At 71.7% G+C, this 112,398-nt stretch carries 105 protein-coding genes and 1 pseudogene (1 of these 106 only partly in view); 50 read left to right on the forward strand and 56 right to left on the reverse strand.

The genetic code is table 11. The features are described from left to right. Positions 1-134 precede the first annotated feature (134 nt). Both AB0B66_RS12360 and AB0B66_RS12365 read right to left on the reverse strand, forming a co-directional pair. Entirely contained in the window at positions 135-479 is a 345-nt protein-coding gene (locus AB0B66_RS12360; protein WP_360528225.1) for a cellulose binding domain-containing protein, read from the reverse strand. Between the two features lie 15 nt (positions 480-494). Next, positions 495-1,814 (reverse strand): annotated as a pseudogene (locus AB0B66_RS12365) (fibronectin type III domain-containing protein); the annotation flags it as partial. Between the two features lie 226 nt (positions 1,815-2,040). Between AB0B66_RS12365 and AB0B66_RS12370 the strand changes: the two are divergent. The 3 genes from AB0B66_RS12370 (at position 2,041) to AB0B66_RS12380 (ending at position 6,210) form a co-directional block, all read left to right on the forward strand. Further along, positions 2,041-3,654: a RecQ family ATP-dependent DNA helicase gene (locus AB0B66_RS12370; RefSeq protein WP_360527246.1), complete on the forward strand. Its 1,614-nt coding sequence runs from the start codon at positions 2,041-2,043 to the stop codon at positions 3,652-3,654. 96 nt (positions 3,655-3,750) lie between these two features. After that, on the forward strand, positions 3,751-4,416 hold the full coding sequence (locus AB0B66_RS12375) for a hypothetical protein (RefSeq protein WP_360527249.1): 666 nt from the start codon (positions 3,751-3,753) through the stop codon (positions 4,414-4,416). A gap of 144 nt (positions 4,417-4,560) precedes the next feature. Beyond that, the gene (locus AB0B66_RS12380) at positions 4,561-6,210 is read left to right on the forward strand and encodes an RICIN domain-containing protein (RefSeq protein ID WP_360527252.1); all 1,650 of its coding nucleotides are present in this window, start codon (positions 4,561-4,563) and stop codon (positions 6,208-6,210) included. 133 nt (positions 6,211-6,343) lie between these two features. On the opposite strand, the gene AB0B66_RS12385 is transcribed toward AB0B66_RS12380, so the two are convergent. The 3 genes from AB0B66_RS12385 to AB0B66_RS12395 form a co-directional block, all read right to left on the reverse strand. Next, positions 6,344-7,210: a hypothetical protein gene (locus AB0B66_RS12385; RefSeq protein ID WP_360527255.1), complete on the reverse strand. Its 867-nt coding sequence runs from the start codon at positions 7,208-7,210 to the stop codon at positions 6,344-6,346. 268 nt (positions 7,211-7,478) lie between these two features. Further along, positions 7,479-8,270 carry an META domain-containing protein gene (locus AB0B66_RS12390; RefSeq protein WP_360527257.1) on the reverse strand — a complete coding sequence of 264 codons (792 nt, stop codon included), beginning with the start codon at positions 8,268-8,270 and terminating at the stop codon, positions 7,479-7,481. A 167-nt stretch (positions 8,271-8,437) separates the two neighbouring features. Continuing rightward, positions 8,438-10,297, reverse strand: coding sequence for a Calx-beta domain-containing protein (locus tag AB0B66_RS12395; RefSeq protein ID WP_360527260.1), 1,860 nt, complete (start codon positions 10,295-10,297; stop codon positions 8,438-8,440). A gap of 328 nt (positions 10,298-10,625) precedes the next feature. Between AB0B66_RS12395 and AB0B66_RS12400 the strand changes: the two genes are divergently transcribed. Continuing rightward, positions 10,626-11,333 (forward strand): carbon-nitrogen hydrolase family protein, encoded by a 708-nt coding sequence (locus AB0B66_RS12400; protein WP_360527263.1) that lies wholly within the window; start codon positions 10,626-10,628, stop codon positions 11,331-11,333. Between the two features lie 7 nt (positions 11,334-11,340). Here the strand turns inward: AB0B66_RS12400 and AB0B66_RS12405 are convergent, their stop codons facing one another. Next, a complete protein-coding gene (locus AB0B66_RS12405) occupies positions 11,341-11,991 on the reverse strand; it encodes a response regulator transcription factor (protein ID WP_360527266.1) in 651 nt (216 codons plus the stop codon). Continuing rightward, on the reverse strand, positions 11,979-13,190 hold the full coding sequence (locus AB0B66_RS12410; protein WP_360527269.1) for a histidine kinase: 1,212 nt from the start codon (positions 13,188-13,190) through the stop codon (positions 11,979-11,981). The genes AB0B66_RS12405 and AB0B66_RS12410 overlap by 13 nt, the downstream gene beginning before the upstream one ends. A 109-nt stretch (positions 13,191-13,299) precedes the next feature. Here AB0B66_RS12410 and AB0B66_RS12415 point away from each other — a divergent pair, with 109 nt between their 5' ends. The 3 genes from AB0B66_RS12415 to AB0B66_RS12425 all read left to right on the forward strand — a co-directional run bounded on the left by AB0B66_RS12415 (position 13,300) and on the right by AB0B66_RS12425 (position 17,833). Beyond that, on the forward strand, positions 13,300-14,037 hold the full coding sequence (locus tag AB0B66_RS12415) for an ABC transporter ATP-binding protein (RefSeq protein WP_360527272.1): 738 nt from the start codon (positions 13,300-13,302) through the stop codon (positions 14,035-14,037). Next, positions 14,034-16,529 carry an ABC transporter permease gene (locus AB0B66_RS12420; RefSeq protein WP_360527275.1) on the forward strand — a complete coding sequence of 832 codons (2,496 nt, stop codon included), beginning with the start codon at positions 14,034-14,036 and terminating at the stop codon, positions 16,527-16,529. Before AB0B66_RS12415 ends, AB0B66_RS12420 begins: the two co-directional genes overlap by 4 nt. Before the next feature lie 95 nt (positions 16,530-16,624). Beyond that, the gene (locus AB0B66_RS12425) at positions 16,625-17,833 is read left to right on the forward strand and encodes a PP2C family protein-serine/threonine phosphatase (RefSeq protein ID WP_360527278.1); all 1,209 of its coding nucleotides are present in this window, start codon (positions 16,625-16,627) and stop codon (positions 17,831-17,833) included. Between the two features lie 6 nt (positions 17,834-17,839). Here the strand turns inward: AB0B66_RS12425 and AB0B66_RS12430 are convergent, their stop codons facing one another. From AB0B66_RS12430 to AB0B66_RS12460, 7 genes are all read right to left on the reverse strand, one after another. After that, positions 17,840-18,445 carry a hypothetical protein gene (locus tag AB0B66_RS12430; RefSeq protein WP_360527281.1) on the reverse strand — a complete coding sequence of 202 codons (606 nt, stop codon included), beginning with the start codon at positions 18,443-18,445 and terminating at the stop codon, positions 17,840-17,842. Between the two features lie 105 nt (positions 18,446-18,550). Beyond that, positions 18,551-19,147: a DUF305 domain-containing protein gene (locus AB0B66_RS12435; protein WP_360527284.1), complete on the reverse strand. Its 597-nt coding sequence runs from the start codon at positions 19,145-19,147 to the stop codon at positions 18,551-18,553. Between the two features lie 96 nt (positions 19,148-19,243). Beyond that, positions 19,244-19,978: a lytic polysaccharide monooxygenase gene (locus AB0B66_RS12440; RefSeq protein WP_360527287.1), complete on the reverse strand. Its 735-nt coding sequence runs from the start codon at positions 19,976-19,978 to the stop codon at positions 19,244-19,246. A 204-nt stretch (positions 19,979-20,182) separates the two neighbouring features. Next, positions 20,183-23,695, reverse strand: coding sequence for an ABC transporter ATP-binding protein (locus tag AB0B66_RS12445; protein WP_360527290.1), 3,513 nt, complete (start codon positions 23,693-23,695; stop codon positions 20,183-20,185). 106 nt (positions 23,696-23,801) lie between these two features. Continuing rightward, positions 23,802-25,037: an exonuclease domain-containing protein gene (locus AB0B66_RS12450; protein WP_360527293.1), complete on the reverse strand. Its 1,236-nt coding sequence runs from the start codon at positions 25,035-25,037 to the stop codon at positions 23,802-23,804. Between the two features lie 194 nt (positions 25,038-25,231). After that, positions 25,232-25,726, reverse strand: a complete 495-nt coding sequence (locus AB0B66_RS12455; RefSeq protein ID WP_360527296.1) for a hypothetical protein — start codon at positions 25,724-25,726, stop codon at positions 25,232-25,234. A gap of 82 nt (positions 25,727-25,808) precedes the next feature. Beyond that, complete coding sequence (locus AB0B66_RS12460; RefSeq protein WP_360527299.1) at positions 25,809-26,438, reverse strand: HEAT repeat domain-containing protein; 630 nt, start codon at positions 26,436-26,438, stop codon at positions 25,809-25,811. A gap of 248 nt (positions 26,439-26,686) precedes the next feature. On the opposite strand from AB0B66_RS12460, the gene AB0B66_RS12465 reads away from it, so the two are divergent. Beyond that, positions 26,687-28,231: a choice-of-anchor P family protein gene (locus AB0B66_RS12465; protein ID WP_360527302.1), complete on the forward strand. Its 1,545-nt coding sequence runs from the start codon at positions 26,687-26,689 to the stop codon at positions 28,229-28,231. Between the two features lie 104 nt (positions 28,232-28,335). Here AB0B66_RS12465 and AB0B66_RS12470 read toward each other — a convergent pair whose 3' ends face one another. The 3 genes from AB0B66_RS12470 to AB0B66_RS12480 are packed head-to-tail and all read right to left on the reverse strand — an operon-like array spanning position 28,336 to position 31,450. Beyond that, entirely contained in the window at positions 28,336-29,163 is an 828-nt protein-coding gene (locus AB0B66_RS12470) for a carbohydrate ABC transporter permease (protein WP_360527305.1), read from the reverse strand. Further along, positions 29,160-30,128, reverse strand: a complete 969-nt coding sequence (locus tag AB0B66_RS12475; RefSeq protein WP_360527308.1) for a sugar ABC transporter permease — start codon at positions 30,126-30,128, stop codon at positions 29,160-29,162. Before AB0B66_RS12475 ends, AB0B66_RS12470 begins: the two co-directional genes overlap by 4 nt. After that, on the reverse strand, positions 30,128-31,450 hold the full coding sequence (locus AB0B66_RS12480; RefSeq protein WP_360527311.1) for an ABC transporter substrate-binding protein: 1,323 nt from the start codon (positions 31,448-31,450) through the stop codon (positions 30,128-30,130). Before AB0B66_RS12480 ends, AB0B66_RS12475 begins: the two co-directional genes overlap by 1 nt. 301 nt (positions 31,451-31,751) lie before the next feature. Here AB0B66_RS12480 and AB0B66_RS12485 point away from each other — a divergent pair, with 301 nt between their 5' ends. Continuing rightward, positions 31,752-33,212, forward strand: a complete 1,461-nt coding sequence (locus AB0B66_RS12485) for a cellulase family glycosylhydrolase (protein ID WP_360527314.1) — start codon at positions 31,752-31,754, stop codon at positions 33,210-33,212. A 194-nt stretch (positions 33,213-33,406) separates the two neighbouring features. After that, positions 33,407-34,027 carry a methyltransferase domain-containing protein gene (locus tag AB0B66_RS12490; RefSeq protein WP_360528228.1) on the forward strand — a complete coding sequence of 207 codons (621 nt, stop codon included), beginning with the start codon at positions 33,407-33,409 and terminating at the stop codon, positions 34,025-34,027. A gap of 55 nt (positions 34,028-34,082) precedes the next feature. On the opposite strand, the gene AB0B66_RS12495 is transcribed toward AB0B66_RS12490, so the two are convergent. Both AB0B66_RS12495 and AB0B66_RS12500 read right to left on the reverse strand, forming a co-directional pair. Continuing rightward, complete coding sequence (locus AB0B66_RS12495) at positions 34,083-35,024, reverse strand: hypothetical protein (protein WP_360527317.1); 942 nt, start codon at positions 35,022-35,024, stop codon at positions 34,083-34,085. Between the two features lie 154 nt (positions 35,025-35,178). Further along, a complete protein-coding gene (locus tag AB0B66_RS12500) occupies positions 35,179-37,377 on the reverse strand; it encodes an MMPL family transporter (RefSeq protein ID WP_360528231.1) in 2,199 nt (732 codons plus the stop codon). Between the two features lie 280 nt (positions 37,378-37,657). On the opposite strand from AB0B66_RS12500, the gene AB0B66_RS12505 reads away from it, so the two are divergent. The 5 genes from AB0B66_RS12505 to AB0B66_RS12525 all read left to right on the forward strand — a co-directional run bounded on the left by AB0B66_RS12505 (position 37,658) and on the right by AB0B66_RS12525 (position 41,039). Beyond that, positions 37,658-38,239, forward strand: coding sequence for a TetR family transcriptional regulator (locus AB0B66_RS12505; protein WP_360527320.1), 582 nt, complete (start codon positions 37,658-37,660; stop codon positions 38,237-38,239). 171 nt (positions 38,240-38,410) lie between these two features. Further along, positions 38,411-38,710: a muconolactone Delta-isomerase family protein gene (locus tag AB0B66_RS12510; protein WP_360527323.1), complete on the forward strand. Its 300-nt coding sequence runs from the start codon at positions 38,411-38,413 to the stop codon at positions 38,708-38,710. 164 nt (positions 38,711-38,874) lie between these two features. After that, positions 38,875-39,582 (forward strand): SDR family oxidoreductase, encoded by a 708-nt coding sequence (locus AB0B66_RS12515; protein WP_360527326.1) that lies wholly within the window; start codon positions 38,875-38,877, stop codon positions 39,580-39,582. Positions 39,583-39,615: 33 nt separating this feature from the next. Then, positions 39,616-40,647 carry a nitronate monooxygenase gene (locus tag AB0B66_RS12520; protein WP_360527329.1) on the forward strand — a complete coding sequence of 344 codons (1,032 nt, stop codon included), beginning with the start codon at positions 39,616-39,618 and terminating at the stop codon, positions 40,645-40,647. A 29-nt stretch (positions 40,648-40,676) separates the two neighbouring features. Beyond that, complete coding sequence (locus AB0B66_RS12525) at positions 40,677-41,039, forward strand: hypothetical protein (protein ID WP_360527332.1); 363 nt, start codon at positions 40,677-40,679, stop codon at positions 41,037-41,039. 7 nt (positions 41,040-41,046) lie between these two features. Here the strand turns inward: AB0B66_RS12525 and AB0B66_RS12530 are convergent, their stop codons facing one another. The 4 genes from AB0B66_RS12530 to AB0B66_RS12545 form a co-directional block, all read right to left on the reverse strand. Then, the gene (locus AB0B66_RS12530) at positions 41,047-42,294 is read right to left on the reverse strand and encodes an EAL domain-containing protein (protein ID WP_360527335.1); all 1,248 of its coding nucleotides are present in this window, start codon (positions 42,292-42,294) and stop codon (positions 41,047-41,049) included. Between the two features lie 181 nt (positions 42,295-42,475). Further along, positions 42,476-43,510, reverse strand: a complete 1,035-nt coding sequence (locus AB0B66_RS12535) for an alcohol dehydrogenase catalytic domain-containing protein (protein WP_360527338.1) — start codon at positions 43,508-43,510, stop codon at positions 42,476-42,478. A 167-nt stretch (positions 43,511-43,677) separates the two neighbouring features. Then, entirely contained in the window at positions 43,678-44,496 is an 819-nt protein-coding gene (locus AB0B66_RS12540) for a Bax inhibitor-1/YccA family protein (RefSeq protein ID WP_360527341.1), read from the reverse strand. Between the two features lie 96 nt (positions 44,497-44,592). Beyond that, a complete protein-coding gene (locus tag AB0B66_RS12545) occupies positions 44,593-45,726 on the reverse strand; it encodes a sporulation protein (RefSeq protein ID WP_360527344.1) in 1,134 nt (377 codons plus the stop codon). Positions 45,727-46,006: 280 nt separating this feature from the next. On the opposite strand from AB0B66_RS12545, the gene AB0B66_RS12550 reads away from it, so the two are divergent. The 6 genes from AB0B66_RS12550 to AB0B66_RS12575 all read left to right on the forward strand — a co-directional run bounded on the left by AB0B66_RS12550 (position 46,007) and on the right by AB0B66_RS12575 (position 50,699). After that, on the forward strand, positions 46,007-46,402 hold the full coding sequence (locus AB0B66_RS12550; protein WP_360527347.1) for a MerR family transcriptional regulator: 396 nt from the start codon (positions 46,007-46,009) through the stop codon (positions 46,400-46,402). A 73-nt stretch (positions 46,403-46,475) separates the two neighbouring features. Further along, positions 46,476-47,450, forward strand: a complete 975-nt coding sequence (locus AB0B66_RS12555) for a hypothetical protein (protein ID WP_360527350.1) — start codon at positions 46,476-46,478, stop codon at positions 47,448-47,450. Positions 47,451-47,526: 76 nt separating this feature from the next. Further along, a complete protein-coding gene (locus AB0B66_RS12560; RefSeq protein ID WP_360527353.1) occupies positions 47,527-48,210 on the forward strand; it encodes a DUF6789 family protein in 684 nt (227 codons plus the stop codon). After that, positions 48,155-49,378: a hypothetical protein gene (locus AB0B66_RS12565; RefSeq protein ID WP_360527356.1), complete on the forward strand. Its 1,224-nt coding sequence runs from the start codon at positions 48,155-48,157 to the stop codon at positions 49,376-49,378. The genes AB0B66_RS12560 and AB0B66_RS12565 overlap by 56 nt, the downstream gene beginning before the upstream one ends. Further along, positions 49,375-50,385: a pre-toxin TG domain-containing protein gene (locus tag AB0B66_RS12570; RefSeq protein WP_360527359.1), complete on the forward strand. Its 1,011-nt coding sequence runs from the start codon at positions 49,375-49,377 to the stop codon at positions 50,383-50,385. The genes AB0B66_RS12565 and AB0B66_RS12570 overlap by 4 nt, the downstream gene beginning before the upstream one ends. Next, positions 50,385-50,699: a hypothetical protein gene (locus AB0B66_RS12575; protein ID WP_360527362.1), complete on the forward strand. Its 315-nt coding sequence runs from the start codon at positions 50,385-50,387 to the stop codon at positions 50,697-50,699. The genes AB0B66_RS12570 and AB0B66_RS12575 overlap by 1 nt, the downstream gene beginning before the upstream one ends. Positions 50,700-50,716: 17 nt before the next feature. Here the strand turns inward: AB0B66_RS12575 and AB0B66_RS12580 are convergent, their stop codons facing one another. Next, positions 50,717-51,409 carry a class I SAM-dependent methyltransferase gene (locus tag AB0B66_RS12580; RefSeq protein ID WP_360527365.1) on the reverse strand — a complete coding sequence of 231 codons (693 nt, stop codon included), beginning with the start codon at positions 51,407-51,409 and terminating at the stop codon, positions 50,717-50,719. 118 nt (positions 51,410-51,527) lie between these two features. On the opposite strand from AB0B66_RS12580, the gene AB0B66_RS12585 reads away from it, so the two are divergent. Together AB0B66_RS12585 and AB0B66_RS12590 are read left to right on the forward strand one after the other, a co-directional pair. Next, positions 51,528-52,127 carry an XRE family transcriptional regulator gene (locus tag AB0B66_RS12585; protein WP_360527368.1) on the forward strand — a complete coding sequence of 200 codons (600 nt, stop codon included), beginning with the start codon at positions 51,528-51,530 and terminating at the stop codon, positions 52,125-52,127. A 148-nt stretch (positions 52,128-52,275) separates the two neighbouring features. Beyond that, positions 52,276-52,743, forward strand: coding sequence for an Rrf2 family transcriptional regulator (locus AB0B66_RS12590; protein ID WP_360527371.1), 468 nt, complete (start codon positions 52,276-52,278; stop codon positions 52,741-52,743). Between the two features lie 89 nt (positions 52,744-52,832). Here the strand turns inward: AB0B66_RS12590 and AB0B66_RS12595 are convergent, their stop codons facing one another. Genes AB0B66_RS12595 through AB0B66_RS12610 form a run of 4 tightly spaced genes read right to left on the reverse strand, consistent with a single transcriptional unit; the run spans position 52,833 to position 56,491 of the window. Further along, positions 52,833-53,804: a sulfate ABC transporter ATP-binding protein gene (locus tag AB0B66_RS12595; RefSeq protein WP_360527374.1), complete on the reverse strand. Its 972-nt coding sequence runs from the start codon at positions 53,802-53,804 to the stop codon at positions 52,833-52,835. Beyond that, a complete protein-coding gene (locus AB0B66_RS12600; protein ID WP_360527377.1) occupies positions 53,801-54,628 on the reverse strand; it encodes a sulfate ABC transporter permease subunit in 828 nt (275 codons plus the stop codon). Before AB0B66_RS12600 ends, AB0B66_RS12595 begins: the two co-directional genes overlap by 4 nt. Continuing rightward, a complete protein-coding gene (gene cysT, locus AB0B66_RS12605) occupies positions 54,621-55,469 on the reverse strand; it encodes a sulfate ABC transporter permease subunit CysT (protein WP_360527380.1) in 849 nt (282 codons plus the stop codon). Before cysT ends, AB0B66_RS12600 begins: the two co-directional genes overlap by 8 nt. Beyond that, positions 55,466-56,491 carry a sulfate ABC transporter substrate-binding protein gene (locus AB0B66_RS12610; protein ID WP_360527383.1) on the reverse strand — a complete coding sequence of 342 codons (1,026 nt, stop codon included), beginning with the start codon at positions 56,489-56,491 and terminating at the stop codon, positions 55,466-55,468. Before AB0B66_RS12610 ends, cysT begins: the two co-directional genes overlap by 4 nt. Positions 56,492-56,995: 504 nt before the next feature. On the opposite strand from AB0B66_RS12610, the gene AB0B66_RS12615 reads away from it, so the two are divergent. Further along, positions 56,996-57,823 (forward strand): alpha/beta hydrolase, encoded by an 828-nt coding sequence (locus AB0B66_RS12615; protein WP_360527386.1) that lies wholly within the window; start codon positions 56,996-56,998, stop codon positions 57,821-57,823. Between the two features lie 29 nt (positions 57,824-57,852). After that, complete coding sequence (locus AB0B66_RS12620; RefSeq protein WP_360527389.1) at positions 57,853-58,152, forward strand: antibiotic biosynthesis monooxygenase; 300 nt, start codon at positions 57,853-57,855, stop codon at positions 58,150-58,152. 54 nt (positions 58,153-58,206) lie between these two features. On the opposite strand, the gene AB0B66_RS12625 is transcribed toward AB0B66_RS12620, so the two are convergent. Further along, positions 58,207-59,055, reverse strand: a complete 849-nt coding sequence (locus AB0B66_RS12625; protein WP_360527392.1) for an oxygenase MpaB family protein — start codon at positions 59,053-59,055, stop codon at positions 58,207-58,209. A gap of 375 nt (positions 59,056-59,430) precedes the next feature. Between AB0B66_RS12625 and rho the strand changes: the two genes are divergently transcribed. Then, a complete protein-coding gene (rho, locus tag AB0B66_RS12630; RefSeq protein WP_360527395.1) occupies positions 59,431-60,744 on the forward strand; it encodes a transcription termination factor Rho in 1,314 nt (437 codons plus the stop codon). Positions 60,745-61,039: 295 nt separating this feature from the next. After that, positions 61,040-61,288 (forward strand): hypothetical protein, encoded by a 249-nt coding sequence (locus AB0B66_RS12635; protein WP_360527398.1) that lies wholly within the window; start codon positions 61,040-61,042, stop codon positions 61,286-61,288. A gap of 42 nt (positions 61,289-61,330) precedes the next feature. On the opposite strand, the gene AB0B66_RS12640 is transcribed toward AB0B66_RS12635, so the two are convergent. From AB0B66_RS12640 to AB0B66_RS12650, 3 genes are all read right to left on the reverse strand, one after another. After that, entirely contained in the window at positions 61,331-62,797 is a 1,467-nt protein-coding gene (locus AB0B66_RS12640; RefSeq protein WP_360527401.1) for a family 43 glycosylhydrolase, read from the reverse strand. 13 nt (positions 62,798-62,810) lie between these two features. Further along, the gene (locus AB0B66_RS12645; RefSeq protein ID WP_360527404.1) at positions 62,811-64,289 is read right to left on the reverse strand and encodes a family 43 glycosylhydrolase; all 1,479 of its coding nucleotides are present in this window, start codon (positions 64,287-64,289) and stop codon (positions 62,811-62,813) included. A 62-nt stretch (positions 64,290-64,351) separates the two neighbouring features. Beyond that, positions 64,352-65,749, reverse strand: coding sequence for a glycoside hydrolase family 43 protein (locus tag AB0B66_RS12650; RefSeq protein WP_360527407.1), 1,398 nt, complete (start codon positions 65,747-65,749; stop codon positions 64,352-64,354). A 535-nt stretch (positions 65,750-66,284) separates the two neighbouring features. Between AB0B66_RS12650 and AB0B66_RS12655 the strand changes: the two genes are divergently transcribed. The 5 genes from AB0B66_RS12655 (at position 66,285) to AB0B66_RS12675 (ending at position 70,508) form a co-directional block, all read left to right on the forward strand. Further along, entirely contained in the window at positions 66,285-67,028 is a 744-nt protein-coding gene (locus tag AB0B66_RS12655; RefSeq protein ID WP_360527410.1) for a hypothetical protein, read from the forward strand. Between the two features lie 153 nt (positions 67,029-67,181). Then, positions 67,182-67,955 carry a hypothetical protein gene (locus AB0B66_RS12660; RefSeq protein WP_360527413.1) on the forward strand — a complete coding sequence of 258 codons (774 nt, stop codon included), beginning with the start codon at positions 67,182-67,184 and terminating at the stop codon, positions 67,953-67,955. Between the two features lie 440 nt (positions 67,956-68,395). Next, complete coding sequence (locus AB0B66_RS12665; protein WP_360527416.1) at positions 68,396-69,019, forward strand: sigma-70 family RNA polymerase sigma factor; 624 nt, start codon at positions 68,396-68,398, stop codon at positions 69,017-69,019. After that, positions 69,016-69,780, forward strand: a complete 765-nt coding sequence (locus tag AB0B66_RS12670; RefSeq protein ID WP_360527419.1) for a hypothetical protein — start codon at positions 69,016-69,018, stop codon at positions 69,778-69,780. The genes AB0B66_RS12665 and AB0B66_RS12670 overlap by 4 nt, the downstream gene beginning before the upstream one ends. Before the next feature lie 119 nt (positions 69,781-69,899). Next, positions 69,900-70,508, forward strand: a complete 609-nt coding sequence (locus tag AB0B66_RS12675) for a hypothetical protein (RefSeq protein WP_360527422.1) — start codon at positions 69,900-69,902, stop codon at positions 70,506-70,508. 47 nt (positions 70,509-70,555) lie between these two features. Here AB0B66_RS12675 and AB0B66_RS12680 read toward each other — a convergent pair whose 3' ends face one another. The 3 genes from AB0B66_RS12680 to AB0B66_RS12690 form a co-directional block, all read right to left on the reverse strand. Next, on the reverse strand, positions 70,556-71,323 hold the full coding sequence (locus tag AB0B66_RS12680) for a metallophosphoesterase family protein (protein WP_360527425.1): 768 nt from the start codon (positions 71,321-71,323) through the stop codon (positions 70,556-70,558). A gap of 112 nt (positions 71,324-71,435) precedes the next feature. Then, entirely contained in the window at positions 71,436-73,451 is a 2,016-nt protein-coding gene (locus AB0B66_RS12685) for an FAD-dependent oxidoreductase (protein WP_360527428.1), read from the reverse strand. 235 nt (positions 73,452-73,686) lie between these two features. Beyond that, on the reverse strand, positions 73,687-74,427 hold the full coding sequence (locus AB0B66_RS12690) for an SAM-dependent methyltransferase (protein WP_360527431.1): 741 nt from the start codon (positions 74,425-74,427) through the stop codon (positions 73,687-73,689). 209 nt (positions 74,428-74,636) lie between these two features. On the opposite strand from AB0B66_RS12690, the gene AB0B66_RS12695 reads away from it, so the two are divergent. After that, the gene (locus tag AB0B66_RS12695) at positions 74,637-75,434 is read left to right on the forward strand and encodes a methyltransferase domain-containing protein (protein ID WP_360527434.1); all 798 of its coding nucleotides are present in this window, start codon (positions 74,637-74,639) and stop codon (positions 75,432-75,434) included. On the opposite strand, the gene AB0B66_RS12700 is transcribed toward AB0B66_RS12695, so the two are convergent. Further along, entirely contained in the window at positions 75,421-76,539 is a 1,119-nt protein-coding gene (locus AB0B66_RS12700; RefSeq protein WP_360527437.1) for a substrate-binding domain-containing protein, read from the reverse strand. The genes AB0B66_RS12695 and AB0B66_RS12700 overlap by 14 nt on opposite strands. A 97-nt stretch (positions 76,540-76,636) precedes the next feature. Between AB0B66_RS12700 and AB0B66_RS12705 the strand changes: the two genes are divergently transcribed. Then, the gene (locus AB0B66_RS12705) at positions 76,637-77,086 is read left to right on the forward strand and encodes a MarR family transcriptional regulator (RefSeq protein WP_360527440.1); all 450 of its coding nucleotides are present in this window, start codon (positions 76,637-76,639) and stop codon (positions 77,084-77,086) included. Between the two features lie 527 nt (positions 77,087-77,613). Here AB0B66_RS12705 and AB0B66_RS12710 read toward each other — a convergent pair. After that, positions 77,614-79,224: an ADP-ribosyltransferase domain-containing protein gene (locus tag AB0B66_RS12710; protein ID WP_360527443.1), complete on the reverse strand. Its 1,611-nt coding sequence runs from the start codon at positions 79,222-79,224 to the stop codon at positions 77,614-77,616. 225 nt (positions 79,225-79,449) lie between these two features. Between AB0B66_RS12710 and AB0B66_RS12715 the strand changes: the two genes are divergently transcribed. After that, complete coding sequence (locus tag AB0B66_RS12715) at positions 79,450-80,124, forward strand: macro domain-containing protein (protein ID WP_360527446.1); 675 nt, start codon at positions 79,450-79,452, stop codon at positions 80,122-80,124. 10 nt (positions 80,125-80,134) lie between these two features. Here AB0B66_RS12715 and AB0B66_RS12720 read toward each other — a convergent pair whose 3' ends face one another. Further along, positions 80,135-81,397, reverse strand: coding sequence for a D-alanyl-D-alanine carboxypeptidase (locus AB0B66_RS12720; protein ID WP_360527449.1), 1,263 nt, complete (start codon positions 81,395-81,397; stop codon positions 80,135-80,137). Between the two features lie 204 nt (positions 81,398-81,601). Here AB0B66_RS12720 and AB0B66_RS12725 point away from each other — a divergent pair, with 204 nt between their 5' ends. Together AB0B66_RS12725 and AB0B66_RS12730 are read left to right on the forward strand one after the other, a co-directional pair. Next, on the forward strand, positions 81,602-83,017 hold the full coding sequence (locus tag AB0B66_RS12725; protein WP_360527452.1) for a hypothetical protein: 1,416 nt from the start codon (positions 81,602-81,604) through the stop codon (positions 83,015-83,017). A gap of 46 nt (positions 83,018-83,063) precedes the next feature. After that, positions 83,064-83,606 (forward strand): hypothetical protein, encoded by a 543-nt coding sequence (locus AB0B66_RS12730; protein WP_360527455.1) that lies wholly within the window; start codon positions 83,064-83,066, stop codon positions 83,604-83,606. On the opposite strand, the gene AB0B66_RS12735 is transcribed toward AB0B66_RS12730, so the two are convergent. From AB0B66_RS12735 to urtA, 12 genes are all read right to left on the reverse strand, one after another. Beyond that, positions 83,582-84,718: a hypothetical protein gene (locus AB0B66_RS12735; protein WP_360527458.1), complete on the reverse strand. Its 1,137-nt coding sequence runs from the start codon at positions 84,716-84,718 to the stop codon at positions 83,582-83,584. The two genes, AB0B66_RS12730 and AB0B66_RS12735, sit on opposite strands and share 25 nt — an antisense overlap. A gap of 68 nt (positions 84,719-84,786) precedes the next feature. Further along, positions 84,787-85,503 (reverse strand): urease accessory protein UreD, encoded by a 717-nt coding sequence (locus tag AB0B66_RS12740; RefSeq protein ID WP_360527461.1) that lies wholly within the window; start codon positions 85,501-85,503, stop codon positions 84,787-84,789. Beyond that, positions 85,503-86,240: an urease accessory protein UreG gene (gene ureG / locus AB0B66_RS12745; protein WP_360527463.1), complete on the reverse strand. Its 738-nt coding sequence runs from the start codon at positions 86,238-86,240 to the stop codon at positions 85,503-85,505. The genes AB0B66_RS12740 and ureG overlap by 1 nt, the downstream gene beginning before the upstream one ends. Further along, positions 86,230-86,937 (reverse strand): urease accessory UreF family protein, encoded by a 708-nt coding sequence (locus tag AB0B66_RS12750; RefSeq protein ID WP_360527466.1) that lies wholly within the window; start codon positions 86,935-86,937, stop codon positions 86,230-86,232. Before AB0B66_RS12750 ends, ureG begins: the two co-directional genes overlap by 11 nt. Then, positions 86,937-88,643: an urease subunit alpha gene (locus AB0B66_RS12755; RefSeq protein ID WP_360527469.1), complete on the reverse strand. Its 1,707-nt coding sequence runs from the start codon at positions 88,641-88,643 to the stop codon at positions 86,937-86,939. Before AB0B66_RS12755 ends, AB0B66_RS12750 begins: the two co-directional genes overlap by 1 nt. A gap of 160 nt (positions 88,644-88,803) precedes the next feature. Then, the gene (locus AB0B66_RS12760) at positions 88,804-89,109 is read right to left on the reverse strand and encodes an urease subunit beta (protein WP_360527472.1); all 306 of its coding nucleotides are present in this window, start codon (positions 89,107-89,109) and stop codon (positions 88,804-88,806) included. Next, positions 89,106-89,408, reverse strand: a complete 303-nt coding sequence (locus AB0B66_RS12765; protein WP_155375192.1) for an urease subunit gamma — start codon at positions 89,406-89,408, stop codon at positions 89,106-89,108. The genes AB0B66_RS12760 and AB0B66_RS12765 overlap by 4 nt, the downstream gene beginning before the upstream one ends. An 11-nt stretch (positions 89,409-89,419) precedes the next feature. Beyond that, on the reverse strand, positions 89,420-90,115 hold the full coding sequence (urtE, locus tag AB0B66_RS12770; RefSeq protein ID WP_360527475.1) for an urea ABC transporter ATP-binding subunit UrtE: 696 nt from the start codon (positions 90,113-90,115) through the stop codon (positions 89,420-89,422). Further along, on the reverse strand, positions 90,112-90,882 hold the full coding sequence (urtD, locus tag AB0B66_RS12775) for an urea ABC transporter ATP-binding protein UrtD (protein WP_360527478.1): 771 nt from the start codon (positions 90,880-90,882) through the stop codon (positions 90,112-90,114). The genes urtE and urtD overlap by 4 nt, the downstream gene beginning before the upstream one ends. Before the next feature lie 31 nt (positions 90,883-90,913). Then, positions 90,914-92,014: an urea ABC transporter permease subunit UrtC gene (urtC, locus tag AB0B66_RS12780; RefSeq protein WP_360527481.1), complete on the reverse strand. Its 1,101-nt coding sequence runs from the start codon at positions 92,012-92,014 to the stop codon at positions 90,914-90,916. Between the two features lie 67 nt (positions 92,015-92,081). Continuing rightward, the gene (gene urtB / locus AB0B66_RS12785; protein ID WP_360527484.1) at positions 92,082-92,969 is read right to left on the reverse strand and encodes an urea ABC transporter permease subunit UrtB; all 888 of its coding nucleotides are present in this window, start codon (positions 92,967-92,969) and stop codon (positions 92,082-92,084) included. 123 nt (positions 92,970-93,092) lie between these two features. Continuing rightward, the gene (gene urtA / locus AB0B66_RS12790; protein WP_360527487.1) at positions 93,093-94,337 is read right to left on the reverse strand and encodes an urea ABC transporter substrate-binding protein; all 1,245 of its coding nucleotides are present in this window, start codon (positions 94,335-94,337) and stop codon (positions 93,093-93,095) included. Between the two features lie 485 nt (positions 94,338-94,822). On the opposite strand from urtA, the gene AB0B66_RS12795 reads away from it, so the two are divergent. From AB0B66_RS12795 to AB0B66_RS12830, 8 genes are all read left to right on the forward strand, one after another. Continuing rightward, on the forward strand, positions 94,823-95,155 hold the full coding sequence (locus AB0B66_RS12795; RefSeq protein ID WP_360527490.1) for a helix-turn-helix transcriptional regulator: 333 nt from the start codon (positions 94,823-94,825) through the stop codon (positions 95,153-95,155). Next, positions 95,152-95,985, forward strand: coding sequence for a hypothetical protein (locus AB0B66_RS12800; RefSeq protein WP_360527493.1), 834 nt, complete (start codon positions 95,152-95,154; stop codon positions 95,983-95,985). The genes AB0B66_RS12795 and AB0B66_RS12800 overlap by 4 nt, the downstream gene beginning before the upstream one ends. A gap of 157 nt (positions 95,986-96,142) precedes the next feature. Beyond that, positions 96,143-97,429, forward strand: a complete 1,287-nt coding sequence (locus AB0B66_RS12805) for a sensor histidine kinase (protein ID WP_360528234.1) — start codon at positions 96,143-96,145, stop codon at positions 97,427-97,429. After that, entirely contained in the window at positions 97,426-98,106 is a 681-nt protein-coding gene (locus tag AB0B66_RS12810) for a response regulator transcription factor (RefSeq protein ID WP_360527496.1), read from the forward strand. Before AB0B66_RS12805 ends, AB0B66_RS12810 begins: the two co-directional genes overlap by 4 nt. An 81-nt stretch (positions 98,107-98,187) precedes the next feature. After that, positions 98,188-99,081, forward strand: coding sequence for an ATP-binding cassette domain-containing protein (locus AB0B66_RS12815; RefSeq protein ID WP_360527499.1), 894 nt, complete (start codon positions 98,188-98,190; stop codon positions 99,079-99,081). Continuing rightward, positions 99,078-100,169, forward strand: coding sequence for an ABC transporter permease (locus tag AB0B66_RS12820; RefSeq protein ID WP_360527502.1), 1,092 nt, complete (start codon positions 99,078-99,080; stop codon positions 100,167-100,169). Before AB0B66_RS12815 ends, AB0B66_RS12820 begins: the two co-directional genes overlap by 4 nt. Before the next feature lie 220 nt (positions 100,170-100,389). Next, on the forward strand, positions 100,390-100,647 hold the full coding sequence (locus tag AB0B66_RS12825; RefSeq protein WP_360527505.1) for a hypothetical protein: 258 nt from the start codon (positions 100,390-100,392) through the stop codon (positions 100,645-100,647). Positions 100,648-100,671: 24 nt separating this feature from the next. After that, a complete protein-coding gene (locus AB0B66_RS12830) occupies positions 100,672-101,391 on the forward strand; it encodes a hypothetical protein (RefSeq protein ID WP_360527508.1) in 720 nt (239 codons plus the stop codon). Between the two features lie 13 nt (positions 101,392-101,404). Here the strand turns inward: AB0B66_RS12830 and AB0B66_RS12835 are convergent, their stop codons facing one another. Next, the gene (locus tag AB0B66_RS12835; protein WP_360527511.1) at positions 101,405-102,391 is read right to left on the reverse strand and encodes a hypothetical protein; all 987 of its coding nucleotides are present in this window, start codon (positions 102,389-102,391) and stop codon (positions 101,405-101,407) included. A gap of 162 nt (positions 102,392-102,553) precedes the next feature. Between AB0B66_RS12835 and AB0B66_RS12840 the strand changes: the two genes are divergently transcribed. Then, complete coding sequence (locus tag AB0B66_RS12840; protein WP_360527514.1) at positions 102,554-103,126, forward strand: hypothetical protein; 573 nt, start codon at positions 102,554-102,556, stop codon at positions 103,124-103,126. Between the two features lie 24 nt (positions 103,127-103,150). Here AB0B66_RS12840 and AB0B66_RS12845 read toward each other — a convergent pair whose 3' ends face one another. Then, a complete protein-coding gene (locus AB0B66_RS12845) occupies positions 103,151-104,410 on the reverse strand; it encodes a CehA/McbA family metallohydrolase (protein WP_360527517.1) in 1,260 nt (419 codons plus the stop codon). Between the two features lie 183 nt (positions 104,411-104,593). Here AB0B66_RS12845 and AB0B66_RS12850 point away from each other — a divergent pair, with 183 nt between their 5' ends. The 3 genes from AB0B66_RS12850 to AB0B66_RS12860 all read left to right on the forward strand — a co-directional run bounded on the left by AB0B66_RS12850 (position 104,594) and on the right by AB0B66_RS12860 (position 109,532). Next, the gene (locus tag AB0B66_RS12850; protein ID WP_360527520.1) at positions 104,594-105,208 is read left to right on the forward strand and encodes a hypothetical protein; all 615 of its coding nucleotides are present in this window, start codon (positions 104,594-104,596) and stop codon (positions 105,206-105,208) included. A gap of 218 nt (positions 105,209-105,426) precedes the next feature. After that, positions 105,427-108,303 carry an AbfB domain-containing protein gene (locus AB0B66_RS12855; RefSeq protein WP_360527523.1) on the forward strand — a complete coding sequence of 959 codons (2,877 nt, stop codon included), beginning with the start codon at positions 105,427-105,429 and terminating at the stop codon, positions 108,301-108,303. 191 nt (positions 108,304-108,494) lie between these two features. Then, a complete protein-coding gene (locus AB0B66_RS12860) occupies positions 108,495-109,532 on the forward strand; it encodes a beta-ketoacyl-ACP synthase III (RefSeq protein ID WP_360527526.1) in 1,038 nt (345 codons plus the stop codon). A gap of 12 nt (positions 109,533-109,544) precedes the next feature. On the opposite strand, the gene AB0B66_RS12865 is transcribed toward AB0B66_RS12860, so the two are convergent. The 4 genes from AB0B66_RS12865 to AB0B66_RS12880 form a co-directional block, all read right to left on the reverse strand. After that, positions 109,545-110,747 (reverse strand): cytochrome P450, encoded by a 1,203-nt coding sequence (locus AB0B66_RS12865; RefSeq protein ID WP_360527529.1) that lies wholly within the window; start codon positions 110,745-110,747, stop codon positions 109,545-109,547. Positions 110,748-110,802: 55 nt separating this feature from the next. After that, a complete protein-coding gene (locus tag AB0B66_RS12870; protein WP_360527532.1) occupies positions 110,803-111,024 on the reverse strand; it encodes a hypothetical protein in 222 nt (73 codons plus the stop codon). A gap of 228 nt (positions 111,025-111,252) precedes the next feature. Then, positions 111,253-111,570, reverse strand: coding sequence for a hypothetical protein (locus tag AB0B66_RS12875; RefSeq protein ID WP_360528237.1), 318 nt, complete (start codon positions 111,568-111,570; stop codon positions 111,253-111,255). 2 nt (positions 111,571-111,572) lie between these two features. Then, positions 111,573-112,229, reverse strand: a complete 657-nt coding sequence (locus tag AB0B66_RS12880; protein ID WP_360528240.1) for a DJ-1/PfpI family protein — start codon at positions 112,227-112,229, stop codon at positions 111,573-111,575. 167 nt (positions 112,230-112,396) lie between these two features. Here AB0B66_RS12880 and AB0B66_RS12885 point away from each other — a divergent pair, with 167 nt between their 5' ends. Then, on the forward strand, positions 112,397-112,398 hold a 2-nt sliver of the coding sequence (locus tag AB0B66_RS12885; protein ID WP_360527535.1) for a helix-turn-helix domain-containing protein. 952 nt of this gene lie beyond the right edge of the window; a 2-nt sliver of its 954-nt coding sequence is all that appears in the window; its start codon straddles the right edge of the window (only 2 of its three bases are visible, at positions 112,397-112,398); its stop codon lies off the right edge, out of view.

Below are 112,398 nucleotides of genomic sequence, written 5' to 3' on the forward strand. Positions count from 1 at the left end.
GGGGCCCCCGGGGCCCCACCCAATACTTTTCTCGGCCCCCCAAAACCCCGCCCTAGGGGCCCCGGGGGCGCCGCGGGCGGGTGGGTGGGCCGCGGGGGGGGGGTGGGGGGGCCCCGCCGCACGTCGGCAGGGTGTTACGAGGCGGTGCAGGAGAACGTGGTCGGCAGGGCGGTGTTGCCGTTGGGACGGCTCGCCTGGAAGCCCCACGAGGCGGTCTGCCCCGGCGCGAGCGCGCCGTTCCAGTTCTGGTTGGTCTGGGTCACGTTCTGGCCGCTGACCACGGCCGCCTGCGGCCAGGAGCCGGTGTGCGCGTGGCCGGACGGCAGCGTCGCGGTGGACGACCACCCGTTGATCGAGGCCGACCCGGTGTTGGTGACCGTCACCTGCATGACGTAGCCGTTGTTCCACTGGCTCTGCACCGACGCGGTGGTGGTGCAGCCGGACCCGCCGCCGCCACCGGTGGTGGTGACGTTGACGATGCCGGAGTAGCCGGAGGTGCCCGCCGAGTTCGAGGCCCGAACGCGGTACCGGTACGTGGTGTTCGCGGCGAGCCCGGAGTCGGTGAACGACGTCGAGCTGGTCGTGCCGATCTGGCTGAAGCTGGTGCTGCTCGCGCCGGTGGCCCGCTCGATCAGGTAGCTGCTGACCGTGCCGGAGGACGCCGACCAGCTCAGGGACGCGCCGCTGGAGGTGACGTTCGACGCGGTCGGGGTGCCCGGCGTGCCCGGGACCTGCGTGCCGCCGCCGGTGGTGGTGACGTTGACGATGCCGGAGTAGCCGGAGGTGCCCGCCGAGTTCGACGCCCGAACGCGGTACCGGTAGGTGGTGTTGGCGGCCAGGCCCGAATCCGTGAACGACGGGGAGGACGACGTGCCGACCTGGCTGAAGCTGGTGCTGCTCGCGCCGGTCGCGCGCTCGATCAGGTAGCTGTTCACCGTGCCCGACGAGGCCGACCAGCTCAGGGACGCGCTGCTGGAGCCCACGTTCGACGCGGTCGGAGTGCCTGGCGTGCCGGGCGGCTGGGTGCCGCCGCCGGTGGTGACGCCCGCCGAGAACGAGTTCACGGTCAGGCCGACGCCGCCGATCCACGGCTCGAATCCGGCCTGGACGCTGGTCAGGTACCAGTTGCTGTTGCCGTACTGCGAGCCGCGGGTGAACGTGTCGCGGACGAAGTCCATCACGTCGAAGCTCAGCGAGTTGATGATCGACCCGGTGAACAGGTACGACACGACGTTGTTGGCGCCGTTGCTGCCGGTCCAGACGGCCCAGCTGCGCCCGGCGATGCTCGCGGTGCCGGTCTGGGAACCGATGGGCTGGATGCTGCCCTGCCGGTTGAACCAGATCATGATCTCGGTGTCCTGGACGCCGGAGACGTTGGTGTCGGCGTTGAGCCAGATGTCGTACGAGGCGTTGTAGGTGCCGCTGCCGGGGTACGAGTAGCTGATGCTGCTGTTGGCGGTGCCGATGGTGCTGAGCTGCTTGGGCAGCGGGGAGCTGGGGCTGCAGTTGGAGTAGTGGCAGCCCAGGAAGATGGACGGGTAGGACACCGGCGCACCCGAGGTGCTGCCGACGCCGTCCTGCTGGGTGATGCTGAACCCGTTGCTGGTGGTGTTGATGCACTGGGTGGCGCTGGTGCCCCACCGGTTGTTCTGGATCACGTAGCTGCCGGCGACCACGGTGCCGTACTGCTCGCAGATGGTGGCGGCCTGGGCGGGCTGCGCCGCGAGAAGGCTCACGGCGGTGGCGGCGACGGTCAGCGCGATGGCCGAGGCGATCGTCGTCAGGCGATGCTTTCTGCTCGTCGTGGCGTGCATGTCACTCCTTGGGCAGGGGAGGAGAGATCGGGATGTGCCAGGACTGGGAGCGCTTCCACCGGACACCATAGGCCATCGTCGAACTGCCTGTAAACAAAACCATTGACGGTAATCAGTTTCATGGAAGTTACACGCGCGCCAAGGTTTCGTTACCTTTCGGACCGCTGCGGTTCGCCCGTGCACCGGATGGGAGGATGCGGGTTCGAGTCTGGGGAGGGGTACGACGGTGGGAGATCTGCAGCGGCTGCGCGAGGTCGCGGCACAGGTGTACGGCTGGACGGCGCTGCGCCCGGCGCAGGAGGAGGCGATGGCCCACGTGACCGCGGGCCGCGACACGATCGTGGTGTCGCCGACCGGCTCCGGCAAGTCCGCCATCTACCAGGTCCCGGCGCTGGTCGTCGGCGGCCCGACGATCGTGGTGTCGCCGCTCATCGCGCTGCAGCGCGACCAGGTCAAGAACCTCGTCGACCGGGGCGCGCCGGACGCGCACGTGGTCAACTCCGCGCGCAGCGCCCGCGACAACGCGGCCGCGTTCGACGCGATCCAGGCCGGTGACGCCGAGTTCCTGTTCCTCGCGCCCGAGCAGCTGGCCAAGGACGAGGTCGTGCAGCAGCTGCTGGAGGCCAAGCCGTCGCTGTTCGTGGTGGACGAGGCGCACTGCGTCTCCTCCTGGGGCCACGACTTCCGGCCCGACTACCTGCGCCTCGGCGAGGTCATCGAGCGGCTGGGCCACCCGACCGTGCTGGCGCTGACCGCCACCGCCTCGCCGCCGGTGCGCGCCGACATCGTCGAGCGGCTGCGCATGCGCGACGCGGTGCAGCTGGTCAAGGGCTTCGACCGGCCCAACATTCGGCTGGAGGTGTCCCGCGAGATCACCGAGCGGGAGAAGCGCCGCGAGATCATCGAACGCATCATCGCGCTGGACCCGCCGGGCCTGCTCTACGTGCAGACCCGCGGCGAGACCGAGGAGTACGCGGCCGCGCTGCGCGAGGCGGGCGAGGAGGCGTACGCGTACCACGCGGGTCTCAGCTCTTCCGAACGCTCGGCGGTGCACGACGCGTTCCTCGCCTCCGACCGGGTCGTGGTCGTCGCGACGTCGGCGTTCGGGATGGGCATCGACAAGCCGAACGTGCGCTTCGTGGTGCACGCCGCACCGGCCGAGTCGCTGGACTCCTACTACCAGCAGATCGGCCGGGCCGGCCGCGACGCCGGCCCGGCGACCGCGGTGCTCTACTTCCGGCCTGAGGACCTGCGCCTGCCGCGCTTCTTCTCCTCCGGCACCGTCGACGAGGAGCTGCTCACCCGGGTCGGCGCGGGCGTGCTCGCCGCCGACGGCCCGGTGCGCATCGACGACCTGGTGGAGGAGCTGGACGTCACCCGCGCCCGGGTCACCCGCTCGATCAACCTGCTGCAGGAGGCCGGAGCGGTGCTCACCACCGGCGCGGGCGTGCGGTGGACCGGCGGCGAGCTGGCCGACGCGGTCACGGCGGCCGCGGTCGAGGCGGCGCAGATGCGCACCATCGAGCTGACCCGGGTCGAGATGATGCGGGGGTACGCCGAGACCGACGACTGCCGCCGCCAGTTCCTGCTCGGCTACTTCGGCGAGGACCTGGTCGACACGTGCCACAACTGCGACACGTGCGCGGCGGGCACCGCCGACGCGCAGTCCGACGTGGACACCGGGTTCCCGGTGCAGTCGCGGGTGACCCACGAGCAGTGGGGACCGGGCGTGGTCATGCGCGAGGAGAACGACCGGATCACGGTGCTGTTCGACGAGGTCGGCTACCGTACCCTGTCGCTGAAGGCAGTCCGCGCCCGCAACCTGCTCACCCCGGCCTGACCCGGCTGCCCGCCGGGGCCTCGCCCGCGAGCGCCCCGGCGGAACCCCACGGTGAGGCATCGACCGATGTCGCATGGCTCGGTTAGGGTGGCCGCGATGCTGTTCGACGGAGTCATCGCCTCGGCCCTGACCATCGGCTACGCCGTGGTGCTCGGGCAGGCGCTGCGCATGACGGTGCAGTATCAGATCTGGCTGCACCGGTGGCGTCAGCCGGAGCGGCGCACCGTCCGCGTCTCCGGGAACGGCGAATGGCTGGTGCCGCCAGCCCACGGCCGGGCCTGGCTCGGCGTGGCGCTCGTCGTGGGCGGCTGCGCGATGTACCTGTGCCTGCCGGGTGAGCCCGACCTCGCGGCCGACGTGTTCGCCAAGGTCATGGTGCTGCTCGGGATCGCCGCGAGCCTGCTGCTCATCGACGACGGCTGGCGCATGCCGCGTAACGAACTGCGGCAGATCCGGCAGGTGCGGGGTTTGGTCCGCTTCACCCGCAAGCTGCTCGAACAGCACAGCATCCGGGAACGGCTCAGCTACCCGGACAAGGGCGAGCCGCCCGGCGCGCGCGAGGAGCTGGACCGGCTGCTGGCGCTGCTCGACGCCGAGCCGTGGGAGCGGTCGGCGGCGCCGCGGTCCTGGCGGGTCGTCACGCTGCTGCTGCCCACCGTCGAGCAGTCGGGCGAGTCCACGATCCGGTTGATGCGCTACCGCTACGGCATCCGCTCCGCCGAGCAGGGCGCGCACATCTGGGACGAGCCGAGCCACGGCTGAGAACCGGGCCGGCGACGGCGCGCGAACGCTGTGCACATCGGACCGTGCGAGCTTCGAAACATTTACGAAAACCAGAGACCTCCGCTCGGGGACGGGTTTAGCGTCGGGCACCCGCACGGCTCCACCGACCATATCGGAGTAGTGATGACCCGTTCCCTCGCTGGGCGTGGGCGGTTGACGGCTGCCCTCGCCGTCACGGCCGCCGCCGTCGCCATGCTGGTCGCGCCCCCGGCGCACGCCGCCGTCAGCGGCCGCAACCTGCCCGCCGACGGCAAGGTCCGGCTGTTCATGGGCCAGGACTCCACCACGCTGGCCGACTACAAGCGCGACGTGCTCGACCCGACGCCGTCCGCGCCCCGGCCCGGCGGCGTCACCCTGTACACGAACCTGGTCCTCGGCGGCACGCCCGGCCCGCTGGGCGGCTTCTACGGCCCGGTCGACTACGGCTCGGGCGTGTACGACTTCCCGGCCACGCTCAGCCAGTACCCCGGTGCGTCCCTCGCCGTGGGCCTGTACCTGTCGGACGCCACCTCCGGCTGCGGCAACCAGCCGCTGCGCGCCATCATGGGCCGCAACGACGCCGACGTCACCGCCGGCAACCCCAACCTGATCACGTCGTACCGGGCCAAGGTCGACGAGATGGTGAACTGGCTCAAGAACACCGGCCGGGAGGTGTTCCTGCGCATCGGCTACGAGTACGACGGCCCGTGGAACTGCTACAACGCCGACTTCTACAAGGAGGCGTTCCGCTACATCAAGGGCCGCATCGACGCGCTCGGCGCGAGCAAGGTCGCCACGGTGTGGCAGTCGGCCGCGTGGCCGCTCGACGAGCACCCGATCAACCCCGAGTACAACTACATCGTCACCGCGGCCAACCACTTCGACGTGTGGTATCCGGGTGACGCGTACGTGGACTGGGTCGGGCTGTCGGCGTTCTACGGTGCGACGTACAACCAGGTGCAGTGGGCCTGCAAGACGCCCGCGACCTCGCCGCGCGCGCTGCAGGACCGGATCCTGAACTTCGCCCGCGGGCACAGCAAGCCGGTCATGATCGCCGAGGCGTCGCCGCAGGGCTTCACCACCGGCGCGAAGACCCGCAGCTGCATCTTCAACAAGAGCCCGCAGGCCACCACCGCCGACGCCATCTGGAACACCTGGTACGCCGACTTCTTCGGCTACATCGCGGCGAACACCGACGTGATCCGGGCCGTGGCGTACATCAACACCAACTGGGACGCCCAGCCCAACTGGCAGTGCAACGGCGCTCCGGCGGGCCAGCCGGGCTGCGCCAACGGCTACTGGGGCGACTCGCGCATCCAGGCCGACGCGACGATCCGCAGCCGCTTCCTGGCCGAACTCGGCAACTCCCGCTGGGTCAACGGGTCCGGCAGCACCAACCCGGAGCGCACGATCCGGGGCGTCGGCTCCAACCGCTGCCTGGACGTGTCCGGTGGGCGTACCGCCGACGGCACGAAGATCCAGCTGTGGGACTGCCTGAACAACCCGGCGCAGAAGTGGCGGGTCGAGTCCAACGGCTCGCTGGTCAACCCGAACTCCGGCAAGTGCCTCGACGTGGCCGGCGGCGCGACCGCCAACGGCACCATCGTGCGGCTGTGGACCTGCCTGGGCAACGGCGCGCAGCGCTGGACGGTCAACGCCAACGGCACCATCGTCAACCCGCAGTCGGGCAAGTGCCTCGACGCCGACGGCTGGGGCACCGCCAACGGCACCCAGATGATCATCTGGACCTGTGGCAGCCCGGTGCAGTCCAACCAGAACTGGGTCGTGTCCTGACAGACCACCGGTGACACCGGCACCCGGTGCCGGTGGCCGTCGGACGCCCGGCCGCGGTGGAACCGCACCACCGCGACCGGGCGTCATCGGCGCGGCCGGCGGGTCTCGGGGCAGGGGCCCGCCGGCCGCGGGCTCAGCTCGCGCAGATCGCGAACGCCCGCACCTTCCAGTTGCCGCTGAAGCCGTTGTCGTCCTCGGTCGCGCTCGCCGTCACCGAGGTGCTCGACACGGCGTGCGCGGCGGTCAGCCGCACCTGGCCCTCGCCGCCCAGGATCTCCGCGCCGACCCCGTGCACCTTGCGTCCCGCGGAGCAGGTGACCGTCACCGACTGCGTGCTGCTGGAGCTGTACGCGCTGTCGTCGAGCAGCCGCTCGTAGCCCGCCGGCTGGTCCGCGCAGATCGCCCGCGCCTGCACCTGCCAGTCGCCGGCGAAGCCGGTGCCGTCCTCCGCGCCGGTCACCGTGACGCTGCCGGTGTCGATCCGCAGGTCCTCCAGGATCAGCTCGCTGACCGACGCGCCGCTGACCGCGCCGCCCACGCCGAGGGCGACCTTGCCGAGCGGGCAGCTGACCAGGTGCGACTTGCTGGACGGCGACGACCAGGCGGAGCTGCCCGCGATCACCTGGTAGCCGGCCGGAGCGGGGGCGCACAGTACGGTGGTGGACAGCGACCAGCGCAGCCCGGTGCCGCTCTCGTCCTCGCGCCCGGTCACCGACCAGGTGGTGTTCTCGGACACGGGCAGCATGAAGTCCATGCCGATGTGGCCGGTCGCGCCGGACACCGCACCGCCGCCGCCGAGCGCGACGGTGCCCGCGGGGCAGGTCTTGTTCTGCGTCTTGGCGAGGCTGTCGCTCGGTCCGGTGGCGGTCTGGCGGGTCAGCCCCGAAACCGCCGCTGCCGGTGCCGCCAGTGCGAGCTGGCTCACCGCGAGGGCGCTCAGCGCCAGACCTGCGGCCAGCGCCGCGCGGGTCAGCCGGTGGTGGGTCGCTCGTGCCTGCATCGAAGTCTCCTGTATCGGTTGGGAGACCCCAACGTATGAACGCGAGCAGGATTCGTTTGTGGACTTCTCCACACAGCGCCGGTGGTGATGATTACAGCGACGGCTTTCTGACCTGCGCAAAGTCGGTGATCCGACGGATCGGCGGCGGTGGTGCGGCGCTTGCGAGCCACTCGCGGCCGGAGGTGAGGACCCCAGCCCCGGCCGCGGGTTCATCGCGTTGTGGCGGTGCCGTGATCTGCCGGCCACGGGCGGATCACGCCGCCGGGTGTCACTTCTGCGCGGCGCGCAGCTGCAGTCCGTGGCCGCCGGGGCCGGTGAGGGTCAGCCGGTCCGCGGTGACCTCCCAGGCCACGTCGCCCTTGAGCGTCTCCAGCACGGCCCGTTCGAGCCGGTTGACCTCGTCGGCGCAGGCCATCCTTGTGGTGAAGAGGTCACCGAAGGCGATGGTCTTCTCGGCGAGCACGGCGGGGCCGCCGAGGGTGTTGCAGCCGGTGTTGCCCTGCACCTTGCCGTCGGCGAATTCGAGCCAGGCGGTCGCGCCGACGGGCACCGAGCTGGCGCTCTGCCCGTCGAGCAGGGTGTCGACCTGCCAGCGCACGCCGGTCAGCGGCCGGTCCGGCTCGGCGGACTCCTGGTCCAGCAGGGTGACCTCCATGGTGTCGGTGCGCAGGGTCAGCTTGTCGCCGGCCAGCTCCCAGCGCGGCCCGGCCTGGAGGAAGCCGGAGACCAGCTCGTCCTGCTCGTGCAGTTTCGGGTCGCAGCCCATGTCGGTCATGCTCACGTCGCCGGTCATCCGCAGGCGGCCGCCGGACAGGTCGGCGTCACCGCCCATGCCGTTGCAGCCCGCGGTGGCCCCGACATGGCCCTTGTCGTCCAGCGTGAGCCGGATGCGGGTGCCCTTGAACAGCTCGTAGGGTTTGCCGTCCTTGACGACGGCGGTGGACAGGAAGGTCCGCCCGGCCAGGACGGCGCCGTCGTCGGGCGGGCCGTCCGCGCCCGCGTCGAGGGGCTGCGCGCACGCGGCGAGCAGCAGAACAGTCAGCAGCGGCACTACGCGCACGGTTTTCACGTTACCTTCGACCGCCGGGCGGCCCGTGCGGTTCCGTACGGCGGCCAGGACGCCCGGACCGCCGCAACGGCCGAACGTCCTGGCAGCTCACCGGTGGTGCAGAGTTAGGAAGGGCACCTTGCACTACCTACAGCGATAACAAGGTGCCCTTCCTTCTCTTAGGCGCGGCAGGGGGTGCCGGTGGGGTGGGTGGGGGTGCCGGTGATGCCGGCCTTGGCCTCGCCGATGACGAGGTCGGTGAGGAGGGTGTCGAGGACGAGGGCCTGCTGGGTGACGCCGGTGGCCGTGGTGGTGGTGCTGTTGAGCTTCAGGCTGCCGACTACCAGTGGGATGGTGAGCGGGCCGCTGCCGACCGTCACCGTCGCGCCGTTGACCTTCAGGTTGGTGATGGTGGATGAGCCGGTGAACTGCGGGACGAGGCCACCGGGGCCGGTCGCGCAGGTGGCCGAGGCGGTCGCGTTGATGTAGCCGACCTCGATGGTGACCAGGCCCGCGACGGTGATCTTCGTGGAGCCGGCGGCCGAGGTGGACACGGCCTTGTCTCCGGCGGCGGGTGCGGTGCCCTGGTTGTTCGGGGTCAGGTCGGTGTTCGCGGACAGGCCGGTGGTCTTGACGGTGACCAGGCCGGCGTTGAAGGTGTTGTCGGGGCCGGCCGCGGTGGCGTCCACGCACGGCGAGTTGGCCGGGTTGGCCTGGGCGGCGAGCTGGCCGGCCAGGTTCAGGGCGGTGGCGGAGCAGGTGAAGACGCCGTCGCGGTCGTTGTCCACGATGGTCGCCTCACCGGACGGGTCGGTCAGGCCCGCGCCGCTGGGTGAGCTGAGGCCGAGCTTGAAGGTCTCGTTCAGCTCGTCGACGGCGTCGTCGGCGATCGGCACGGTGACCGTCTTGAGGGTCTCGTTCGGGGAGAAGTTGAGCACGCCGCTCTTGGCGGTGAAGTCGGCCGCACCGGCGCTGCCGGCCGTGGTCGCGTAGCTGACGCTCACCGGGAACGGGGCGGGCACGGACAGGGTGACGGTGAAGTCGACCGTGCCCGCGCCCTCGTTGACCTGCACGTCGTACACGCTCAGGCCCGGCACGTGCACGGTCAGGGTCTGCACGTAGCCGCGGCTGGTCCCGTCGATGAGGAAGTCGACCTCGCAGTGGTACGTGCCCGGGGCCGCGCCGCCGTCAACCTCGACGGTCTCGCTGAACGCCGCGTCGTCGCCGCTGGTCACCGTGCGCGAGGCGGGGGACAGCGCCAGCGACAGCGCGCCGTCGCAGTCCACGCTGTGGGTCACCGTCACCTCGATGGCCTGGATGCCCGCCAGGATCGCGTCGGCGACCTGGTTGGGCGGCACGTTGTCCAGGAACACGCCGCCGGTGGCGTCCGTGACGGCCTGGATCTGGCCGTTCTGGTTCAGGCCGCCCGCGCCGACGTTGACCGCGACCACGCGTACGTCGGCGGCTTGGAGCGCGGAGATGACCTGGGCGCGAGTGTGGCCCAGGCTCGGCTCGTGCGACGGCGCGTCGCCGAAGATGACGACGATGCGGGTGCCGTCGGGGCGGAACGTGACCGCGCCAGTGGCGAGTTCGTACAGGGCGTTGAGGCCGTCCTCGGGCAGGTCCCCGCCGCCGCCGATGCTCCACGCGTTGATGCCCGCCTGGGCCAGGGCCTGGTCGGCGGTGAGCCCCTGGTTCACGGCGAACGGCGGGGTGTCGTCGACGTCCTTGTAGTTGGCGGCGGCGAACTGTGCGCCGGGCTGCGCGCCGCTGACCGCGGCGAGGATGTCGGCGGCATTGGTCTTCACGTTGTTGATGGCGCTGAACATGCTGCCGGTGGTGTCGGCGAGGAACACGATGTCGGGCTTCGGCGGCACCGTGGGGGTGTGCACCACCTTGCTGATCGTGGCGGTGCCGCCGGGCGGCAGGGTGCGGGTGACGGCGGACGGCTCGACGCCGGGTTCGGCGGCGTGCGCCGGCGGCGTCGGCTGGGAGAGCAGACCCCACGCCGCCAGGGCGGCCACCGCCAGGGCGTTCACGCCCCACCGGTGGGTAGCCTTCCGCCTGTGCAGGTGCAACATCTGGCACATCCTTTCGGGCAGCCTGCCGCCTCCGGCGGTTGCCGGAGCGGGCGGCTGCTGGGTGTGCCTAGAGTCAAAGCGATGAATCTCCACCCCATCAACGCTTGACTATCCGGTACGGGCCGACTAAGTGACTGCACGTGTGAGCGTGACCGCAGTGCGTGACGGCGGTCGATCGCTCCGTTCGGCGTAACCTGATCGGACTACGCTGGGCCCGACCCCGGTGACGTGAAGTGAATGACTGCCGGGTGCACGTGTGACGGCTATTCGATAGCGGGGAGTGCCGATGGGACGCGGGCCGCTGATGATCGCGGTGGCGCAGCCGCCGACCGTGGCGTACGATGTGGCCGCCAACGCGGTCGAGCACGCCGCCGCCGTACGGGCCGGCCAGGCCCGGGTGGTCGTGTTCCCGGAACTGTCGTTGACCGGCTACCAGCTCGACGCGCCGGCTATCACACCCGGCGATCCGCGCCTTGCCCCGCTTGTCCAGGCCTGCGCCGAGACCGGCACGCTGGCGCTGGCCGGCGCGCCGGTGTGGGACACGGCCGGGCACGCGTACATCGCGACGCTGGCGGTGGACGGCGACGGCGCCCGGGTCGCGTACCGCAAGGTGCACGTCCACGAGTCGGAGGAGCGGTTCAGCCCCGGCGACGGACCGGCGGTCGTCGAGGTCGACGGCTGGCGGCTGGGCCTGGCGATCTGCCGCGACACCAGGTTCGCCGAGCACGACGCCGCGACCGCCGAGCTGGGCATGCACGTGTACGTCGCGTCCGTGCTCGACCACGTCCGCGACGCGCACGTGCCCGCCGAACGCGCCCGCCGCGTCGCCGCCGACCGGGGCGTCTGGGTCGCCACGGCGAGCTTCGCCGGCTCCACCGGCGGCGGCTTCGACCAGGCTGCGGGCGGCTCGGCGATCTGGTCCCCGGACGGCACGCCGCTGGCCGAGGCCGGTGCGGAACCGGGCGCGATCGCCCGCGCGACCCTGCGGCCGTGACGCCCGGTCAGCCGCGCAGGTAGGCCAGCACCGCCAGGACGCGGCGGTGGTCGTCGGCGTCGGGTGGCAGGTCGAGTTTGGCGAGGATGCCCGCGATGTGCTTGGCCACCGCGGCCTCGGTGACCACCAGGCGGCGGGCGATCGCCGCGTTGGAGCGGCCCTCCGCGACCAGGCCGAGCACCTCGCGCTCGCGCGGAGTCAGCCGGTGCAGCGGGCCGCGGCGGCGGTCCAGCAGCTGGCGGACCACCTCGGGATCGATGACGGTGTGCCCGTCGGCGACCCGGACCAGCCCGCCGACGAACTCGGCGACCTCGCCGACCCGGTCCTTGAGCAGGTATCCCGTGCCCGCCGAGCGGCCCGCGTCGATCAGCTCCGCGGCGTAGGTCTGCTCGACGTACTGGCTGAGCACCAGGATCGGCAGGTGCGGCAGCGCGGCCCGCAACGCCAGCGCGGCCCGCAGCCCCTCGTCGCTGAAGCCGGGCGGCATGCGCACGTCGGTGACGACGATGTCGGGCCGCACCAGCGGCACCTGCTCGCGCAGCGCGTCGGCGTCGCCGACCGCGGCGACGACCTCGTGTCCGAAGTGGCGCAGCAGGCTGGTCAGGCCCTCGCGCAGCAGCACGGAGTCCTCGGCCAGCACCACTCTCAGCGTTCGCACGGCAGCTCCACCCGCAGCAGCGTCGGCCCGCCGGGCGGGCTGGCCAGCAGCAGCCGCCCGCCGACGGCCGCCGTCCGGTCGGCCAGGCCGGTCAGCCCGGTGCCGCGGGCCGGGTCGGCGCCGCCCGCGCCGTCGTCGTGGACCTCCAGCACGAGCTGCCGGTCCTGGGTCCAGGCGCGCACCCGGCCGCCGGCGGCGCTGCTGTGCCGGGCCAGGTTGGCCAGCGCCTCGTTGACCGCGAAGTAGGCGGTGGCCTCGACCGGCGCGGGCAGCCGCCCGTCCAGCCGCAGGTCCAGGTCGACGGGCACCGGAGAGCGCCCGGCGATGTCGCGGATCGCGGCGGCCAGGCCGCGGTCGCTGAGGATCTGCGGGTGTACGCCGCGGATCAGCTCGCGCAGTTCGGCCAGCGCCGCCGCGGTCTGCTGCTTCGCGTCGTCGAGCAGCGGCGCGACCGTGTGGTCGTCGGCGACCTGCAGCCGGGCCAGGCCGAGCGTGACGCTCAGCGCGACGAGCCGCTGCTGCGCGCCGTCGTGCAGGTCCCGTTCGAGGCGGCGGCGTTCGTCGTCGAAGCCCGCGGCCAGTCGCTGCCGGGAGCGCATCACCTCGACCAGGTCGCTGTCCTCAGAGGCGAGCACCGCACGGGCGACGGCGGCCCGTGCTCCGGCCCAGGCCGTGATCGGGTACGCCGCGAACGGCAGCATGATGAACCCGGCCGCGCACAGCAGCGCGGTGAACCACGCATCGGCGGGCAGTTCCGCGCCCGGCCCGGACGGCTGCAGCGGTGCCGACATCAACATCAGCGGCGGGAGCAGCGACAGCAGCACCACGGCCAGGTCGAGCCACCAGGCCACGCAGGCGCTCAGCACGGCGTACCCGATCTCGCGCCAGGTGCCGGGCTCGCGGAGCCGCAGCGGCGGGCGCGGGGGCAGCGGGCGGGTGTCGACCAGGCGCAGCCGCCGCCGGTCGAACCCGGCGATCAGCGGCCCGGCGGCGACGACGATCAGCAGCGCGGCCACCAGCAGCAGGATGAGCGCGGTGCGCGCCGGGCGGAGCAGCTCGATCCCGGCCAGCAGCGCCAGGGGCAGCCCGGCCGGGACCAGGCCCGCGGCCAGGTAGAGCAGGGACCGCCACGGCCAGCTCGAACGCGCCAGCCGCCACGGCGGGGTCGCGGCGGCGGACAGGGCGGTGCGAGGAGTCACCGCCCGACCCTAACCCGCACCGATACCCGGCACAGTAGTGCTGGGACTAGTCCCGATCATCGCTGTCGCACCAGTGCGCCCGGCCCTGTGTTCGGGTGGGGTTGGTCGTATGACATCAACGGCGACGGTCCGCCTGCACGCGGTCCGCAAGACGTACGGCACAGCCGCGAACACGGTCACCGCCCTCGACGGGGTGAGCGCGGAGTTCGCCCGGGGCAGCTTCACCGCGGTCATGGGCGCGTCCGGCTCCGGCAAGTCCACGCTGCTGCAGTGCGCGGCCGGGCTCGACACCGTCGACGGCGGGCAGATCACCGTCGACGGAGTCGACCTGGCCGGGCTGTCCGAGCACGCCCGCACGCTGCTGCGGCGGGACCGGATCGGGTTCGTGTTCCAGGCGTACAACCTGGTCGGCGCGCTGACCGCGGCGCAGAACACGGCGCTGCCGCTGCGGCTGGCCCGCCGCGCACCCCAGGCCGCGGCGATCACGCAGGCGCTTGCCGAAGTGGGTCTTGCCGAGCGGGCCGGGCACTACCCGGCGCAGCTGTCCGGCGGCGAGCAGCAGCGGGTCGCCATCGCCCGTGCGCTGATCACCCGGCCGGCCGTGCTGTTCGCCGACGAGCCCACCGGGGCGCTGGACAGCACGTCGTCGGCGGTGGTGCTGGCCGCGCTGCGGCGGCTGGTCGACGAGCACGGGCAGACCGTGGTGATGGTGACCCACGACCCGGTGGCCGCCGCGGCCGCCGACCGGGTGCTGGTGCTCGCCGACGGGCGGCTGGTCGACGAGATCACCGGCGCGGACCCGGCGCGCATCGCCGCCCGGCTGGCCCGCGGGGCGGTGGCCGCATGATCGCGCTCGCCTCGCTGCGGGAACGCCGCCGCAGCCTGCTCGGCACGCTACTGACGCTCGCCGTCGCGGTCGCCGTGCTCACCATCTGCGGCCTGCTGCTCGGCTCGGCCCGCCCGGTCACCCCGGACCGGTACGCGGCGAGCCCTGTGCTGATCCGCCCGGTGCCGCCGAGCAACCCGGAGGCGTTCACCGAACCGCGCCCCTGGCCGCAGGAGCAGGTCGCGGCGCTGACCGCCCGGCTGGCCGCCGTGCCCGGCGTGGCCGCAGCGGTGCCGGCGCACCGCTTCTACGCCCAGCTCCTGCGCGACGGCGCACCCGTCGCGGGGGAGCACGAAGCCTATAACTGGTCCTCGGCAGTCCTCGGCGGCTACCGACTCGCGGCGGGCCGCGCGCCGGCCGCCGCCGGTGAGGTCGCGCTCGGCGAGGACCTCGGACTGCCGCCCGGTGTGCGGGTGGAGCTGCTCACGGCGGCCGGACCGCAGCCGTTCACGGTCACGGGCACCGTCAGCGGCCCCGGGATCTGGGTGGGCGACCCGGCAGCGGGTGCGGGCGGCGGAGTGCCTGTGATCGGCCTGCTGACCGGCGCGGACGCTGACATCGCCGCGGTCGCCGCTGCGGCGACGGAGGTGATCGGCGCGGACGGCGTGGTGCTGACGGGGGACGCGCGCGGCGCGCTGGAGCCGGTAGGCGATGCCCGCATCCGGTGGATCGGCCTGCAGGTGCTGTCGGCCCTGGCCGCGCTGGGCACGTTCGTGTCGGTGTTCATCGTGGCGTCGACGTTCGCCTTCGCGACCCGCCAGCGGCACCGCGAGCTGGGGCTGCTGCGGCTGCTCGGCGCGGTGCCCCGGCAGGTGCGGGGCTGGGTGCTCGGCGAGGTGCTGCTGCTCGGCCTGCTCGGCGGTGCTATCGGAGTTCCGGCGGGCCTGCTGGCCGCCGGGCCGGTGGCGGGCTGGCTGGTGCGCACCGGGTTCGAGCCTGCGTCGTTCACCGTGCTGTACCAGCCGGTCGTCCCCGTTGCGGCGCTGGCCGCCGGGGTGCTGGTGGCGCTCGCGGGAGCCTGGTCGGCGGCCCGGCGCGCGGCGCGGGTGGGCCCGCTGGCGGCGCTGCGAGAGGCCGCGGTCGACGACCGGCCGGTGAGCCGGGTACGGCTGCTCGCGGGTGCGGTGGCGCTGGCCGGCGCGGTCGCGGCCGGGGTGGCGGCGACCCGGGCGTCCGGGGCCGACCTGGGCTCCTACGCCCTGTACGCGGCGATGCTGCTGGTCGTCGCGGGCAGCTTGCTCGCTCCGCTGCTGCTGCCGGGGGCGGTGCGGCTGCTGACCGCGCCGTTCGCGGGCGGCCGGGGCGCGACCGTGCTGCTGGTGCGCCAGCACGTCGCGACCGCGGCCCGGCGCTCGGCCTCGGCCGCCGCGCCGGTGCTGCTCTGCGTGGCGTTCACCGTCCTGATCGGCGGGATGGTGCAGACCACCACCGCGTACTACGGGCTGAACCGGGTCACCGCCGCGGACGCCACCGCCGTGGTCGTGCCCGACGGCACGCCGGGCCTGTCCGACGCCGCCGTCGCGGCCGCGGGCGGCCTGTCCGCCCTGCCCACCACCCTGTACGACGGCTTCGAGCCACTGCCCGCCGCGGGCGTCACCCCGGCCGAGCACGCGGTGCTGGCCGTGCTCGAAGGTGATCTGACTGCCCTGCACCAACCGTCGACGGCACCTGCTGCTCCGCTGTCCGCGGAGATCGGGGAGCAGGCTGTCGCGATCCTGCCGACCGGGTCTGACCGACCGACGTCGGGCGGTCAGGTGATTCCCGCGGCCGTGGCGCAGGGGTTCGCCACCTCGGCGGGGTGGGCCGTGGGCAGCAGGCATCCGCTGTTCGGCCCGGACGGCCGACCGATCACGCTGGAGGTGGTCGCAGTGCTCGCAGGTGGCCCGCTGCCGGCAGGCATCCTGATCGACCGCACGGCGACGCGCGCGATGGACCCCTCGGCGCTGACCCCCGTCGTCTACTCCGAACGGCTGGTGCCGGCTGCCGCCGGTCTGGGCGCGCGCCCACTGAGCGCCGCGGCATACGCGGCGAGCGGTCAGGACGAGGACGACCGGCTGGTATGGGTGTTCACCGCGCTGCTGATCGGGGTGTCGGCCGGGTTCGCGCTGCTGGCGGTGGTGAACACGATGCTCATGTCCACCACCGGCCGGACCGGGGACCTGCGGGTGCTGAAGCTGTCCGGAGCGACCAGGGCTCAGGTGCTGGGCCTGCTGGCCGCTGAGACCGCGGCCGTGGTGGTCACCGGTGTGCTGCTGGGGCTGGCGGTGGCCGTGGCCGCGCTGGCGGCGCTCGCCCGCGGGCTGAGCGTGCAGCTCGGCGTCGCGGTGCCCATGGTGATCCCGTGGGGCACCCTCGCCGCGACCGTCGGCGTCTGCCTGGTGCTGGCCGTGGCCGCGGCGATGCTGCCCGCCCTCGGTTCCCGGCGGGAGGCCGGGCCTGCCGCGAGCGTTTGAGCAGGCGGTCGGCGGGGCACGTCAGTGGATGCACGGGGGTGCGACGGTGACGTGCCCGCGCCGACCGTGCTCGCGAGGGACGGCGAGGTGCACGGATGACCCAGGTGACGTACGACCCGTGGCACGCGGCGCTCCTCGATCTCCTGCACCTGACCCAGCAGGCGCAGGACGATCAGGTCGCCGAGTGCGTCAGTGCGGCGCTGCGCCCGCTGGGCATGGAGACCACGTGTTACCTGGTCGACGAGGAGCAGCGCCACCTGCACCCGCTGACCGAACACGGCAAGACGCCGGCCGACCCGCTCGGCGTCGAGAACACCCTCGCCGGACGTGCCTTCACCAGCGTGGACACCCAGCGGGTGGGCGACGGTGCGGGCAGCCGGCTGTGGGTTCCGCTGGTGGACGGCACCGAGCGGCTCGGCGTGGTGGAGATCGTGCTGCGCCGCGACGACTGCGACATCGAGGCGCTGCAGGACTGGTGCGAGAGCTATGTGGGCCTGGTCGGGCACCTGCTGGCGGTGAAGATGCCGTACGGCGACTCGCTGCAGCAGGTCCGGCGGACCCGGCCCATGTCGGTGGCGGGCGAGCTGCTGCTGTCGACGCTGCCCCCGCTGACCTTCACGTCCGACCGGCTCGTGCTCAGCGCGGTGCTGGAGCCGCACTACGACATCGGCGGGGACGCCTTCGACTACGCGCTGGACGGCGAGGTCGCGTCGTTCTGCGTACTCGACGGGATGGGCCGTGGCCTGAACGCGGCCGTCATGACGGTGACCACGCTGGCGGCCATCCGGGCGGCGCGGCGCGCCGACGGCGGCCTGCACGCGATCGCGCGCTCGGTCGAGGACGCGCTGCGGGACCAGTTCCCCGACACCGCCTACGTCACCGGGCTGCTGTGCGAGTTGCACACCGACACGGGGCGGCTGCGCTTCATCAGCGCCGGTCATCCGGCCCCGCTGCTGCTGCGGCGCGGGCGGGCGGTCCGGGAGCTGACCGGTGGCCGCCGGTTGCCGCTGGGACTGGACGACAGCTCGATCGAGGTCGCCGAGGAGATGCTGGAGCCCGGGGACCGGCTGCTGCTGTACACGGACGGCATCGTCGAGGCGTGCGACCGGCGCGGGCAGATGTTCGGCGTCGAGCGGCTCGCCGACCTCACCGAGCGGGCGGCGCAGGCCCGGCTGCCCGCCCCGGAGACGCTGCGCGGCCTGGCCCACCGGGTCGCCGACTTCCGGGACGGCCCGCCCCGCGACGACGCGACGCTGATGCTGGTCGAATGGTCGGCCGAAGCGGCCCGCCGGGTGCTGCCCTGACCCGGCTCAGCGCGGTGAGGACCAGCCCGCGCTCCCGGGAGCGGCCGTGACGGCGGGCCGTGCGGCGGGCGCCGCCGCCGGCGCGTACTGCTGCGCGCCGGTCACCGCGGCGGACATCGTGGCGGTGAACTCCGCGTCGAACTCGGGAGCCGGATCGCGTACGGCGATCCACTGCCCGTCCCGGGTCACGCGCGCCTGCGCGATGACCTCCCAGCGGGCGCGGACCAGTCCGACGTAACCGACGATCAGGGCGATCAGCGCCGTGGCCGTCAGCAGCGAAGCGACCGGACCATCGGCCTCCGTCGCGATCGCGGCCACCGGGATCGCGAAGCCGCCGGCCGTGAGCAGCCCGAAGCCCACCCGCTGCTGCCGACGCCGGCTGCGGCACCGGTCGCAGTAGTGCCACACGGGCGCGTCGACGACATGGCGCGTGACGGCGCGCACGATGATGAAGGCGAGCAGCCCCAACGGGATCAGCGCGTACGTCCACCCGGCCGGGGCCGACTCGAACCTCGTGCGGGCCCGCAGCGTGGCGGGCAGTCCGTGCCTGCTGCACACGCTCGGGATGCCGTGTCCGGCGGCGGCCCAGGCGGCGGGGATGAGTGTCTGCACGATGCTCCTCGGCGTCGGTCCCGGCGGTGACGGTGCCCGATCATCGCACGATCCGCGGGCCCGCCGAGGACCTGCGCGTGTGTCCACGAACGAGCGGTGGGCGGGTCAGCCGGAGACCATGCCGAGCATCATGGTCACCTGGGCGGTGCGGGACTGGTCGACGCGCGTCGCGAACTCCAGCACCTGCGGGTTGACGCCCGAGGTCAGCTCCATCCGGGCGTACTCGACGGCCTGGTGCTGGTGGCCGATCAGCAGGTTGAGGAAGACCTTGTCGAACTCGGCGGCGGAGGCGTCGCGCAGCGCCTTGACCTCGTCGGGCCCGGTCGCGGGCAGCCCGCCGTGCCCGGCGTGCAGGCTCGGGTCGGTGGCGGGGGTGGGCGACTCGCCCCAGCCGCGCAGCCAGCCCTGCACCTTGGACAGTTCGTCGGCCTGCGTCACGTCCATCGCCGCGGCCAGCTCGCGCACCTTCGTGTTCGTACTTCGTCCGGCGGCGAGTTTGAGCAGCTCGGCGGACGGGCCGTACTGCGCGGCCATCATCTGCAGGAACATCACATCGGTGGCGTTGTGCCCGCCCGACTCGGAGACCGGCGGCGGCGGTGAGCCCGACGGCGGCGCGAACGACGGGGCGGCGGTGACCCCGGGTGGCGCGTCGCAGGCGGCCAGGGTCGCCAGCGTGACGGCGAGCAGGACGAAGCGCTTCATCGGCGAGGGCTCCTCGTGGACGCCGGGCGGAGCGGCGGGCCCGGCTCGGGTGGCCGGTCCGCGGCTCGGGTGAGCCGCGGACCGGGTGCGGTGGGACTAGATGCGCTGCCAGAGGGCAGGCGTGTTGGGCGGCTCCCAGCCGGCGAGCGCGGTGTGCGCCTGCAGGCAGCGGTAGCTGAGCCCGCCGTAGGTCACGGTCGCGCCGACGGCGTACGCGGTGCCCGCGGCCCAGGTGCCGCCACCAGGGTTGGTCGGCGGCGGGGACTGCGGCGGGTTCGGTGACGGCGACGTCGGAGGTGGCGTCGGGTTGCCGCCGCCGCCGCCGCCTACCTGCAGGTCGACGCAGGAGTAGAACGCCATCGCGGTGTCGTAGATGTTCCACCGGGCCAGCACGAGGATCCGGCCGGTGCGTCCGCCGAGGCTGACGTTGTGCGAGACCGTCGCGCCGGGCTGGGCGCCGTTGTCGTTGACCACCGCGATGCGGGTGCTCCCGACGAAGTACTCCCAGGTGCTGGTGCGGTGGCGGGCGGTGAGCACCCAGTTGAACGTGACGTTGTTGCCGACCGAGGCCGCGGGCCAGTTCTTGCTGTTGTCGTTGAGCACCGCGAACCGGCTGCCGCCGCCGTTGCACTGCATCGAGCCCTTGGGGGCTTCGACGCTCTGCGGCTCCCAGACGATGTCGCCGCAGTTGGCGACCCGTCCCTGGGCGCAGTTGGCCTGGCGGCTGGGTGGGGACGAGATGTATCCGTGCGCGCTCGCCGGGTTGGCGATCATGCCGGATGCCACGATCGTGAGGATGGACAGGACAGGTAGGACGATCCGTTTTCTCACGGCTCCTCCGCTTCTGTGCGGGATGGATCGACCGGTGGGACGAGTGCCGGTGTCGTGAGAGGAGACATCGACACTCGTTCACGAAAACATAAAAGAAACAGTCCTAACTGTAAATACGCTTAACTGAGATTGCGTTCAAGTTGGCACGTGCCTGACATGCGAGAAGCCCCGGCCAGACCGGCCGGGGCTTCTCGCGCCGCACGCTCAACCGGCCAGGTGGCCCCAGCCCGCCTCCAGCTCGTCCCACGAGCCCTGCGCGACCGCCTCGCCGTTGATCAGCACGACGACCCGGTCGGCCTGCACCAGCGCCGCCCGCTTCGACGTCGAGCCGACCACGGTCACCCCGTGCGCCCGCAACGCCTGCCACAGGGCCAGCTCCGTGGTCACGTCCAGGGCGGACGACACATCGTCGGCGATCAGCAGCTCGGTGCCCGGCGCCAGGGCCCGCGCCAGCGCCAGCCGCTGTAGCTGACCGCCGGACAGCCGGGTGCCCTTGTGCCCGATGAGCAGCTCCATGCCGCTGCCCGCCGCCGCCAGGTCGTGCTCCAGCTGCGCCGTCGCCACCGCCTGCGCGGCGTCGACGTCGTGGCCGAGCCGGATGTTGTCGCCGACCGTGCCCGACAGCACCCGCGGCAGCTGGGCCACGTACCCGACCTGGTTGGGACGCAGGAACACCTCCGGCTCGCCGACCGCCTCGCCGTTCCACAGCAGCGCGCCGTCGTGGTGCACGATGCCCGCCAGCGCCCGCAGCAGCGACGACTTGCCCGAGCCCACCGGCCCGACCACCAGCACCAGGTCACCGCGCTCCACGGCGAGGTCGACACCGCGTACGCCGACCGTGCCGTCCTCGTGCACCGCGCCGAACTTGGACAGCTCCAACCGGTGCAGCGGGTTGCGCGGCGCGGCCACCGGCCCCGGGGCGGTGCCCGCGGACAGGTCCACGCCCGGCACGGCCGCGGAGTACGCGCCCACCCCGGCCATCGCCACGGTGCGCCTGGTCCACACCCGCGCCGAGGGCAGCTGCGACACCAGTGACGCCGTGGTCCAGGCGAACCACCGGGCCGAGCCCAGCGTCGACACGGCGACCAGGGTCGCGCCCGCGCCCAGCTCACCGGCCATGAACAGGGCCCACACCGCGATCGGCAGCAGGCCCGCCAGCAGCGAGGGCGTCGAGCGCGCCCACACCTGCATGGCGATCTCCTGGCGCTGGCGTTCGCTGCGCGCCGCGTCGAGGCCGGCCAGCTGGTCCAGCACCGGCCGAGTGGCGCCGGCCAGTTTGACCGTGCGCGCCGACGACAGCGACGACACCAGGAACGTGGCGAACGCGGCCCGCGCCGCCACGGTGTGCGCGGCCGAGCGCTTCAGCACCGGCGCGAAGACCGTCGCGGCCAGCGCCGAGACGACCATCGTGCCGGTGAAGAACAGCGCCGGCACGATCGAGCCGGACACCAGGGTCATCGCGACGATCATCACGATGCTGATGGACTGGTCGACCAGGTTGTCGGCGAGCATGACCACCCGCTCGTTGTCGCCGCCCTGCGCGACGACCTCGGCCGGGGTGTGCGCGCTGACCCGGCGCGGCCCGGTCTGCCCGTGCACCAGGCGCAGGTTGATCCGCAGCATCTGCCGGACCCACCACTCCGGATACCACAGGCCCGCGAAGTAGCCCGCCGGGGTGGTGACGGCCAGCCCGGCGACGATGCCGACCGCCGGCCACCACGGGCTGCCCGCCCCGTCGACCACGTCGGCCCACAGCCACGGCAGCACCGTGCCGTCCAGGCCGAACAGCACCATGACGGTGAACAGCGCGACCGAGACCTGGCCGAAGCGGAAGTCGTTGACGGTCAGCCGGAAGATCTCGCGCAGGGTGCGCACCCGCTGCGGCGCGGGCAGCGGCGGCGGGTCGGCCTTCGGCGGGGCGACCAGCTCGGCGCCCGTGCCGGCACCGGCATTGCCGCTCGGGCGAGCCGGGACAGCCTGTGGTCCGTCGCCGGCCGCGCCCTCGCCGGCCGACTCCAGCCCGTACGCGGTCGCCAGGACCAGCTCGCCGTCGGCAGGGCTGTTGCTGGTGGCCAGCAGTTGCGCGAAGCGTTGCGACTCCGACAGCGGCCCCGCCTCCACGACCCGGCCGTCGGCCAGCACCACGACCTCGTCGCAGTCGCGGACCGAGGACAGCCGGTGCGCGATGACCACGCCGATCCGGCCCCGCAGCAGGCGCTGGGCGGCGTGCTGCACCCGGGACTCGGTGACCGGGTCCATCCGGGCGGTGGCCTCGTCGAGGATCACCACCTGCGGGTCGCGGACCAGGATGCGCGCGAACGCGACCAGTTGCTCCTGCCCCGCCGACAGCTTCTGGCCACCCTCGCCCAGCTTGGTGCGCAAGCCGTCGGGCAGGGAGTCGACCCACGACGTCAGTCCCAGCTCGTCCATCGCCGGTCCGGCCGCGTCGAGCAGTTCCGGGTCGAACAGCGCGATGTTCTCCGCCAGCGTGCCGGCCAGAATCTCGGTGCGCTGCGGCACGATCGCGATCCAGCGCCGCAGCGCCTCCACGTCCAGGTCGTTGAGGTCCACCCCGCCCAGGAACACCGTGCCGCGGGGCACGTCCACGGCCCGGGTCAGCACCTTGGCCAGCGTCGACTTGCCTGAGCCGGTCCGGCCGACCAGGGCGTACGAGCGGCCGGGCGCGAAGGTCAGGTCCAGCTCGCGCAGCGCGGGGCGGCGGCGGTCGGCGGAGTAGTGGAAGGTGAGTCCCCGTACCTCGATGTTGCCCGTGGCGGGCGTCCCGCCGCCGACCGGCTCCTGCGGGGTGTCGCGCAGCAGCTGCACCCGCGCCCACGCGCCCAGCGCGTGCTGCAGCTCGGGCAGCATCCGGCTGACCTGCTCGACGGTGCCCCCGAAGGCCAGCGCCAGCAGCCACGCGGCGGTGAGCCGGGCCGCGTCCAGGTGACCCGCGGTCAGCGCCCAGACCCCGCCGAGCACCAGCAGGGCGATGCCCGCCCGGGTGACGCCGCCCGCGATGGTGCTGACCTTCGACGACAGCGCCCACACCCGGCGGCCGCGTTTGAGCACCTCGGCGGAGCGCTGAGCGTACAGGCGCAGCACGTACGGGCGGCCCAGGCTGGTGCGCACGTCGTCCTGGCCGTGCACCGACTCCTCCTGCACGGCGGCCAGGTCCGACCAGGCCTCCTCCTCGTGCATGCGGGCCGGGCCGATGGCCGCGGTCGGGCGGCGCAGCCCGAACCCGAGCACCACGGACAGCAGCAGCATGGCCAGTCCGGCGGGCCACCACACCACGAACGCGGTGACCACGGACAGCACGGCCACCGCCGCGGACTGGGCCAGCCGGACGCCGCTGCCGCGCAGCTGCGAGCCCACCTGGTACACGTCGCCGTCGATGCGGTCGAGCAACTCGCCGACCGGGGTGCCCTCCAGCGCGGGCAGGCTCTGCCCGAATGCGACCCGGCACAGCCGGCGGCGCACGTCGGCCGCCCAGTCGGCGGTGAGCCTGGACATGATCAGGCTGAGCGTCAGGTCGCTGAGCACCACCACGGCCAGTGCGGTGGCCAGCGCGGCGAAGGCGACGGCGGACCGGTTCACCAACACGGTGCCGGCCAGCGCCGCGGACAGCGCGGCCGCGCCGGCGCCGGCGACGATGAGCACCAGCACCGCCAAGGTACGGCGGGGCGAGGTGGCCCACAGGTCACGGAACAGACGCATGGCACGGCCCCTTGCAGCTGGTTTGATCTGGTCACCAGCATGCAAGGCGGCCCGTCCGAGCTCAACGCAATTACGGCGGCGCGGACGTGGTGATCAACACAGTCGGCTACTCCGCGACGCGCAGCGCCACGAGCATGCTCAGGAACGCGCCGGGGTGCACGATCGGGACGCGGTGCCGGCGGGCCTGGCGGGCCTTGCCGGACATGGTGTCGGGATCGGCGGCCACCAGCAGCCGGGTGGTCCGGGTGACGGTGCGGCCCACGGTCAGTCCGGCGATGCGGGCCCGCTCCTCCCACAGCTCCCGTGACTCGGCGGTCTGCCCGGTGAACACCACGGTGTCGCCGGGCAGCAGCCGGAACGCGGGCGCGGGCAGCGGCCGCGTGGTGCGGCGCTGCTGGTCGCCCGCGTCGGGGTCGAGGGCACGGTCGACATCATCGCGGTCCAGGCCGAGCAGCGCGGCGACGGTGTGCAGGTCGTCGCGCTCGATCTCGGTCACCCGGCCGTCGTCGAACGCCTCCGCGGCCAGCGCCTCCAGGTAGAGGCGGTGCAGGTCGAGCACTTGGGCGCGGTCGAGTCCCAGCGCGTGCGCGGCCTCGACCAGCGCGTCCGCCTCGACCGCCGACACGTGCCGGTCGAGCAGGGCATGGTCGAGCAGGGACAGGTAGCTGTCGGCCTGCGGCGGCGCGGGCACCCGGGGCAGCCGGTCGACGAGCCTGCTGAGGAAGTGCTCCTCGGTCTCGTGCGGGTGCCGGCGCACCACCGGCAGCGCCTCGGCCGGCGGCAGCGGTGGCCAGGCCAGCGTGGACGCGTCGAGCACCAGCTGCTGCCAGGGCGGCGGCGTGCCGACCCGGTGCAGGTAGCGCGCGAGCAGCCCGGCGGCGGCGCGGGCGTCGTCGAGCGCGCTGTGCGCCCGCTGCTGCGGGATGCCCGCCGCCTGGCAGCAGTCGCGCAGGCTGCGCCCGGCCGACGGCAGCAGCTGCGCGGCCAGGTTCATGGTGCACAGGCCGTACTCCTGCCCGACCGGGGCCTGCAGCCCGAGCCGGGAGTACTCGGCGACCAGGAACGCGGCGTCGAAGGCGAGGTTGTGCGCCACGATCACCCGTTCGCGCAGCAGCGCGCCGATCTGCCCGGCGAGGTCGGCGAAGACGGGGGCGCGGCGGGCCTCGGCGGCGGTGATGCCGTGCACGTGCTGCGGGCCGAGGTCGCGTTCCGGGTTGACCAGGCTGGACCAGTCACCGGTGATCCGGCCGGACGCGTCGACGTGCACGATCGCGATCTCGCAGATCCGGTCGTGCCAGGTCGTGCGCAGCCCGGTCGTCTCCACATCGATCACCGCGTACATGCCGCCACCTCCGCCGACTCGGCCCGACCGTCCCATCACGACCCGTTCCCGGGGACCTCACCCTATGTCCTGCGGGTGCGGTCACGGCTCCGCCGGGCGCACCGACGCGCCCACGAATCCGGTGGAGTCGCTCGGGGAGCGGCCGATCCGCAGGGTCGGCGGTTGCGGTGGCGCGGGCGAGCCGCGCGGCCGGTTCAGGCGCGGCGGGACCCGTCGGGCCAGACCACCACCACCGGCAGGCCCAGCGCGTGCGCCTGGGCCACCACGGCCGCGGTGCCGCCCTGGTCGACGGCCGGCTGCCCGTCCCACACGGCGACGAGCAGGTCGCAACGGGCCAGCATGGCGGCGTTGGCATCCTCGTACGCGGCCCGGCCCGCCCGTTCATGCGGCATCACCCGCACCGACGCGGCATGCCAGGCCATCCGGTCGAATGCCGCGGCGTGCTCCGGGGCGACCTTCCGCGCCCGGTAGTCGGCTGAGGGCAGCACGACCTCCAGCCGCGCACCGTGCGCCACCACCGCCTCAGCGAAGATCGTGTCCGCGCCCGCCGCCAGGCAGGACACGCCTGTCAGCTCCGCCGGCGGGTACCCGGCCAGCAGTTCGCGCAGCGCCGCGGCGACGAGGGCCGCGGTCTGCGCGGTGAGGCCGACGTGTCCGGTCACGCCGATCCGGGTCGGTTCTGCATCCATTCCCGGCAATCTGCCACAACGGGCCGCCCGATGCGGTTTGAGGGCGCGAGCACGCCGACCTCAGGCACCGGCCGGGGCAGAATCAGGCCGGTTTGTCGCTCCAGAGGCCGTCGGGGTCGATGAAGCGCTGCGCCAGGGCGGCTTCGGCTTCGGGGGTGCCGATCTCGGCGAGGCGGCGGGCCGCGGCCTGGTGCGCCCAGTGCAGCATCGGGTCGGGGCGGCTGACGACGTCGCGCAGTGTCTCGATCTCGGCGGCGTCGGACATGCCGCACAGGCCTTCGATGGCCGCCGTCATCACCGTGGGGCGGGCCGAGCGCACCTTCTCCAGCAGTGCGGGCCGTTCGGTCTCCTCCTGGCCGCCCGCGCGGGCCGCGACCGCGACCATCTCCTCCCACGGGTCGGTGGAGTTCCACCACCGGTCGACGAGGTCGGCGACCTGCGCGCTGTGGGCGTTCTCGCGCGCCGTCGCGATCTCGTAGAGAGCCGCCCGGACCGCGCCCACGCAGCAGAACCGGGGCTCGCGGCGCAGGGTGTCGTGTGCTTCCAGCAGCGCCGGAAGCGCGCGCGGGTCGCGGGTCGCCTGCAGCCGGCGGGCGAAGGGTCCCCAGTGCTCGTCGCCCGCGGGGCGTTCGTCGAACGCCGGATCGGGAACAGGCCCGTCGGGCCGCGGCGCGGACGCGCCACCGCCGTCGAAGGTCGACTCCTGCTGCATGCGGCCGAGGTTCCGGCGACTCCTGGCGATTCCCACCGGATCATTGAACACTGCGCCGCCGATCACTCGATAGGGCGTATGCGCCCTCCCCCGATCGGATTACCGCCGGGGCACGCAGAGGTGGGCCGCGCACGCTCTGCCATAGCAGATCATCAATGGTATGGGATGTCTCATCTGTGCCACCTCGACGCGGTGTAACGATCTCTAGCATCGAAATTCGCATTGATTCCGATTCATGGAGGTGTGCCTTGAAGCGTGCGCTCATCGCACTCGTCGCGGCCTCGGCACTGGTCGCGACACCCGCATTCGCCGTCGACGGCAACCTGCCCGGCGGCACCAGCATCGCCGTCGCCATCGCCACCCCGGCCGACGGCGCCGAGGTCGCGCCCGGCCCGGTCACCGTCACGGGCACCGCCTCGGTGGGCACCGGCGTCCCCGTGGCCGACACGTCGCTCATCTACGTGCTGGACGCCTCCAGCAGCACCGGCAATCCCGGTGCCCCGAGCTGCGGCAACATCCTGCAGTGCGAGATCGCCGCCGGGCTGGCCCTCAACGCCCAGGCGCAGAGCGGCACCATCGGCGACGTGGGCATGGTCGCCTTCGGCGTCACCGCGGCCACCGCCGACGTGCAGCCCGGCGCGGGCGACCAGTTGCTCACCGGCCCGGCCACCGACGGCGACACCGACGGCGTACGCGACATCGAAGAGGTCATCTCGTCGACCTTCATCAACGGGGTCGCCACGTTCACCAACAAGAACGTCGGCGGCGGCCAGACGAACTTCGCCGACGCCATCGCCAAGGCGCGCACCGTCGCCGAGGCCTCCACCCGGGCCCGCAAGATCGTCGTATTCATGTCCGACGGCTTCGCGGTCGGCGGCGGCAGCATCACCGTGCCCCTCGCGGGCATCCCGGACGACATCGACATCTACACCTTCGCCGTGGGCAGCGGCTCGAACTGCACCAACGCCGGACCGAACAACGAGGGCAGCCTGGAGCAGATCACCGCCGCGACGGTCCCGGGCGGGCACTGCGTGCAGGTCACCGACGTCGGCTCGCTGCCGGCGATCCTGCCCGGCGTCATCGGGTCCAGCCTCAGCACCCTGTCGATGCAGGTCGACGGCGGGGCGTTCACCCCGATCGGCAACGCCGCGATCACCCCCGACCTCCCGCAGGACGGACCGGTGAACGTGAACTACAGCGTCGCCACCCCCGCGCTGGGCATCGGCAGCCACGAGATCTGCGTACGCGCCAACGGCACCGACGGCGGCGGGGCCGGCCAGGTCACCGACTGCCACACGGTCGTCGTCAACGGCCCCGGTGGCGCGTTCGCCCTGGAGGCGGCCGGCCTGGTCAAGATCCCCCGTACCCCGGAGGCGGTCTGCCCGCCCGGCGCGACCAAGACCCAGGTCGCGGTCAACCTGCCCCCGCTGGTGACCACGGGCGCCCTGAACGCGAGCTGCGCCGCCGCCGGCGGCACGACCACCGCGCTCTCCTCGGTGGACGGGGCGACGCTGCTCGGCGGGGCCGTCCAGCTCAGTGCCATTTCGAGCACCTGCACGGGCAGCGGTAGCGGCGTGAACCGCTCCTCGCAGGTCGTCGGCACCATCAACGGCACCCCGATCAGCGCCGGCCCGGCCACCATCGGCATCCCCGGCGTCGCCACGGTCCACCTCAACGAGAGCACCACCGGTCCCGGCGGCCGCCTGGTCCAGAACGCCGTCCGCGTCGAGGTCCTCGGCCTCCTGGGCATCGTGACCCAGCAGATCGTCCTCGGCAGCTGCTACATCGGCTAGCCCTGCTGAAGATCGCGAGATCTTGCGCGAACTGTTGCCGATACGCCGGAATCGAGCGTGTCATCCCCACAGTTCGCGCAAGATCGTCGCTCAAGGGGTGGAGGTCAGCCCTTGACGCCGGTGAGGGTGACGCCCTGGACGAAGGCTTTCTGGGCGAAGAAGAAGAGGATCACTACCGGGATCATGGTGAGCATGGTTGCGGCGCTGACCAGGTGCCACTCCACGTGGTGCATGGTGCGGAAGCTGGCCAGGCCCAGGGAGACGGTCCAGTTGGCCTCGTTCTCGCTGGTGTAGAGGAGGGGGCCGTAGTAGTCGTTCCAGGCGTAGAAGAACTGGAACATGGCGGCGGCGGCGATGCCGGGGCGGGCCATCGGGAGCACGACCTTGAGCAGCGTGCGCCACTCGCCGGCGCCGTCGACGCGGGCCGCGTCGAGATACTCGTCGGGGATGGTGACGAGGAACTGGCGCAGCAGGAAGATGGAGAACGCGTCACCGGCCAGCATCGGCAGGATCAGCGGCCACAGCGAGCCGGTCAGGCCGGCGTCGGCCCAGAACAGGTACAGGGGCACGGTGGTGACCTGCGGGGGCAGCATCATCATGCAGACGATCGCGACCATGGTGACCGAGCGGCCCCGCCAGCGCAGCTTGGCCAGTCCGTACGCGGCGGGCACGCTGGCCAGCAGCATGAAGCCGGTGGCCAGTGCCGCGTACAGCAGGGTGTTGAGCAGGTAGCGCAGTAGCGGGGCCTTGGCGAACGCCTCGGCGTAGTTCTCCGGGTGCCACGACGTCGGCCACAGCTGCGAGGTCAGCGTCTGGGCGCTGGTCATGAACGAGGTCAGCCCGAGGAACACCACCGGGGCCAGGAACATCACCGACAGCGCGATCGCGATCGCGTGCCGGGCGACGAAGAGCAGGACGTTACGTCGGGTCACCGGGTGAACTCCTTGAACCGGCGCAGCAGCAGCACGGTCGCGGTCATCGAGACCACGAACAGCACCACGGCCAGCACGTTGGCGTACCCGAGCACGTGATAGCGGAAGCCGACCACGTACAGCCACAGTGGATAGGTGAACGTCGAGCCCTCGGGGTAGCCGAACGTGTCGGAGATGCCGCCGCCGCCGGTGACCTGCCCGGAGGCGACACTGGCGGCGACGGCAGCCTGCGTGAAGTACTGCAGCGTGCCGATGATCCCGGTGATCGCCGCGAACGCCAGCACGGGGGAGATGCTGGGCAGCGTCACGTACCGGAAGCGCTGCCAGCTGCCCGCGCCGTCGAGCGAGGCGGCCTCGTGCAGTTCGGCGGGCACGTCCAGCAGCGCCGCGATGAAGATCATCATCAGGTCGCCGATGCCCCACATGGCCAGCACCACCAGCGACGGCTTCGCCCAGGCGGGGTCGTTGAACCACAGCGGCGGGTTCTCGACGCCGAGCGCCGACAGTGCCGTGTTCACCGGACCCGTGCCGGGCTTGAGCAGTAGCACGAACGCGAGCGTCGCGGCGACCGGCGGGGCGAGCGCGGGCAGGTAGAACAGCGTGCGGTACACCCCGCGGGCCCGTTTGACCTGGTTGAGCAGCAGCGCGGTGAGCAGCGCGCCGAGCATGCGCGCGGGCACCATCACCACGACCAGCCACAGCGTGTTCTTCGCCGCCCGGACGACGTTGTCGTCCTCGAACAGGAACCGCCAGTTGTCCAGCCCGACCCACTCGGGGGCCTGGATCAGGTTGAACCGGGTGAACGAGAAGTACACCGCCGACACCAGCGGGTAGACCAGGAACAGCGCGAGCCCGGCGAGGGTGGGGGCGACGAAGGCGTACGGCGTCAGCCTGCGCCGCAGCCGGGTGAGCCTGGGGGAGGGGGTGCGGGACGGACCCGCACCCCCGAGCAGCGGCAGCGACATCAGCCCGCCAGCTTGACGAGGTTGTCGATCTGCTGATCCACCTTCTTCAGCCCGCCCGCCAGGTCGGTGACCGTGCCGGACTGATAGGACTGCAGGAACCCGGACAGCTCCTCCTGGTACGCGGCCCCGACCGCGCTCGGCGGCGTGGTGACCGTGGCGGGGTGGGCGAAGATGTCCAGGAACACCTGGAACTCCGGGTCCACCACCAGGTCCTTGCTGGTCAGCGCGTCTGTGGTGCTGGGCACGTTGCGGATGCCGTTGCTCAGCTTGACGATCGCGGCGGTCTCGGTGGTCAGGAAGCGCACCAGGGCCCAGGCGGCCTCGTTGTTCTTCGCGGTGCGCGACACCCCGATCACGTTGCCCGTGACGTAGCCGCCACCGTAACGGGCCGGGTCGGCCACCGGCAGCGGCGCGACGCCGAACTGCACGTCCTTGGCCTGGTCGCGCAGGAACGCCATGCGCCACTCGCCGTCGATGTTCATGGCGACCTTGCCCTTGTGGAAGGCGTTGTCAGCGGACCACTCGTCGCCCAGGCCGGCCCGGAACTTCTCCAGCTTGTCGTAGCCGTACCAGTCGACCAGGTCCTTCTGCCAGCGGACCAGCTCCTGCCACTTCGGGTCGCTGCCGATGGCCGAGGTGCCGTCGGTGTTGAGCCAGCTCGCGCCGACCATCGGGGCCAGGTGCGACGGGGAGTTCTCGTAGAAGCCGAACGAGGGCAGGAAACCGGCACGTTCGATGGTGCCGTCGGGTTTGCGTACCGTCAGCTTCTTGGCCAGCTCGGTCAGCTCGGCCAGGGTCTTCGGCGGCCCGGCGACGCCGGCCTCGGCGAAGATCGCCTTGTTGTAGTACAGCCCGTACACGTCGGCGAGGAACGGCATCGCGCACCGCTTGCCCCGGAACTCGGTGTAGGAGCGGATCACCTCGGGGTAGCGCTTCAGGTCGATCCCGTCGCGCTGGAGGTACGGCGTGAGGTCGGTCCACGCGCCCGACGAGCAGAACTTGCCGACGATGTCGGTGGAGTAGCTCAGGCCGACGTCAGGTCCCTGGCCCGCGCCGATGGCCTGCAGCATCTTGGTGTCGTCCTGGCCGCCCTTCACGGTGACCTTCACCTTGGGGTGCTTGGCCTCGAAGTCCTTGACGATCTCGGCGATCGCGTTCGCCTCGCGGTCGGTGAAGAAGTGCCACAGCTCGACCTCGCCGGACGCCTCGACACCGGGACTGGCCAGGGGCGCGGCCTGCTCGCCGGGCGTGCAGGCGGCCGTGGCCAGCAGGCCCGCCGCCAGCGCGGCCAGCAGCAGCCGGGATTTATGAGTGGTGAACACGTGTCCGCTCCTCACTAAGCACTGTTAGGAAGATTGACTAACTAATGCGTCGAGGATCGAGCGTGCGAGCACCGCTGTCAACACCCGCCGGAGGGATCCGTGCTGGCTGGACACGCTCCCATTGTCTGATGTGGATCCCGCGGATCCGTTGGGGGTCAGGCTCCAAGGCTGGTGAAGGTTGATTTAAGCGATCATTAAGTCGCCTCGGCTTGACGGTCTCGCATCGACGAACTTAGGGTGGTAGATAGTAAGTTAGTTTTCCTAACAGATGGGCGGTCCCGCCCCGCCCGTGGAGGCGCGCATGTCACGGAAACTGAGAAACGCCCTGGTCGCCGGTGCGGTGTCGGTGCTGGCGGCGGTGTCGCTGGCCGTCGCGGTCGGCTCCGCCAGTGCGGCGACCACCCCCACCGCCACCTTCACGAAGGTGTCCGAGTGGGGCTCCGGGTTCGAGGGCCGCTACACGATCACCAACGGCGGCAGCAGCACGCTGAACTCCTGGCAGGTCTCGTTCACCCTGCCCGCCGGCACCACCATCAGCTCGCACTGGGACGCCGCCCGCTCCGGCAGCGGCCAGCAGGTCGTCTTCGCCAACCTGTCCTGGAACGGCACCATCGCCCCCGGCGCGTCCGTCGTCTTCGGCTTCATCGGCGCGGGCTCCGGCAGCCCCACCGGCTGCCTGCTCAACGGCCAGCCGTGCACCGGCGGCACCCAGCCCAGCCCGTCGGCCTCGTCGCCGCGCCCGCCGTCACCGTCCGCGTCGCCCTCGAAGCCGCCGTCACCTTCGGCATCGCCCTCGGCCAGCCCCAGCGCCAGCCCGACCGCGAACCCCGGCACCCCGGTGGCCGCCAACGGCCAGCTGCGCGTGTGCGGGCGGCAGCTGTGCAACAAGAACGGCAAGGCGATCCAACTGCGCGGCATGAGCACCCACGGCATCCAGTGGTACGCCAACTGCGCTACCGCGGGTTCGCTGGACGTGCTGGCCAACGAGTGGAAGGCCGACGTGCTGCGCATCTCCATGTACATCCAGGAGGACGGGTACGAGACCGACCCGCGCCGGTTCACGGACCTGGTGCACAACTACATCGAGCTGGCCACCGCCCGCGGCATGTACGCCATCGTCGACTGGCACATGCTCGACCCCGGTGACCCGAACTACAACCTGGACCGGGCCAAGACGTTCTTCGCCGAGATCGCCCAGCGCCACGCGAACAAGGTCAACGTGCTGTACGAGATCGCCAACGAGCCCAGCGAGGTCAGCTGGTCCGCCATCAAGAGCTACGCCGACCAGGTCATCCCCGTGATCCGCCAGCGCGACCCGGAGGCCGTCGTTCTCGTCGGCACGCCGGACTGGTCCTCGCTGTCGGTGTCCGGCGACGGCAACGGCGTCGCGACCATCACCGCCAACCCGGTCACCGCCGGCAACCTGATGTACGTCTTCCACTTCTACGCCGCCTCGCACGGCACCGTGTACTACAACACGTTCGCCCAGGCCGTGGACACCCTGCCGATGTTCGTCACCGAGTTCGGCACCCAGCAGGCCACCGGCGACGGCCCGAACGACTTCACCAACGCCCAGCGCTACCTCGACCTGATGGCGGCCAAGAAGGTCAGCTGGGTCAACTGGAACTACTCCGACGACTTGCGCTCCGGCGCCGTCTTCACCACCAACACCTGCGCCACCGGCCAGTTCTCCGGCACCACCCGCCTCAAGCCCGCCGGCTCCTGGATCCGAGACCGCATCCGCACCCCCGACGACTTCTAACCCTCCTACCGCGTTGATCATGAACTTATGGCAGGGTTCGACGGCGTGTCGCTGCCATAAGTTCATGATCGACCGGGATGGTGGCGTTTTGCTGTAATGGCAAGGTTGTTTGCGGGTTGGCAGGGTGCGGCGGCAGGGTGGGGGTGGAGGTGGTCACCGTGGCCGATACGCAGGAGCAGCAACCGATCGAGATCATGTTCACCGCGGAGTTCTGGGACGAGCGGTATGGCTCCAAGGACCGGGTGTGGAGCGGGAACCCGAACCCGCACCTGGTCACCACCGTCGCCGGGCTCGCGCCGGGTGACGCGCTCGACGTCGGCAGCGGCGAGGGCGCCGACGCCGTCTGGCTGGCCGGCAAGGGCTGGCGGGTCACCGGCGTCGACGTGTCCACCGTGGCGCTGGGGCGCGCCGCCGCGCACGCCGTCGAGCGGGGCGAGCAGGTCGCCGACCGGATCAGCTGGCAGCAGGTCGACGTGCTGTCCTGGGATCCCGCGCCCGTCCAGTACGACCTGGTGTCGGCGCAGTTCATGCACCTGCCCCGGCCCGCGCTGGAGGCGCTGCACCGTCGCCTGGCCGCAGCGGTACGTCCCGGCGGCACGCTCCTGATCGTCGGGCACCACCCGTCGGACCTGGACACCACCATCGGCCGCCCCCGTTTGCCGGAGCTGATGTTCACGGCGGAGCAGGTCGCGGCCACGTTGGACGAGCGCGACTGGGACATCCGCGCCGAGACCCCCGGCCGCGAGGTCACCGACCCCGACGGCAACCCGGTCACCATCCACGACGCCGTGCTGACGGCGGTCCGCCGGAGCTGAACCGGGTGACCCGCTGGGCTCGATCGCGCCGCAGCGGGTCCCGGCCCGGCGTGGGTCAGGCCACGTAGCCGTTGAACACGTGCACCCCGTCAGCGGCGGCGGTCTCGCTGGCCCGGTTCGTGTTGAAGTACAGCTTGCCGTCGCTGATCCCGACGCCTTCGATCTCGAACAGCTCCGAGTACGCCGAGGAGGTGATGCGGAAGGACAGGTCGGTGGCGGCGGGCGCGGTGCCGGTCGTCGTCGGAGACACGTTCCGGTACACCAGCACGATGCTGCGGTTGTCCTTGGTCAGCGGGTAGTAGAGGACCTTCTTGGCCGCGTCGTAGAAGATCCCCTGGGTGAGGAAGGTCCCCAGATCCGCCACCGGGGCGCCGTTGACCAGGGCACCCTCGACCTGCAGGTCGAATGCCTTGGTCAGGTCGACGGTCCCGGAGGAGGCGCGCAGCGGCAGGCTGCCGTTGTAGATCGTGCGTCCGCTCTTGAACAGGAACGTGATCGTGGTGCCGCTGACCGACACCCGGTTGATCCCGGACGGCGCGAAGGCGGCCCCGTTGAGCCGGATCTGGTACGACCCGGCGTGGTAATAGGTGGTGCCGTCGTAGCGCAGCCGCACGAGCTGCGGCCCGTTCTCCTTCATGGTGACGACGAACAGGTGGTGCTGGGCGTCGATGTCGACGATCGTCATATCGTTGCCGTGCCCGAGCCAGGTGTTCGTCGTTCCGCCGTTCGTGCCGTTGGTCATCAGCACGCGCTCGCCAGTGGTCTTGTTGACCCGGTAGATGACGGACACGTCGTCGACATTGGTGTGGTTCTTGACGGAGTACAGGTAGGTCGATCCGGCGGCGAAACCCTGCACACCGGTGCAGCAGCTGGTGTTCGGTGTGTCGGCGATGTCGGTGTACGTGTTGTAGTAGGCGGCCTGAGCCGCCTGTCCGGTCAGCGCCAGTAGCCCGAGCACCAGGGCTACCGAGGTCGCCAGTCGTGCACCAAGTCGCATGTGTGTCCTCCCCGCAATCACGACGATGTGGGCCTGGTGCCCGAAGATCGTCGAGTGCAGGCTATGCCGAGCGGTCAGAGCGGGCAACGCGGGACGAACACGGCGAACGGCCGTGGCATACGGGAGAGGCCCGTACGCCACGGCCGTTCGTCCGTCAGACGCCGGCGGTGACCGGCTCGCGCACCGGCTCCTCGGCCGGGCGCAGCTTCTCGCCCTCCACGTCCACGTTGGGCAGGATGCGGTCCAGCCAGCGCGGCAGCCACCAGGCGGCCCGGCCGAGCAGCGACATCAGCGCCGGCACGATGGTCATGCGGACCACGAACGCGTCCACCAGCACGCCGAACGCCAGCGCGAAGCCGATCGACTGGATCAGCGTCTCACCGGAGAACACGAACCCGCCGAAGACGCTGATCATGATGATGGCGGCGGCGGTGACCACCCGGGCGCCGTGCCGGAAGCCGGTGATCACGGCGTCGCGGGCCGGCGCGCCGTGCACGAAGTCCTCGCGCATCCGGGTCACCAGGAACACCTGGTAATCCATGGCCAGGCCGAACAGGATGCCGATGAGCAGCACCGGCAGCATGCTCATGATCGGCCCGGTCTCCTGCACGCCGAACACGTCGCCGAGCCAGCCCCACTGGAACACGGCGACCACCGCGCCGAACGTCGCCGCGACGCTGAGCAGGAAGCCGAGCGTCGCCTTCAGCGGCACCAGCACCGACCGGAACACGAGCAGCAGCAGCAGGAACGCCAACCCCACCACGACCGACAGGTACGGCAGCAGCGCCTCGTCGAGGCGGGTGGACACGTCGATGGCCAGTGCGGTGACGCCGGTGACCGCGATGGTCGCGCCGGTCCCGGCGGTGATCGCCGCCCGCTCGTCGCGCAGCGTGTGCACCAGGTCGGCGGTGGCCTCGTCGTTCGGCCCGGTCTTCGGAATGACGGCGAGCAGGAGGGTGCGCCCGTCGGGGCTCACCCCGTTCGGGGCGGCGTAGAGCACGTTGTCCACTGCGGACAGGCGGGGGACGAGCTGGCCGACGGCGGCCTGCGGGTCGGCGCCCTCGGGCAGGTCGGCCACGACCACCAGCTCACCGTTGAAGCCCGGCCCGAACCCGGCGGTGACCATGTCGTACGCCTTGTGCTGGGTGGTGTCGGCGGACTGCATGCCGTCGTCGGGCAGGCCGAGGCGCAGGTCGGCGGCCGGGATCGCGAGCACGCCCAGTGCGGCCACGGTCAGCACCAGCACCGGGATGCGGAACCGCACGACGAACCGGGCCCAGCGCTCGCCCATCGGGACCGGGCCGCTGTCGGACTCCGGATCGGGGGTGGCGTGCCCGAACAGCCGGCCCTTGATCAGGCGGTCGCCGGTGAAGCCGAGCAGCGCGGGCAGCAGCGTGACCGCGACCAGCACCGCCACCGCGACCGTGGCCGCCGCCGACAGGCCCAGGCCGGCCAGCAGCGGGATGCCGACGATGGTCAGTGCGGCCAGCGCGATGATGACGGTGAGCCCGGCGAAGACCACGGCCGAGCCGGCGGTGCCGACGGCCCGCCCGGCGGCTTCCGCGCCGTCCTTGCGCACCAGCAGCTCGTGCCGGAACCGGGAGACGATGAACAAGGCGTAGTCGATGCCGACGGCCAGGCCCAGCATCAGCGCCAGGATCAGGCTGTTGGAGTTGATGTCGACGAAGCGCGAGGCGATGGCGACCCCGGACAGGCCGATGCCGATCCCGGCGATCGCCGTGAGCAGCGGCAGCCCGGCGGAGACCAGCGAACCCAGCGTGACGATGAGCACCAGCGCGGCGATGGCGATGCCGATGACCTCGACGACGCCGGTCTTCGGGTTGGCGCGCAGCGCGTCGCCGCCGACCTCCACGGTCAGCCCCGCGTCACGGCCGAGGGCGGCGGCGTCGAGCAGCGCGGCCCGGTCGCTGTCGGTCAGCTCCATGCCCTGCACGCCGTAGGTGACGTGCGCGAACGCGTAGCGCAGGTCGGGGGAGAAGGTCTTCGCGGTGTACGGGTCGATCACCCGCGCGACCTGGGGCGCGGTGTTCAGCGCGCCGACCACGCGGCCGACGGCCGCCTGCATGTCCGGGTCGGTCATCGTCTTGCCCTCGGGCGCGGCGAACACGACCCGGGCCCGCGCCCCGCCCGCGTGGGCCTCGGGGAAACGCTCGCCGAGCTGGTCGATGGCCCGCTGGGCCTCGGTGCCCGGAATGCTGAAGTCGTTGGACATCTTGCCGGAAAGCGTCGCCGCGCCGGCCCCGGCGAGTCCGAGCAGCAGCACCCAGAGGCCGAGGACGAGCCAGCGTCGGCGGTAGGAGAACCGGCCGATCCGGTAGAGGAAGGTCGCCACGTCGAGTACTCCAAACGAGGGATGGGTGGCTGTCATCGCGGCGAAACATGCTGTTCACGTGCATGTTCAGGGGTCGCCGCACCAGGGCCGACCCTAGCCGTTCGGCAAGGAGTGAGCAAGCCGATCGGCAAGGAATGAACCTGTCGATCGGCAAGTTTTCAGCTTGCCGATCGGCTGGTTTCCAGCTTGTCGACCGGCTAGGCGGAAGGCTGCTGATCAGCTAGATTTGCTCAGGACGGGTGACTTCCCCCGCCGTCGTTGATCTGGTAAGGAGGGTGCCGTGAGAGCTGCGACACACGCCGACTCGCGCGGCCCGGAGCGCACCCGGCAGCGCCTGCTGGACGAGGCCTGCCGGCTGTTCGCCATGCACAGCTTCGCCGGCACGTCGCTGCAGATGATCGCCGACACCCTCGGGGTCACCAAGGCGGCCGTCTACCACCACTTCAAGACCCGTGACGACATCCTGACCGCGGTGATCCAGCCCGCCATCGAGGAGATGCACGCGATCATCGCCGCCGCCGAGGCGCAGCGCACCCCGTCGGCGCGGGCCGATGCGATGCTGTCGGGCCTGGTCGACCTGACCGTCAAGCACCGCGGCCTGATCGCGATGATCGGCACGGACCCCGGCGTCACCAGCGCGCTGCAGAGCCACCCGGACGTGATGGAGCTGTTCCGCCGCCCCGGCGAGCTGATGGCCCTCGACGGCTCCGCCGAAGCCGAGATCAACGCGACGCTCGCCCTGGCCGGCATCGCCACCACCGCCTCCTCGCCCGTGATGCAGCACCACGACGCCGACGTGCTGCGCCACCACCTGCTCGCCGCCGGCCGCCGCATCCTCGGCCTGCGCGCCCGCAAACCCTGACTCCGCCCGCCGCCCACGCCCCGGTCCCGCGCCGCGTACGCTCAAGATCGTCCGATGTGCCTGGCACCTGCGCGTATCTTGAGCGTGGATACGCACAGGTGCCAGGCAAGTCCGACGGTCTTGGTGGCCGGCCGCGACACGGGGCGGCTGGGCGGCGATGGGAGCGCGGCGATGGAATACATGGTCGACATGCGGACCACGGTGCCGGAGGGCACCACCGAGGAGGGGGTCGCCGACATGCGCCGTCGCGAGGCGGCGCGGTCGGCCGAGCTGGTGGCGCAGGGTAGCCTGCTGCGGCTGTGGCGGCCCCCGCTGGCCCCGGGGGAGTGGCGGACCTGGGGGCTGTTCCGTGCGGACGACGCGGACCAGCTGGAGACCGTGCTCGCGTCGATGCCGCTGCGCGCCTGGCGGACCGAGCACGTCACGCCGCTGACGCCGCACCCGAACGACCCCGGCCAACCGGCGCGCTGACCAGGCACGGGTCCTGGCCCGCGCACAGCCGCAGGGATCGGGCGCGGGTCCTGGCAGGCGGCTGCGCTCGCGGGCCAGGTGGGCGCACGCTTAGGGCATCCGGTTCGACGCCGGTCGCGTCGGGCTGCTTGGCAAGCCGCAGACCAGCAGACGGAGACGATGCCATGAACACGCAGAAGGTCGCCGTGGTCACCGGCGCGTCCCAGGGCATCGGGGCGGCGCTGGTGGCCGCGTACCGCAAGCTCGGTCACGCCGTCGTCGCCAACTCGCGGTCGATGCCGCCGAGCAGCGATCCCATGGTGCTGGCGGTGGCCGGCGACATCGCCGACCCGGACGTCGCCGCCCGCGTGATCGACGAGGGCCTCGCCGCGTTCGGTCGCATCGACACGCTGGTCAACAACGCGGGCGTGTTCGTCGCCAAGCCGTTCACCGAGTACACCGCCGAGGACTACGACCTGGTCACCGGAGTCAACCTGCGCGGGTTCTTCGAGATCACGAAACGGGCCGTGGCCGCGATGCTCGACCAGAGCGGCGGCCACGTCGTCAGCATCACGACCACCCTCGTGGACCACGCGAACTCGCAGGTGCCCGCAGCGATGGCCGCGCTCACCAAGGGCGGGCTCAACGCGGTGACCCGATCGCTGGCCATCGAGTACGCCACCCGCGGCATCCGGGTCAACGCCGTCGCGCTCGGTGTCATCCGCACCCCGATGCACGCGTCCGGCGACTACGCCGCGCTCGCCGCCCTGCACCCCGTGGGCCGGGTCGGCGAGGTGGACGACGTCGTGGACGCCGTCCTCTACCTCGACCGCGCCGGCTTCGTCACCGGTGAGATCCTGCACGTCGACGGCGGCCAGAGCGCCGGGCACTGAGCCGCACCGCGTCCACCGGGGAGCCGAAGAACGATGAGCAGCGCATTCATTCGTACGCTGGGCGTCGACCTGCCGCTGATCGCCGCGCCGATGGCCGGCGGAGCCGGCACGCCCGCCCTGGTCGTGGCGGCCGCCCGCGCCGGTGGCCTGGGCTTCCTCGCCGCCGGCTACAAGACGCCCCAGGCGCTCGACGCGGAGATCACGACGGTCGGGGCTGCGGAGGTGCCGTTCGGGGTGAACCTCTTCGTGCCCAACCCCGTGCCGATCGACCCCGCCGCCCTGCGCCGCTACGCCGACCTGCTCGCTGCCGAGGCCGGCCGGCACGGCGTCACCCTGGACCCGGTGCCCGTCGAGGACGACGACCACTGGCAGGACAAACTCGACGTGCTGCGCGCCCGGCCGGTGCCCGTGATCAGCCTGACCTTCGGCATCCCGAGCCGGGCCGACCTGGCCGCGCTGCGCACCACCGGGGCGCTGCTGGTGCAGACGGTGACCAGCCTCGACGAGGCGAGGGCGGCCGCGGAAGCGGGCGTGGACGCGCTCGCCGTGCAGGCCACCGCCGCAGGCGGCCACTACGGTGCCTTCGACCCGTCCGCCCCGGTCACCGCCGCCGCGCTCACCGACCTCGTCGCGGCCATCCGGCACGCCGTGGACCTGCCGCTGATCGCCGCAGGAGGTCTGTCCTCACCGCAGGACGTGGCCGCCGTCGTAAGCGCGGGCGCGGACGCCGCCGCGGTGGGGACCGTCCTGCTGCGCAGCGACGAGGCGGGCACCTCCGCGGTGCACCGGGCCGCGCTCACCGACCCGGACCGGACCGGCACCGTCGTCACCCGCGCCTTCACCGGACGTCCCGCCCGAGCCCTGCGCAACGAGTTCACCGACCGGTACGGCGAGCTCGCCCCGTACGGCTATCCCGCCGTGCACCACCTCACGGCGGGCCTGCGCCGGGCGGCCGCCGCGGCCGGCGACCCCGAGCGGGTGCACCTGTGGGCGGGCACCGGCTACCGGCAGGCCGCGGACGGACCGGCCGCCGCGATCCTCACCGGCCTGGCCGACCGGCTCTGACCATACGAAGCGACCCGAGGGAGAACGACATGACCGGCGCCGAGGACCAGATCCTGACCACCGTGCTCGACCGCTGGAAGTCGGCCGTCGACGCCCACGAGCCGCAGCGCGTCGCGGAGAACTTCACCCACGACGCGATCTTCCAGGGCCTGCATCCGTACACGGTCGGACCCGGCGGCGTGGCGGAGTACTACGACAGCCAGCCGATCGGCATGACCGCCGCGTACCGCCTGCTGGAGACCCGCCGCCTCGCCGATGACGTGGTGCTGGGCTATCTGGCCGTCGACTTCTCGTTCACCGACCGTCCGACCAAGAACGTCTACCTCTGCGTCATCGTGCGCCGGGTCGGCGACGACTGGCTCGTCGCGCACTACCAGGTCTCGCAGCTGTGAGCCGCGGTCAGGAGACCGGGGCGAGCCTGCTGAGCAGCGTGCGGGCGGCCTCGGCGACCAGCGACCGGTCATAGCTGATGATCACGTCGAACTCGCGGTCGGCCTCGCGGGTCGCCGTGGTCGGCAACTGCCGGGCGAACAGGCCGCCCGAGAAGTAGCTGCCCAGCACGATCACCGACCACTCCCCGGTCAGCGGGTCGTCGTCCGACAGCGGGCCGCCGCGGATGCCCGGCGCGGGCTGCGGGGTGACGCCGTGTCCGAACACCGCGGTCAGCGCCCCTTTGCCGGCGATGGACAGGTACCGCTGCCGGGTGTGCTCGGTGAAGTACTTCGCGTCCTGGAACGCGCCGAGCAGCACCGATGCCTCGGGCGCGTGCTCGCTCATACTCTCCAGGTGGTTGCTGAGCGGAATGAGCTGCCGTTTCGTGGCCCGGGTGGCGCGGCGCCGCCGCCGGGCGACCTCGAACGGCGTGCGTGCCCCCGTGTTCGGCGCGGTGCTGTACGGCAGGTCGGTGTCCGGCCGCTCGAACTGTCCGGGCAGCGGGCCGGGTCGTCCCAGCAGCCAGCCCTGCCCGAGCGTCGCGCCCATCGAGATCGCCGCCGCCAGATGCCGCTCGGTCTCGATGCCCTCGGCGAGGATGATCGCGCCGGTGCGTTCGGACTCGGCCAGTACCGCGTTGACCACCTGCGCGGTCTCGTGGGTGGGGCGGCCCTGCACCACGTGCCGGTCCAGCTTGATGATCTCGGGGCTGAGCAGGGCGAGCAGCGACAGACTCGCCGGGTTCACACCGACGTCGTCCAGGGCGATGCGGGTCGACTGGCCGCGCACCCGGGCCACGGAGGTGAGCAGCGCGGCCGGGTCGTCGGACAGCGAGCGTTCGGTGATCTCCATGACGACCTGCAGCTCGCGCATGGCCGTGTCGATGGTGTCGACCAGCCCCGGCGGGCAGGCACTGCCCATGGTGGACGGCTCGACGTTGACGAACAGTGGGACGTCCCACGGCAGGCACGCGGCCATCGCCGCCCGGAACGCCGCCGCCCGCGCGACCCAGTCCAGTTCGGTGAGCCGGCCGGCACGCTGGGCCTGCGCGAACAGCTCGGCGGGGTTGCGCAGCTCGGAGCCCGCCGGTCCGCGCGCCAGCGCCTCGTAACCGGCGACCCGGCCGCTGCGCAGCGCGATGACCGGCTGGAAGACCGGGTAGACGGCACGTTTGGTCACCGTGCGGTCGAGTTCGGTGGGCCCGTCCTGCGTCACTGTGTCACCAGTCCCGCCACCTTATCTGTGTGTTTGTGCCGGTTGTAAGGCTAACGGCCGAACAGCCTCCGGCCCGGGACTTCCGCGTACTCCCATGGTGATCTTCACTTACACATCGTCGGAGACTGCACTTTCAGGGAAATTGCTGTTATGTCAGATCCAAATCCCGCAAAATACTCGGTCAGGGGCGGATGAGGACTTTGAGGGCGGTGCGGTCGGCCATGGCCTGGTAGCCCGCGGGAACCTCGTCGAGGCCGATGACCGTGTCGAACACCCGGCCGGGCTCGACTTCGCCGGCGAGCACGTCGGGGAGCAGTTCCTCGATGTAGGCGCGGGCCGGCGCGATGCCGCCGGTGAGCGTGACGTTGCGCCGGAACTCCTCGAAGCCCATCGGCACCTCCGGGTACTGCGGCGCGCCCACCCGGCTCACCGTGCCGCCCGACCGGGCCACCGCGAACGCCGTCTCGATGGCCGGGCGCAGGCCGACGCACTCCAGTACGGCGTGGGTGCCGTCGCCGCCGGTCAGCTCCAGCACCTTCGCCACGCCCTCGTCGCCGCGTTCGGCGACCACGTCGGTCGCGCCGAAGTCCCGCCCGAGGTCGGTGCGGCCCTGGTGGCGGCCCATGAGGATGATCTGCTCCGCGCCGAGGCGCTTGGCGGCCAGCACCGCGCACAGGCCGACCGCGCCGTCGCCGATCACGGTCACCGTGGTCCGCGGGCCCACCCCGGCGGTCACGGCGCAGTGGTGGCCGGTCGGGAACACGTCGGACAGCGACAGCAGGGAGGGCAGCAGCGCCGAGTCCTCGCCGACGGGCAGCTTGACCAGCGTGCCCTGGGCCTGGGGCACGCGGACCGCCTCGCCCTGGCCGCCGTCGACGCCGTTCGCGCCCCAGAAGCCGCCGTGCCGGCAGGAGGTCTGCAGGCCTTCGCGGCAGAAGTCGCAGGTGTTGTCCGCCCAGACGAACGGCGCGACCACGACGTCGCCCGCTGTCAGCCCGGAGACGTCCGCGCCGGTGTCCTCGACGACGCCGAGGAACTCGTGGCCGATGCGGTCGCCCTGCTCGCTGGCGGGCCGCGACCCGTACGGCCACAGGTCGCTGCCGCAGATGCAGGACCGCAGTACGCGTACCAGGGCGTCGGTGGGTTCGTGCAGCACCGGGTCGGGCACGTTCTCGACCCTGATGTCACCGGCGCCGTAGATCAAGGTGGCTCGCATGGCTCTCCCCGTTCCGTGATCCTCGCGGGCCCGGCCGGTGCCGACCTGGTCCAACGATCAGTATCGGCGCGGGGCGGCCGCGGTATCCGGTCATTGCGGGCAATGCGCACGGGTACCCGCGTGCGGCGGCCCGGGCTGGGGAGAACCCGGGCCGCCTGGTCGCGGCGTCAGTCTTCCTGGAAGTACGAGATCAGTCGGAGGATCTCCAGGTAGAGCCAGACGAGTTCGACGAGGATGCCGAACGCGCCGAGCCAGCCGTACTTGCGCGGCAGCCCGGCGGCGATGCCGTCCTCGATCTGCTGGAAGCTGACCACGAACATCAGCGCCGCCACCACGATGCAGACCAGCGAGAAGATGATCGCGATGCCGCCGCCGTCGCGCAGCGGACCGGCCGAGCCGGTGAACATGCTGATGACGAAGTTGACCAGCATGACCACGGCCAGCCCGGCCGCGGCCCCGATCACGACCTTCATGAACTTCGGCGTCGCCCGGACGATCCGGGCCCGGTACAGCGCGGCCATGATGAAGAAGACGCCCAGGGTCGCGATGACCGCCTGCAGGACGATGCCGTTCCACAGGGTCTCGTACGTCTTGGACACCGCGCCGAGGAACACGCCCTCGACGATCGCGTAGCTGAACAGGACGACCGGGTTGGTGATCTGGGCGAACGAGATGACCAGGCCCAGCACGAGTCCGACCAGCATCGCGGCGATCCACACCACGCCCAGCGACTGCGGCGGGACCAGGATCCAGGTGGCGGCGGCCGCGGCCACCGCCGTACCGATCAGGGACACGGTCTTGACCACGACGTCGTCGATCGTCATGACGTCGCGGGAGTGCTGGACGGTCTCGGGGTAGCCGTAACCGCCGGCCGGCTGCTCGTAGGTCTGGCCGCCGTAGCTGTAGGGCTGGCCGCCGGGCACGCTGTAGGTCGGCTGCTGCGCGGCGGCGGTGATCCGCCCGAGCACCGGGTTAGAGGACTTCACGCAGGGTCTCCTTCGTCTACGGGCGGGGTTGGTCCATCGGGGGTGGGTGGTGCGGGCCTCCGGCTAGGACAGGCCCGCACCACCCGCGATCGGCGGTCAGAAGTCTCCGAAGTCGCCTCCGAAGTCTCCGCCGCCGAAGTCGTCGAGACCGGCGTCGGCCACACCCGGGTCCAGGCCGGCCGCCGACGCGGCCTCACCCAGGTCGGGAGCCATCGCGTCGCCGATCATGTCGCCGATCACCATGCCGCCGAGGAAGCCCAGCGCCGCGCCGCCGACCCCGGCCGCCATCGCACCGGCCATGCTCGGCTTGCCCCGGTAGCCGCCGTACTTGTAGCCGCCGTGGTGTCCGCCGTGCCCGCCGTAGGCGTATCCGGGACGTCCGTGCCCGTAGGCAGGCTGGCCGTACCCCGGCTGGCCGTAGCCCGGCTGGGCCGGGGCGGGCGACTGCAGGAACGCGCCTGGGGCGGCCTGCGCGGGGGAGCCGAGCTTGTCCAGGGCGTTGGTCAGCCAGCGGTCGACCTCGGCGATCCAGCCGCCTTCGGTCTCGGCGAGCCGCGCCAGGTCGGCCGCCGACAGGTCGTGACGGTCGGGCGCGCCGAACCGGCCGGTGAGCTCCGCCAGCACCACGAGGCCGTCCCCGGCGGCGGCGACGGTGAAGGTGAGCAGCGGGATGTGCGGGCCGTGCTGCCCGCCCTCGGGCAGCGGGGCGTAGCAGGTGATCGCCTGCGCGGCGGGCACGGGCAGGCCGGGCACCCCGCCGGGACGCAGTTCGCTGCGGACGAACCGGCAGCCGATCGTGCCGAGCGCGTCCATGATGTGCTGCTGGACCGGCGCCGCGTCGATACGTGCGGGGTCGAAGTCGCCCTTGGCGCTGCCCGAGGCTACCGACACCTCGGTGCGCACCCCGACGCCGAGACCCGGCAGGGCCTGGCCGTACAGCGCGGTGAACGGCGCGTGCACCGGGACCGGCACCGTGAACGGCACGGCCTGGGTGCTGCCCGAGGGCAGGCGCAGGTGCTGCGCCACCTGGTAGCGGGCCAGCTCCAGCTCGCCGGCCGGTCCGGTCGCGGTGAGCAGCAGCGAGATCGCGGTGATGTCGGTGTCGGACTTGGCGCGCAGGTTCACGTGGCCGCTCAGCTGACCGCCCGGGACCGTGGTCTGCGGCGACAGCACGGTGTCCACCTCGACGCCGCCCAGTCCGAGCCCGGCGAGCAGTTTCTTGAAGACCATGGGTTTCCTCTCCTGTGGAACTCCGCCCCGGCCTCAGCCGCGGCGGTGGTGTGCGGGCGGCGTCGCCGCAGTACGCGGCAAGAGCGGGGGCGGCCAGGCGCGCCGATGGTGGAGTCCAGGTCCGCGAGGATCAGCACGGCGGTGCCAGTGCTCCTCGCCTCGGCCGCGGCGCTGTCGGCCCTGGTCTGGACCGGTGCCGTTGGCGGCGGGCGGCGGTAGGATCAGCCACGGGAGCGACACTAACACGTGAAACTGTACGGTTGCTGGAAAGGGGCTGCTCATGGCGCTGATGCGGATCGGCGAACTTGCCTCGGCAGCGGGCGTGAGCAATCGGACCGTCGACTTCTACACCAACCTCGGCCTGATCACCCCCGCCTCGCGCACCACCGGCGGCTTCCGGCTGTACGACCCGGCGACGGTCGAGCAGATCGCCACCGTTCAGCGGCTGGAGTCCAGCGGCATGGCCCTCGACGACATCGCCGCACACCTGCACGGCGCAGCCGCGGCCGACCTGGCCGGCGCGCTCGCCCGGCTCGACCACGACCTGACGGCGCTGCGGGCGCTGGCCGAGACCGCGGCCGGCACCGCGCACGGCCTCGCCACGACGCTCGCGGTGCGCGCCAATCAGCTGCTGACCGCTGCCGCGGAGCTGCTGGCCACGATGCCGCCGCCCTGAGCGCGGCATGCCTGGTCCGCAGGGCCGCGCGGACGGGGCGGTGTCCAAGCCGCGGGTCGGTTATGGTGCCGCGATGAGCGAACCGTCCGCCAAGGAGCGGCCTACCCTGCGTGCGCGGCTCGGGCGGCCCGAGAGCCGCTCGGCGGTCGTCTTCGCGCTGCTGGCAGCCCTCGCCGCCGGCCTGTACGCGGCGAGCATCGCGACCTGGGCCGCGTGGTGGACGATGCGCCCGCTGACCAGTGCCGAGGCCGTCGAGGTGCTCACCGAGCTGATGCCCGGCACCGACATCACCACCCACCTGGGCCCGGAGCCGGACACCGAGTTCGTCATCTACGGCGAGCCGCTCAGCTGGCGGAACCTCGACACGCTGCTGCTCGGCGACGGCGGGGAGTACAGCCTGACCGGGATCGGCGGGACACTGGGCCGGGACGTGGGCCCGGCGGAGCAGAAGCAGGTCCTCGACGGTGTCGTCGAGCGGCTGCGGGCGGGCGGCTGGAGCGTCGGCTACCCGAAGGTGACGTATCTCGACCCGTGCGGCACCGGATGCGACCCTGACACAGCCGCCCGGGAGACCGTGGTCTACGCGGGACGCGGCGACCAGGTCGTCAACGTGAGCGGCTTCGCCGCGGGCAGCAGCGGCAGCAACAACTTCGGCATCAGCCTGACCCGGGCGACCCCGCCGGCCGTGTATCCGGCCGCGGCCGTCGCCGGGCTGGTCGGCGCGCTGTCCGCCTGGTGGCTGTTCGCCTGGGCGAGTAGGCGCACCGCGTCGCGGCCCGCCGGGGGCGTGAAGACCTTGTTCGCGTTCGCGATGTTCCTGTGGTGGGCGCCGGTCGTGCTCGCCGCGCCGCTGGGCCTGCGGCACCACCTGAGCGAATGGCACTACTCCTGGCATCCGCTGTGGGAGTGGCTGGGCCTGCCCACCACCGGCCTGCTGTTCCTGCTGGGGACGGGGTTCGCGCTGCTCGCCCTCGCGGCCGCCGCGCTGCCGTCGCGGCAGCGGCCGTACGAAAGACCGGCGGAGGACCCAGCCGGCGTACCCGTCTGAGCGGCTGCCGCTGAGCCCGCTGTCGGCTCGCCGACACTGCGCCCCACTTATGGTCGTGAGTTCCTAACGTATCGGCGTGGCTGATCGCGGACCCCGGCTCCGGCCAGAGTGGACAGTCGCCGCGGTCTTCCTGGCCAGCGGCGCGGCCCTGCTGGTGTACATCCTGTCGGGCGTCTCCCTGCGCTGGACCTTCCTTGCGCTCGGCCTGGCCGCGGCCGTCGTGGCGACCGTCGTCATCCGGCGGCTGCCCGCTGAGCGCAGAGCCAAGGTGCTGCGCCGGATGGCGGTCGGCGCGGTCGCCGGGTTCGCCGCGACGCTGGCCTACGACGCGGTCCGGATCGCCCTGGTGGAGTTCGCCGGCCTGCGGCTGCGGCCGTTCGAGGCGTGGCGGCTGTTCGGGCTGGCCCTGGCCGAGACGGATCAGGACGCCACCTGGGTGTTCTTGCTCGGCGTCGCGTTCCACCTGTGCAACGGCATCGCGTTCGGAGTCGCGTACACGGTCGCGTTCGGACGACGCGGCATCTGGCCCGCCATCGTCTGGGCGCTGGTCCTGGAGACCTTCATGGTCTCGGTCTACCCGGGCTGGCTCGGGCTCAAGGCGCTCGACGAGTTCCTGTCGGTCAGCATCACCGGCCACCTCGTCTACGGCGTCGTGCTCGGCTGGCTCGCCAAACACCTGCTCGGCAGTTCCCGATGGGGAGAACATGACCGCGATTCCGGGGCCGACGAGCCCGCCCGATCCCCTGACCAGGCTCGCTGACGGCATCTGGGTCGGTGTGCCACTGACCCTGCGCAAGCTGTCAGCCGGCCTGGCGATGTCCACCGTCGACGGCCTCTACCTCGCCGCCCGCCCGGTCGTCGGCCTCGTCACGGTGCCTGCCGTGTTCCTGACCGGTCTGGTCGTGGGCGTGCTCCACCCCGGCTTCGAGTACGTCTTCACCGAGGCGCTCTGGCTGCTGCTGCTCATCGCGCTCGTCGGCGCGATCAGCGGCGCGCTCGGCTCCTACCTGACCCTCGGGTTCGCCCTCGGCGACCTGGCGCTGGGGGCGCACCCGCAGTGGGAGACCTGGCGCACCGACACCCTGCTCGACATCCCCGCGCAGTACGGCTCTCAACTGCTCACCTACGCGCTGTTCGCGATGCTGGCGGTCGGCGTGCCCATCGCCGCGAAGTCGTTCGCCGCCGAGTTCCTGCTGCCGCCGAGCGTGCCGAGAGCGGTGCGGGCGATGGTCGGCCTCGGCGCGCTCGTGGTCATCTCGGGGCTGCTGGTCTGGGTGTGGACCCAGTCGGCGCCGCTGCTGGTGCGGCCCGTGTTCGTCTGGGCCGGGGCCCGCCCGACCGTCGAGGCCATGTCGACGACGCAGGAGAGCGGCGGCTGGATCGTGTTCCTCGCGGTCGCGGCCACCATCGGCCGGGCCGTCGCGCAGGCGGTGCTGGCGAACCCGATCGGCAAGGGCGGCGGCCCCGACCGGATGACGCAGCTGGAGGACCGGTTCCGCACCGATGTCCCGGTGCAGCCGCTGGCCGGCCGCATTCCGCTGGTGCTGCGGCTGCTGATCCGCGCGGCGATCCTCACCGCGCTGCTGTCCGGCCTGTACGCCGCCTACTGGCAGGCCGGGCTCACCTTTCTCGTGCTGTTCGTCGCGCAGGTCATCGCCAGCCCGCTGCTGCCGCTGGACTTCGGGGCGTACGCCCGCTTCATCGCCAAGATCCCCCGGATCATCCGCCTGATCGTCGTGATGATCCCGGTGTACCTGCTCGGGGCGGTCGTCGTGCCGATGTTCCTGGACCAGACCAGCTTCTTCCCGTTCCTGCTGCTGGCGATCGTGTCGGCGGTGCTGATGACCCTGCTCAGCCCGCACGTCCGGGAGGCGCCGCCCGCGCCGCCTTCGCCTGCCGCCGCGCCCGGCACCGAGGAGCCGAAATGAGAACGACGACACGGGTGCTGGCCGGCGCCGCGCTCGGTGCGGGCGCGGCGGTGCTGCTGCTACCCGGCGCGGCGTACGCCGACAACTGCGGCAGCATGTCCGACTGCTACTACACCGCGCGGGCGGCGCTGGCCGCCCTGGTCGGCCTGTCCGTGCTGTTCGGCGTGCTGCTCAGCATCGGGCTGGACTTCGTGCCCGTGGTCGGCACGGTCAAGGGCGTCATCGAGGCGATCACCGGCAAGGACCTCATCACCGGCCAGGAGCTGGCCTGGTGGGAGCGCCTGCTCGGCATCGTGCCCGTGGTCGGCGGGATCGCCGGGGTCGCCGCCGGCATCTCCAAGGGCGCACGGGCCATCGACGACGTCGCCGACCTCGGGCGGGCCGTGGACCGCGCCGCGGACGCGGCCGAAGCCGCCCGCGATGCCGAACGCGCCGCCGAAGCAGCCCGCGAGGTCGAACGCGCAGCCGAGGCGGCCCGGGAGGCAGAGCGCGCAGCGGAGGCGGCACGCGAGGCGGAGCGCGCCGCCGAAGCCGCTCGGGAGGCAGAGCGTGCGGCCGAGGCCGCCCGGGAGGCGGAGCGCGCCGCGGAGGCGGCCCGGGAGGCCGATCGTGCCCGGGAGGCCGAGCGTGCGGCCGAGGCGGCGCGCGACGCCCACCAGCGCGAACTCGGCATGGACCCGGCGACGGGACGGTATCGCGCGGCGGAGGGCGAGACCGCGCTGCGCGTCGAGGACGCCACCGGGGTGGAGCTGAGCCGCTCGACCGATCCGAAGGTGGACTGGGTGGACAACGCCACCGGCAAGACCTACGACGCCGTGGGCAACTTCCCGTCCCGGCACTTCGACCAGCAGTGGCCCAACCTGCAGACCAGGATCGTCGACCACCTGGCCAAGGCCGATTACGTGCCGGTCGACGTCTCCCAGTTCACGCCCGATCAGATCGCTAAGGTACAGAAGTTCATCACCGACAACGGCCTCGCGCCCCGAGCATTCCTGGTAGGCAACTGATGTCCGGAACGATCGCGGTCGCCCCCGACAAGCGCTGGTCGGCGGCCGGCTGGCTGTTCGAGTGGGCCGTCGAGGCGTTGGCGGAGGACCTCGACGACGACGCCGCGGTCGCGTCGCTGCGGGAGATCGTCGACGACAACCTCGGCTGGCTGGGGCTGGACGACCTGTCCCCGGCGGCCCGCGCCGAGGTGCTGCGCCGGATCAGGACCGAGCTGGTCGACCGCGCCGACCGCGAGCTGCCGCCGACGCTGCCCCACCGCGCCGAGGCCGTCGACCTGCTGCGCGACCTCAGCCGACTCGCCGAGAACGCCTGACCCACCCGCGCCCGGCGTCAGTGGAGTTTGCGGGCGCGCAGGACGGTGTCGTGGAAGGTGTGCTCGTGGTCGGTGGCCGGGCGGTGGCGGGACTCGGCGACGACGATCTCCCAGTGGTCGGGGTCCAGGCCGGCCGCGACCTCGGCGGCGGTGAAGTGCACGTCGCGGACGGCGGCGGGGGAGATGCCGGGCCGCGGGTCCGACGGGTGGTGGCCGACGATCAGCAGGGTGCCGCCGGGCGCGACCGCCGCGGCGAGCCGGGCCGCCAGGGACTCGCGGGACGACGTCGGGTGGACGTAGAGGGAGCAGACCAGGTCGAACCGCTCCGCGGGCGGCGTCCAGTCGGACAGGTCGGCCTGCAGCCAGTCGATGCGCCCGGCGGCCGCCTCGTCGGCGTTCTGCGCGTGTGAGCGCGCCCGGCGCAGTGCGCTGTCGGCGATGTCGAGCGCCGTGACCTGCCAGCCCTGGGTGGCGAGCCAGATCGCCTCGGCTCCCTCGCCGCACCCGGCGTCCAGTGCCGTGCCGGGCGTCAGTTCCGCGATCTCCGCGACCAGCTGCGGGTTGGCCGGTTTGCCGTGACCTGCGGCGTGCCCATGGTCTGCGCCGTGGCCGTGAGCTGCGGCGTGGCCGTGCTCACCGGCATGGCCGTGGCCCGTGGCACGGCCATGGTAGTGGTCTTCCCAGTACGCCTTGCTGAACTCCTCGGTCATGCCGGTCCCTTTCGCGCTGCCCTGTGGGTGGTCACGGATGGGCCGTGGCCAGGTGACAACCATGTGAGACGATCGGCCGCGTCCGCAAATCCTGTTGCCGATCTGGCAAAGTTGGGGCATGGACGACGACCTTGATCAAGCCCTCGGCGCGGTAGGGCCGCGGCTGCGCGCGCTGCGACAGCAGCGGGAGACCACGCTGGCCGACCTGTCGACGGCGACCGGGATCTCGGTGAGCACCCTGTCCCGGCTGGAGTCCGGCTCCCGGCGGCCGACGCTGGAGCTGCTGCTCCCGCTCGCCCGGGCGCACGGTGTCACGCTCGACGAGCTGGTCGACGCCCCGCCGACCGGCGACCCGCGCATCCACCTGCGGCCGGTGACCCGGCACGGGATGATCATGTTGCCACTGACCCGCCGCGCGGGCGGGATCCAGGCGTACAAGCTGGTGATCCCCGCCGAGAGCCGCCGCCGGCATCCGGAACTGAAAACCCACGAGGGCTACGAATGGCTGTACGTCCTCAACGGCCGGCTGCGCATGGTCCTCGGCGAGCACGACCTGGTGCTGTCGCCGGGGGAGGCGGCCGAGTTCGACACCAGAGTGCCGCACTGGTTCGGCGCGGCCGGTCCGGAGCCGGTCGAGTTCCTCAGTCTGTTCGGCACCCAGGGCGAGCGTGCCCACCTGCGGGCGGCGCCGAAGCCGAAGGACACCGCCGAGCGGTGACGGCGGCCGCCGTCGAGATCGGATCGTGACCGCCATTGCCCCGTACGCGTAACGCCTATATTATCTATCGAAGTTATAGGAATATGCGGACACGCATGCTGCGCGCCTGCTGCCGGTCGCGCCGTCACGAGCAGGAATCCATGGGGCCGTGCACATTTCAGCGCGACACGACTATGCGGTGCAGGCCATGCTGGCCATCGCCGCGGCCGGCGGCGGTCCGGTGAAGACCAGCGATCTGGCTGCCATGCAGGGCATCCCCGTCAGCTACCTGCCGTCGATCCTCGCCGACCTGCGCCGCGCGGAGCTGCTGAGCAGCCGCCCCGGCACCGACGGCGGCTTCAGCCTGGCCCGGCCGATCGCGCAGATCAGCGTCGGCGACATCATGCGAGCAGTCAGCGGAGCGCTGGCCAGCGTGCGGGGCCGTCCGCCGCACACCATCACGTACACGGGCGCGGCCACGGCACTGGCCGGCCTCTGGCGTTCGGTCCACACGTTCACCAGCGACCTGCTTGACAGCACCACCCTCGACCGGCTGCTCGATGCCGACCGGGCGCTCGCCGCGGCGAGCCCCGATCACGACCGGGCCGGCGGCGGCACCGGCGGACCCCGGCCGTGACGGGGCGGGCGGGGTCTGTGCAGAAAGGAGCCTCCGGGCGGGCGGTGGCCGGATCGGCGTTCGCCACGCCCGGAGGTGCTCCCGTCGGTTCAGACGGCGTCGAGCAACCGGACCGGGGCGATCTCGGGGGCGACCCGGACCTGCACCTCCGACCCGAGCTCCACGCCCAGGGACAGGTACTCGTTGCGGGTGAGGGTGACGATGACCGGTTGTCCGGCCACGGTGACCTCCACCCTGATCTCGAAGCCGACGCGGGTGATCCGCGTGATGCGGCCTGCGACGGCGTCCGGCTCACCGCCGCCGGTGAGCAGTTGCAGGTCGTGCGGCCGGACCAGCCGGTCGCCCAGCTCGGTGACCGGGCCGAGGAAGCGCATGACGAAGTCGTTGGCGGGGGTGTCGTAGAGCTCGTCGGGCGAGCCGATCTGCTCCACGCGACCCTCGTTGATGACCACGATCTCGTCGGCGACCTCCAGCGCCTCCTCCTGGTCGTGCGTGACGAACACGGTCGTCACGTGGACCTCGTCATGCAGCCGCCGCAGCCAGTCACGCAGCTCTTTGCGCACCTTGGCGTCGAGTGCGCCGAACGGCTCGTCGAGCAGCAGCACGGTGGGCTGCACCGCCAGCGCCCGCGCCAGGGCCATGCGCTGGCGCTGCCCGCCGGACAGCTGGGAGGGCAGCCGGTCCGCGAACTGCGCCAGGTGCACGAGCTTGAGCAGCTCGTCGACCCGCTCGCGGATCTCGTCCTTGGGCCGCTTGCGGATCTCCAGTCCGAACGCGACGTTGCGAGCGACCGACAGGTGCTTGAAGGCGGCGTAGTGCTGGAACACGAAACCGACGTTGCGCTTCTGCGGCGACAGCTTCGTCGCGTCCACACCTTCGATCTCGATGCGGCCGCTGTCGGCCGTCTCCAGCCCGGCGATGATGCGCAGCAGCGTGGACTTGCCGCCACCGGACGGGCCGAGCAGCGCGGTGAGCTGCCCGGACGGGATGCTGACGGAGACGTTGTCGAGAGCGACGAAGTCTCCGAAACGTTTGGCGACGTTGACGATCTCGATACTCAACGGTCTTCCTTCGGCCGAATGACTGAGACGATGATGATGCAGGCCACCGCCACCAGGGCGAGCAGGAACGCGGTGGCGTACGCGCCGCCCTTGTCGAAGTTGAGGTACTTCTCCTCGACGACCAGGGTGGCGGTGCGGGTCTCGCCGAGCACGTTGCCGGAGACGACCTTGACCGCGCCGAACTCGCCCAGCGACCGGGCCAGGCTCAGCACGACGCCGTAGACGACGCCCCACTTGATCGACGGCAGGGTGATCCGCCGGAACGTCTGCCACGCGTTCGCGCCCAGGCTGCGGGCGGCCTGCTCCTGCTCCTCGCCGACCTCCTCCAGCACGGGCACCACTTCGCGGATCACCAGCGGCAGCGCGACGAACACCGTGGCCAGCACGATGCCGGGGGTGGCGAAGATGACCTGGAAGCCCATGCTCTCCAGGCCGGGTCCAAACCAGCCGGTGCGCCCGCCGTAGACCAGCACCAGGGCCAGGCCGACGACGATCGGCGACACCGACAGCGGCATGTCCAGCAGCGCGCTGAGCAGCCGCTTGCCCGGGAAGTCGTACCGGACGAGCAGCAGCGAGATGCCCACACCGAACAGCGTGTTGATGATCACCGCGATGATCGCGACCTGCACGGTCAGGCTGATCGCGTGCACGATGTCGGGATCTTCGAGGATGCCGTTGATGTTGTCCATGCCGTCGGCGAAGGTGTTCTTGCCGACCAGGTACACCGGCCACGCCACGAGCAGGAACAGGTAGGCGATCACGAGCAGGCGGACCAGGTAGGTGACCGGGCCGCGCCGGGTGCGGGTGCTGGGGTGGCTAGCCACGGCGCACCATCCTGCGCTGGATGACGTCGAGCAGCACGATGACCGCGAACGAGATGGCCAGCAGGATCGTGGCGACCGCCGCGGCGCTGTCCAGGTTGTCGTTCTCGATGCTGCTGAGGATGCGCACCGAGGTGACCTCCGTCTTCATCGGCAGGTTGCCCGACAGCAGCACCAGCGAGCCGTACTCGCTGACGCCGCGGGCGAACGACAGCGCGGCGCCCGCGGCGATCGCGGGCGTCAGGCTGGGCAGGATGATGCGCCGGAACACGGTGAACCGGCTGGCGCCCAGCGACATCGCCGCCTCCTCCACGTCGCGCTCCAGTTCGGCCAGCACCGGCTGCACCGTGCGGACCACGAACGGCAGGGTGACGAACAGGAAGGCGAGGAAGACGGCGGGGCGGGTGTTGGCGATGTCGATGCCGAGCGGGCTGGTCCTGCCGTACAGCGACAGCAGGACCAGGCCGGCGACGATGGTCGGCAGCGCGAACGGGATGTCGATCAGGATCTCCAGGGCGCGCTTGCCGAAGAACCGGTCCCGGACCAGCACCCACGCGATCATGGTTCCCATGACGATGTTCACCAGCGTCACGGCGAACGCGGTGCCAACGGTGAGCTCGATCGCCGCGGCGGTCTGCTCGTTGGTCACCGCCTGCCAGAACGCGCTCCACCCGCCCGTCGACGCGGTTACCACCACGGCGGCCAGCGGGATGAGCACGAGCAGGCTGAACCACATCATCGCCACGCCGAACCCGAGTCCGGAGACTCGGGTCAGCGGGCGGCCGGCCCGGACCGGCCGGCGAGAGGTCGCCGGCCGGTCCGGGGAGAGCGCGGTCGAGGTCACTTAGCCTTGCCCGAGGCTGCGATGACCTTGACGATGATGCCCTCCTTCTCGTCGAAGAACTTCTTCGACAGAGCCGACCAGCTCTCGAAGTCCTTCGACACGGTGAGCAGCTTCTCCGGCGTCGGGAACGGGTTGGCCGGATCCTTGGCGCCCTCGATGCCGGTGGTGTCCACGCCCTCGATGATCGGGCGGAAGCCCTTGAGCGCGAACTGGCGCTGGCCGTCCTTGCTGAGCACGAAGTTCAGCCAGTCCTTGGCCTTGGGGTCGGCGTTGGTGAGGATCGCGCCCGGGTTCTCGATCAGGATGGTGGTGGCCGGCACGACCCAGTCGAACTTCTCGCCCGCCTGGGTGGCCAGGATGGCCTCGTTCTCGTAGGCCAGCAGCACGTCGCCGGTGCCGCCGAGGAAGCTGGTGGTCGCGTCGCGGCCGCTGCCGGGCAGGGCGACGACGTTGGCGAACAGCTTGGTCAGGAACTCGGTGGCCTGCGCGTCGGTGCCGCCGTTGGCGGTGATGTGCCCCCACGCGGCGAGCGCGTTCCACCGGGCGGCGCCCGAGGAGGCGGGGTTCGGGGTGACGATCTGGACGCCCGGCTTGATCAGGTCGTCCCAGCCCTTGATGCCCTTCGGGTTGCCCTCGCGCACCGCGAGCACCACGATCGAGGAGGACACGATGCCCTTGTTCGGGCCGGTGTTCCAGTCCTTGGCGACCAGGTTCGCGTCGACCAGGCGGGTGACGTCGCTGGAGACCGAAAAGTGCACGTAGTCGGCCTTGAGCCCGGCCACGACCGCGCGGCTCTGGTCGCCGGAAGCGCCGTACGACGTCTGGAACTTGACGCCCTTGCCGGCCTCGGTCTTGTTCCACTCGGCCGCGATCGCCTTGTTCGCCGCCTCCGGCACGGCGAAGCCGACGATGTTCAGCGTGGTGCTCGATCCCGTGGTGCCGCTGTCGGCCCCGCCGCAGGCCGACAGCGCCAGGACGGCGGTGGCGGCGAGTGCGGCGGCTGCTCTGATCCGGTTCTTCATGCGGAACCTGTCCTCCTCGAGCGCGAATGCGCACACCGAATAACGCCGAGAGCTCGGCGTGATCGGTAGTCATCAATGTTTGGGGGTGCAGTTCTGTGGTGGCGCATGGTCGACCGGCACGTGCGACGTCGGGCTCCGATGCCACGACCTCCGGCGGGTGCCCGCCGCAGACGTGATCCGGAACGACCACGAAGCGAATATCCCACTAATCCGCTAGACTTTCAATGGTTTGCCGAGCGGACCCCGGGCATACAAGACAAATGCCCGAATATGAGAAAAAATGACTGGCCGAACGGACTACCTCCTGGAGGGGCGCGCGAGCCGTGGCGCGCCAGAGGGAGCAAAAGTGGTTGAAAACCTGTGAAAAGTGGCAGAACTGCCGGTAGGTTGTTTCATTCTCTGAACCGACAAGTCCGACAAGCCCGCGATGCTAGCTTCGGGAGGTCGGCCCGACGGTGTGCCGCGACGTACGCACTGCCACATTCGCCTGCAGGGAGTCGCCACATGAGCACCGGTATGGTCACCACCAAGGACGGAACCCAGATCTTCTACAAGGACTGGGGTACGGGACAGCCCGTCGTCTTCAGCCACGGCTGGCCGCTCACCGCCGACGCCTGGGACGACCAGATGTGGTACGTCGTCTCCAACGGCTTCCGCGGCATCGCGCACGACCGGCGCGGCCACGGCCGCTCCAGCCAGCCCTGGGAGGGCAACGACCTCAACACGTACGCCGACGACCTGGCCGCGGTGATCGAGAAGCTCGACCTGCGCGACGTCGTCCTCGTCGGCCACTCGACCGGCGGCGGCGAGGTCGTGCGCTACATGGGCCGGCACGGCACCGACCGCGTCTCCAAGGCGGTGCTGGTCGGCGCGATCCCGCCGCTGATGCTGCAGACCGACGCCAACCCGGAAGGCCTACCCCGCAGCGTCTTCGACGGCCTGCGCGAAGGCGTCGAGCGCGACCGGTCGCAGTTCTGGAAGGACCTGAGCGCGCCGTTCTACGGCGGCAACCGCGAGGGCAACAAGGTCAGCCAGGGTCTGCGCGACTCGTTCTGGCTCATGGGCATGACCGTGGGCTTCAAGGCCGCCTACGACTGCATCAAGGCCTTCTCGGAGACCGACCTCACCGAGGACTGCAAGAAGATCGACGTCCCGGTGCTGATCATCCAGGGTGACGACGACCAGATCGTGCCGATCGTCGCGTCAGGCCAGAAGTCTTCCAAGATCATTCCCAACAACACCTTCAAGGTGTACCCGGGAGCGCCGCACGGCCTGTTCGCCACCCATCAGGACGAGTTCAACGCCGATCTGCTCGCCTTCCTCAAGGGCTGATCGACGCACTCCGCAGGGAGGAGCAGGGCGTGCTCACGTTGGGTTTTCTTGTGGAGATCGAGGCCAGGCCCGGCAAGGAGGGCGAGGTCGCGGAGTTCCTGCGGCAGGCCAAGGCACTGGTGGACGCCGAACCCGGCACCATCGTCTGGTACGCCTTCCAGGTCGGGCCGACCTCGTTCCGCATCTTCGACGCGTTCAACAACGAGGACGACCGCCAGTTCCACCTGGCCGGAAAGGTGCGTCAGGGACTGGAAGCGCGCGCGGAGCTGTTCGATCCGCCGCCGAAGATCAATCCGGTGGACCTGCTGACCTACAAGATGCCGTCCTGACGGCGTTCGCGAGGGAGCCCTGCCAGCACGTGGCGGGGCTCCCTCGCCTGATCGTCAGCGCCGGGCCACGGGCCGCACCGGGTCGGGTCCGAGCTGCTCGATCGTGTACCCGTCGGGGTAGTGGCGGCTGGGCTGGCCGGGCGTGAAGACGTCCTTCGTCGCCGGTCGCAGGCGGCGCTTGAGCGCGCTGAGCCGGAGCGCGCCGTGCACGACGGCGCGAGTGGTCAGGCTCGGCTTCGATACGCCGAGGGCCCGGCGGACGTCGTCGTCGAGCAGCGCGTCGCCGGCCGCGCCCGCCCAGCGGCGCAGCGCCTTCGGAAAGCGGGTGGCCAGCACGTCCCGGGTGGCGTCCATCAACCTGGTCGCCGCGGCGTCGTAGGCGAAATTGTCGCGCTCGTAGGTGTTGAACCACTGCTCGAACTCCGCCCACGTCGCCGGGACGTCGCGGATGTTCATGAGTCTGCCGACTTCGATCCAGAAATGCCAGGTGGCGGTCCGTTCGTCGGCGGTGAGGCGGCGCGGGCCGTACCGGTCGATCCAGCGGGTCGGGATGAAGATGAAGGTGCCCAACGTGTACCGGTACTCGTCGGGCGTGATGTCGTACGCCCGGTGGATGCGGTTGAGCGCGGAGATGACCTGCCTGCCGCGCGGGTGGGCGGGTCCGTGGGCGATCACCTCGTACATCATCAGGCCGGTGTCGTCGGTGCGTTTCGCGGAGCGCTCGGTCATCTCGCCCGTGTCCAGCAGCAGCCGCGCGGCCGCCGGCACCGCGAACGTCCGGTAGAACGCCAGGTTCAGCCCGATGCGCACGTCCGCGGCGAACTCGCGGAGCGCGAGGTGCCGGTAGACGGCGTGGTGGTCGAGGTGTTGCGGCTGCGACATGGTCCTGCTGTTCTCGCCCATGACGCCCCTAGTCATCTGAAGCTGACGCCAACCACTGAGATGTTAGCCGTGGTTGACCGAATCCATAGACGACTCTTCTGGTGACCGCGCCCGGGTCGTGGCCATACCGGCGTGCCGGTTGCCTCGGCCGCCCCGGTGAGGTACCTTTGATCAAGCATCTCTCGATGCAGGCGTGGATTTCCCGCCCCGAGGATGCCTTTCCCCGAGAACCGGCCACGCTCTTCGCGTCCGCCGGGACCGGCTTCCACCGCACCGCCGCCTCAGCCGCCGAGCCCTCCGGACCACTCCGGAACCGCCCGGCAGATATGGCAGGCGCACGGTGCCCATCGCGCCCAGCACGCCCGTGCCCTGGCGCACCGTCTCCGAGGAGTACCCATGACCGACCTCGACCTGCGGCCCTCTGCCGCAGCGAGCCCCGCCGCCGCGAACGGTGCGACGGGACCAGCCACCTCCACCCGCCGGCGCCGCACGACGGCCCGCCCTCGCGCGAACGTGCGGGACCACATCGAGCAGGATGCCGCCGAGCCTGGCACCGAAGCTCCGACGACGGCCGTCAGCGGCGTCGTCGACGTCCGCGACAAGCACTGCTTCGTCCGGCTCACCGGCTACCTGCCCGACCCGGGCGACCCGTACCTGCCGCCGGGCCTGGTCCAGCGCCTCGGCCTGCGCCGCGGCGACCTCGTCACCGGCACCGCCGCACAGCCCGCCGCCGGCCGGCGGCCCGCCACCGGCGAGCGCGCCGACGCCCGCCGCGCCCAGCGGCCCACCGTCACCATGATCGACACCGTCAACGGCGAGCCCGCCGAGCACGTGCGCGAGCGGCCCGACTTCTACGCGCTGACGCCGATCTACCCGCGGGAGCGTTTGCGCCTGGAGACCACCCCGGACATCCTGACCACCCGGGTGATCGACCTGCTCACCCCGATCGGCAAGGGCCAGCGGGCCCTGGTCGTGTCGCCGCCCAAGGCGGGCAAGACCATGGTGCTGCAGGCGATCGCGCACGCGCTCGCGGTCAACCACCCCGACGCGCACGTCATGGCGATCCTCATCGACGAGCGCCCGGAGGAGGTCACCGACATGCGCCGCACCGTACGCGGCGAGGTGGTCTCCTCGACGTTCGACCGGCCGCCGGCCGACCACATCGCGGTCGCCGAACTGGCCATCGAACGCGCCAAGCGCCTGGTCGAGCAGGGCCGCGACGTCGTCGTGCTGCTCGACTCCATTACCCGGCTGGGCCGCGCCTACAACCTCGCCGCGCCGTCCAACGGCCGCATCATGTCGGGCGGCATCGAGGCCGGTGCCCTGCACGCGCCCAAGCGCTTCCTGGGAGCGGCCCGCACCATCGAGGGCGGCGGCTCGCTGACCGTCATCGCCACCGCGCTGGTGGAGACCGGCTCGCTCGGCGACACCGTCATCTTCGAGGAGTTCAAGAGCACCGGCAACGCCGAGCTGCGGCTGCTGCGCGGGCTCGCCGACCGGCGCGTCTTCCCTGCCGTGGACGTCGACTCCTCCAGCACCCGCCGTGAGGAGCTGCTGGTCAACCCGCAGGAGCTGGAACTGGTCCGCCGGCTGCGCCGCGCCCTGCACACCATGGACAGCCAGCAGACCGGCGAACAGCTCGTCGACCGGCTGCGCAAGACGGGCAGCAACGCCGAGTTCCTCATGCAGCTCGCCCGCAGCACGCCCTGACCTGCCGCGGTGCACCGTCCGTTCCGGAACGGATCTGTTACCTGCCCGCATGGAACCGGCCGTTCACCCGGCCGCGTTGAACCAGTAGGGAAGGGGGCACGCCATGGTAGTTCGGAGCGGCGCTCATCGTCGCCGCGTAGCAGCCCGTTCGGTTCGCCTGTGGCTCGTCGCGGTGGCAACGGCCTCGTTGTTCACCGCGGGCTGCGGCTTGTTCGGTGATCCGGTCGAGGACCGTTGGGCGTCCAGGACGGAGTTTCCCAGCTGTGGCGAAGTGAGCTTGGGGCTGGGTGAGGAGATGCAGCAGAAAGCGGTGCAGGAGATCGCCTGCCTGGAGCGCGCTCTCAAGAATGGCGACAGCGCGGAGCTGAAGGTGACTTTCCCGACCATCGAGGGTGACCCTGTTCGCGAGTACTACCGGGTGACGCCGCAAGGCGGGCTGGAGGTGTACACCGACAGCACGGACGACGGCTTCTCGGATCGGAAGTGGTCGTTCGCCGAGTGCTACTCGCCGGTGTGGTTGACCGGGGTCTCCTGCGCTCAGTGAGCGGGCGGGCGCCGGCGCGGGTGCGCGCCGGCGCCGGCCGTGTCAGGAGATACGCCAGTGCTGGGCGTTGTTGTTGAGGCAGGTCCACTGGCGCACTTCCGCGCCGGGCGTGGTGCCCCAGTTGTAGTCGTCCAGGCAGAGTCCGCTGTGCCGGTTGACGAGCGTCGAGTAGCCGCCCGAGACCGCGTTGACCTGCCACTGCTGCACGGCCAGCCCGTTGCAGGTCCACTGGCGCACCTCGGCGCCAGGGGTGGTCACGAAGTTGTAGTCGTCGAGGCAGAGTCCACTGTGCCGATTACTGATCTGGTAGTAGCCGTTGTCGAGCGGTGTCACGTACCAGTCCTGGTTCGCCTGGGTGCCGCAGGTCCACTGCCGCACCTCGGCGCCGGGGGTGGTCACGGAGTTGTAGTCGTCGAGGCAGAGGTTGCTGTGCCGATTGCGGATCTCGACCGGGGTGGCGTTGGACTCCCCGGCCGGTCCAGGCTGGATGGCCGACAACGACACCGGCACGCCCAGGTTGGGGGTGCCGTCGGAGTTCCAGGAGATCTTCTGGACGCGGGTGGTGCGGGTGGTGCCGCAGCCCTGCGAGGAGGAGCTGTTGGCGTGGTACGCGATCCAGGTCTCGGTGCCGTCGGGTGAGGTGAAGAACGAGTGGTGGCCCGGCCCGTACACGCCGTTGGCGTCGTTGCGCTGGAAGATCGGGTTGGCTGCCTTGGTCCACGAGGACGCCGCGAGGGGGTCGCCGCCCCGGTATTCGAGCATGCCGAGCTTGTAGTTCGGGCCGTTGCAGTGGCTGGCCGAATACGTGATCCACGTGCGGCCGTTGCGCTGCAGTGCGAACGCGCCCTCGTTGACCGCGCCGTTCTGGGTCTCCCAGGACAGCGTCGGCGCGGAGATGCGGGTGCCGTACGCCCCGGCCGTCCAGGGGTTGGTCAGCGGGGAGATGTACAGCGACTGCAGGTTGTCGCTCGGGTGGAACGCCGAGAACATCACGTAGTTCGCACCGTTGAGCTTGAGGATCGCGGCGTCGATGGCCCAGCCGTTGTTGGGCATCAGGTTGAGGATGCCCCGGATGGTGTACGGCCCGAGCGGGTCGGTCCCGGCGCTCTCGGCGACGTGGGTGCGCCGCGCGCCGCCGCTCTGCTCGACGGAGTAGTACAGGTACCACCGGTTGTTGATCATTTCGAGGTGCGGGGCCCACATGGTCGTGCCACCGGTGCGCACGACGACCTGCTCGGGCGCGCCGCGCAGCGCGGAGACGGTCCGTGAGCGGCGCATCACCACGTCGGAGGACCAGGTGGTCGCGACGTAGTAGTAGTACCCGTTGTAGTACGTCAGCGTCGGGTCGCCGCTGTTGGGCACGTCGACGGCCGGGTTGCGGAAGGTCGGCCCGGGTGCGGCGTCGGCCCGCCCCGGGTGGATGACGACCGCCATGGACACGCCGAGCAGGGCTGCCACGACCAGTGACAGTGCCCGCCCGGTGAGGGTGCGTGGCCAGGTCAGCAACATGGTTACTCCAAGGTCATTCGAGGATGAAGGTGGCGTCGGCGCGCCCGACGGTGTCGGTGACCGCCTGCACGTACAGCAGGTAGTTGCTGTGCCGCAGGTAGCGGCCGGAGTAGGTCTGCGACTCGAACGACACCGCCGACGAGCTCGCCAGCCCCGCGCGCTGGTAGAAGCTCGCGTCGGCCCGGAACGCCGCCGTGCCGTCGTTGCGGTCTACCCACGCCTCGCCGTTGCTGCGCTGGCGCAGGTAGTAGCCGGGGAAGTTGGTCGACTCCAGCGATACGCTGCCGCCGCCGTTGAGGCCGGTGACGATCCGGAACTGCGAGTCGGCCAGGTTGGTGACGTTGGTGTCGATCCGGGCCCGGTACTCCCAGTGGCGCACGAAGCGGTCCGGGAAGTTGTAGGACTTCAACCGCACCGGATGTGCCCCGTCGGGGATCGGGATGCCGAAGTTCGGGGTGCCGTCGGCGTTCCAGTACAGCTTCTGCAGGCGGGTGCGCCGGTTGGGGTCGTTGAGCGGGTCGCCGCTGATGTCGCGGTAGTTGCGGTCGTGGTAGACCAGGATGTCGCTGGCCCCGTCCTCGGACACGGTGAACGAGTTGTGGCCCGGCCCCCACTGCCCGGTGGCGGAGTTGCTGGCGAACACCGGGTTCTGCGACTTGGTCCACGAAGAGGCGCTGAGCAGGTTGCTGCCCGCTGTCGCGGTGAGCATGCCCAGGCAGTAGTTGGCGTCGGTGGCACTGGCCGAGTACGTCATGAACAGCCTGCCGTTGCGCTGGATGACGGTCGGTCCCTCGGCCACCTTGTAACCGCGGGTCTCCCAGGCCAGCGTCGGTATCGTGAGCCGGGTGGTCGCGCCGGTGATCGTCCACGGGTTGGCCAGGCGCGCGATGTAGAGGTTGGTGTTGGTGGCGATGCCGGGCTCGGCCTGCGCCCAGACCAGGTAGCGGACCCCGCTCGCCACGAAGGTGGACGCGTCCAGGGAGAACGTCTCCCACGGGGTGCGGATCTGGCCCTTCTCGGTCCAGCTTGCGGTCAGCGGGTTCGCGCCGGTGCCCTCCAGGACGTACATCCGGATCGCCCAGACGTCGTTGGTCGCCCCGGCGGCGAAGTAGACGTACCACTTGCCGTCGATGAAGTGGATCTCCGGGGCCCAGATGTGCGCGCCCATGATGCCGCTGCTGTGCTTGCGCCAGATCACCGTCTCCGGGGCGCTGGACAGGCCTTGCAGGGTGGTGGCCCGGCGCAGGACGATGCGGTCGTACTCGGGGACCGTCGCGGTGAAGTAGTAGTAGCCGTCGGTGTGCTTGTGGATCTGGGCATCGGCGCGCTGGTTGACCAGCGGGTTGGTGTAGTTCACGGCGGGGGAGGCCGAAGCGGCGGACGCGTGCAGGCCGGTCGCGGCGAGCGCGCACAGCACCGTCATGGCGGTGAGCCGCCACCAGCGCCGCAGCGTGTGTGACCGTGGGCCGGGTCCGTCAGGGAGCGGGGGCATTGTCAGTCCTTCCTGGGTGGGCCGGAACGGCCGTGTGCGGCGCACGGCGCTCCGGGTGGGGTTCAGTAGCCGATCTGGAAGGTGGCGTCGGCCCGGTCGGCGGCGGGCGAGCCGGAGCCGAGCACGTCGATGCGCAGCAGATAGTTGCTGTGGCGCAGGTAGCGGTCGGGGAAGTTGTGCGAGCGGAACGAGGCCCAGCCGCTGTTGGCCAGGCCCGCGGTGCGCACGAAGGTCGCGTCGGCGGCGAACTGCGCCGTGCCGTCGTTGGCGGCCAGCCCGACCACGTAGCCGCTGTGGCGCAGGTAGTTGCCGGGGTAGTTGACCGACTCGAACGACACCCCGGCCGAGTTGGCCAGGCCCGGCCGCAGCCGCCACTGGCTGTCGGCGTACGGGTCGAACGGGTACGGGTCGATGCGCCCGACCCGGTTCGCGTGGCGGATCAGCCGGTCCGGGAGGTTGTACGACTTGAGCCGGTTCCAGCTCGGTGCGCCCCAGCGGGTGAGCAGGTTGGCGTGCTCGGTGGCGGTGATCGCCGCGATGGTGGCGTGTTTGGCGTTGAGCGGCTGGGTGTACGCCGCCTTGTCCAGCGCCGTCCACGCGTTGGCGTTGACGTCGCCGCTGCGCCAGACGCAGAACTCGCCGTTGGCGGGGCTGTAGGAGTCGCCCCACAGCCACCATTCGTTGCGGTCGTTGGCCTTGACCACGATCGGGGCCTCGATGCCGCCGTTGACCATGCCGCTGGTGTACGTGCTGAAGCTGTTCGGGTTGAGGGTGGCCGACCGGGCCCCGTAGAGCCGGCCGTCGGCGAGGTTCTTGTAGTACAGGTAGTTCACGCCGCTGCCCAGGTGGAACGTGGCGTCGAGCACGTTGAAGCCGGGGTCGAAGAACACCTGCGCGGAGCCGACGTTCACGAAGTCGGTGGTGTAGTTGACCATGAACACATCGCGGGTGCCGTTGTGCGCGGAGTAGACGATGCCGTACTGGCCGCGGGCGTTGTCCCAGAACGCCTCGGGCGCCCAGGTGTGGGTGTTCATGGTGTGCATCCGCACCCGGCGGTAACCGGTGAAGCTGCGCAGGTCGACCGAGTCCCAGAGGTGGATGTACTGGTTCGGCTGGGTGAAGTCGGTGCCGGTCAGGTCGGTGGCGAGCACGACGAACGTGTCGTCGCGCTTGCGCAGGATGAACGGGTCGCGCAGACCGCCGGTGCCGGCGGTGGGCGTGACCACGGGATTGTTCTGGTTGAGCGGGGTCCAGTTCAGGCCGTCGGCGCTGACGGCCAGGTGCAGGCCGTAGTTGTTGGCCAGCCGGTTGGGCGACTCGGTGAAGTACCCCATCACGTAGCCGGTCAGCGGTCCGGCGGCGCGGGCGGGGGAGCCGGTGGCGGCGATGGTCAGCCCGCCCGCCGCGGTGGCCGCTGCCGTGGACAGGAGTCCGGTCAGCAGCTCGCGTCTGGTGGTCATGGAGGATCCTTCCGGAGGGAGCGGGTGCCCGTGGTGCTGCCGGGCGCGGGCACAGGTGTCACCGGGGCCGACGTCGCCGACGCCGGTCCTGAATGCAGGGAGAGCAGCTTTTGTTGATGTTTCGGCGAACTATTCCTTGTTAGCGCTAACATTCGTGGCCAGGGTGCGGCGTCGTCGGAGATGGACGTTTGCCGCAGGGATCGGAGCCTGCGGTGGTGAACGGGCGTTGCTCCGGTGCCACGTCGCTGGGTGGCTGCGGTGTTCCCAACCCTGCCCGGAGATCGGTGATCGGCGATCCCAGGCGCGCCGTGGATCTGAGGTTAGGGCGTCAGGCGAACGCTCACAAGGGTTGTCCGTCATCTTCCCGAAACTTTATCGCCAGTCGATCATGAAAGCGGAAGTGATCGTATGAATAGGATCTCCATCCGTTCGTGGGTGCCCGCGGCCCGCGATCGTGCCCTACCTTCGGTGGACCCCGCCTCGTGATCACCGGGACCGGCGGGCTCGGCACACCTCGAATTGCGGGAGCGAGCAGATGCAGCAGTACTCGGACGGCGACGGCATCGAGGCCGGGCCACCGGCGGCCCGGAACCGGCGCGCACTGTGGGCGGTGCTGGCGCTGGTCGCCGTGCTGGGCGTCGGCGCGGCCGTGTACGCCTCGTCCGGCGGCGACCAGCAGGCCCCGGCCGCCACCGAGCCGGCCGCATGGAGCACCCCGCAGGTGTCGGCCGCGCCGTCGCCGTCCGATCTGCCGTCCTCGCCGTCGCCGTCCGCGTCCCCGTCGGCGAAGCCATCGGTGAAGCCGTCGCCGTCGAAGTCGCCCACCAAGGCGCCGGTGAAGATCACCCTGCGGGTGCCGTCGACCCTGGACGGCATCGCCAAGTCGCCGGAGAGCGTCGGTCCGGTGCCCACGGAGCTCAAGCAGCGATACGTGCAGGCCAAGTGGGTGTCCGGGGCGTATGGCGACGCCGACTCGGCTGCCGGGAAGAAGATCGCGTTCTACGCGGCGACCTCGACCCGGCTGAAGTCGCCGGCCACCGAGATGCAGTGGCTGACCCAGAACATGGCCGATGACGGGTTCAGCGGGTTCTTCTCCGTGTCCACCGGTTCGCTCGGGGGTGCGGCCAAGTGCGGCCACCAGGAGGTCCTCGGCAGCGTCTACATGTGCGCGTGGGCCGACGGCGGCAGCATCGGCATGGTCATGCTCTGGGACTACACCCAGAGCGAAGCCAAGGCCGCCTTCCCGCGCGTCCGCGCCCAAATCGAACGCCGCGCCTGACCCACCCCCCAACCTGCCGGGCGGGGTCGGGCGGGCGCGCCAAGGCGGACGGTGTGGCGGAGTGGTGGCTTGCATGGTTTATGTCCGGTCCGTATAAGATCGCCGAGTTTGTGCTGGTCAGCGGCTTGAGATCGAAGTGGGGAACGTATGGGTATGCCACCCGGGGATGCCGACGTGCAGTTCGCGGCGGGGCCGTGGACCTCGCTGGATGACGTGCCCCCGGAGTTGCTGCGTGATCGCAACAGCGACCCGTACCCGTTCTTCGCGTGGCTGCGGCGCAACGCGCCGGTGGTGCACGAGCGCAAGCGCAGCGGTCTGTCGGTCTGGCACGTGGCGGGCCACGCCGACGTCCGGGCGCTGCTGTGCGACGCCCGGCTCAGCAAGCGTCCCGAGTTGGTGCCCGACTACGTGCCCGGCCCGGCGGGACTGAACCGGCACCTCGTGCACGCCGACCCGCCCGAGCACACCCGGCTGCGCAGGCTGGTGAACGCGGCGTTCATCCCGCGCCGGGTCGCCGCGCTGGAGCCGCTGATCGAGCGCACCGCGCAGGATCTGCTCGCCCGGATGCCCGAGTTCGGCGTGGTCGACCTGATCGAAGAGTTCGCGATGCCGCTGACCTTCAACCTGATCTGCACGATCCTCGGCGTCCCCGACGAGCTGAACACCGCACGGACGCGGCAGATCCTCGCCGCGACGGTGATCCCGTCAGCCGACGCCGCACTCCGGGCGGTGCAGGAACGGGAACTGCGCGAGTACCTGCTCGCGCTGGTCGCCTACAAGCGCGCGCACGCCGCCGTGGGCGTCGCCGAGGCCGACCGGCGCGATCCGGCTGCCCCGGCGCGTGCCTTACCACGTCGCGATGGCGATGCTGCTCACCGGCGAAGCCGTCGACGCCGTGACGGCGCAGCGGTACGGGCTGGTCAATGAGCTGACCCCACCCGGCGGCAGCCTGGCGGCGGCGCTCGACCTCGCGGCCGGATCGCCCGCAACGCGCCGCTGGCCGTCGCCGCCACCCGCCGGGTCGTGGTGTCGACCGAGGGGGCTGCCGCAGTCGACGCGTTCCCGATCCAGGACCTGCTCGTGAAGCCGGTCGCCGAGTCCGCCGACGCCCGTGAGGGCGCCGGTGCATTCGCACAGAAGCGCCCACCGCGCTGGACCGGCCGATAGCCCGGCAGCGGCGAACGAAGATCGCTGTTTCGGGGCAGATAGCGTGGTCTGACCGCAGTTTCTGACCGGAAGCAGCGATCTTCGGCCGTTGGCAGGCCGGGACCGCGGGTGGATATGGTCGGTGAGCACCATATGGGGCGGTCAGGGTGGGTGGCCTGGATCACAGGAACTCGCGCCGTTCGCCGGACAGAGAAGTGGTCATGGAGTCGAGTCTGCGCGCCCGCGTACGGGCGGGTGATGCCGGCGCGTTCGCCGAGCTGTTCGACCAGTACGCGCGGTCGGTCTACAACCACGCGTTCCGGCTCACCGCCGACTGGTCCACCGCCGAGGACGTCATGGCCGCCACGTACCTGCAGGCCTGGCGTTCCCGCGAGCGGATCGGCGACGAGGGCGGGTCGCTGCGGCCGTGGCTGCTCGGCATCGCCACCAACGAGGCGCGCAACCACACCCGCAGCAACCGCCGCTATCGGGCTGCCGCGTCGGCGCTGCACGCGGACGAGTTCACCGCCCCCGACCACGCCGACGAGGTGGCCGGGCGGCTCGACGACAGCGGCCGGATCACCGCCGCGATCGACGCGCTGGCGTCGCTGCGCCGCCCCGAGCGGGAAGTGATCACGCTCTGCCTGTGGGAGGGCCTGGACTACGAGTCCGCGGCGCAGGCGCTGGGCATTCCGGTCGGCACGGTGCGGTCGCGGCTGTCCCGGGCCCGGGCCAAGTTGCGCAAGCTCGTCGACGAGACACCCCGGTCAACCCGGAACCCGGCCGGTCCTGCCGGACAGATGAAGAGCGATACCGTCCGTCTGGCAGAGGAGGGCCACCGATGAAGCAACCGCCGCTCGATCCGTCCGAGTGGGCGGAGCTCGCCGAGCTGCTGCCCGACCCCGGCCACCGCGAGCTGCCGCCCGGCCGCCACGAGCTGCACCGGGAACGCCTGCTGGCCGCGATCGCGGCACCGGAGCGGGTCGCGGCGCCGGTGCGCCGTACGCCCCGGTGGAGCCTGCTGCGGCCGGCGCTCGCGATGGCCGCGCTGGTCGCCGTGGCGGGCACCGTCGCGGTGGTGGTCGCGAATCGCGACGGCGAACCCCCGGTCGCGATCCCGACGCCCGGCGTCTCCACGCCTGCCGCCGAACCCACGGGCGGGGCCGTGACCGCGAAGGTCCGGGCGTACGGCACCGTCAGCCAGCTCACCGCCACCGCCGACCTGGTGGTGCGCGGCGACGTGCTGCGCGTCGACGGTGCCGGGCACGACCGCAAGGCCGTCGTCGGCATCGCCGAAGTGCTCTACCGGACGCCGCGGCTGGCCCCGGCCGCCGAGATCACGCTGGCCACCCCCGAGCTGTCGGGGATGTCCCGGCTGGAGCCCGGCCAGCACGTGGTGCTCTACCTGGCCGCCACCCCGGAGGGGGCCGAATACGGCGTGCTCAGCGGTGACTTCGGCATCTTCGACGTCGCGGGCGACACCGCCACGGCGCGGTCGCTGACGATGTCGGTGTCGGGCCTGCGGGAGGAGGACGCGACCGCCCGCGACCGCAGGTTCACCGCCACGCTGGCGGAGCTGCGCGAGCTGGCCCGCGAACACGGCTGAAAAAAGGGACGCGAAATCGGGAACTCGACCTCGCGGACGCACAGATAGATGGCGTAAGCAGCGCCGCGAACCGGGCGAGAACCGCACGGGCACGGCGTCGACACGCTGAGGAGCGTTCCATGGCAAGGATCGACCACCCCCACCGCACCCGCGTCCTGGCGGGAGCGGCCGCGCTGCTCGCCGCGGCGGCGCTGGCCGCCTGCGGCAGCACCGACCCGGCGACCCCGGCGGCCGCGCCCGCGACCTCTGCCGCCGCCGAGCCGACCGAGGCCGCCCCGCCGATCAAGGGCAAGCTGCGGGGGTACACCACGGTGAAGGAGCTGACCGCCGCCGCCGACCTGGTCGTACGCGGTGAGGTCGAGGCGGCCGGGTTCCGGGTCGACGAGGTGCTGCGCGCGGCGAACGGAGCCGCCGCGAAGGCCGGCGACAAGATCACCATCACCGGCCTGAACGGGCAGGTCGTCGACATGGCGAACATGTCGAAGCTGGAGACCGGCCAGAAGGTCGTGCTCTACCTGGCCAAGGACGCCACGGCCGCCGCGACGTTCAGCACGCTCAGCGGCGACTTCGGCATCTTCGACCTGACCGGCGCCGACGACGCGGCCGCCGCGACCACCCGCTCGCAGGCGATGGCCGTCAGCGGCCTGCTCGCCGAGGACCCGGCCGCTTCCGGCAAGGGCTTCCGCACCACCCTCGGCCAGCTGCGCGCCGTCGCCGCCCAGGCGTAACGGCAGCTCGCGGGAACGGCGCGTGCCGGCGCCGTTCCCGCGTCCGTTCAGTCGGCGAAGACGCGGCTCTCGGCGTCGGCGATGATCTCGGCCGGTGTCGGCGGCGTGAGCAGGTAACGCACCACTGTGTCGCCGCTGGGGTCGCCGGTCGTGCGGCACCGGTCGACCGCCTCCTGCACGTCGTACCGCGTCTGGCGCAGTTGCACGTCGGGTCCGAGCAGTGCCCAGTACGCCGTGCCGGGCGCGCCCAGGTGGTAGGGCAGGCCGACACTGCCCGGGTTCACGCTGCGCCGGCCGGCGACCTCGCGGTCGAACTGCAGGTGAGTGTGCCCGGTGACGATCACGTGCTCGTCGGTGTCGCGGGACAGCTCGGCGAAGCGCTCCTCGGACGTCTCCGGCGTGACGCACTCCGTGTCGTCGCGCGGCGAGCCGTGGCAGAACCGCACCGCGCCCAGTCCCGCGACTTCGACGACGACGTTGAGCGGGAACGTGGCGAGGAAGTCCACCGCCTCGTCCGTGTGCCGGCGCACCATCCACGGATCGCGCGGGCGGGTGTGCTCGCGTCCGCCCCGGGCCAGCTCCACGACCGCCCGGTCGGCGTTGCCGCGCACGAACACCGCCCGCCGCCCCAGCTCCTGCACCAGGTCCACCGTCGTCTGCGGCTCGGGACCCCAGGTCAGGTCGCCGGGGAACACGATCAGGTCAGCGCCGACGGAGGCGACGTCGTCGAGCACGGCGAGCAGGGCGGGCACGTTGCCGTGCACGTCGGCCAGGACCGCGACCCGCTGCACCGGGCCGAGACGGGGAGTCGTCACGCGGCCGATCCTCTCACGGACCCGGAGCCGCCGACCCAGGCTCGGCCGAACACCAGCCCGACGGCACGTGTCGACGCCGAGCCGTCACCGGCCGGGCAGCGTCGCCGCGAGATCACGCCGGGACGAAGCGGGCCGCGTCGGCGACCACGTACCCGTTCGTGGCCTCGGTGCGGATCAGCACGCTCGCACCGCTCGGTGAGGAGCCCGCGGGCAGGCTGAACGTGCCCAGCGACACCCACTGGCCGCCGCCGGTGCGCTGGTCGACGGTCCGGGTGGTGACCGTGCCGCCCGCGCAGACGTCGACGGGCACGTTGCTCGCCCGGTTGGCGTGCGACGTCCAGCGCAGGAACACCTGGTAGGAGCCGGCGGTCGGGATCGTCGGGGTGAACCGCAGCCGGTTGACGCCCTTGTTCGTGTTGTCGTCGTGCTCGTAGTCGGGCCCGTGGTATCCGGCGACCGAGGTCGACGTGAGCCAGACGCCCGCCCGGGTCACCCCGGCCGACGCCGAGCTGTCCACGATGATCTCCCCGGGTGCCGTCAGCGGCCAGGTGAGCAGCTGCCCGTCGGCGCGCAGCCGGGCCTGGAGTGCGGCGATCGGCACCTGCTGCACCGCCGACCCGGCCGCGATCGCCAGGTGCGCGGCCGTCGCCGCCGACTGGGCGAGGATCATGAACACGGGTTCCATCCGGATCGAGCCGTACGCGATGTGGCTCGCCGACAGGCACACCGGGACCAGCAGGTTCGCGCACTGCGACTCGTAGGGCACGATCGCCCGGTAGCTGATGCCGAACGGCTCCGGCACGCCGATCTGCACGTCGCCCTCGTTTTTCAGCCCGCCCGAGACGACGACCCGCTGGCAGTTGTGCGAGTCCATGGTGTAGCTGGCCAGTCCGACCGAGTCGGCGGCGACGCGGCCGCCCCGGCAGTCCGCCTCGGTCATCACGTACGCCGACACCATGCGCCGCGCCTCGCGCACGTACAGCTGGGTGGGCCAGCCGCCGTTGCCGGTGAACTCGTCCGCGGCCAGCCCCCACGACGCGGTCGCGCCGCGGATCGAGGCGGGCAGCCGCGGGTCGTTGGCCAGGAACCACATCAGCCCCTGCTGGTAGACGCGGTGCTCGTCGAGCATGCTCGCGCGGGCGGCGTACGACGCCGTCGGGTAGCCGTAGTTCTGGCCGATGAAGTCGGTCGAGAACGCCCCGTCGTTGTTGGAGTCGGTCTTGCCGCCGCCGACCTGGTGCGTAGTGAAGAACGGGCCGGTGTGCCCGGCCTGCACGTACCGCGCCAGCGGCTCGTACCGGATCGCGTCGTAGCCCGCGGGTTTCGCGAACGGAATCCGGTTCGCGGCCTGGGTCAGGCACATCCGGAAGTTGTACGCCTGGATCCGTCCGTCCCCGCTGCCCGCTGGCGCGACCGGCGTCGCCGAGATTCCGGGCAACAGCCCGCTGGCCGCGTTCCCGGGGGTCACGTACGGGTCGACGAACCGGTTGAACTGGTGCCCGCTGCGCAACTGCACCCCGTTGATCGTCTCGCCGTACACGCTGTTGGCCTCGCGCCCCGCCGTCCAGCCCACCCCGGCTCGCGCCAGCAGGTCTCCCTCGTACGTCGCGTCGACGAACATCGCGCCCCGGAACACCTGCCCGCTGTCGCAGACGAGCTCGCTGATCCGGTTGCCGGCCATGGTCACCCCGGTCATCCGGGTGCTCAGGTAGACCGGCACGCCCGCCTCGGCCAGCAGCTCGTCGAAGATCACGGCGGCGACGTGCGGCTCGAACGTGAACCGGGCAGGCGAGGTCGGCGTGACGGCGGTGCCGTTGTACTTGGCGTACACCCGGCGGTAGAACTCGCCGGCCAGGCCGCCGATGGCGGCTTTGACGCCGCTGTCGGTCATGCCCAGGCCGCCGGTCGACAGGCCGCCGACGTGCGTGCCCGGTTCGACGATCAGCGCGCTGCGGCCCAGCCGGCGCGCGGTGACCGCCGCGGCGATTCCGGCCGAGGTCGCTCCATAGATCACCAGGTCGGCGGTGACGACGGCGGCGGCCAGCGCGGGCAGCGAGACGGCCGGGACGGCGGCGACCACGAGGGTCGCGGTGCCCAGGCGCAGGACGTGGCGGCGGGTGTACGGCATGGAACGCTCCTGACCGGCAGACGATCGACGGGGGAACGCGCCGCCGCACCCGGCACTCAGGATCATGCACCCATCGACCACTGTCAAGCCCTGCGTCCACCCGGTCCCGCTTCATGATCGCTCGACTTGCCGGGCACATATGCGTCTCATGAACGCGCATTCGCCCATGTGCCAGGCACGTCGAGCGATCATGGCTGCGCCGCGCCGCGCCGGACTCCGCGCGGTCGGGCGTGGGTCACTTGATCGCGACGCCGCCCCAGAAGGCGTCGGGGACCTGCTCGGCAGTGCCGTCCGGGCGCCAGTCGGCGACGGGCACGATGCCGTCGGCGGTGAGCTGCCAGCGGCCGAGCAGCTTGCCGAAGTCGGCGGGTTCGCGCATGTGGAAGCCGGGGCCCATCATCGCCAGCGCCGCGGGGTAGGCCGACAGCTCCATCGCGTCGAAGTCGAACGCGAGCCGGCTGCCCGCCGGGACCAGGTCGTACATCTCGTCCAGGGCTCGGGCGAGGGTCGCGTCGTCGAGGAAGGCCGCCAGGCCTAGGAAGATCAACCCGACCGGGCGGGTGGCGTGGTCGGGCAGGGCCCTGTCGAGCGCGGCGGCGTCGATGCCGCGCGGGTCGGCGGCGTCGCCGAGCACGTAGTCCACGCCCGCACGTCCGGCCAGCAGTTCGCGGCCCGCCGCGACGATCTCCGGGTCCACGTCGGTGTACAGGACCCGCGCGTCCGGGACGGTTTCGTGCACGTTGCCCTGGGCGGGGATGCCCGCGCCGAACACGAGGAACTGGTCCACGCCCTCGGCGGCCAGGTAACGAGCCGCGCGGCCGGAGAACGCCCGCAGCGAGCGGAAGATCTCCGCGCACGGCCCGTACGCCCCCTCGAAGGCCTGCGCGGCGGCGACGTCGATCGGGTGGTGGCGGGTTCCGCCGAGCCAATAGTCGATCATCCGGGCGGTGCTCGGGGCCTGCGGCTCCGTCGTCATCAGTTCTCTCCTCAAGCGAGTTCGCGGCGTCCAGTCTCGCACCGTCGTGACCGGACGGTGTCGGTGCGGCCGTGCCTGCGGGTTCGCCGGCGGGCCGCGCGAGGGCCGCCGCCGGGCCCGCACGGACCGGAAAACCGCTTCTGACGTCGTATGGAGTATTCGCGTGTTCCGGGGTGCCCCGCGCCTGAACAACCGTTACGGTCGAACCCATGAGCAACGTGACCCGTGACGTGTTCGACGACAAGGTGTCCGCCTGGCGGCAGTGGCAGGACGCGCCCTGGGGCAGGTTGCGCTACACCCTCGCCGAGCACAACATCGCCCGTCACCTGGACGGACGCCGGTTGCACATCCTCGACGTGGCCGGCGGCAACGGCGTCGAGGCGGTCCGCTACGCCGTCGCCGGGCACCAGGTGACCCTGGTGGACTACTCGCCGCAGATGCTGGTCTCGGCGCGTTCGCTGGCCGAGTCCACCGGTGTGGCACACCGGGTCACCGTGATCGAGTCCGACGTCGCCAAGCTCGGCGACGTGGTCGAGCAGCAGGCCTACGACCTGGTGCTGTGCCACAACCTGCTGCCGTACGTGGCCGACGTCGAGTCCACGCTGTCGACCGTGATGGCCCCGCTGCGCGAGGGCGGCCTGCTGAGCGTCATCGCGGGCAACGCACACTCCGAGCCGCTGCGCGCGGCCATCCGGGACATGGACCTGACCGCGGCGTACGAGTCCATCGACGCCGCCGAGCGGTTCACCCACACGTTCAACACCCCTGTCTACCCGCGCACCGCCGACGAGGTGTGCACCGCGCTGCGCCGCATCGGCGCGGGCGTGCTCGGCCACTACGGCATCCGCTCGGTCTGCGACTACATCCCCGACGACGAGCGCAAGTACGACGCGTCGTTCTTCGCCGAGCTGGAGCGCCTGGAGATCGCGCTGTCGGACCGCATGCCGTTCCCGCTGACCGCGCGGCTGTTCCACGTGATCGCGGGCGTGCCGGTCACAGCTGGGTGAGCACGTTGAAGTCGAGCCGGTCGGCTTCGGCGAGGTAGATGCGCTGCCGGGCGTGCCGGCGGCGCATCGCGATCGCCCCGCGCGGCCCCTCGTAGGTGACCGTGTCCGCGCCCGACCCGATGGCCCGCACGTCCAGCGAGCCCGCCCGGTTGATCAGCGCGGCCAGCAGCAGCACGCCCTCGTAGCAGGACTCGCCGAGGCTGCCCGGCTGCGGCGCCTCGACGCCGAAGCGGCGCGCGTACTGGCCGTGGAAGTCGAGGTTCTCCGGGGTCACCAGCGTCGCGAAGAAGCCCGCGGTGCTGAACAGGCCGCGCGTGGCGTGCGCGCCGCTGGCCATCAGCATGTTCTCGTCCATCAGCGTGCTCAGCCGCAGGCAGCGCTGGTCCAGCCCGGACGCGGCGAAGGCCCGGTTGAAGCGCACCGCGTCGTTGCCGACCAGCAGCATCAGCACCGCGTCGGCGGCGCTGCGCTCGATGCGGCGCAGCACCTCGGCGAAGCCGTGCACGCCCAGCGGCAGGAACGCCTGCCCGCACACCTGGGTGCCGGACTCCACCGCGTACCGGTGCGCGGCCGCCGCGGTCCGGCGCGGCCACACGTAGTCGTTGCCGACGATGAACCAGCGTTTCACCCGGTGCTCCCCGGCCAGCAGCCGCATCGCGGGCAGCAGCTGCTCGTCGGGGGTCTCGCTGGTCAGGTAGACGCCTTCGGTGCGCTCGCCGCCCTCGTACAGGGCGGTGTAGACGTACGGCACGCGGTGCGCGATGCGGGGCGCGAGGGCCTGGCGCACCGAGGAGATGTGCCAGCCGGTCACGCCGTGCACCGCGCCGAGCGACACCAGCGCGTCGACCTCCGCGGCGACCCGCTCCGGGGCGGCCCCGCCGTCGACCGGCACCAGGCTCAGCTCCCGGCCCAGCACTCCGCCGTTGCGGTTGACCTCCTCGACGGCGAGCTGCGCGCACAGCTCGCAGGTCGGGCCGAAGATCCCGGCCGGGCCCTGCATCGGGAACACCAGTGCCACGTGGACGGTCTCGCGGAGGGTGCCCGTGTGCCGGCCGGGCAGTCCGGGGACGACCAGGCCGGGCAACCGCTGCGGCGGTACGGGCATGGGCACATGTTCCCGTGACAGGCGCATGATCTCCAGACGGTTCCCGCACTCGAAGCCATTCTGTAGCATGAGTCACGCCCATCGGTCGAGGAGGGACATGTCCGCCCCAGCGCCCCACGATCCGGCTCCCGATCTGCTGCACCTGCTCACCCAGGCCGAGCGGCTGCTGCAGCGGCGGCTGTCGGTGATCCTGCGCGCCGAGCAGTGCTCGCCGGAGGCGTGGCGGGTGCTGACGCTGCTGGCGGCCGAGGGCGGGCGGCCGATGACCGACGTCGCCGACGGAGCGTTCCTGCCGCCCGGCACCCTGACGAAGGTCGTGGACCAGCTCGTCGAGCACAGCCTGGTGTACCGCCGGGTCGATCCGCTCGACCGCCGCCGCATCCGCGCCTACCTCAGCCCGCGCGGCCGCCAGCTGCACGACCGCATCGCGGCCCAGGTGCGGGGGAGCATCGGTGAGCTGCCCATGCCCGGGGCCGAACGTGATCAGCTCGCCGCGCTGCTGGGCACGCTGACCGACGCGCTGTCGCGCCAGCCCGCCGCCGCCTGACCCGTCGCGGTGCCGGCCCATTGCCACGCCGATAGACCTGCCTTAATATGAGGCTGCAGTGGGCGGGAGCGTTTCCACGGCTCGGGCAGGCACAGAGCCGTTCCGCGATGACATCGGGCGAACCGCGGGACGCGAAGCTCGGCTGCGCCGCTCGGCCCGTGATGCACACGTCGCGCCATACCCCTTCGCCGACTGATGCTCGACGCCTTCACCGGCTTCCCTGACCCGTCCCGGTGCCCGGGGGTACAGCCCGCGCACCGGGACGCCTCCGTCACCCGTGCGCTCCTGGTCAGGATGTGATCAGCAGTCCAATTAGGTCTGGTGGCCGGGTGGCTGGTATTAGTTCCCGGTGACATCCATTACGCAGCGCAATAATCTGCTGGCAATCCTTTTCGCGGCGACGGCCTTGGTCGCCGCCGGCTGCGCACCGGCCGCCGACTCGCCCGAAGCCGCGCCGACCTCCGCGCTGCTGACGGCCACGGCGCGTCCGCCCGCGTGGCAGCGGGCGGACGCGCCGGGTCGGCCGCTCAGGACACCATGTGCTGTTCGGCCAGCTCGGTCAGCCGTACCGTGCACAGTCCGCTGCGCTCCGCCTTGACGTCGGTGACCGTGAGCTGCGTGCCGGGCGCGAGGATGAACTCCTCCTCGCCGGTGAACGCGGAGAAGCTGCGGATGCCCACCGCCCGCACCGGCGTCACCTCGAAGATGGTCCGCTTGCCGCGACCGCCGAGGAACGCCTGCGCCACCCCGAGTTTCGAGGTGCACGACGACACGCCCCACCAGGTCACCGTCTGGCCGACCGGGTACTGCGCCCGCAGGTCCAGTGCCACCCCGCGCCACAGCGGCTCGGTGCGCGCGGGCAGCCGCGACACGGCCGAGAACAGCAGCCGCAGGTACGGCAGGAACGGCGTGATCCGGGTGCGGTCGGGGTGGCGCAGCGTGGCGTTGATCTGGCGGTAGAACGCCGATTCGCAGGTGTAGAGGTACAGCGCCGCGACCTCGTCGGCGGTCAGGCCGCCGGCCGCCTGCTCGGCCTGCCTACGGCCGAAGTCGTGCGAGCTCTCCACATACCAGTCGAGCCCGGACAGGACCTTCGCGGCCGGTGCGACGGCCTCGCGGAAGTCCATGAGCGGGGTGTCGAAGACGCCGGTGATCGCCGGCAGCGCCAGGCCCTCGTCCTTGACGCTGGCGAGCCGCTCCAGGTAGAGCTTGTGCAGCTCCATCGTGGACGCGATGAACGCCCCCATCCGGTCGGCGGTGTCCGCGTCGGCGCCCTGGCCCGCGCTCGTGTTCCAGCCCTTGCTCGGCAGCCAGTCGATCTCGTCGGCACCGAGGTCCCGCAACGCCTCGTTGACCGTGGCGAAGTGCTCGCCGTCGCAGAAGATGTCGCCCTGCGCGGCCGGGTTCGGGTGGTCGATGTGCCGGACCTCGACGTCCGGGTACTTCTTCTGCAGCCGGATCACGAGGTTCTTCAGGCCGCGGGCGTGCGCGCCCCACCACGCGAACACGACGCCCCGGTCCTGTTCGTCGGCGTTCTGCTTGGACCGCAGGATCTCCTCGACGAGCTTTTCGACCACCGGCCGCCAGAACGCGGTGTGCTGGTCGACGCCCATCGCCCCGTCGCCGCTGGCCGTCAGCGAGGCGTTCAGCAGCAACACACCCTGAGTCAGCATCGCCTGGAACCACTCCGGCGGCTGCACCGTGTCGTGCTGGCGCAGCAGCTTGCGGATGTCGGCGATCGGCGTCTTCTTCGGGATGCCGTGCTTCCACATCGCCGCGGCCTTGATGATGCAGCGGATCGTGATGACCTTGCCGAACTGGCTGTCGTTCCAATCGTGGAAGGTGTTGTCGAACATGGCGATGCCGGTCGCGCTCTCCGGCCGCGGGTAGGGATTCTGCCCGAAGACGACGACTTTCCATTTGTGCGGCGGGTTCGGCTTGAGCGCCTGGAAGGTCAGCTCGCGGACGGGCACGACCTGCGGGCCGCGGCCCGGACCGATGAAGGTCGCCGCGGCGGGCTGGGCCTCGATGACCGGCTTGAGCACGGGCAGCCACGGCTCGCCGCCGCCGGTGAAGAGTTCGGCGAGGCCGAGCGGGTCGTCCTGCCCGGCGGGCGTCGGCGCGGCGTTGTCGCTCATGGAGTGCTCCCGGGGGCGGCCGTGCCGGGGAGGCACGGTGATCGGCTTGGGTGCCGCGCGCGGCGACCGAAGATCAGCCGCGCCAGGCGGACCGGACGCTAACACCGGACCATGACAACTCGCGGCGGTCCGTTCGATCACGACTCGGCCGCCGGGATTTCGTCGGTGCGGCCCGCTATCTTTCGAGCCGCTGGAACCACCCCTTCCCCGTGACCGGAGCGAACCATGACTGTCAGCGACATGAAGCCCCAGCTCAAGGTAGTGCTGAGCGACGTCAACACGAAGGTCGTGCAGGCGTGGCAGTCGGCGTTCGCCGACACCCCCGAGGTCGAGATCTCCCGCGGGTCGATCATCGACAAGCGCGTCGACGCGTGGGTCAGCCCGACCAACTCCCACGGGGAGATGAACGGCGGCGTCGACGCGGTCATCAAGCGGCACCTGGGCGCGGGCATCCAGCTGCGGGTGCAGCGGGCGATCCGGGACGGGTTCGGCGGATCGCTGCCGATCGGCAGCGCGGTGTGTGTGCCCTCCGGCGCGGCCAACCCGAAGTTCCTGATCTCGACGCCGACGATGAACCAGTCGGCGGAGAACGTACGCGAGACGCTCAACGTGGCGCTGGCGTGCGCCGCCGCGTTCCAGGCCGTTCATCTGCAGAACGAGCGCGAGCCGGGCAGCATCACATCGATCGCGCTGGTCGGCATGGGCGCGGCGACGGGCAAGGTGCCGCCGCAGGTGTGCGCCAACCTGATGTGGGCGGGCTACACGTTGTTCCAGGACTACTCGTTCGGCGACTACGACGAGCTGCGCGCGACGATCTCGGCCCAGCTCGGCGACATCGAGAGCCGCCCGGTGCAGCGGGTGCGGATCACGCCCCCGGCCCGGCCCGTCGGTCGCCGCTGAGGCAGGCCGGTCAGCGGCGGGCGTGGTTGCCGCGGCGGCGTCGGGCGGCCGCGGAGAGCACCAGCCCGGCCGCCGCGATCACCGCGCCGAAGGCGAGCAGCGGCGGTGCGCCCGGCCCGCCCTCGCCCGCGAGCGCGTTCGTGCCCGTGCCCGGGGTGTCGGCGGCCTGGGCTGCCGCGGACGGGTTCGCGGCCGACGCGCCCGCGTCGACCAGCCGGCCGACCGAGGCGTCCGCGGGCTGGGCGAAGCCCCAGTCGAGCAGGGCTGCGCCCTGCTCCCAGCCGCGCAGCGGCACGTATTCGGCGCCGAGCACGCTGACGACCAGCCGCCGGCCGTTACGCTCGGCCGCGCCGACGTACGTGTGCCGGGCCAGGTCGGTGTAGCCGGTCTTGCCGCCGAGCGCGCCCGGGTAGTTGTCGATCAGCAGGTTCTGGTTCTGGATCTGGAAGCCCTTGTGGTGCTTGCCCTGGTCGGGGATCTGCGTGTACCTGGTGAGGGCGTACTTGCGAAACAGCGGCTCGGCCAGGCACGCCCGCATGATCAGGGCCAGATCGTAGGCGCTGGTGAACTGGCCGGGCGCGTCGAGGCCGGACGGCGTCACGGCGTGCGTCTGGAACGCGCCGAGCTTCGCGGCCAGCGCGTTCATCTCGCGGACCCCGGCCTCAGCCGAGCCCGCGCCCAGCCGGGCCAGCGTGTTCGCGGCGTCGTTGCCGGAGGCGAGCAGCAGCCCCAGCCACAGCGTCTCGACCGTGTACCTGCCCCCCTCGATCAGGCCCGCCGACGAGCTGCCCGGCTCGATGTCGACGTCCTCGCGGGTGATGGTGACGACGCGTTTCGGGTCGAGTCGCGCGATCATGGTCGCGGCGAGCAGCAGCTTCTGCACGCTGGCGGGGGTGGCGTACTCGTGTGCGCCGCATGCGCCGAGCACCGCGCCGGTGTCGAGGTCGGCGACCAGCCAGGAGGTGGCGGTGACTGCGGGCGGCGCGGTGGCGGCCGGGGGCACGGCCAGCCCCGAGGTGGCCAGCTCGTCGCCGCCGACCGTGCGCAGGACCGGGTCGGCCGAGGGCGGCGAGGGGCGCGTCGGCGCGGACACTTTCGGCCCGGCGGGCTTGGGGCAGGGCGCGACGCGCCAGGAGGCGGCCTGCGCGGGCGCGGCCCGGCCGGGCCAGACGGGTGCCTTCGCGGCCACGGGTGCGGTGGTCAGGGGAATCGCCAGCGCCGCGGTGGCCACCGCTAGAGTGAGACGCTGCCGTGAAGGCGCAAAACGGTTCATGTACGGCAGACTAGTAAAAACCGCCCGTAAGCGGAGATGTCTTCGCGAAATTGTCTCCCGGGCTGCTCGCGGCGGCATCGTCGCATCTCCGGCGTTCAGCCTGGCCACCCACCGTCCGGTGTGGATGGTGAGCGATCACAACTGGCCGGTAGAGTCCCCCCGGATCCGAGCCGGGTTCGGTCGGCGGCAGACCTGAGGACACACATGAGCATCGGCGACACCCCGTCATCACCCACCGGGCGGCACCGGAGCCGGACGGCCAAGCGGCGGCTGCTGCTCGTCGCCGGCGGGCTGTCCGCCGTCGCGGTGCTGGCCACGGTGGCGCTCACCGCCGCCGCGGGCGGCCCAGGTTCCTGGTTCGGGTCCGACCCGGTGGCCCCAGTGCAGGCCCAGGCCTCGGCCACCCCGGACCCGTCGGCGTCGGCGACCCCGAGCCCCGCCACGTCGCCGTCGGCACAGGCGATCGGACCGTGCGCCCGGGTCGCCGGGCCGAAGCCGGTCGTCAAGGTCACCGAGGTCAAGCTGAGCGCCGCCGTCACCGGATACGGGCGCGAGGGCGACACCGAGCCGCTGCCCATGGCGGTCGCCGAGCGGCCTGCGGGCGGCTCCTGGCTGGCGTGGCTCGGCACGAACGGGCGGGTGTACCTCGGCCGGCTCGACTGCGACGACAAGCTCGTCGGCACCCCCACCAGCTTCGTCGGCATCGACCTGCAGGACGTGCACGCCGACCGCACCGGCGGGGTCGTGCTGCTGACCCGCAAGGGCGACTGCGGCGGCGGCAAGCTGTGCGGCGGCTCGTCGAGCCCCTGCAAGACGATGCACATGGTCCGGTTCGACGACTCGGGCCGCCAGGTCTGGGAGCGCCAGGTCACCAACCTCGGCGGCGGCCGCACCGGCTACGACGACGGCGCGCGGTTCGTCTGGTGGTACCAGCACCACGGCCGGCTCGCCACCGACGGCAAGAACTACGCGGCGTACTTCGGCGTCGCCATCACCGTGCGCAACGGCTCCTGCGTCGACATCCACGAGGGCGACCGCATGCAGGTCGTCGACGCGGACGGCAAGCTCGTGTCCGGGCACCGCGACAGTTTCGAGGTCGGGTGCAGCCACAGCTGGACGACGCGCATCGTGTGGGATCCGCGGACGAGCCATTACGCGATGGTGTGCGCGACCGACAACGCGTGCCGCATCGCGCAGCCGGACCCGTACCGGACCGTGGCCGCCGGAACGTGCGACGGCAGCCTGTTCGGCGGTGACCTGGTGCTCGCCTCGAGCCGCGGCTACTGGACCGCGTGGAGCCAGGGCGGCGGCGTACGCCTGGAGCGCTTCACCACCGGCAAGGCGAACCTCACCATCAAGACCGCGGCCCGATCGAGCCACCCGCACCTGGTCAGCTACGGGACCGGACGGATGCTGCTCGCCTGGGCGTCGGGCTCCACGATGGCCGCGCAGGTGTACGACGCCGCCACCGGCAAGACCGTGGGCGCGAAGTTCACGGTTAACGTCAGGGACCACGACTACCAGGCGTTCAAGGCATACTCCGACGGCAGCGCCGCCTACCCGGCGGCGGGCGGCAGCAGCAGGTCGATCCGGATCGCCCGGGTGCTGCCACTGGCCTGAGCAGACCGGCGGATCCGCCGCCGCGACCGGAATGACGGGACGGGGCATGTCGGTGTGGGCAGTGCTGGACGAGGCCGAGCGGGCACGGTGGACCTACACGCCGGGCGTCGGCGTGGGGCCGCTGCGGTTCGGCATGAGCCGGCAGGAGGCGGTCGCGGCGATGGACGGTTTCGTCGGCGACGTCACCCCGGCACCGCGGGCCGTCGCCGCCACGTGGCTGACCCGGTTCCGCGTGGTTGAGCAACGCCCGCACCGGACGGCGGTGATGGCCTTCCACGACGGGACCGACGGCCTGTTCTGCGTGATCATCGACGCGGCGCGCGGCCCGCAGGTCACCCTGGACGGGCTGCGGCTGGTCGGACGGCTGCCCTCGGTGTGGGAGGCCGAGTTCTTCGACTATGCGCTGGCGCGCGGCATCCAGCCCGCGTACGCGCCGACCGGCGACCCGGGGGCCGACGAACTCGGGATCATCATGCGGGTGCAGCGGGCCGGAGACCACGTCCTCACCCGGCCTGCGCTCGGTGTGGTCCGAGAGCGCGCGAACACGTTGTGGGACAGTCTGCCCTACGACCCGGACGTCGACGGCTGACCGGAGGCGGGCGGGTCGAACACCGCCAGCCGGGGGTCCGTGGCCAGCGTGGTGACCTGCTCACCGAGTGGCGTGTACTGGGCGCTGGCCGGCAGCGCCGCGCGGACGTCGGGCGTGTTGGTGATCGTCACCAGGACCATGCTGTGACCCGTGTAGACCGCCACCGACCACCAGTCCGCATCGGCGCCCAGCCGGTGTCCCGCTTTCAGCGCCTCCGGCGTCTCGTGCACGCCGTACTGTTCGACGACCAGATCCTCCTCGGTCACGGTGGACAGGCGGCAGATGGTGAGCCGGGCACAGTGCCGCTCGTCGGGGCGGGCCGTGGTCGGCGCCACCGAGATGGTCACCGTGCCCTGCCCGCCGGCGGTGGTGATCCGCACCGCGACCGTCAGCGCCGCCGGACCGATCGCCGGGTCGAGCAGCGCAGCCAGCGGCCGGGCGTCCCCGCGGTCGTCGAGCCCCAGGTCGACCCGCTCCAGACCGCCCGGATTCACCTTGGTACGGAAGTACGCCGCGACCTCGCAGCCGAGCCGTTCGCGGCGCACCTGCTCGGGCAGGATCGATCTGGTGCGTAGGGGCAGATCGCCGGTTAGCGCCGTCAGCCGGTCCATGCCGCCTTCGTCGCCCCCGCTCACCGGCCGCCCCGACGGAGTGGCGGTGCCCGAGGGCGGCGACGGCAGCCCGGCCATGCAGTCCTCGGCCTCGGGCAGCGGCGCTCCGCCCGGCACGGGCCGCAGCAGGACCAGCGCCGCACCGGCCGCGATCAGGCCCAGCACGGTCACCGCCGCCGTGACCGCACGCCGCACCCGCAGCCGGACCCGCCCGACCGCGATCAGTTCGTCGGAGGTGAACGGGGTCGGCGGTGCGAGCACATCGGGGCCCGCTGCCGTCTCGGTGTCGTGGCGGCGCAGCAGGCGGAGCAGCGCCTGCTCGGCGATGACCTCCGGGGGTTCGGAGTGGGGGGAGTTCCCGCGCCGGTAGACGTCCAGCAGGACCAGGCGGGTCAGCCGGTCGGCGGTGTCCCAGTCGCCGCAGCGCCCGTACGCCTGCCGCCGCAGCCGCCCGCTGTAGACGGCGACGAACTCGATGTAGTCGGCCTCCCAGTCGCGCACGTCCGTCAGTGAACACGCTCGAAGGCGGCCGCGTCATCCCCCGGATGGAGAGCGCTCTCCATCCGGGGTCATGCGCCGAGGTAACCGCGCAGCACGTGCGCATCCGGCGCGGTGGCGCTGACCAGCGACGCCGGGCCGGACAGTGGCATCCGCACCGCGGTGTCGCCGAGCATCACCGGCGGTCCGGGCAACGCCTCCGGGTCGACGAGCAGCAGCGAGCCGGTCGCACGCGCCCCGCCGAGCACGGCGGGGCCGTCCCAGCCGGGCGTGCCCGGACCGATCGTCAGCGACTGGCGCAGCAGGGGAGCGCCGTCGTAGTCGACGATCGTGCTGACCACGGCGTCGCCCGGCTGCTCCTGGTGGCGCCCGCAGACCAGCTCCTCCCGCCACAGCAGCCGCGCCCCGCCGGCCAGCTCGACTGTGGACATCGCCTGGTGCCGGCAGCCCGCCGCCGCGACGAGCTGCTCCGGCAGCCAGCGCAGCTCACCGCCCGCCGCGACGGTCGCGGTGATCGTCGTGCGGGACAGCGCCCCGTCCCGGCCGGGCAGGGCGATCGAGGCGGCGACGGAGCGTACGCACAGCGACGCGCCCTCGCCGACCTCGATCTCGATGCGCAGGTCGTCACCGCCGAGCGGCCCGGCGGCGCTGCCGATCAGGTGCACCGTCGCCGTCGCCGAGCCGTCCGGGGTGTGCCGCAGCTGCAGGGGCGGCTCGCCGCGCAGGCGCGCCAGCCGGGTGCCGCCGCGGCCGTCGGCCTCGGCGACGATCCTGGCCAGCGCCCGCATCAGTGCGCCCCGGCGTGAACGTGGTCGTGGGCGTGAACGCCCGCGGTGTGGGCGACTACGTGGCGTACCCAGTCGGCGACCTGGCTCGCGTGCGGGTCCTGCGCGATGGACTGGAAGATGGTGGGCAGCGTGCCGCGGCGGGCGCGGGCGTCGCGGTCCATCACGGCCAGGTCCGCGCCGACCAGCGGGGCGAGGTCGGTCTTGTTGATGACGAGCAGGTCCGATGTGGTGACACCGGGACCGCCCTTGCGCGGCACCTTGTCGCCACCCGCCACGTCGACGACGAAGATCTGCTGGTCGATCAGGCCCTTGCTGAACGTGGCGGTGAGGTTGTCGCCACCGCTCTCGACCAGCACCAGGTCCAGCGGCCCGAGCGCCTCCTCCAGCTCCTCGACGGCGTCGAGGTTGGCGGAGATGTCGTCACGGATCGCGGTGTGCGGGCAGCACCCGGTCTCCACGGCCCGGATACGCGCCGGGTCGAGGACCCCGGCCCGCTTGAGGAAGTCGGCGTCCTCGGTGGTGTAGATGTCGTTGGTCACCACCGCCAGCCGCAGTTCCCCGGCCAGCGCCCGGCACAGGGCGGCGACCAGCGCGGTCTTGCCGGAGCCGACCGGCCCGCCGATGCCGATGCGCACCGCCCGGTCCAGCCGCGGCAGCGGCGGGTGTGGGTCGACGCCCGGCTCCGGGTGGGTGTGGGGCACCGTTTCGTCGTGGTCGTAGGCGTTGTCAGCTCGCAAAGAGACGCACCTCCCAGGTGGCGTGGAGTTCGGCGGAGATGTCGGCCAGCGGCGCCGCGTGGGCCGGCAGCTCCTGCGGGGACTTGTGGGCGACCGCCGCGGCGGCTGCCGCGATCTCGTCGCATTCGCCGGCCATCCTGGCCAGCAGGTGCTGCACCTGATACGGGTCCAGCCCGAGCAACCGCACCGCCGCACTGGCTGGCCCGGTGAGCACCCCGTACGCCGCGATCTGCGCGGCCTCCTCCGTGGACAGTCCCGCCACGGCCGCCGTCACGCCCAGCGCCAGCGGCTGGTGCGGCCCGTCCGCGTGCTTGGGCAGGTGCCCGTACAGCTCGCTCGGCCACGTGTTCCGGCCTGCCCGCAGCAGCGCCTTGCCCTGCCGCCGCGACGCCAGCCGCAGCGCCGGCGACACCGTCCGCGCCTCCAGCTCCCGATCCAGAGAAAGGAAGGGCACCTTCACATCGGATTCCGTAGAGGAAGGTGCCCTTCCCATCCGCGCAGCGCAGAGGTGGGTGGCGGCGGTGAAGGCGGCGGTGACGGGGGCGGCGTAGGACAGGCGGCCGTGCAGGAAGGACTCCAGGCCGGCCAGGTCGGTGACCCGGCCGGCGGCGACGGCCGCTTCGAGGCCGCTGGAGTGGGCGTGGCCGCCGGACGGGAAGCGCCCGTCGGCCAGCAGCAGGTACGCGGTGCGGTGCATCAGAACAAGAAGTACCGCTGGGCCATGGGCAGGACCGTCGGCGGGTCGGGGTCGACGACCTCGCCGTCGATGCGGACGGTGAACGTGTCCGCGTCGACCTCGATGCGCGGCATCGCGCTGTTGTGCGGCAGGTCGGCCTTGCCGCGCGAGCGCACGTCGGCGACGGGCACCAGGGCCCGCTTGACGTCCAGGTCCAGGCCCGCCTCCAGGGCCGCCGGGGCGACGAAGGCGAGCGAGGTCTTGGCGGGCACGACGCCGTACGCGCCGAACATCGGGCGGGGCAGCATCGGCTGCGGGGTGGGGATGGACGCGTTCGCGTCGCCCATCTGCGCATACGCGATCATGCCGCCCTTCATCACCAGGTGCGGCCGCACCCCGAAGAACGCCGGGTCCCACACCACCAGGTCGGCGAGCTTGCCGGGCTCGACCGAGCCGATCTGCTCCTCCAAGCCGTTGGCCATGGCCGCGCAGATGGTGTACTTCGCGACGTACCGCTTGGCCCGGTTGTTGTCGGCCGACGAGTCCCCGGCCAGCGAGCCGACTCGGTCCTTCATGACGTGCGCGGTCTGCCAGGTGCGCAGGACGACCTCGCCGATGCGGCCCATCGCCTGCGAGTCCGACCCGATGATCGAGATCGCGCCGAGGTCGTGCAGCAGGTCCTCGGCGGCCATCGTGGACGGCCGGATGCGGCTCTCCGCGAACGCCAGGTCCTCCGGCACGGCCGCGTTGAGGTGGTGGCACACCATCAGCATGTCCAGGTGCTCGGCCAGGGTGTTGCGGGTGTACGGCCGGGTCGGGTTCGTCGACGACGGCAGGATGTTGGGCAGGCTCGCCACCGTGATGATGTCGGGCGCGTGTCCGCCCCCGGCGCCCTCGGTGTGGTACGAGTGGATCGCCCGCCCGTTGATCGCGGCCAGGGTGTCCTGCACGAACCCGGCCTCGTTCAGGGTGTCGGTGTGGATCGACACCTGCACCCCGGACGCGTCCGCGACCCGCAGGCAGGCATCGATCGCCGCGGGCGTGGTGCCCCAGTCCTCGTGCAGCTTGAACCCGCCCGCCCCGGCCCGCAGCTGCTCCCACATGGCCTGCTCGGAGACCGTGTTGCCCTTGCCGAGCAGCAGCACGTTCACCGGGAACGTGTCCAGGGCCTCGAACATGCGGGCCAGGTGCCAGGCGTTGGCGGTGACGGTGGTGGCCTTGGTGCCCTCGGCCGGGCCGGTGCCGCCGCCGACCAGCGTCGTCACCCCGCCCGCCAGCGCCTCGTGCACGAGCTGCGGGCAGATGAAGTGCACGTGGGTGTCGACTGCCCCGGCGGTCACGATCTTGCCGTTGCCCGCGACGACCTCGGTCGCCGGGCCGATGACCAGATCAGGGTGTACGCCCGGCATGGTGTCGGGATTGCCCGCGCGTCCGATCGCGACGATGCGGCCGTCGCGGATGCCGATGTCGGCCTTGACGATGCCCCAGTGGTCCAGGATCACCGCGCCCGTGATGACGGTGTCCAGTGCGCCCTGCGCCCGGGTGGCCCGCGACTGGCCCATCGACTCGCGGATGACCTTGCCGCCGCCGAAGACGGCCTCGTCGCCGCCCGCGCAGCGGTCCTCCTCGACCTCGATGAGCAGGTTCGTGTCGGCGAGCCGGATGCGGTCGCCGGTGGTGGGGCCGTACAGCGCCGCATAGCGCTCACGGCTGACCAGGATCGTCACGGGTGCTCCCTCGACTGGCGGGTGGCGGGGCGGACGGCCGCGACGTCGGTTCCAGGCGTAGACGTTGGCCTATCCCATCGGATCCGATGGCCGATTTTTCGATGAGATAGGCCAACGTCGATGACAAGCCGAGGCGGGTGGCAGGGTGTCGGGGTGGCGGTCACAGTTCGCCTCCGCATTCGCCGCGCAGGCCGGGGACGATGCGCGCCCCGCCCAGCGGGACCAGTTCGACCTCGCGCGTCACGCCCGGCTCGAAACGCACCGCGGTGCCGGCGGGCACGGCCAGGCGCTGCCCCCACGCGGCGGTGCGGTCGAACGACAGGCCGGGGTTGGCCTCGGCGAAGTGGTAGTGCGAGCCGACCTGCACCGGCCGGTCCGCGGTGTTGACCACGGTCAGCGTGGTGATCGGCCGGTCGACGTTGATCTGCACGGGACCCTCGCCGAAGAGGATCTCGCCGGGGATCATCGGATCGGGTGGTGCACCGTCACCAGCTTGGTGCCGTCCGGGAACGTCGCCTCCACCTGCACCTCCTTCAGCATCTCGGGGACGCCGGGCAGGACGTCCGCGCGGGTGAGCACCTGGGCCCCCGCGTCCATCAGGTCCACGACGGTGCGCCCGTCCCGGGCGCCCTCCAGCAGGAAACGGGTGATGATCGCGACCGACTCGGGGTGGTTGAGCAGCAGGCCGCGGGCACGGCGCCGCTCGGCGACGTCGGCCGCCACGTGGATGAGCAGCCGTTCCTGCTCATGCTGGGTGAGGAACATGAACCGTCCTTCTACACGGTGAGGGCAGCGCGTACGGCGGGTTCGGCGCCGGTGCCGCCCGCGCCGGATGACGTCACTCTGCCCGATTCGAGCACGTGGTAGCGGTGCGCCGCGCGCAGCGCGAACCCGAGATGCTGCTCGACCAGCAGCACCGACAGCCCGTCCACCCCGGCCAGGGACAGCACCGCCTGCTCGATCTCGGCGACGACGTTGGGCTGGATGCCCTCGGTCGGCTCGTCGAGCAGCAGCAGCTTCGGCCGGGTGATCAGGGCGCGGGCGATGGCGAGCTGCTGGCGCTGACCGCCCGACAGCAACCCGGCCCGGCGGCGCATGAGCCCGTGCAAGGCCGGGAACAGCTCCAGCGCGGACGCCATGGCCTGCCTGCCGCCGCGGCGGCCGTCGGCGACCAGTTGCAGGTTCTCGGCCGTGGTCAGGTGCGGGAAGCACTGCTGGCCCTGCGGCACGTACGCCATGCCGCGCGCCACCCGCACGTGCGGCGGCAGTTTCGTGACGTCCTCGCCGCCGAACAGCACCATGCCCTGCTTCGGGCGCAGCAGGCCGATCGCGGCCCGCAGCAGGGTGCTCTTGCCCGCGCCGTTGTGCCCGAGCACGGCCGTCACCGTGCCGTCGTCGACGGTCACGTCGACGCCGTGCAGCACGGTGCTGCGCCCGTACCCGGCGTGCACGCCCTCGATCCGCAGCATCATGCCTCCGCCCCCTGGGCCGCCGGCTCGCCGGTGGCGTGTCCGAGGTAGACCTCCTGCACCTTCGGGTCCGCCTGCACCTGCGCGACCGTGCCCTCGCTGAGCACCTTGCCGGCGTGCAGCACGGTGACGGTGCGGGCGAAGCGGCGCAGGAAGTCCATGTCGTGCTCGATGACCACGACGGTGCGCTCGCCGGCGACCTTGCCGAGCAGCTCGCCGGTGGCCTCGCGCTCCTCGTGGCTCATCCCGGCGACGGGCTCGTCGAGCAGCAGCAGCCGGGCGTTCTGCACCAGCAGCATGCCGATCTCCAGCCACTGCTTCTGCCCGTGCGCCAGGGTGCCCGCGAGCACGTCGCGCCGGTCGGCCAGCCCGATCGTCTCCAGCGCGTACGCCACGTCGTCGGGCACCGCCCCGCGCCGGCGCAGCATCGTCCACGGGCTGCGTCCCGCGCCCGCCGCGATGTCGAGGTTCTGCAGCACGGTCAGCTCCTCGAACAGGGCCGCGGTCTGGAACGTGCGGCCCACGCCCAGCCGGGCGATGCGGTGCACCTCCCGCCCGAGCAGCTCCTGCTCGCCGAACAGGGCCGAGCCGGTCGCCTTGACCAGCCCCGTCACCGCGTCGACCAGCGTCGTCTTGCCCGCGCCGTTCGGCCCGATGAGGAACCGGATGTCGCCCGGCGCCACGTCGAGGTCGACGCGGTCGACCGCGACGAACCCGTCGAACGCCACCCGCAGCCCGCGGATGCGCAGGCCGCCCGCTGTCTCGCTCATGCCCTGCCCCTTCCTGCCGCACCGATGTGGTTCACGCCGCCGCCTCCTTCACCAGCACCGGCTGCTCCGCCGGTGGCGTGGGTGGCACCGCGGCCTCCCGGCGGCGCTTGACCAGGCCCCACAGTGAGGCCAGGCCACCGGGCAGGAACGCCACCACCAGCACGAACATCGCGCCCTGCAGGTAGGTCCAGGTGCCCGGGAAACGCTCGGACAGGGCCGTCTTCGCCCAGGCGACGGCGACCGCGCCGAGCACCGGGCCGAGCAGTGCCGCCCGGCCGCCGACGGCGACGCCGATCACGAACTCGATCGACGGCACGATGCCGATCAGGGCGGGGGAGATGATGCCGACCGCGGGCACGAACAGCGCCCCGGCCAGGCCCGCCATACCGGCGGCGACGACGTACGCGACGAGTTTGACGTTGGCGGGGTTGTAGCCGAGGAAACGCACCCGCTCCTCGGAGTCGCGCACCGCGACGAGCAGCTCGCCGTAGCGGGAGTGCATCAGCTGCCGGGTCAGCGCGAGCAGGGCCAGCAGCACCCCGGCGATGATGAAGTAGACCATGCGCTGGTTGACCGGGTCGTCGAGGTCGTAGCCGAAGAAGCCCTCGATGTCGGTGAGGCCGTTGGTGCCGCCGGTGGTGCCCTGCTGGCCGATCAGCAGGATCACCATGGCGGCGGCCAGGGCCTGGCTGAGGATCGCGAAGTACGCGCCGCGCACCCGCCGCCGGAACACCAGCGAGCCGAGCCCGAAGGCGACCAGCATCGGCAGCAGCACCGTGGCGGCCAGCGCGAACGCCGGGTTCGCGAACGGGGCCCACCACGCGGGGAGCTCGTCGAGCTGCCCGTACAGCTCCATGAAGTCGGGCATGTTGCCCTCGCCCGCGTCGGCGAGCTTGAGGTGCATGGCCATCGCGTAGCCGCCGAGGCCGAAGAACACACCCTGGCCGAGGGTGAGCAGTCCACCCCGGCCCCAGGCCAGGCCGATGCCGACGGCGACGATCGCGAAGCACAGGTACTTGGCCAGCAGGCTGAGCCGGAAGTCGGTCAGCAGTGCTGGGGCGGCCGCGAACAGCACCACCGCACCGAGCCCGAAGCCCAGCCACGCCCGCACCCGCGGGCTGAGGGCGGTCATGCCTTCTCCTCGCTACGCTCGTCGGCGCCATGAGACTGGAGCCACATGATTCGCTCGCTGCGCTCGCTCATGCCAGGCTCCTGGTACGCAGCGTGAACAGGCCCTGCGGCCGCCACTGCAGGAACGCGACGATGGCGATGAACACGATCACCTTGGCGACGCTGAGCGTGGTCAGATACTCGACCATCGCCTGCAGCATGCCGAGCACGAAGGCCACGATCACGCTCCCCTTGAGCTGCCCGATGCCGCCGACCACGACGACGAGGAAGGCGTCGATGATGATGTTGGTGCCCATGGTCGGGCCGATGGGGCCGAGCAGGGTCAGCGCGACTCCGGCGACCCCGGCCAGGCCGGAGCCGATGAAGAAGGTGAGCCGGTCGACGCGGCCGGTGGGGATGCCGGAGACGGCGGCCAGGTCGCGGTTCTGCACCACGGCCCGGATGCGCCGGCCCAGCGGGGTGAACTTCAGCGCGGCGGTCAGCACGGCGACGGCGAGCACGACCAGGCCGAGGATGAACAGGCGGCTGTTGGCGATGCTCAGGTCCGCGCCCAGCGACGTGCTCTCGGTGAGGATGTCGGGCGCCGCGGTCTGCACGTTCGGCGCGCCGAAGACGTCGCGGGCCAGTTGTTGGAGCATCAGCGAGACGCCCCAGGTGACCAGCAGGGTGTCCAGCGGCCGGGTGTAGAGGCGGCGGATCAGCGCCCACTCCAGCAGCACACCCATCGCACCCGCGACGGCGAAGGCGATGGGCAGGGCGACGAGCAGCGACAGGCCCGCGTCGGTGATGGTCTGCTGCAGCACGTACGTGGTGTAGGCGCCGGCCATGATGAACTCGCCGTGCGCCATGTTGATGACGTTCATCTGGCCGAAGGTCAGGGCCAGTCCGAGCGCGATGAGCAGCAGCACCGCGCCGATGCTGACGCCGGTGAACAGCTGCCCGAGGATCACTGTCATGTGTTGCCGCCTAGAGCTGGGACGGGGCGGTGGGGGGGGGCCGCCGGGCCGGCCCCCCCCCCCCCGGGGGGGGGGGGGGGGGGGGGGGGGGGGGGGCGGCCCCCCCCCCCCCCCGACGGTGGGTCAGGACAGGCCGGTCGCCCAGGTGTAGCCCTTGAGGTATGGGTCCGGCTTGACCGGTCCGCCGGAGTTCCACACCTCGGTGATCAGGCCGTCGTCGCCGATCTTGCCGATGCGCGCGGTCTTGTGGATGTGCTGCGTCGCGCCGTCGATGGTCACCAGGCCCTCGGGCGCTTCGAAGGTGACGCCGTCGGCCGCGCCCTTGACCTTCTCGACGTCGAACGAGCCGGCCTTCTCGACCATGGCCTTCCACAGGTAGACCGACACGTACGCGGCCTCCATCGGGTCGCTGGTCGGCTTGTCCGCGCCGAACTTCGCCTTGTACGCCTTGACGAACTTGTCGTTGGCCGCGCCGCTGGTGGTCTGGTAGTAGTTCCACGCGGTGAGCTGCCCGGCGAGGTACTGCGTGCCGATGCTCTTGACCTCTTCCTCGGCGATCGACACCGACACGACCGGCATCGACGCGGCGGTCAGGCCCGCGGACTTGTACTCCTTGAAGAAGGCCACGTTGCTGTCGCCGTTGAGGGTGTTGAACACGGCCTCGGCCTTGGACGCCTTGACCTTGTTGACGATCGTGCCGAACTCGGTGCTGCCCAGCGGGGCGTAGTCCTCACCGAGCACCTTGAGGCCGTTGGCCTCGGCGTACGCCTTGATGATCTTATTGGCGGTGCGCGGGAAGACGTAGTCGCTGCCGACCAGGTAGACCGACTTCTTGCCCTGTGCCTTGAGGTAGTCCAGGCCGGGCACGATCTGCTGGTTGGTCGTCGCGCCGGTGTAGAAGATGTACGGCGACTGCTCCAGGCCCTCGTACTGCACCGGGTAGAACAGCAGGGCCTTGTTCTCCTCGAAGACCGGCTTGACGGCCTTGCGGCTGGCCGAGGTCCAGCAGCCGAACACGGCCGCCACCCGGTCCACCTTGATCAGTTTCTCGGCCTTCTCGGCGAACGTGGGCCAGTCCGACGCGCCGTCCTCACCGACCGGCGCGATCTTCTTGCCGAGCACGCCACCCGCGGCGTTGATCTCCTCGACGGCCAGCATGATGGCGTCGCGTACGGTCACCTCGCTGATCGCCATGGTGCCCGACAGCGAGTTGAGCAGGCCCACCTTGACGGTGTCGCCCGAGGTGTCGGCGGTGACGCCGCCGGCGGAGTCGTTCTCGCCGGTCTTGCTGCCGCAGGCGCTGACGGCCAGCGCGGCGGCCAGGGCGACGGCGCCGGCCGCGAGCCGGCGTCGGGGGAATCTGAGCATGGTGGGGTATCTCCCTGTTTCGGCGGAGCACAGGTCAAGGGGGAGAAGCACCTGGGCGCAAAGACGTCGGCGTCCTCGGCGTGGCGCGTGCCGGCCCGTGGCGGTGCGGAGATCGGTCCTATGCGGATGCCGGCAGCGCGCAGCGGAGGCTTCGTCCGGTTGTGCCGGCCCGTGGGCGTCCGCCTGAATGCCAGGCACGCACAGCGTCGGTGAACGGGGTTTCAGTTCTGTTTCATCGCCGTTGATACGCTGTGTCTGTCCGTGTGAGATCCGGCCACTGACCTGCGGAAACAACGAAAGCCGACGCCACTGGTCCGCATCGGAGTGCGGCCTTGGTGTCGGCTTCGCGAGCTATTCGGACTGAGGTGGTCGCAGCACCGCGTCAGCGGAGATGCTTCACGCAAGAAGTATCTTGGGCACCCGATGTCCTGTCAAGACAGACGGCCGCTCGCCAAACCCGGCTGACCCTATGTAGAGTCCCTACTATGAATGCCGAACTGCGTATGACGGTGCCGGTGGCCCGCGTGCTCGCGGCCCTCGTCGCCGATCCCGCCGGTGACCACTACGGAATGGCGCTGATGCAGGCGTCCGAACTGCCCAGCGGCACCCTGTATCCGATCCTGGCCCGGCTGACCGAGGCCGGCTGGCTGGACAAGCGCTGGGAGGAGGTCGACCCGTCCGAGGCCGGCCGCCCCGCCCGCGCGTACTACCGGCTCACCCCGGCGGCGCTGCCCGTCGCCCGCCAGCGCCTCGCGGAACTGCACGAGCAGACCCGCCCGGCGGCGACGCACACCGTGACCAAGGAGGCCACCGCATGATCAAGCGCGTCTGCCACAGATTCCTCACCGCCGCGGCCCGGCGCTGGCCCGCCGACCTGCGCGAGGAGATGCTCGCCGAATGGCGGGCCGAACTGCACGCCATGCCCGGCGCCGCCCGACGGCTGCGGTACGCGGCGAGCCTGGCCACGTCGCGGCCCCACCGTGCGGAGGCGGTGGCGGTCCGGCCGGGTCGGAGCTTCGCGCACACGGTGCTGTCGTTCGTGCTGGTGATGGGGATGACCGTGCTGTGCTTCCGGCTCACCCTGGACTGGTACACCGAGTTCAACGAGGACACCATCGCCTGGCAGGCCTGGGCGGCGGTCGGCGGGCTGGCGGTCGCGGTCCCGCTCGGCATCATCTGCGCACGTGTCACCGCGGGGGTGACGCAGCTGATCCGGCCGCCGTTCACACCGCTCTGGATCTGCGGCATCCTCTACACCGTGTTACTGGCCTGGCCGCTGGTGGAGGGGTACGGGCTGATCCGGGCGGACGTGATCGACCAGTCCAGCTGGCTGCTGAGCGCGGTCGTGCTGTGCGCGCTGGCCGGCCGGGTCGCCCGGTCCGGCCGGGTGGCGTTCTCCTGGGCGGTCGTCGGGCTCGCCGTGCTGGTCTCGTTCTACTTCGCGAACATGCACAACACCCTCACCCACCTCGACCCTCAGGGCATGGACATGTTCTTCGGCGGCGCGTTCCTGCCCGGCTACCTCTTCGCCGTCGTCACCAACGTGTACCTCCACCTCACCGTCTTCCTGCTCGTCTACGCGCACAGCCTGGTGCTGCGGCACCAGGCGGGGCAGGCGCAGGTGGCGCTGCCGCCCGTGCCCGCCTGACCCGGTGCCGCCCGGCCGCGCCGATCGCCGTTCCACCGGATGATCGGCGCGGCCGGGCGGTCAGCCGTCCAGGGCGCGGCCGCCGCCGAGCCCGTCTCTCCGGGCACGGAGTTGGCGTAAGGCGGTGCCCCTGTGTCAGGGTCGCTGCGTGACCACCCTGGCGACCCCCGACGGCTGGCGACGTCCCGGCCCGACCGCCGAGCAGCGGCGCGCCGACCTGTTCATCGGGCTGGCCGTGACCGCGCTGGCGCTGTTCAACCTGACGCTGACCACCAGCGCGGGCGTGTTCCAGCTCGGTCCTCCGCCGAGCGTGCCGGAGCAGGTGTTCTGGGCGGTCGCAGTGACACTGCCGCTGGCGGTGCGGCGCCGGATGCCGATCATCGTGACCGCCGTCGTCTCCGCGGCGTTCATCGTCGCGCAGGTGCGGGCCGCCCCGGAGATGCAGCTGGCGACCGCGGCGCTGTTCTGCTCGCTGTACACCGCCGGGGCCTGGGCCGCCGACCACCGGCGTTCGCGGCAGGTGCGGGCGGCCATCATCGCGGCGATGCTGGGCTGGCTGGTGGTGTCGACCTGGCTGTCGGTGGACTCGGTGCCGGCGGACGCGTTCGAGGACGCGGCGGGGCCGGTCCCGCCGCTGCTCGCCACGATCGTCAACGCGCTGCTGGTCAACGTGCTGATGTTCGGCTTCGCGTTCTTCGCCGGCGAGACGGCGTGGGTGGCCGCGCGGCGGCAGCACCAGCTGGAGGAGCAGGCCGAGGAGCTGCGCCGGGCCCGGGACGAGGCGGGGGAGCGGGCGGTGATGGTCGAGCGCCTGCGCATCGCCCGGGAGCTGCACGACGTCGTCGCCCACCACGTGTCGGTGATGGGGGTGCAGGCCGCGGCCAGCCGCCGGGTGATGGACAAGGATCCGGCACGAGCGCGGACCGCGCTCGCGGCGATCGAGCAGAGCGCCCGCACCGCCGTCGACGAGCTGCGGCGCATGCTCAGCCTGCTGCGCCAGGGCACGGGCACCGAGGAGGGCCCCGCCACGGTCGGCGTCGAGCGGGCGGAGGGCCTGCTCGACGGGGCCCGGGACGCGGGCCTGACCGCCCGGTTCGGGGTGTTCGGCACGCCGGTGCCGCTGCCCGACTCGCTGTCGCAGGCCGCGTACCGGATCGTGCAGGAGTCGGTGACGAACACGCTCAAGCACGCCGGGGCGAGCACCATCGACGTGCGGATCCGCTACCTGGCGCAGGAGCTGGAGGTGGAGTCGACCGACGACGGCCGGGGCGGGCGCATGGCGGCCGGCGGCCTCGGGCTGATCGGCATGCGGGAGCGGGTCGCCGCGCACGACGGCACCCTGGAGGTCGGCCCGCGCCCGCAGGGCGGCTTCCGGGTGCGGGCCAGGTTCCCGCTCGCGGCGCAGCCGTCGTGTCCGGTCGAGGCCACGGAGGCGGCGGTATGAGCGGCCAGGGGCCGGGCATGATCCGGATCCTGGTGGCCGACGATCACCGGCTGGTGCGCACCGGGTTCCGGGTCATCCTGGAGACGGAGGACGACCTGGTGGTGGTCGGCGAGGCCGCCGACGGCGAGCAGGCCGTCGCGCTGGCCGCCTCGACCGCGCCCGACGTGGTGCTGATGGACGTCGAGATGCCCGGCGTCGACGGGCTGGAGGCGACCCGCCGGATCACGGCTGCGGGCGACGGGCCTGCCGTGCTGATCCTGACCACGTTCGACCGCGACGACTACCTGTTCGCCGCGTTGCAGGCCGGGGCCAGCGGCTTCCTGCTGAAGAACGGCTCGCCGGAGGCGCTGATCGAGGCGGTGCGGGTGCTGGCCCGCGGCGACGCGCTGCTCGCCCCGGAGATCACCCGGCGGGTCATCGCGAAGTTCGCCCGGCCCGTCGCCGCGCCGCCCGCGGGTTCGGCGCACGAGCTGAAGGAGCTGACCCCGCGCGAGTACGAGGTGCTGGTGCTGCTCGCCGGCGGCGCGACTAACGCGGAGATCGCCACGCGGCTGTTCCTTGGCGAGGCGACCGTGAAGACGCACGTCAGCCGGGTGCTGGCGAAGCTGCGCCTGCGCGACCGCACCCAGGCGGTGGTGTTCGCGTACGAGCACGGCGTGGTCACCCCCGGCGGCTGACCCGGATCCTCCTCGCGGCGGAGGGAAGATCGATCCCCGGGCGGACGGCAGCCCGCCACGGCGCACCTAGCCTCTGCGGGTATGACGAAAGTGCTACGCCTCGACGCGGTGAGCCGCAGGTTCGGCGACCGGCAGGTGCTCGACGGGGTGTCCTTCGACGTCACCGCCGGGCGCATGACCGGGTTCGTCGGCGCGAACGGCGCGGGCAAGACCACCTCGATGCGCATCATCATGGGCGTGCTCGCCCCCGACGCGGGCGAGGTGACCTGGGACGGCTCCCGGCTGACCCGCCAGGTCCGCCGCCGGATCGGTTACATGCCCGAGGAGCGGGGCCTCTACCCGAAGATGACCGTCCGTGACCAGCTGGTCTACCTGGGCCGCCTGCACGGTCTCGGGGCCGACGCCGTGCGCCGCAACGCCGAGGATCTGATCGAGTGGCTGCGGTTGGGCGAGCGCGCCGGCGACCCGCTGGAGAAGCTGTCGCTGGGCAACCAGCAGCGTGCCCAGATCGCCGCGGCGCTGATCCACGACCCGGACATCCTCGTGCTCGACGAGCCGTTCTCCGGCCTCGACCCGCTCGCCGTCGACACCGTCGTGGAGGTGCTGCGCGACCGGACGAAGCGGGGCGTGCCGGTGCTGTTCTCCAGCCACCAGCTCGACGTGGTCGAGCGGCTGTGCGACGACCTGGTCATCATCGCCGGCGGGCGGATCCGCGCCTCCGGTCCGCGTGGACAGCTGCGCAGCGAGCACACCCTGCCCCGGTACACGCTGACCGTCGACGGCGACGCGGGCTGGCTGCGCGACCAGCCCGGCGTACGGCTGCTCGACCTCGACGGCGCGCACGCGGTCTTCGAACTCGACCCGTCCGCCGACGACCAGCGGGTGCTCCAGGCGGCACTCGCCCGCGGCCCGGTCCGCGCGTTCGGCCCCGTCACCCCGTCCCTCGCAGAGATCTTCCGGGAGGTCGCCCAGTGAACACCTTCGAAGCCGTGCGCATCGTGGCCGCCCGCGAGATCCGGGTGAAGCTGCGCGACAAGGCGTTCCTGTTCAGCACGGCGTTCTTCCTGCTGTTCGCACTGGGTGCGACGGTGGTGCCGGCGATGTTCGCCGACGATCCCTCCACGATCGCGGTCAGCGGAACCGCCCCGGCCGCCCTGGGCGCCGCCGGGCTCGACGTGCGCGCCGTCGCCGACGACGCGGCCGCGCGAGCCCTGGTCCGCGACGGTGGGGCCGACGGCGGGCTGCTCGCCGACGGCACCGTGATCGCGATGACCGACGCACCGAACGACCTGGTCAACGCCCTGAGCACCCGGCCGACCGTCGAGCTGCTCGACCCGAGCGCCGTCGACGACACGCTGGCACTGCTGGTGCCGATGGTCTTCGCCATGATCTTCTTCTTCGTGTCGCTGACGTTCGGCCTGCAGATCGCGCAGAGCGTCACCGAGGAGAAGCAGACCCGGGTCGTGGAGATCCTGGTCGCCTCGGTGCCGGTCCGGGTGCTGCTGGCGGGCAAGGTGCTGGGCGGCGGCGTGCTCGCGATGGGCCAGATCGCGCTGATCGCCGTGGTCGCGCTGGCCGGGATGCGCTTCTCCGAGGGCGGCGGCGCGCTGCTGACCCTGCTCGGACCCGCGATCGGCTGGTTCCTGCCGTTCTTCCTGGTCGGCTTCGTGATGCTGGCGGCGCTGTGGGCCGCGGTCGGCGCGCTGGCCAACCGGCAGGAGGACCTCAGCGGCGCGTCGATGCCGCTGCAGATCCTGGTCCTGCTGCCGTTCTTCGGGGTGGTGATGTTCAACGGCGACCCGGTCGCGATGAAGGTGCTGTCGTACATCCCGTTCTCGGCCCCGGCGGCGATGCCGGTGCGGCTGTTCCAGGGCGACGCGGCGGCCTGGGAGCCGGTGCTGTCGCTGGTCGTGCTCGCCGTCGGCGCGCTGGTGGTGCTGTCCGTCGGCGCCCGCATCTACGAGGGCTCGCTGCTGCGCAGCAACGGCCGCACCTCGCTGGCGACCGCCTGGCGCGACCGCGAGGCCCGCCGCCTCGCCGACCTCGAAGCCGAATCAGCCTGACCCACCACCCGCCCCACCCAGGTGATCATGAGCTTGTGGCACGGTTCGACGGTGTGTCGACGGCACAACCTCATGATCACCTGGGTCGTGGGCGGCGCGCTGTGGTGGACCAGGCGGCGCAGTATCTGCGGGGATAGCGCACCCGGAAAGCCGTCTGGCGACGGGAATGTGCGGTTTTGACGCGTTCGCTCGTTACTTGATCGTGCGGGAACGTGAGGGCGTGTCGATCAGGCTCGTGATCAGGAGCGAGGGCAGGACGTACGTGCGCGTGACCTGGCTGCGCAACCGGCACGCGGCGCTGTCGACGTCCCGGGCGGGCCGCTCGTACCTCGCCGCGGTACGCGAGCTGCAGGTCGCCGCGGGACGGCTGCGGGCGGCGGGGGCGTATCCGGGCGGGGCCGACCAGGTCGCGGCGTACCGTCAGGTCCGCGCGGCCTGGCTCGCCGTCATCCTGTCCCGGCACCGCCTGCAGCGCTGACGCCCACGAGACCAGGACCCCGCCGTGACCGTGCATCCACTGGCCGACCCGCTCGCCGACCTCGACGCGCAGCGGGCGCAGTTCGACTGGGACGCCCACGACGTGATGCGCCTGGACGGGCGCTACCGGACCCGGCACCTGCCGCTGCTGCACGAAACGCCCCGCCTTCCGATGCGACCTGGTGAGCTGCGGGAGGCGGAGTACTGGCCGCCGATCCGGTCGGTGGTCCTGCCCGTCGACGACGCCGCTCTGCGCGCCGACGCCGTGTTCGGCGCGTTCCTCGACGACCTGCGGGCCGCGCTCGGGTCCCGGGTGTGGTGGCCGGGGCTCGCCCTGCGTGCCGACCGGGTGCACACCACCCTGGCCCCGGAACTGGATCCCGCCGCGACCCTGCCCGACACGCCGCTGCCGGCGGTCCGCCTGATCGTGCGCGGCCCCTGGGTCGGCCGCCACAACACCGGCCGCGTCTACCTGCCCGTCGAGGCCGCCGACAGCGCCTCGGTCCGGCGGCTGGACGAGGTCCGCGCGCTCGTGGGAGCCGAGCGCCGCCCGATGCTCGCCGGTTACCTGCAACTGACCGGGGACCTGCACGGCGAGCCGTACGCGGCGCTGCGCCGACTGGTCCGCCACTACCAGACCCGGGTGCGGGTTCCGCTCAGCCCGGCTGAGTTGTGGCTGATGGACACGATGGACGACCTGGTGCTGCGCTCCCGGGTCGTGCAGCGTGTCCCCTTCGCCGTTTGATCGCGCCGACCGCTCAGCCCAGCTCGTCCAGCAGGTGCGGGGTGCGCAGGTTCGGCGCGGCCACCGCACGGCGCTCGACGTAGGTCACCAGCACGGTCGGAAACAGCAGCATGGCGACCGGCAACTCCAGCGCGGCCGACGCCGCCACCGCCGCGAACGCGAACCCGGCCCGTTCGCCGATCGTGCCGGCGAACCCCGACATCGTGGCCGCACCGTCGATCACCTGGTTGTAGCGGTACGCGAGGAACAGCACGACCCCGGGCACCGCCAGGCGCACGACGGTGGGCCAGAACGCGTTGTTCACGGTGTCGAAGGCCCTCACCAGCGGCCTGCGGTGTTCGAACAGGACCGCCGGCCCGACCATTCCCGTGATCATCATCAGGTAGCCGAGCACGATCACCGCGGGCACCAGCCCGGCCACCGAGAAGGCGGAGGCGAAGCACAGCAGGACCAGGAAGACGACGACGAAGGTCAGCACGTAGGCGACCAGGCTCCAGGCGAACATCACCGGCACCCGGCGCAGACCGAACCACAGGGCGCGCGAGAGCTGTGCGGGCAGCCCCGCCGCCTGGCGCACCGCCGACCAGGTCGCCGCCGCGTACCCGAGCAGCCGGAGCGGCAGCGCCATGAGCATCATGAGGCCGACCACGATCAGGATGCGCACGACGAGCTTCTCGGCCAGGGCGTCGTCCACGGCCGCCGCCCGCGCGACGTCGCTGTTCCAGAGCGCCAGCAGGCCCACCACCGCGAGGGCGTACAGCACGAAACTCGGCAGCGCGTGCGTGATCGTGAAGATGGCGAGCTGCTGCTGCCAGCCGCGCCGCAGCACACCGACGACCTTGCGCGACCAGCCGGCCAGGCCGTCGCCGGGCAGATTGACCAGCACCTCGGGCCCGCTGGCCCGCTCGGCCGGGAACGCGTCGTCGGGAGGCAGGAAACCGCTGCTCGGAACGGTTCCGGGGAACTGCTGGGGGTCGTTGGTGGACAACACGTACTCCAAGATCGCGGGGTGGTGGCGGCCAGTGTGACACGTGTCCGTTGCGGCCGTTGTCCGCTCGGTCGGACCGGCGGGCGCGTGCCTTCGGCATGGCACACGCCAAGTGCGGCTCGTCGCGGCGGCCGCGCGATAAGGTCACCCCAGCAAGATCCGGTTGGGGGGCCGATGGACGTGCTGGACGTGGAGTCCGCTGAGCAGGCGACGCAGCCCGGCGGTGGCCGCGCGCGGCACCGGCGGCCGCGCGCACGGCGTCGCCTGCTGCGCATCGGCCTGGCCTCGCTCCTGATCGTCCTGCTGGTGTTCTGGTACGCGATGTCGCGTGAGCACACACCGCACGACCCGCGCGCGTACCCCGGCAGCCAGTCCCAGGACCTGCCCGGCACGCTGCACCGCTACCACCTCGGCCTGCCGGACTGCGCCGCGCGCAGCGTGCGCTACCACCGGTACGCCGAATGGGAGGCGGACTCGTTCTACCTGCACTTCACCGGCGACCGGCACTGCATGAACCAGTTCCTGGTGCTCAACGGCATGTTCCTGACGGGCAAGCGCACGGAGTCGGCCGGCCTGCCGTTCGACGCGAAGACGACCGCGGGTTTCGGCTGGCCGCAGGACCCCGAACGGCGTTACCGCTCGCTGCGGCACCGGCCGCTGTCCGGCGAGGCGCTCGTCGACGTGGCGGTTGCGCTGTACGAGTCCGGCGACGCCGCCGAGGTGTACCTGCACGCCGGGATCGTCTGACCCCGGCGTGCAGGCACGGGCCGGCTACGGCTGCAGCCACCACGGGCTGGAGTAGGCCACGCCCCAGTCGTTGCAGGGATGCCCGGCCGGGCCGGGGCTCGGGTTGGCCAGGGCCGGGTCCGAGACGCGCAGGACCACCCAGTTGCCGTCGGCGACGTTCATCGGCACGGTGAAGGTGTACACGCCGCCCGCCTCGACGTCGATCACGTCGGCGACCGCCGGAGCGGTCGTGCCAGGCCGCAGCACCTGGATGCGCAGCGGCTTGCCGGCCCAGTCCGGGCCGCGGTCCAGGTCGACGGAGAACGCCACGTCGCCGCTCGCGATCGGCAGCACGCCGCCCATCCGCACGCCGTTCGCGGTGGCGTCCAGGCGCAGGCCGGACACGCGGGTGGCGAAGAAGCGGCGGGCCCGCATGGCCTCGAACACCCCGGCCCGGGTGTTCGCCGCGACCCACAGGCCGGTGCGGCCCTTGCCCTCGGGGTGGCCCCAGTTCGTGCCGTGCTCGTCGGACACGCCGGTGAGGCCGGTGCGCCACCCGGCGTTGAGGCAGGCGGTCAGCGGCGAGCTGCCGTGGTCGGCCCAGCCGTCGAACAGGTAGTCGTCACCGCGGTTGAACATCTCCAGCGCGACCATGTTGTCGACGGCCGCCGACGACAGGCTGAAGTTGTTGAAGCGCTGCACCTCGCGGCCCGGGTGGTTGAAACTGGCCACCCCGTCCACGCCGTTGACCCAGTGGTAGAGCTTGCTCATGCTGCCCGTGGCGAGCAGGTCGGTGAAGTTGGCGGTGCCCCACACGTTGACGTGGCCCAGGGTCGGGTGCGACCACTCGAAGCCGCGGATCGCGGTGTAGCTGCCCGGGTCGTCGGCGGCTCCGGCGAGCGCGCCGGTGCGGTCCCACTCGGACTTGGACAGGCCGCTGATGCTGAACAGCGTCGCGTGGTCGGTCAGCGCCGCCACGTCCAGGCCGGCGTCACGCATGGACTGGAAAGCAAGGTCGGGGTTGCCGTCACCGTCGGACATCAGGGTGTGGTTGTGCAGGTCCGCGTGGACCAGCAGGGTGCCCTGGGTCAGCTGCGAGGCGCGGGCGGCACCGGACTTCGGGGTGATCCGGGCGGGTGACCCGGCGGCGACCGGGGTCGTGCTCGCGTACGTTGAGCCGGGCGCGGCGGCCAGCATCAGCAGCCCGCCGGCCCCCGCGAGCACGGCACGCCGGCCCAGCTCGGAGTGGGTGTGGTCGGCGCCGTGGTGGTGGTCGGCGTCGTCGTGACCGTGGTGGTGAGTCATGGCGACAGTGGAATTGATCATCAGCAACATGTGGGTACCCGGGAGTTTCGGAAGAACGAAATCTATCTGTGTAATCGGTTGCCGTCCGCTGGGGACACTCTGGATGGGAGCGTGCCCATTGATCTACGCTCATCGCTGCGCCCTGCCCGGGGTGCGCCTGTCCGCCGAACCGAGGTAACCCGTATGACCGAAGAACTGGCCGCCCCCGACGGCCCCACCGACCCCGCCCCGTCGCCCGAAGGCGACCGCACGCAGGCCGCCGCCTGGCGCAACGGCCTGACCGCGGTCACCGCGCTGCTCGCTGCCGCGCTCATCGTCCGCGGCCCCGATGACCTGGCGGCGCTGCACTGGACCGTGCGGTTGCTCGCCGGTGCGCTGCTGCTGGCCGGCTTCGCCCTGCTGGTGCGCGCGATCCTGCTGGCCGCCACCGCCACCGCCACCGCCACCGCCACTGCCGCCGCGCCTGCGGCCGAGTCTGCGTCGCGCGACGTGGCGAGCGCCCGGTGGTTCGCCGTCACCGGCCTCGGCCTGGTCGGCGTCGCCGTGCTCGGCGGGTGGCTTGCGCCTACCGCACCCGCGCCCGGCAAGCTCATCCAGCTCACCTATGACCACGGGATCATCTGCGGGCTGGTCTCTCTGGAGCCCGAGGGTTATGTCACCGTGCTGCCCGATCCGGGTCAGCAGGCGAACCGGATCACCGCGAAGGCGCGCACGCTGGTGCCGATCTCCTCGATTCACGGGATGACCGAGGTCGGGGTATGCGAGCCGCCCGCGACCCTGCCCACGCCCGCTCCCTGACGGCGGCCTCCGCGCACCTGCGCCGCCCGTGACCGGCATGGTCCGGCACGGGCGGCAGCGGATCGGCGAAACGTTTCGGAATTTGTTGACTCCCGGGTACGGGCACGTTAAGAAGTGACGGCCGTAAATGTGATCGCTCACAATCCGGCCGTCCGGCCCGCCGCCGGGAGCCGCACCGCAGCTGCTGCGATCGCCCCCGACCGTCCCTGGAGGAGCACATGCAGCATCGAGCACGGCCCATCCTGCTCGCCGTCGTCCTCACCGCCGGGCTGGCCGCCGTTCCGGCCACGCCCGCCGTGGCCGCGCCGACCGCCTGGCTGACCGTCGACGCCGGCCACACCACGGCAGCCGTCAACAGCACCCAGTTCGGGCACATCGTCGAGGACATCAACCACTCCGTCGAGGGCGGACTCAACGCCAACGTGGTCCGCAACGCCACCATGAAGGAGAACGGCATCTCCTCCTGGTCGCTGCTCACCGCGGGCGGCGGCAGCGGCTCGGTCGCCCTGGACACCGCGGGCGGTCTGAACGCGGCGAACCCGAACTCGCTGCGGCTGAGCATCGGCGCGAACGGCGCGGGCCAGCGCGTCGGGGCCGCCAACGCCGGGTTCTACGGCGTCGGCGTGCGCCCGTCGACGACGTACCAGGTCTCCTTCTTCGCCCGTGCCGATCAGGCCTTCGGGCCGGTCACGGTCAGCCTGGAGAGCACCACCGGCACCGTGTACGCGAGCGCGTCGGTCGGCGCCGTCGGCACCGGCTGGGCGCGGTACACGGCCACGCTGACCACCTCGGCGTCCGCGCCGGTGTCGACCGCCAACCGGTTCGTCGTGTCTGCCAACGGCACCGGCGCGGGGCGCACCCTGTGGCTGAGTGTCGTGCAGTGCAACGCGCCGACCTTCGCGCCCACCGGCAACATCCGCGCCGACCTGCAGCAGAAGCTCGCCGACACCAAGCCGGGCTTCATCCGGGTGCCCGGCGGTAACTACCTCGAAGGCAACGTGATCGCCAACCGGTTCGCGTGGAAGAACACCATCGGCGCGGTCGAGCAGCGCGCGGGCCACCAGAACGACGCCTGGGGTTACTGGTCCACCGACCACTTCGGCCTGCTCAACTACCTGCTCATGGCCGAGCAGGCCGGGGCCGAGCCGCTGCTGGGCGTGTTCGCCGGGTACACCCTCAACGGCAGCGTCACCCCGCAGAACCAGCTCGCGCCCTACATCCAGGAGGCGCTGGACGAGATCGAGTACATCACCGGCACCACCTGGGGCGCCCGGCGCGCCGCCGACGGGCACCCGGCCCCGTTCCCGCTGCGCTACGTCGAGATCGGCAACGAGGACTGGTTCGACGGCAGCGGCAGCTACAACAGCTACCGGTACCCGATGTTCTACGACGCGATCAAGGCGGCGTACCCGCAGCTGCAGATCGTCGCGTCGATGCCGGTGACCTCGCGGCCCATGGACGTCATCGACGACCACTACTACAATGGCGACCCGGCCGCGTTCGCCGGGCTGGCCACCCGCTACGACAGCGCCGACCGCAACGGCCCGAAGGTGCTCGTCGGCGAGTACGGCGTCACCAACGGCAGCTCCACCAACCCCACCGGCACTCTGTCCGGCGCGATCGCCGAGGCCGCGTTCATGACCGGCCTTGTCCGCAACGCCGACCTGGTCATGGGAGCCGCGTACGCCCCGGCGCTGACCTCGGTGGACAACTGGCAATGGTCGTCGAACCTGATCGGCTTCAACGCGGTGTCGTCGTACGGCTCGCCGTCGTACCACGTGCAGAAGATGTTCGGCACGCTGCTCGGCGACCACGTGGTGCCGGTCCAGCTGACCGGCGCGTCCCCGGACGTGCGCGCCGTGGCGACCCGCGCCGTCTCCGGCACGGTCCACGTGACCGTGGTCAACCCGACGGCGAGCGCCGTCGAGACCCAGCTGACGATCAACGGCGCGAGCAGCGTCGGCGGCACCGCGACGGTCACCACGCTGACCGGCGACCCCAACGCCCGCAACAGCATCTCCGCCCCGAACACCATCGCGCCCACCACCACGACCACCGCGGCCGGGCCGAGCTTCGTGCGCACCTTTCCCGCGCACTCGGTCGTCGTGCTCACCCTGTCGACCACCGGCTCGGCGACGCCGCTGCTGGCCGTCGGCAAGGGCGCGTCGCTGCGGGCCACCACACCCGGCTACACCGACCGGTCCGTACGCCACTCCGGCGGCGTCGCCGTCACCTCGGTCATCACCGCCGCGAGCGCCGCGGCCGACAAGAAGAACGGATCGTTCCTGGTACGGGCCGGGCTGGCCGGCAGTGGCTGCTACTCGCTGGAATCGCGGGACAACCCGGGCAGCTTCCTGCGGCACTACAACTACCAGGTGCGGCTGGCCGCCAACGACGGCAGCGCCCAGTTCGCCGCCGACGCGACGTTCTGTGCCGCCGACGGCAACAGCGGGCAGGGCGTCTCGCTGCGGTCGTACAACTTCCCGACCCGCTACCTGCGGCATCACGCCAACCAGGTGTGGATCGCGAGCAACGGCGGCAGCCTGCCCAGCGACTCGGCGGTCGACTGGGCCCAGGACACCACCTGGCGGCTCACCTCGGCCTGGTGGCGCAGCGACGCGCGCATGACCGCCGGGTCGTACCAGTCGCTGCAGGCGACCACACCCGGCTTCACCGACTGGTACGTGCGCCACCAGGGCTACCTCGGCTACACCGCACAGGTCACCGGTGGGTCGAGCGCCACCGTCAAGCAGGACGCGACGTTCCGGATCGTCTCGGGGCTGGCCGACAACTCCTGCTACTCGTTCGAGTCGCGCAACTTCCCCGGCTACTACCTGCGGCACTCCGACTACCGGATCCGGCTCGACGCGTACGCCGCCACGCCGCTCTATGCGGCCGACGCGACGTTCTGCGCCCAGCCGGGCAACAGCGGCACGGGGCTGTCCTGGCAGTCGTACAACTTCGCCAACCGCTACCTGCGGCACTACAACAGCGAGGTGTGGGTGAGCAGCAACGGCGGTGCGCCGGCCGCCGACGCCCCGGCGAACTTCGCCGCCGACACCAGCTGGCTGACAGCCGCACCCTGGGCACCGTGACCCGATGACGGGGTGGGCGTCGCGCGGGTCGCGGCGCCTGCCCCGTGCGGCCCACCTCAGGATCTTGGTGTCGGTGAGGTCACGCCTGGGTAACACTGTCGGCACCACCCCCTGTGGCACCCGCCGAACGCGGTGATAATCACCATCCGCGCCATCGGGAGACCCCCGCCACGAGCCAGGAGCCGCACACGATGCCAGCACAGCCGACGCCGACGCCCGCACCGGCCGGACGCGGGATCATCGTTCCGGACCTGGCGTCCCACGCCCGCATCCTCGGCCTCGGCGGCTACCGGCCGCGCCGCGTCCTCACCAACGAGGAGATCTGCACCTGGATCGACTCGACCGACGAGTGGATCCGGACCCGGTCCGGGATCATCGAACGCCGCTGGGCCGAACCCGACGAGACGCTCGCGTTCATGTCCGTCGAGGCTTCAGCCGCCGCGCTCGCCGACGCCGGAGTCGACGCGGCCGACATCGGCTGCGTGATCCTGGCTACGGTGTCGCACCTCGAACAGACCCCGGCGCTCGCCCCGCAGGTCGCCCACCAACTCGGCGCGGTGAACGCGGCGGCGTTCGACATGTCGGCCGGGTGCGCGGGCTTCTGCCACGGTGTGGCACTGGCCCGCGACATGATCCACAGCGGCAGCGCCCGGTACGTCCTGGTGATCGGCGCGGAACGGCTCACTGACCTGATCGACAAGAACGACCGGGCGACCGCGTTCATCCCGGGCGATGGCGCGGGGGCCGTGGTCATCGGCCCGGCGGAACGGCCGGGCATCGGCCCGGTCGTATGGGGTGCCGACGGCAGCCAGGCGGGCGTGATCAGCCAGACCCGTGACTGGAAGTCGTTCGCCGACGACCCGAGCGGGCCGCGGCCCATCTGGCAGATGTCCGGCCAGCAGGTGTTCCGGTGGGCCTCCTACGAGATGGTGCCCGTGGCGCAGCGGGCGCTGCAGGCTGCCGGGATCACCGTCGACGACCTCGACGCCTTCATCCCGCACCAGGCCAACCTCCGCATCATCGACGCGATGGTCAGGGCGCTCAAGCTCCCGGCGGACGTGCCGGTGGCCCGCGACATCGCGCAGGCGGGCAACACCTCAGCCGCCTCGGTCCCACTGGCCATGGAACGGATGCGGCGTGACGGCCAAGCCCCCAGCGGGGGTACGGCGCTGCTCATCGGGTTCGGGGCCGGACTGTCGTACGCCGCACAGGTCGTGACCCTGCCCTAGAGCCGTGTCGCGTCATCCAATGGTGACCGGCAGGTGCGTGTGGCCCCGCAGCGTCAACTGGGCGCGGTACGCGGGCTCGCCGGCGAGCGCCAGCCCCGGGAAGCGGGCCAGCAGGCGGGGGAAGGCGATCTGCGCCTCGGTGGTGGTGAGCAGCGCGCCGGGGCAGAAGTGCAGGCCCGCGCTGAAGGTCAGGTGCGCGTTGTCGGCGCGCTCGGGCCGGAACGAGTCCGGGTCGGCGAACCGCGCCGGGTCGCGATTGGCCGCACCGAACAGCACCAGCACCGAGGAACCGGCCGGGACGGCGATGCCGTCGATCTCGGCGTCCACCGCGGTCCACCGCGTCGTCAGCTGCGCCGGAGCTTCCAGGCGCAGGAACTCCTCGACGTAGGACGGGGCGAGTTCCGGCTGCTCTCGCAGCCGCTGTGCCGCGTCCGGATGGCGCAGCAGCACCTCCAGTCCGTTGCCGAGCAGGTGGGTCGTGGTCTCGAACCCGGCGTTGAACACCAGCACCAGCGCCGACAGCAGCTCCTCGTGAGTCAGCGGGTCGTCGTCCGCGCCGGCGGCGGACAGCAGGGTCACCAGGTCGTCGCGGGGGTCCTGCCGCCGCTGCCGGACCAGTTCGGTGAAGTACGCGCTGAGCCCGGTCGCGGCCTTGTCCGCCACCGCGAACTTGTCGGGACCGCCCGCGTCGAGCACCGCGCCGATCGCCGAGACGTGGGGCTGGAACCAGGGGCGGTCCTCGGCGGGCACGCCGAGCAGCTCGCCGATGACGTTGGAGGGCAGCGGGAAGGCGAACTCCTTGATGAAGTCGACCTCGCCGCCGTGTTCGGCGAGGCGGTCGAGCAGGTGGTCGACCTGCTGCTCGACGGTTTCGGTCAGGGCGGCGACCCGGCGGGCGGTGAACTCGCGCGTGATCAGGCGGCGCAGGCGCGCGTGCTGCTCGCCGTTGATGAACATCATCGAGTTCATCAGCACGGTCAGCGACGGGTGCTCGTGCCAGGTGGGCAGCTGCGAGCCGAGCTGCTCGGCGTCCAGGACGCGGAAGGCCGGATCGCGCAGCACCCGGCTGACCGCGTCGTAGCCGTGCACGACGGCCGCGTAGTGGCCGGTCAGCGGCGCGACCGGGCCTGCGGCGTGCAGTGCGGCGTAGTGCGGATACGGGTTGCGGCGGCCCTCTTCGGTGTGCAAGGCCTGGAGCGTGGCAGCAGCGGACACCCGGCCCATGCTATCGATGGACATCAATTGATTGGGCCAGTGTCGGATGTGCGACTCACGTTGAGTAGCCGAACTGCTGCACGATGTCGCCGTACCGCGCGGTGATCGCCTTCAGGTGCACCTCGTTCAGGTGGTTGCGCCAGTCGCCGGCCACCCCGCGCCGGTAGTGGCTGTGCACGTCCTCCTCGCCCGGCCGCCGTCCCCGGGACAGCCGCTCGAAGGAGAACCGGGCCAGGGCTCCCGCGACGTGCGCGGGTGGCAGGCGGCGCAGCGGCACCGGTGGCAGGAGGCGGCGCGCTCGGGCCAGTGCGCGCGGCGTCTCGCGGCGGTCGGCCAGGTTTGGTGAGCACCTTCAGGCCCAGTGCGTGGGCCGCGTCGTGCAGGATGCTGCGTGCCCACGTCGAGGCGGTCTTGTGACGTCCGAAGAAAGCGCGCAGCATTGAGTGCCCCCGGTATCGACGCAAGGTTACAGTCACATGTATCTATCTGTACCCATGTCGTCGTGTCAAGGCGGCAGGCGATGCCCGGTCACCCGTGAAGCGGGCAGCCTGCCCGCCTTGGCCTGCCCGGTCATCGCGTCACCGTCGACGACGACCTCGAACACGAGGTTCAGCCGCATCGGCCGGGTGATCGACTGCGCCCAGCAGAGCTGTGCGCCGTGCTGCTCCAGGTCGGTGAGCTCGACCTGCTCGCCGTGGCGGACGTCGCGCATCGTCCCGGTCAGCCCGCCGTTGTAGCGGGACAGGGTGAGCACGGTGTGCTGGCGGCCGAGCGGAGTCTGGATGGACAGCTCCCAGGTGCCTTCGATCGGTGACTGCGGCATGGTCACAGCGCCGCCTTCGCGAGGGCGGGCCGACGCCAAACGGTGCCGCGCCGCTCGTGGGCGAACAACCGCTCCACCGCGAGCGCCGTCTCCGGTCCGAACTCCCGGTCGAGCAGGTACAGGCCCAGATCCAGGCCGGAGGTGACTCCGGCGGCGGTGACCAGGTCGCCGTCATCGACGACCCGGGCGTCGACGGGCACCGCGCCGGTCGCGCCGAGCAGATCAAGGCCGAGGTGGTGGGTGGTGGCGGGGCGGTTCTCCAGCAGGCCCGCCATCGCGAGGATCATCGACCCGCCGCACACGGTGGCGACCGTGACGCCGTCGCGGTCGAGCGCCTGTGCGAGCAGGGCCGGCAGGTCGGTGTCGAGCGTACGGCCGAGGATCACCGGGATGCTGTCGTCGGCGGGTTCGCCGTCGCCGGGCAGCTGCCCGGCCGCTCCCGGGACGACGACCAGGTCTGCTCGTTCCGGGTCGAGCCGGGCCGTGGCCTGAAGCGTGAGCAGGCCCAGGCCGCTGGGCACGGTGCGCGGGCCTTCGGCGCTGACGAGTTCGACATCCACGCTGTGGTCGGTGACCGCTGCGGCGGCCGCCAGGACTTCGTAAGGCGCGACGACGTCGAGCGGGTCGAAGCCGTCGAACAAGACGAACTGGGCGAGCATCGAAGATGCGGAGGTTTTCGAGGTCACTCCTCGACGCTAGTCAGCGCTCATGATCGGCAGAAGTGGCTGGACTGCCATCATTCAACGAGTTCTCGCCAACTGTTTCCTGATACGAAACTGCAGGTCACCGCGATGGCGAGAAAGCTGCGTCCGCTATGGTTCCGGCCAT

Origin of the sequence: Catellatospora sp. NPDC049111 (assembly GCF_040648615.1) — a bacterium.
GTDB lineage: Bacteria > Actinomycetota > Actinomycetes > Mycobacteriales > Micromonosporaceae > Catellatospora > Catellatospora aurea.

What these genes read in the sequence shown, in the direction of transcription:
- AB0B66_RS12375 (WP_360527249.1), top strand. Translation starts at nt 3,751, where the DNA reads ATGCTGTTCGACGGAGTCATCGCCTCGGCCCTGACCATCGGCTACGCC.
- AB0B66_RS12380 (WP_360527252.1), top strand. Translation starts at nt 4,561, where the DNA reads ATGACCCGTTCCCTCGCTGGGCGTGGGCGGTTGACGGCTGCCCTCGCC.
- AB0B66_RS12385 (WP_360527255.1), bottom strand. Translation starts at nt 7,210, where the DNA reads ATGCAGGCACGAGCGACCCACCACCGGCTGACCCGCGCGGCGCTGGCC.
- AB0B66_RS12400 (WP_360527263.1), top strand. Translation starts at nt 10,626, where the DNA reads ATGGGACGCGGGCCGCTGATGATCGCGGTGGCGCAGCCGCCGACCGTG.
- AB0B66_RS12415 (WP_360527272.1), top strand. Translation starts at nt 13,300, where the DNA reads ATGACATCAACGGCGACGGTCCGCCTGCACGCGGTCCGCAAGACGTAC.
- AB0B66_RS12420 (WP_360527275.1), top strand. Translation starts at nt 14,034, where the DNA reads ATGATCGCGCTCGCCTCGCTGCGGGAACGCCGCCGCAGCCTGCTCGGC.
- AB0B66_RS12425 (WP_360527278.1), top strand. Translation starts at nt 16,625, where the DNA reads ATGACCCAGGTGACGTACGACCCGTGGCACGCGGCGCTCCTCGATCTC.
- AB0B66_RS12435 (WP_360527284.1), bottom strand. Translation starts at nt 19,147, where the DNA reads ATGAAGCGCTTCGTCCTGCTCGCCGTCACGCTGGCGACCCTGGCCGCC.
- AB0B66_RS12445 (WP_360527290.1), bottom strand. Translation starts at nt 23,695, where the DNA reads ATGCGTCTGTTCCGTGACCTGTGGGCCACCTCGCCCCGCCGTACCTTG.
- AB0B66_RS12450 (WP_360527293.1), bottom strand. Translation starts at nt 25,037, where the DNA reads ATGTACGCGGTGATCGATGTGGAGACGACCGGGCTGCGCACGACCTGG.
- AB0B66_RS12455 (WP_360527296.1), bottom strand. Translation starts at nt 25,726, where the DNA reads ATGGATGCAGAACCGACCCGGATCGGCGTGACCGGACACGTCGGCCTC.
- AB0B66_RS12460 (WP_360527299.1), bottom strand. Translation starts at nt 26,438, where the DNA reads ATGCAGCAGGAGTCGACCTTCGACGGCGGTGGCGCGTCCGCGCCGCGG.
- AB0B66_RS12475 (WP_360527308.1), bottom strand. Translation starts at nt 30,128, where the DNA reads ATGTCGCTGCCGCTGCTCGGGGGTGCGGGTCCGTCCCGCACCCCCTCC.
- AB0B66_RS12485 (WP_360527314.1), top strand. Translation starts at nt 31,752, where the DNA reads ATGTCACGGAAACTGAGAAACGCCCTGGTCGCCGGTGCGGTGTCGGTG.
- AB0B66_RS12490 (WP_360528228.1), top strand. Translation starts at nt 33,407, where the DNA reads ATGTTCACCGCGGAGTTCTGGGACGAGCGGTATGGCTCCAAGGACCGG.
- AB0B66_RS12495 (WP_360527317.1), bottom strand. Translation starts at nt 35,024, where the DNA reads ATGCGACTTGGTGCACGACTGGCGACCTCGGTAGCCCTGGTGCTCGGG.
- AB0B66_RS12510 (WP_360527323.1), top strand. Translation starts at nt 38,411, where the DNA reads ATGGAATACATGGTCGACATGCGGACCACGGTGCCGGAGGGCACCACC.
- AB0B66_RS12515 (WP_360527326.1), top strand. Translation starts at nt 38,875, where the DNA reads ATGAACACGCAGAAGGTCGCCGTGGTCACCGGCGCGTCCCAGGGCATC.
- AB0B66_RS12520 (WP_360527329.1), top strand. Translation starts at nt 39,616, where the DNA reads ATGAGCAGCGCATTCATTCGTACGCTGGGCGTCGACCTGCCGCTGATC.
- AB0B66_RS12525 (WP_360527332.1), top strand. Translation starts at nt 40,677, where the DNA reads ATGACCGGCGCCGAGGACCAGATCCTGACCACCGTGCTCGACCGCTGG.
- AB0B66_RS12535 (WP_360527338.1), bottom strand. Translation starts at nt 43,510, where the DNA reads ATGCGAGCCACCTTGATCTACGGCGCCGGTGACATCAGGGTCGAGAAC.
- AB0B66_RS12545 (WP_360527344.1), bottom strand. Translation starts at nt 45,726, where the DNA reads ATGGTCTTCAAGAAACTGCTCGCCGGGCTCGGACTGGGCGGCGTCGAG.
- AB0B66_RS12550 (WP_360527347.1), top strand. Translation starts at nt 46,007, where the DNA reads ATGGCGCTGATGCGGATCGGCGAACTTGCCTCGGCAGCGGGCGTGAGC.
- AB0B66_RS12555 (WP_360527350.1), top strand. Translation starts at nt 46,476, where the DNA reads ATGAGCGAACCGTCCGCCAAGGAGCGGCCTACCCTGCGTGCGCGGCTC.
- AB0B66_RS12565 (WP_360527356.1), top strand. Translation starts at nt 48,155, where the DNA reads ATGACCGCGATTCCGGGGCCGACGAGCCCGCCCGATCCCCTGACCAGG.
- AB0B66_RS12570 (WP_360527359.1), top strand. Translation starts at nt 49,375, where the DNA reads ATGAGAACGACGACACGGGTGCTGGCCGGCGCCGCGCTCGGTGCGGGC.
- AB0B66_RS12575 (WP_360527362.1), top strand. Translation starts at nt 50,385, where the DNA reads ATGTCCGGAACGATCGCGGTCGCCCCCGACAAGCGCTGGTCGGCGGCC.
- AB0B66_RS12580 (WP_360527365.1), bottom strand. Translation starts at nt 51,409, where the DNA reads ATGACCGAGGAGTTCAGCAAGGCGTACTGGGAAGACCACTACCATGGC.
- AB0B66_RS12585 (WP_360527368.1), top strand. Translation starts at nt 51,528, where the DNA reads ATGGACGACGACCTTGATCAAGCCCTCGGCGCGGTAGGGCCGCGGCTG.
- AB0B66_RS12610 (WP_360527383.1), bottom strand. Translation starts at nt 56,491, where the DNA reads ATGAAGAACCGGATCAGAGCAGCCGCCGCACTCGCCGCCACCGCCGTC.
- AB0B66_RS12615 (WP_360527386.1), top strand. Translation starts at nt 56,996, where the DNA reads ATGAGCACCGGTATGGTCACCACCAAGGACGGAACCCAGATCTTCTAC.
- AB0B66_RS12625 (WP_360527392.1), bottom strand. Translation starts at nt 59,055, where the DNA reads ATGGGCGAGAACAGCAGGACCATGTCGCAGCCGCAACACCTCGACCAC.
- rho (WP_360527395.1), top strand. Translation starts at nt 59,431, where the DNA reads ATGACCGACCTCGACCTGCGGCCCTCTGCCGCAGCGAGCCCCGCCGCC.
- AB0B66_RS12635 (WP_360527398.1), top strand. Translation starts at nt 61,040, where the DNA reads ATGCAGCAGAAAGCGGTGCAGGAGATCGCCTGCCTGGAGCGCGCTCTC.
- AB0B66_RS12640 (WP_360527401.1), bottom strand. Translation starts at nt 62,797, where the DNA reads ATGTTGCTGACCTGGCCACGCACCCTCACCGGGCGGGCACTGTCACTG.
- AB0B66_RS12645 (WP_360527404.1), bottom strand. Translation starts at nt 64,289, where the DNA reads ATGCCCCCGCTCCCTGACGGACCCGGCCCACGGTCACACACGCTGCGG.
- AB0B66_RS12650 (WP_360527407.1), bottom strand. Translation starts at nt 65,749, where the DNA reads ATGACCACCAGACGCGAGCTGCTGACCGGACTCCTGTCCACGGCAGCG.
- AB0B66_RS12655 (WP_360527410.1), top strand. Translation starts at nt 66,285, where the DNA reads ATGCAGCAGTACTCGGACGGCGACGGCATCGAGGCCGGGCCACCGGCG.
- AB0B66_RS12660 (WP_360527413.1), top strand. Translation starts at nt 67,182, where the DNA reads ATGCCACCCGGGGATGCCGACGTGCAGTTCGCGGCGGGGCCGTGGACC.
- AB0B66_RS12665 (WP_360527416.1), top strand. Translation starts at nt 68,396, where the DNA reads ATGGAGTCGAGTCTGCGCGCCCGCGTACGGGCGGGTGATGCCGGCGCG.
- AB0B66_RS12670 (WP_360527419.1), top strand. Translation starts at nt 69,016, where the DNA reads ATGAAGCAACCGCCGCTCGATCCGTCCGAGTGGGCGGAGCTCGCCGAG.
- AB0B66_RS12675 (WP_360527422.1), top strand. Translation starts at nt 69,900, where the DNA reads ATGGCAAGGATCGACCACCCCCACCGCACCCGCGTCCTGGCGGGAGCG.
- AB0B66_RS12685 (WP_360527428.1), bottom strand. Translation starts at nt 73,451, where the DNA reads ATGCCGTACACCCGCCGCCACGTCCTGCGCCTGGGCACCGCGACCCTC.
- AB0B66_RS12690 (WP_360527431.1), bottom strand. Translation starts at nt 74,427, where the DNA reads ATGACGACGGAGCCGCAGGCCCCGAGCACCGCCCGGATGATCGACTAT.
- AB0B66_RS12695 (WP_360527434.1), top strand. Translation starts at nt 74,637, where the DNA reads ATGAGCAACGTGACCCGTGACGTGTTCGACGACAAGGTGTCCGCCTGG.
- AB0B66_RS12700 (WP_360527437.1), bottom strand. Translation starts at nt 76,539, where the DNA reads ATGCCCGTACCGCCGCAGCGGTTGCCCGGCCTGGTCGTCCCCGGACTG.
- AB0B66_RS12705 (WP_360527440.1), top strand. Translation starts at nt 76,637, where the DNA reads ATGTCCGCCCCAGCGCCCCACGATCCGGCTCCCGATCTGCTGCACCTG.
- AB0B66_RS12710 (WP_360527443.1), bottom strand. Translation starts at nt 79,224, where the DNA reads ATGAGCGACAACGCCGCGCCGACGCCCGCCGGGCAGGACGACCCGCTC.
- AB0B66_RS12715 (WP_360527446.1), top strand. Translation starts at nt 79,450, where the DNA reads ATGACTGTCAGCGACATGAAGCCCCAGCTCAAGGTAGTGCTGAGCGAC.
- AB0B66_RS12720 (WP_360527449.1), bottom strand. Translation starts at nt 81,397, where the DNA reads ATGAACCGTTTTGCGCCTTCACGGCAGCGTCTCACTCTAGCGGTGGCC.
- AB0B66_RS12725 (WP_360527452.1), top strand. Translation starts at nt 81,602, where the DNA reads ATGAGCATCGGCGACACCCCGTCATCACCCACCGGGCGGCACCGGAGC.
- AB0B66_RS12730 (WP_360527455.1), top strand. Translation starts at nt 83,064, where the DNA reads ATGTCGGTGTGGGCAGTGCTGGACGAGGCCGAGCGGGCACGGTGGACC.
- AB0B66_RS12740 (WP_360527461.1), bottom strand. Translation starts at nt 85,503, where the DNA reads ATGCGGGCGCTGGCCAGGATCGTCGCCGAGGCCGACGGCCGCGGCGGC.
- AB0B66_RS12750 (WP_360527466.1), bottom strand. Translation starts at nt 86,937, where the DNA reads ATGCACCGCACCGCGTACCTGCTGCTGGCCGACGGGCGCTTCCCGTCC.
- AB0B66_RS12760 (WP_360527472.1), bottom strand. Translation starts at nt 89,109, where the DNA reads ATGATCCCCGGCGAGATCCTCTTCGGCGAGGGTCCCGTGCAGATCAAC.
- AB0B66_RS12765 (WP_155375192.1), bottom strand. Translation starts at nt 89,408, where the DNA reads ATGTTCCTCACCCAGCATGAGCAGGAACGGCTGCTCATCCACGTGGCG.
- urtE (WP_360527475.1), bottom strand. Translation starts at nt 90,115, where the DNA reads ATGATGCTGCGGATCGAGGGCGTGCACGCCGGGTACGGGCGCAGCACC.
- urtD (WP_360527478.1), bottom strand. Translation starts at nt 90,882, where the DNA reads ATGAGCGAGACAGCGGGCGGCCTGCGCATCCGCGGGCTGCGGGTGGCG.
- urtC (WP_360527481.1), bottom strand. Translation starts at nt 92,014, where the DNA reads ATGACCGCCCTCAGCCCGCGGGTGCGGGCGTGGCTGGGCTTCGGGCTC.
- urtB (WP_360527484.1), bottom strand. Translation starts at nt 92,969, where the DNA reads ATGACAGTGATCCTCGGGCAGCTGTTCACCGGCGTCAGCATCGGCGCG.
- urtA (WP_360527487.1), bottom strand. Translation starts at nt 94,337, where the DNA reads ATGCTCAGATTCCCCCGACGCCGGCTCGCGGCCGGCGCCGTCGCCCTG.
- AB0B66_RS12795 (WP_360527490.1), top strand. Translation starts at nt 94,823, where the DNA reads ATGAATGCCGAACTGCGTATGACGGTGCCGGTGGCCCGCGTGCTCGCG.
- AB0B66_RS12800 (WP_360527493.1), top strand. Translation starts at nt 95,152, where the DNA reads ATGATCAAGCGCGTCTGCCACAGATTCCTCACCGCCGCGGCCCGGCGC.
- AB0B66_RS12810 (WP_360527496.1), top strand. Translation starts at nt 97,426, where the DNA reads ATGAGCGGCCAGGGGCCGGGCATGATCCGGATCCTGGTGGCCGACGAT.
- AB0B66_RS12815 (WP_360527499.1), top strand. Translation starts at nt 98,188, where the DNA reads ATGACGAAAGTGCTACGCCTCGACGCGGTGAGCCGCAGGTTCGGCGAC.
- AB0B66_RS12840 (WP_360527514.1), top strand. Translation starts at nt 102,554, where the DNA reads ATGGACGTGCTGGACGTGGAGTCCGCTGAGCAGGCGACGCAGCCCGGC.
- AB0B66_RS12845 (WP_360527517.1), bottom strand. Translation starts at nt 104,410, where the DNA reads ATGACTCACCACCACGGTCACGACGACGCCGACCACCACCACGGCGCC.
- AB0B66_RS12850 (WP_360527520.1), top strand. Translation starts at nt 104,594, where the DNA reads ATGACCGAAGAACTGGCCGCCCCCGACGGCCCCACCGACCCCGCCCCG.
- AB0B66_RS12855 (WP_360527523.1), top strand. Translation starts at nt 105,427, where the DNA reads ATGCAGCATCGAGCACGGCCCATCCTGCTCGCCGTCGTCCTCACCGCC.
- AB0B66_RS12860 (WP_360527526.1), top strand. Translation starts at nt 108,495, where the DNA reads ATGCCAGCACAGCCGACGCCGACGCCCGCACCGGCCGGACGCGGGATC.
- AB0B66_RS12875 (WP_360528237.1), bottom strand. Translation starts at nt 111,570, where the DNA reads ATGCCGCAGTCACCGATCGAAGGCACCTGGGAGCTGTCCATCCAGACT.
- AB0B66_RS12880 (WP_360528240.1), bottom strand. Translation starts at nt 112,229, where the DNA reads ATGCTCGCCCAGTTCGTCTTGTTCGACGGCTTCGACCCGCTCGACGTC.